Here is a 115,343-nt window from a genome sequence, read left to right as displayed (position 1 = left end):
CCAGCCGCGCTGGGCTGCCTCGCCGCGCCCGCCCCCTCGACCCCAGCCTGCCTCAGTGGCGCAGGCGGCCTCCAGGGGCACCGGGCAAGCGACCGTCCCCCGGGGTCGGTCACCGTTTGATTTCCGGAGTTTTTGATGTCCCTCCCCCTCCCTTGGGTGGTCGCCGCGCTGCCCGCGCGAACCGCCCCCCCGCGCCTGGCCCGACCCTGGCCCAGCGCTCAGCGCCTGGGGCTGGCCTTGCTGCTGGGTGGCAGCCTGGTCGGCTGCGCCACCGGCCCCACGCCAGCCACCGGCAGCGTGGCCGAACTGGTGCAACAGCATGGCGGCCCCGGCACGGCCCAGTGGCCAGCGCCGGCCCCAACGCCCCAGGCGCAAGCCGAGGCCGTGGCCTCGCTGCTGGCCCAGCCACTGGACCCCGACACCGCCGTGCGGCTGGCCTTGTTGAACAACCCGAGCCTGCAGGTCGCGCTGGCGGGGCTCGATGTGTCGGCGGCCCAACGCCAGCAAATGGCCCTGCTGCCCAACCCCGGCCTGGGCCTGGGGCGGGTGCGGGAGGGCGGTCAGATCGAGATCGAGCGCCTGCTGCGCATCGACCTCTGGGGCCTGCTGAGCCTGCCCTGGCGCCTGCAATGGCAGGACCGCCAACTGGCGCTGGCCCGGCTGCAGACCGCGCAAGAGGTGTTGCGCCTGAGCGCCGAAGTGCGCCGCGCCTGGGTGCGTGCGGTGGCCGCCCAGCACCAGCTGCGCTACAGCCAGCAGGTACTGGACGCCGCCGAGGCGGGCGCCGAACTGGGGCGCCAGATGGTCAAGGCGGGCAACTGGAGTCGGCTGCAGCAGGCGCGTGAACAGCGCGCCCTGCAAGACAGCCAGGTGCAGGTGGCACGGGCCCGGCTGCAAGCCCAGGCCAGCCGCGAACAACTGATCCGCCTGCTGGGCCTCGACGACGGGCGCGCGCTGCAACTGCCCGAGCAACTGCCCGAGCCCCCGGCGCAGCTGCTGCCCGAGGCCGACTTCGAGGCCCAGGCCCTGCGCGAACGCCTGGACGTGCGCCTGGCCCAGGACGACTACCAAGCCCTGGCCTCCCAGCTGGGCTACACCCGCGTCACCGGCTATGTGAGCGCGTTTGAACTCGGTCTCGGCTACAACACCATCACCGAGGCGGGCCAGCGCGACAGCAAGCGCAGCGTCGAGATCGAGGTGCCGCTGCCCCTGTTTGACCAGGGCCAGGCGCGTGTTGCTCGCGCCGAGGCCCAGATGCGCCAGGCCCAGGCCCGCGTGCGCGAAGTCGCCGTGCTGGCCCGCAGCGAAGCGCGCAGCCGCTGGCAAGACTGGCAGACCGCCTGGACCCTGTCGCGGCAACTCGAAACCGAGGTGCTGCCGCTGCGCCGACAGATCACCGATGAGACCCTGCTGCGCTACAACGGCATGCTGAGCAGCGTCTGGGAACTGCTGGCCGAGGCTCGCCAGAACGCCCACAGCGTGAGCACCGCCATCGAGGCGCGGCGCGACTTCTGGCTCGCCGACACCGACCTGCGCCTGGCCCTGAGCGGCACCGCCAACACCGGCCCCAGCGGCCTGGCCAATCCCCTGAACCGCGCCCCGAGCCCGGCCGCCAGCGCCGCCCCCAACCCAGCCCATTGAAGACCATGCAACGACGCCAATTTTTCTCCGGGGCCATGGCCGGCACCCTGGCCAGCGCCGCGGTCGCCCGCAGCGCCCTGGCCGCCCTGCCCGACGCCCACCAGCCCCCCAGCGCCGGCAGCGCCCCCTGGCGCCCCGACGGCGCCCGCTACACCCCGGTGGTGACCCTCAACGGCTGGACCCTGCCCTGGCGCCTGAACCAGGGCGTGAAGGAGTTCCACCTCGTGGCCGAACCCGTGGTGCGCGAGATCGCCCCTGGCATGCAGATGCGCCTGTGGGGCTACAACGGCCAAAGCCCCGGTCCCACCATCGAGGTGGTCGAGGGCGACCGGGTGCGCCTGTTCGTGACCAACCGCCTGCCCGAAGCCACCACCGTGCACTGGCATGGCCAGCGCCTGCCCAACGGCATGGACGGTGTGGCCGGCCTGACCCAGCCGGCCATCGAGCCCGGCAAGACCTGGGTCTATGAGTTTGTCGCCCGCCGGCCCGGCACCTTCATGTACCACCCCCATGCCGACGAAATGGTGCAGATGGCCATGGGCCTGATGGGCCTGTGGATCACCCACCCGCGCCAGACCAGCCCGCTGATCTCCAAGGTGGACCGCGACTTCGCGTTCCTGATGGCGTCCTACAACGTCGAACCGGGCAGCGCCACGCCGCAGGTCAACACCATGCTGGACTTCAACCTCTGGACCTGGAACAGCCGCACCTTCCCCGGCATCGACAGCCTCCCGGTGCGGCTGGGCGACAAGGTGCGCATCCGCGTCGGCAACCTGACCATGACCAACCACCCGATCCACCTGCACGGGCACGAGTTCACCGTCACCGGCACCGATGGCGGCCCGGTGCCCCTCAGCGCGCGCTGGCCCGAGGTGACCACCGACGTCGCGGTCGGGCAGATGCGGCAGCTCGAGTTCGTGGCCGACGAGGAAGGCGACTGGGCCCTGCATTGCCACAAGAGCCACCACACCATGGGCCCGATGGGCCACAACGTGCCGACCATGATCGGGGTCGACCAGAGCGCGGTGCTGGACAAGATCCAGAACCTGGTGCCTGGCTACATGGCCATGGGCGAACGTGGCATGGCCGAAATGGGCCAGATGCGCATGCCCCTGCCCGAGAACACCCTGCCCATGATGGGCGGCCAGGGGCCCCATGGCTCGCTCGACATGGGGGGCATGTTCACCCTGCTCAAGGTGCGGCGCCATCAAAAACCCGGCGACTACAGCGACCCGGGCTGGTACCAGCCCCCCGCCGGCAGTATGGCCCGCGAGTGGACCGGCCCCCTGCCCGACGCCCCCCAGGCACCGGCGCAGGCAGTCCAGCCCGCGCCACCCGCCCATGAGCACGGCGCGGGGATGCACCCGGCGCCACCGACACAAGCGCCCCACCACCACCTGCACCACACCCCACAAGGCGGTGCAGCCCCCCCGGCCACCCCGCCCACGGTCGACCCCACCTTGCCCACGGTGCGCAAGCCCGGCGCCGGGGCCCACGCGCACTGAGCGAGGCGCCCGCACCGGGCCCGCACCGGGCTGGTATGGCCTGGTGCGCGCAGGGTGCCGGTGGGCTGGGTCACCCCAGGGGCCGGTGCCCCACATGGCGAGCTTCCATGAACCCGGGCCGGCGGTCGGCCGCAGCGTCCTCCCCCCGGCGCGGCGGCAAGCGAGGCGAGGCGGCGTCCGTGCCACATCGGTGCCACATCGGTGCCAGCGCCAGGCCCGTGCTGCACCCATAATCGGCGCACGGCTCGTGCGGCAGCGCCCCCGGTGTCTGTCCCGCTGCGCCGCAGAAACGCCCCGCCCCGCTCACACTGCCGACCATGCCCAAAGCCCCCCGCACCGCCGCCCCCGCATCCCCCATGCCCCCCCGGGCCACCGCCAGAGCCGCCACCACGTCCAAGGCGCCCAAGCCCGCGCGCGCGCGCAGCGCCCAGGCCCCCACGCCGTCCGCCCACGTTGAGCCCCCGGTGGCCAGTACGCCAGCGGCCCGCTCGCCAAGGCGGCGCGGCCCGGGCAGCATCACCGACGTGGCGGGCATCGAGGTTGGGCATTTCACCGACCCGCGGCGCCCCACGGGCTGCACCGTGGTGATGGCGCGCGAAGGCGCCGTGGCGGGTGTGGATGTGCGGGGCGCGGCCCCCGGCACACGCGAGACCGACCTGCTGGACCCGGCCAACCTGGTGCAGCAGGTGCACGCCATCCTGCTGGCGGGCGGCAGCGCCTGGGGCCTGGACGCCGCCAGCGGCGCGGTGCGCTGGCTGGAGGAACAGGGCGTGGGCTTCAACGTGGGCGTGGGCCGCCTGCCCATCGTGCCCTCGGCGGTGTTATTTGACCTGCTGGTTGGCGACATGCGCATCCGCCCCGACGCGGCCGCCGGCTACGCGGCCTGCGCCGCGGCCAGCCCGCGCCGCCCCGCCGAGGGCAACGTCGGCGCGGGCACCGGCGCCGCGGTGGGCAAGATCTTTGGCATCCAGCGCGCCATGAAGGGCGGCATCGGCACCGCCTCGGTGACCGTGGACGGCGTCACCGTCGGCGCGCTGGTGGCCTGCAACGCCTTGGGCGATGTGCTGGACCCCGACACCGGCCGGGTGGTGGCCGGGGCGCGCAGCGCCAACGGGCGCCGCCTGCTGGACACGCGCCGCGCCCTGCTGCGCGGCGAGGCGCCCAAACCCTTGCTGCCCGGCACCAACACCACCCTGGGCGTGATCGCCACCGACGCGCCGCTCAGCAAGGCCCAGGCCCAACGCCTGGCCGTGGCCGGGCAGGACGGGCTGGCCCGCAGCATCAACCCGGTGCACACCCAGTCCGACGGCGACACCGTGTTCGCCCTGGCCACCGGCCGCGCCGCGCAGTCGCCCGGCATGATGGTGCTGGCCACCATGGCCGCCGAAGCCATGGCGCGCGCCACGGTGCGCGCCGTGCTGGCCGCGCAGGGCCTGCGCACGGCCGAGGGCCTGCACCTGCCCGCCGCGCTGGACCTGAGCCCAGCGCCCGTCACCGACCTGGCGCCCGACCTGATGCGCCGCACCCGCCGGGCTTGAGCCATGTCCAAGCTCTCCCGCACCCTGCGCTACTACCTGCTGAACCTGCGCGACCTGCTGCTGTCGGCCGGCCCCATCGCGCTGCTGCCCGTGCTGCTGCTGGGCCTGGCCTATTGGTGGCTGAACCCCGCACCACCGCGTCAGGTGACCCTGGCCACCGGGCCCGCGCAAAGTGCCTACGAGCGCTTTGGCAAGGTCTACGCCGACGCGCTGGCGCGCGAGGGCATCGAAGTCAAGCTACTGCCGTCCGACGGCTCGGCCGCCAACTTGCAGTTGCTGGCCGAAGGTCAAGCCGATTTCGGCTTTGTGCAAGGCGGCACCGCCACCGCCCACCCCGACGAAGCCGATGAGGAACTGCTGTCGCTGGGCAGCCTGTTCATGGAGCCGCTGTGGGTGTTCTACCGCCCGGCCTCCTACACCGTTGACGGCCCGCACCGGCCGCTGACCGCACTGACCCAGTTGCGCGGCCTGCGCGTCAACGTGGGCGCCCAGGGCAGTGGTGCACCAGCGCTGATGGGCCAGTTGCTCAAGGCCAATGGGCTGGAGCCCAGTGCCCTGAAGTTGTCCCACCTGGCCCAGACACCGGCCACCGTGGCGTTTCTCGGCGGCCAACTCGACGTGGTGGCCTTCGTGTCGGCACCGGAGTCGCCCATCGTGCAGATGCTGTTGCAAACCCCGGGCGTGCAGCTGATGGCGTTTGCGCAAAGCGAGGCCTATGGGCGGCGCTTTCCCTACCTGACGCCAGTGACCCTGCCGCGTGGCGTGGTGGACCTGTCGCGCGACCTGCCGGCACGCGATGTGCGGCTGGTGGCGTCCACCACCTCGCTGCTGGCCCGCGCCGACACCCACCCGGCCTTGCAGCAGCTGTTCGCCCAGACCGCCCGCAGCCTGCACAGCAACGCCGGCTGGTTCAACCGCGCGGCCGAGTTTCCAAACCTCAACCACAACGAACTGCCGCTGAGCCGCGAGGCTGAACGCGCCTACACCGAGGGGCCGTCCTGGCTGCAGCGCCACCTGCCGTTCTGGCTCGCCAACCTGGTGCAGCGCATGGGTCTGGCGCTGGGCGTGATCCTGGCCATCGTGCTGCCGCTGAGCCGGGTGATCCCGCCGCTCTACACCTTCCGGGTGCGCTCGCGCGTGTTCCGCTGGTACGGCCGCCTGCGTGACATCGAGGCCCGCCTCGACAAGGGCGACGCCACCCCCAGCGCACTGCTGCTGGAGCTCGACGAGGTCGAGCAGCAGGTCACGCTGATCCACCTGCCGCTGTCCTACACCAACGAGTTGTACGCGCTGCGCAGCCACCTGCAATGGGTGCGGCGGCGCCTGCAAGGCGGCCCGGCGGGGGGCGGTCCAAGCGCGGCGGCCACCGGGTTCGCTGCATCCGCACCAGTCGACACCGCAAGCGCCCTGCATTCTCCTTCGCACGCCCCTTCGCACGACCCTGTGCAGACGCCTGTGCACGCGCCTGTCGCCAGCGCCGTCGATGCGCCCGGCACGGCGGCGCCAGCACCGCAGCCGCCGCCCAAGGCCTGAGCCTGGGCCGGCGCGCCCCGCAGGCACCAGACTGGCTCAGACCACGGGGCCCGGGTCCGGCGGCGCGGGGCGGTCTTCGGCCACGGTGTTGCGCAAGGCCGTGCGGGCCACTTCGTCGAGCGCACCGGCCACCACCGGCTGGTCGGCCAGCACCCGCAGGTGGCCCTCGCTCATCAGCCGGTCGCGCATGCGCCGGGTCATGGACTGGGTGCTGCCATCGGGCCGGGTGAACAGGAACAAGGTGCCATGCGGGCTGGCCCAGCTGAGCTGGGTACGGCGCCACACGCCCTCGTTGAACAGCTCGACCCAGGCCCCCAGCTCCAGGGTCACCGGCCCGGGGTCCAAGGGGGCCGGGACCGAAGGCTCGGCCTCGGGCGGCAAGCTCAGGAAGCCCGAGATCCGCGCCTCATTCGGCGCCAGCCAGTCGGCGTCTTGCTCGTCGAACATCGGGTCGCTGGAGGGCGACGGCGCTGTGGCCGCCGGCGGCGAGGCCGCGCCAGGGGCTGGGGGCGGTGACGCAACCGGGGCGACCGCCCCGCCCGGCCCGGCCACCGCGCTGCCAGACACCGCCGCCGCCGGTGCCGACGGGGGAGCCACCATGGATGCCACCGCGGGTGCCGAAGAAGGTGCAGAAGAAGGGAGCGCAGAAGTTGGTGCAGAAGTTGGTGCAGAAGGTGGTGCAGAGGCCGGCGCGCTGGGCCGTTGGCCCGGCGCGGGCGCAGCCGCCGGGGCGGCGGGTCGACGGTACGCGGCCTGGTGCAAGACGATCAGCTTTTCGAGGAAGGCGCTGGTCATCAGCGGCGGGTAGTCGATGGTCTTGAGACCCTCGCGCAGGCGGCCCAGCAAGGCCGGGATCAAGTGCGTCAAATGGGCCGGGTTTTGCCGCGCCAGCTCGGGGTTGGCGCTCCACAGCAGTTCGCTGACCAGGGCCTGGTACTGGCCGGGGTCCGCCTCCGAGGCCCGCTCGCCCAAGCGCGACTCGGCCATCACCTGGCACCAGGGGCCCAGCAAGAAGTCACGCACCTCGGGCGAGGCGGTGCCCAGCTCGGGCATGGCGCGCAGGTCCTGGCGCAGCCGCCCGGCCAGCAGGTTGCGCTGTTCCGCGTGCATCAGGGCCTTGACGGCGCGTTCGCGCTGGCGCTGCTCGGCCTCGCGGTGCTCGTTCCAGGCGCGCTCCAGCTCCTTGAGTGCCACGTCAAAGGGCGCAGCACCTTCGATGGGGGCCTCGCTGAGCACACGCACCACGCGCCGCACCGGCTGCATGAAGACCTCAAAACCCGGCGCCGTCTCGGCCTCAAACGCCAGGCTGCGCTGAGTCAGCGCGTCCAGCAGGCGGCGCGCGGGGTGGGCCTTGTCGCTGAAAAAGCGCACATCATTGACCACCAGCTGCGCCAGCGCAGGCTCCAGGTCGCGCACCGCCTGGCGCAAGGGACCCAGCAGGCGCTGGTCGCGCACGATGTTCTCGATCATCAGGGTGACCACCTCCAGCGCCACCACCTGGCCCACGTCCTGCCCCTGCTGCCGCAGTTGCTGGCGCAAGGCCTGCACGGTGATCGGTGCGCTGCTCGGGGGGCCGCCCGGCTGGCGCTGGGCCAGGCGCTGCAGCACCTGCTCCACGTCCTGCGGGCTGTCGAGCGCGTCAAAGGCCGCGGGCAGCGTGGTCTGGAAATCGCTCTGCTGGGCGTCCTCCTGGGTCTGGCGCAGCTCGAACTGGCGCTCAAACTGCTGGGCAAACGCCTCCAGCCGCGACGATGGCAACAACACCGGTGCCGCCGCGGCAGGCTCGGCCTGGGTCCGGCGGCGCGACGCCCCCCCTTCGTTGCCCAGCAACTGGCGCAAGCGGTCCACGGTGAGCACCGTGCCTTCGGGCAGCGCGGGCACCGCGAGGCTGTCGTCCAGGTACAGCGGTGGCAAGGGGGCCCCCGCCATAGGGGCCGCCAAATCCGCCGGCGCGACCGGCTTGGGCCCGCCCTGGCGCCTGCCCAGCCCCTCCGCGCCCGCGGGGGCCGGGGTCGGTGGGCTGGTCACGGCCTGGGCCCAGGGCGGTGGCGGCACCGACAGCGGTCGGCCCGCCGAAGTGCTTGCTGCACGCGACGCCATCGGCGTGGCCGGTGCTGGCTCGGCACGGGGCAGGCTGGCGGGTTCGATCACCTCGGGCACATACAGCGGACGGCTGGTTTGTTCGCCCGCCTGCAGCACCGTGTAGTCGGCCGGGCGCACGCCGCGCTCGCGCAGCTTGTGGTTCAGGAAGCCGTAAAAGCCGTTGAGTTCCTTGCCCAGCAAGGTGCACATCTGCTGGATCCAGGCCATGCGCACCGCGGGCGTGACCTCGGCGGCTTCCATCGCGTCTTGCAGGGCGCGCAGGTACACCTCGGGCCGGAACGGGTTGCGGTCGGGCATCACATTGGGCAGGCCCTGCAAGGCGCAGGTCAGGGCATTGAGCTCGGGCAGCGTGGCTTCGACCGCGTGCAGGGTCATCTGCTGCGCGCGCGCCAGCTCGACCCGGCTTTGCACCTGGTGCTCGTCCATCAGTTCAAGCTGGTCAAAGCGCAGCGACATCAGCGACTGCCGCTTGCCCGCCTCGGGCGACGGCGCATGGGCCCCGGCAAAGCTGCGGCCGAGCTGGCTGACAAAACCGTCGATCAGGCGGGCCTGGCTGCGGTTGAGCTGGTCGATGGCCGCGCTCACGCTGTTGCGCTCGCTGACCTGGCGCAGCGTGCCTTCACGTTCGCGCAGCTGGTGGCGCGTGTAGTCCACCAGCTTCTCGATCAGCAGGCGGGCTTCGCGGCGGGCGTCCTCGATGCATTCCTGGTGCAGGGCAGACGGCGGCGGACTGGACGCGTGTGGGCTCATGGCAAAAGCTTGGACAAGAGGACGTTGACCGGACACCCCAACAACGACAACGGGGCCCTCGGGCCCCGTGAAAAGCGGGTCCGAGGACCCACCATTGTTCCAGCTTTTTGCCGCTTACTTGAGCGCCTTGAAGCGCACGCGCTTGGGCTTGGCCCCTTCTTCACCGAGGCGCTTCTTCTTGTCGGCTTCGTACTCTTGGTAGTTGCCGTCGAAGAAGGTCCACTGGCTGTCGCCTTCGGCGGCCAGGATGTGGGTGGCGATGCGGTCCAGGAACCAGCGATCGTGGCTGATCACGAGGATGGTGCCGGCGAACTCGAGCAGTGCGTCTTCGAGCGCGCGCAGGGTTTCGACGTCCAGGTCGTTCGAGGGTTCGTCCAGCAGCAGCACGTTGCCGCCCGCGATCAGGGTCTTGGCCAGGTGCAGACGGCCACGCTCACCGCCCGACAGCATGCCGACCTTCTTCTGCTGGTCGCCGCCGTTGAAGTTGAAGCGGCCGCAGTAAGCGCGGCTGGCCATCTGGAACTTGCCCACGGTCAGGATGTCGAGGCCCCCGGACACGTCTTCCCAGACGGTCTTGTCGTTGGCCAGCTCGTCACGGTTCTGGTCCACATAGGCCATCTTGACGGTCTGGCCGATCACGACTTCGCCCGAATCGGGCTGCTCGCGGCCGGCGATCATCTTGAACAGCGTCGACTTGCCGGCGCCGTTGGGGCCGATGATGCCGACGATGGCGCCGGCCGGGATGTTGAAGCTCAGGTTGTCGATCAGCACGCGGTCACCGAAGGACTTGCTGACGCCCTTGAACTCGATGACCTGGCTGCCCAGGCGCTCGGCCACAGGAATGAAGATTTCCTGCGTCTCGTTGCGCTTCTGGTATTCGTAATCGCTCAGTTCCTCGAAGCGGGCGATACGGGCCTTGCTCTTGGCCTGGCGGCCCTTGGCGTTCTGGCGCACCCATTCCAGTTCCTTTTTCAGGGCCTTGGCGCGGGCTTCTTCACCCTTTTGCTCGGACTCCAGGCGGGCCTGCTTCTGGTCCAGCCAGGTGCTGTAGTTGCCCTTGTACGGGATGCCATGGCCACGGTCGAGTTCGAGAATCCACTCGGCCGCGTTGTCCAGGAAGTAGCGATCGTGGGTGATGGCCACCACGGTGCCCGAGAAACGGGCCAGGAACTGTTCGAGCCAGTCGACCGATTCGGCGTCCAAGTGGTTGGTCGGTTCGTCGAGCAGCAGCATGTCGGGCTTGGACAGCAGCAGGCGGCACAGGGCCACGCGGCGCTTTTCACCGCCCGACAGCTTGCCGATCACCGCGTCCCAGGCCGGCAGGCGCAACGCGTCGGCGGCGATTTCGAGCTGGTGGTCCGAGGCGTCGCCAGCGGTGGCGATGATGGCCTCGAGCTTGGCCTGCTCGGCGGCCAGGGCGTCAAAGTCGGCGTCTTCTTCGGCGTAGGCGGCGTACACCTCTTCGAGGCGGGCTTGGGCGGCCTTGATTTCGCCCATGCCGCTTTCGACCGATTCACGCACGGTTTGCTCGGGGTCCAGCTGGGGCTCCTGCGGCAGGTAACCGATCTTCAGGCCGGCCATGGGGATGGCTTCGCCTTCGATTTCCTTGTCGATGCCAGCCATGATCTTGAGCAGGGTGGACTTGCCCGAGCCGTTCAAACCCAGCACGCCGATCTTGGCGCCCGGGAAGAAGCTCAGCGAGATGTCCTTCAGGATCTGTCGCTTCGGCGGCACGATCTTGCCGACGCGGTTCATGGAAAAAACGTATTGGGCCATGTTCTACTTTGAATGAAAAAAAAGGCGATGCAGACCGTGATTATCGACTCATGCGACAATGATTGCCGTTGCGGTCTCCAGTAACTCGCAACATCAGCAATCTGCTGCGGGCCGGAGGGGCGTTTTTCAAGCCTTTGTCCGACCTACCCTGAAGCTCATCTGCCTTGACTGGCCTGGTGCTCCAAGCACCCGGGACAGGCCGATACCCCAGTGCCCGGCAAGGGCACCACACCATGACTTTTGACGATCTGAACCTCGCCCCGGCGATTCTCAAAGCCGTTCGCGAACAAGGCTACGAAAACCCGACCCCGATCCAAGCCCAGGCGATCCCCGCCGTGCTCGAAGGCCACGACCTGTTGGCCGGCGCCCAAACCGGCACCGGCAAGACGGCCGCCTTCACCCTGCCCGTGCTGCACAAGCTCAGCATGAGCCGCAGCGCCACCAACCGCACCGGCGGCGTGGGCGTGCGCGCCCTGGTGCTGACCCCGACCCGCGAACTGGCGGCCCAGGTCGAAGAATCGGTGCGTGACTACGGCAAGTACCTGCAACTGAGCTCGGCCGTGATCTTCGGCGGCGTGGGCATGAACCCGCAAATCAGCACCCTGAAGCGCGGCGTGGACATCCTCGTGGCCACCCCGGGCCGCCTGCTGGACCTGCAGCAACAAGGTCACCTGGACCTGTCCAGCGTGCAGATCCTGATCCTCGACGAAGCCGACCGCATGCTCGACATGGGCTTCATCCACGACGTCAAGAAGGTGCTGGCCCTGGTGCCGCGCGAGAAGCAGAGCCTGCTGTTCTCGGCCACGTTCAGCGACGAGATTCGCGACCTGGCCAACACCCTGCTGAAGAACCCGCAAAGCATCCAGGTCACGCCGCGCAACACCACGGTGCAGCGCATCAGCCAGGTGATCCACCCGGTGGGCCGCGGCAAGAAAAAGGCCTTGTTGGCCCACATCATCCAGGAACACAACTGGAGCCAGGTGCTGGTCTTCACGCGCACCAAGTTCGGTGCCAACAACGTCGCCGAGTTCCTGACCAAGAACGGCATCAAGGCCATGGCGCTGCACGGCAACAAGAGCCAAAGCGCCCGCACGCAGGCCCTGCAGGGTTTCAAGACCGGTGACATCCGCGCCCTGGTGGCCACCGACATCGCGGCCCGCGGCATCGACATCGACGAGCTGCCGCACGTCGTCAACTACGAAATCCCCAACGTCAGCGAAGACTACGTGCACCGCATCGGCCGCACCGGCCGCGCTGGCGCCAGCGGCGAAGCCGTGAGCCTGGTGTGCCTGGACGAAGAAGGCTTCATGCAGGACATCGAGCGCTTCACCAAGCAAACCATCGAGGTCAAGGTGATCGACGGTTTCGGTCCCGAACCCGGCGAACGCGCCGAACCCATCGCCATGGGCCGCCAGACCATCTGGGGCGGCGCTGGCAAGCCGCCGAGCCGTGAAGTCATGGCCGCTGCGGCCAAGGCCGCCCGCGCCGAGATGATGCAACGCATCCGCGACAACAAGGCCAGCCAGGGCGGTTCGTCGGGCCAAGGCGGCGGCCGGGGCGCCTCGCAAGGCAACGGCGGTGGCGGCGGCAATGGCGGTGGCCAAGGCGGCCGCGGCGGCCCAGCCCCGCGCAGCAAGCCGGCCCGCGAAGGCCAAGGTTTTGAAGGGGCCCACCGCGGCCAGGGCCCGCGTCCCGCACGCGGTCCGGGGGGCGGCAATGGGGGCAACGGTGGCGGTAATGGCGGTGGCAACCGCGGTCCGCGTTCGGGTGGTTTCGACCGCCAGGACAGCCAGGCCGGTGTGCGCCATGACGCCTCGGCCGCTCTGGCCACGCTGACCGGCCGCGCGGCGCCCCCGCGCAGCACCCCGGTGGGCCAGCCCGACCCGATGCGCACCAGCGTCGACATGATGGCCGAGCGCGGCCGCGGTGGCCGAGGCCGCAGCGGTGGTGGCGGCTACGGCGGTGGCGGCGGCGGTCGCTCCGGCGGCGGCGGTGGTGGCTTTGGTGGCGGTGGCCGCTCGGGTGGCGGTCGCTCCTTCGGGCGCTGATCAGCCCGTCGGCCTCGCCCCTCTGAGCCTTAACCTGGCATTCAACCTGTCGACACGGCCCCCGACCCGATCGGCCCCCTGAGCGATGCGCCCGCCCGCAGGCCCCAGCAGCCGCTACGCCACCCTCACGGTGGCGACCTGCAACCTGTTGAACCTGGCCAACCCCGGGCGGGTGTATTACGCCCAGCAAGACGCCTACACCCAGCATGAGTTCGAGCGCAAGATCGACTGGCTGGGGGAGCGTTTTGCCACCCTCAACGCCGACCTGTTGGCGGTGCAGGAGGTGTGGGACGAGGCAGCCTTCAAGGCCGCCATCCGACGCAGCGGCCTGCGCTACCCCGAAGTGCACGCCCCCGGGGCTGAGAACAACGCCCAGCAGCAGGGGGCCAGCGGCACGCCCCGGCTGGGCCTGGCCACCCGGCTGGTCCTCGAGGACTTGCGCTCCCTGACCGACTTTGCCCTGCCCCAGGCGCTGGACATCCCCGGTTGCGGCGTGCACGGCCAGTTCGAGCGCCCGCCCCTGCTGGCCACCTTGCGCATGAAGCATGGGCAGCGGCTGCGCCTGCTCAATGTGCACCTCAAATCCAAGCGCCCGCGCTTCTTGATGGACGCCGAGGGGCGACCGCTCGAAGACCGGGACGATCCCAAGGTCAAGGCCCTCGCGGGCTTGCGCTCCTTGATGATGCGCGGCGCCGAAGCCGCTGCGCTGCGCGGCCTGGTGGTGGACCTGCTCAACGAGAGCGACGACACCCCCCTGATCGTGGTGGGGGACTTCAACGACGGCCCGCACAGCGTGACCACCCAGTTGGTGGCCGCCACCGGCGAAGTGGCCTACGACCGCGCGGCACGGCGCCTGGCCTTGTTCAACGCCTACGATGTGCAAAGCGAAATGGCCATCCGGCGCGATGTGGCCTATTCACACATCCACCAAGGTCGCCCTGAGGTGCTGGACCAGGTGCTGGTCAGCGAAGGCTTTCTGGCCGAGGGGCGTTTCAGCCTTGGCGATGTGCGGCGCATCCAGTACTTCACCGACCACCTCAACGAAGGGCACAGCCGCACGCGGTCCGACCACGGCTTTGTGCGCGCCCTGCTGCGGCTGCGCCTGCCGGACATCGGCCACCCCCAGGCCCACGTCAACAGCGACGCGAACAACGGCCCCGTCGCCCCGTCGGCCTGAGCAGGCCAGCGGCGCGCAAGCCCCCAGCCAGGGCCTCGCCTGGCGCGGGGGGCGGCCGGTCAGTCGCGCAGGAACAAGGTCACCAGCGGTTCGTCACCGACCTGGCGGCTCCAGTGGCCGTGCACCGTCGGGTCAAAGGTGGCGCCTGCCGGCAAGGTGTCGGCCGAGTAGAAATGCTCACCCGGGCCAAACACCCGCGAGACACCACCCTGCACGCCGATCTCCATCTGTCCTTGCAGGATGAACACCCACTGCGGCTCACCGGTGCAGTGGAAATCGCTGCGAAAGCCCACCGGGCTGTGGCGCAGCTGGTAGCCCTGGGCCGCTGCAAACGGGCTCAGGCGCGCCGCCGGTTTGCCTTCGGTCAGCGGCAGTGCTTCCTCGCGGAAGCCGGCGCGGCCATCGGCGCCCGTGTACAGCACCACGCGGGTGAAATGGGGAAATTCTGAAGACATGCCATCAACCGGTCAGAGAAAGGGAGGCGACGCGGAGCCGCCTGGGACGGCTGATTGTAGGGGCCGACCGGTGCGACCGAACCGGCCCCAAGGGCCTGGCCCTGCCCTTCGGCTTACCCTTCTCCCACCGTTCTCTCACCCTTCCTCCCCCCTTTCCCCCGGCCCCGAGGCCCCCCTCGTCGGTCCTGCTGCGGTCCCGTTCGGCCCGCGCCGTCACGGCCCCCTCGGAAGCCCGTGACGCTTCATTCGCCCCTGAGTTGGGACGCCGGCTGGTCCAGCTGCGGCAGGCGCTGGCGCGAGCCCAGCACATGCTCGATGTCCTGCGTGGCGCCGTGGATCAAGACCAGGATGGCGCGCTCGGCCGCGTCCGGGTCGTGTGCCACCACGGCATCCAGCACCGCGCGGTGCTGCGGCAAAGAGCGCCTGGCACCGTCCTGGCGCGACGATGAAATCTCAAAACTGGTGCGCAGCAAGGCGTTCAGGGCCTTGCTCATTTGCGCCAGCATGCGGTTGTGGGCAGCCCGCAACAGCCCCTGGTGAAACAGCAGGTCGTGGCTGATGTAGTCGCCGCCCTGGTCGACCGCGCGCTTCATGCCGGCGTAAGCGGTCTCGAGTTCGGCCAGGTCCTCGGGGGTGGAGCGTTCGGCGGCCAGGCGCACCGCGGCGGGTTCGACCACGCGCCGCAGGTCCTGCAGGTCGCGCAGGAACTCGGGCGTCAGCCCCGCGCGGGACTGCCAGCCAATGACATCGGGGTCGAACCAGTTCCATTCGGCCTCGGGCAAGACGCGGGTGCCCACCTTGGGCCCGGTGCTGATCAGGCCCTTGGCCACCAGGGACTTGATGGCCTCTCGCACCACCGTGCGGCTGACGCCCAGTGATTCGCACAGCACCGGCTCGGCCGGCAAGGCCGCGCCGACCGCGTAGTGGCCCGACAGGATGGCTTCACCCAGGTGGTCCAAGGTGTTGCCATGGACGTTTTTGAACCGGTGGCTGGGGGTGCTCATGGGGAGGATGGTGCCGTGCAAACAAAACCCTAGCCTAGCGCAAAGCGGCGCTGCCGGTCGCGCCCCAAGTCAGTCGATCGACGACTTGGGGCACTTCCTGATGTGTGACTCAATCATCATACGATAAGATGTTTTTAAAGAAAAGCAGTCAGCCGCTGCCCCATCCACCCCAAGCCCTCGGAGACCCTCCATGACCCCACCGCGCAAAAAGCCCGAAGAACTTCGCAGCCAGCAATGGTTTGGACGCCAGGACCGGGACGGCTTTGCCTACCGCAGCTGGGTCAAGGGCAAGGGCGTGCCACACGACCAGTTCGACGGCCGCCCGGTGATTGGCATCTGCAACACCTTCAGCGAGCTGACGCCCTGCAACAGCCATTTCCGCACCCTGGCCGAGCAGGTCAAGATCGGTGTGTACGAGGCGGGCGGCTTTCCGCTCGAGTTCCCGGTGATGTCGCTGGGCGAGACCCTGCTGCGCCCCACCGCCATGCTGTACCGCAACCTGGCCTCGATGGACGTCGAGGAAAGCATCCGCGGCAACCCCCTCGATGGGGTGGTGCTGCTGATGGGCTGCGACAAGACCACGCCCTCGCTGCTGATGGGTGCGGCCAGCGTGGACCTGCCCACCATCGGCGTCAGCGGCGGGCCCATGCTCAACGGCAAATGGCGCGGCCAGGAACTGGGCTCGGGCACCGGCGTGTGGAGCATGAGCGAACAGGTGCGCGCCGGCACCTTGAAGCTGGCTGACTTCTTTGAGGCCGAGAGCTGCATGCACCGCAGCCACGGCCACTGCATGACCATGGGCACCGCGAGCACCATGGCCTGCATGGTCGAGGCCCTGGGCATTGGCCTGCCCGGCAACGCCGCCTACCCGGCCGTGGACGGTCGGCGCAATGTGCTGGCCCGCCACGCAGGGCGGCGCATTGTCGAGATGGTGCACAGCGACCAGACCATCTCCCAAGTGCTGACCATGGAGGCGTTTGAGAACGCCATCCGCACCCTGGCTGCGATTGGCGGCTCGACCAACGCGGTGATCCACCTGATCGCCATCGCGGGCCGGCTGGGCCTGAAGCTCACCGTGGACGACTTTGAGCGCCTGGGCAGCGAACTGCCCTGCATCCTGAACTTGCAGCCCTCGGGCGAGCACCTGATGGAGGACTTCTGCTACGCGGGCGGCCTGCCGGTGGTGATGAAGGAGATCCAGCACCTGCTGCACCGCGACCTCATCACGGTCAGCGGACGCAGCGTGGCCGACAACCTCGCCGACGCCCAAAACCACGACCCGCGGGTGATCAAGGCCGTAGCCGAGCCCTTCAAGGAGAAAGCCGGCATCGCCATCCTGCGCGGCAACCTGGCGCCGCGCGGGGCCGTCATCAAACCCAGCGCGGCCACGCCCGCGTTGATGGTGCACACCGGCCGCGCGGTGGTGTTCGAGAACAGCGACGACTTCCACGCCCGCATTGACGACGAGAACCTCGACGTCGACGAACACTGCATCCTGGTGCTGAAGAACTGCGGCCCCAAGGGCTACCCCGGCATGGCCGAGGTGGGCAACATGCCACTGCCCCCGAAGGTGCTGCGCAAAGGCATCACCGACATGGTGCGCATCAGCGACGCGCGCATGAGCGGCACCGCCTACGGCACCGTGGTGCTGCACACCACGCCCGAGGCTGCGGCGGGCGGCCCGCTGGCCATCGTGCAAAACGGCGACCTGATCGAGCTCAACGTGCCCGAGCGCCGCCTGCAGTTGCTGATCAGTGACGAGGAGTTGCAGCGCCGCCTCAGCGGCTGGACCGCCCCGCCCCCGCCGCTGAACTCGGGCTACTGGAAGCTCTATGTCGACCATGTGCTGCAGGCCGACGAAGGGGTGGACCTGGATTTTCTGGTCGGCAAGCGCGGGGCCTTTGTGCCCAAGGACAACCACTGACCCCGGGCGCCCGCGCGGCCCTCGTCAGGACGCTGCAGCCCCCCTCGGCTGCGGCACGGCCCGCGACACCCCCGCGGGGCGCGCCCGGACGCACAGCAGCATCAAGGCCCCGGCGCCCAGGTACAGCGCCATCACCAGGTAAATGCTGTAGTCGGGCCCGTGGCGGCTGGTGATGTAACCCGCCAGGCTCGGGCTCACGGCGGGGCCCAGGTTGCCCAGGCTGCTGACCAGCGCGATGCCCGCGGCCGAGGCCGCGGGGGACAGGCGTTCGGTCAGCACCGTGAAGAACAGCGGCGTGGCCGCGGCAATGCCGATCAGCGCCACCGACAAGGCCGCCACCGAGGCCACCAGTTGCCCCTTGAGCAGGGTGGTCACGCCCAGGCACAGGGCGGCCAGCAGCACCGCGCCCGCGAAGTGCCAACGGCGTTCGCGCAGCCGGTCCGAACTGCGACCGATCAACACCATGCCGACAATCCCGAACAGGTTCGGAATGGCGGTGCACACACCGATCAGCAGCAGGTCCTTGACGCCCCAGCTCTGCACCAGGGTCGGCACCCAGAACGTCATCGTATAAGTGGCCCCGAGCAGCAGGAAGTACAACAGCGACAGGGCATAGATGCGCGGGTCACTGAGCAACTGGCGCGCCACGCCCGGCGCGTGGGGATCGGCCGGGTGTTCCTGCGCCAGTTGCTCGCGCAGCATTTGCTTGTCCGACGCGGCCAGCCAGTGCGCCTCGTCGGGCCGGTCCTGCAAGTAAAGGTAGACCACCACCCCCAGCACCGACGCCGGCAAACCCTGCACGACAAACAGCCACTGCCAGCCGTGCAAGCCGCCCAGGCCGTCCATGTACTTGAGGATGGCGCCACACAGCGGCCCGGCAATCACCCCCGCCACCGTGGTGGCCGACATGAAGATGGCGATCATCTGCGCCCGCCGTGGCGCCGGGTACCAAAAGGTCAGGTACAGGATGATGCCGGGAAAAAACCCGGCCTCGAAGACCCCCAGCAGAAAGCGCGCCGCGTAAAACTGGGTTGGGGTGCTGACCCACATCATGGCGGCCGCCACCACGCCCCAGCACAGCATGATGCGCAGCAAGGTCTTGCGCGCGCCAAAGCGCACCAACAAGAGGTTGCTGGGCACCTCGAACAGGAAGTAGCCCACGAAGAAGATGCCGGCGCCCAGCCCGTACACCGTGTCACTGAAGGGCAAGGTTTCCTTCATCTGCAACTGGGCATAACCGATGTTGATGCGGTCCAGGTACGACACCATGTAGCAGATGAGCAGCAGGGGCATCAGCCGCCAGCTGATCTTTCGGTACAGGGCGTCCGCCCCCGCGGGGCTGGAGCCGGTCTGGGGCGGTGCGTGGACCGCCGTTGCAATGGAAGCCATGTCGTGTCTCCGGGGGCGGGTGCTCGGGCAAAAGTCCGCTCCTGCCAGCACCCCTTGAATCCAGGAGCGAACGGCCGCAGCATCCACTGCCGCCGCGGCCCTGGCTGTAAGCGAGTGTGGTTTTGACCACTGACCCCCGGCACACCGCCGCCAAACACAAGCCCCTCAGGGCTTACCCGCAAGCCGACACCGCCGCGGGCGGGGGGCGAAGGCACCAGCCCATACGGGCGGGCTGATAGCATCCCGGCATGAGCACTACTCCCTCCCCCATTTCCTTTGGCCTGCAAGGCCGCGTGGCCATCGTCACCGGTGGCTCCCAAGGCATCGGCGAAGCCTGCGTGCGCCGTTTCGTGCGCGAAAACGCCCAGGTGGTGATCGCCGACGTGGCCGACGAACGTGGCCAGGCACTGGCCGCCGCCACCGGTGCCGTCTACGTGCATTGCGACGTCGGTGACAAGGCCCAGGTGGACGCCCTGGTGGCGCGCACCGTGCAGGCTTTTGGGCGCATCGACATCCTGGTCAACAACGCCGGCATCTTCAAAGCCGCCGATTTTCTGGAGGTCAGCGAGGCCGACTTTGACGCCGTGCTGCGCGTCAACCTCAAAGGCGCCTTCCTGGTGGGCCAGGCGGTGGCCCGCGAGATGGTGCGCGCCGCTGCCAGCCTGCCGGCCGACGACCCGCGCAGCCGGGGCGCCATCATCAACATGAGTTCGGTCAACGGCGTGCTGACCATCCCGACCATCGCCAGCTACAACGTCAGCAAGGGCGGCATCAACCAGCTGACCCGCGTCATGGCCCTGGCGCTGGCCGACCAGGGCATCCGTGTCAACGCCGTGGCACCGGGCACCATCGCCACCGAACTGGCGGCGCAGGCCGTGCTGACCAGTGACGAAGCGCGCCAGCGCATCATGAGCCGCACGCCCATGAAGCGCCTGGGCACGCCCGAGGAAATGGCCGATGTGGTGGCCTGGCTGGCCAGCGATGCGTCGAGCTACGTGACCGGCGAAATCGTGGTGGCCGACGGCGGCCGCATGACGCTCAACTACACCGTGGCGGCCTGAGGCCCGTCCGCCCGGGGGGCCTCAAAAACGGGGGTCGGCGTCCGGGTCGGGCGTGGCATCCTGGCCTTCGGCGGCCGCCTCGAGCTTGAGCAGGCTGTCGTCGAGCAGGGCGTGCAAGGCCACCACCACGGGCTCGCCCAGCAAGGCGTTCAGGCTCAGTTGGGCCTCGCGCCAGCGGGCCCGCGCCTCTTGCCGCTTGAGCCGCCCGGCCTCGGTGATGTGCACCAAGCGGCTGCGCCCGTTCTGCCCGGGGCCCAGCAGCAACCAACCGGCGTCCAGCAGCGGCCGCAGGTTGCGTGTCAGCGTGGAGGCGTCCATCGACATGGTGTGCGCCAGTTCGGAAGGCTGGATGGGCCCGAGCCGGTCGACGCAGCTGAGCAGCGAAAACTGCGTGCCTTTGAGGCCCGCCTTGCTCAGTTCGGCGTCGTAGCGCTGCGTGACCTGGCGCGTCAGGGAGCGCAGCTTGAAGTTGGTGCAGCCCCGGGGCTGGGCTGTCGCGACGGGGACATCGGCGGTGATTTCGGGGCTGGGCATGGTTCGATTGTAACTGCAATAATCGCCCACACATTCATCACTTCACCGCCCATGTCCGCCACCCCTGCCACCACCGCCTCCCCCTCCACCGACACGCCGCGCACCGCCGCCCGGCCCTCCGAACTGCCACGCTGGCTGGCCGAAGAAGCCACGGTGCGCCAGCGACTGGAACAAGGCGTGGGCCCCGGTGTGGCCAGCCGGGCCCAGATTGGCCAGAAGAACGGCCTCGAAATGATGCAGGCCATGCTGCGCGGTGAACTGCCCTTTGCCCCGATCGCCCAGACGCTGGACTTTTTGCTGCTCGAGATCGGTGAGGGCGTGGCCGTGTTCCAGGGCCGCCCGGGCCCGCAGCACTTCAACCCCATGGGCACGGTGCATGGCGGCTGGTTCGCCACGCTGCTGGATTCGGCCCTGGGCTGCGCGGTGCACACCCGCATGCCGCCAGGCCGCGGCTACACCACAGCCGAGCTGGGCATCAACCTGGTCAAGGCACTGACCCCCAAGGTCGAGCGGGTGCGTGCCGAAGGCCGCGTGATTCACTGCGGCCGCCAGCTGGCCACGGCCGAAGCCCGCCTGGTGGGGCCGGACGGCACCTTGTATGCCCATGCCACCACAACCTGCCTGGTGTTCGACCTGCCGCCAGGCTGAAACCGCGCCCTGGCCGCAAAATAGCGTTTTCGATTTTTGACACCCCACGGACACGACATGCGGCTTTTGCACACCATGCTTCGCGTTGGCAACCTCCAGCGCTCGATTGACTTCTACACCCAGGTGCTGGGCATGCAGCTGCTGCGCACCTCGGAGAACCCCGAGTACAAGTACTCGCTGGCCTTTCTGGGCTACGGCAAGAACCCCGAGCACGCCGAACTGGAGCTGACCTACAACTGGGGCGTGGAAAGTTACGAACTGGGCACCGCCTATGGCCACATTGCCCTGGGCGTGCCCGACGCGGCGGCCGCCTGCGCCAAGATCAAGGCCGCCGGCGGCAACGTCACGCGGGAAGCCGGCCCCGTCAAGGGCGGCACCACCGTGATCGCCTTCGTCACCGACCCCGACGGCTACAAGATCGAACTGATCCAGCGCGCCGAATTCGAAGACGGCAAGGGCCTGCGCTGAGCGGCATTCGCCGCACGGGCGCGCCAGCGGTGTGCGCCGCCCCGCGCAGGGCACCGGCGGCACTGGTAGAACCGCTGCGCGGGTGGCCCGGCCGCCCTGCCCGGCCCCGGCTCGGCAGTCCCACCGCAGGCTCGGATCGCCCAGACCCAACCCGCTCTGGCCAGGCCTGGAGCGGGTTTTGTTTTTTGGCGGGGCTGGCCGCGGCCAGTCCGGCCTCAGCCGCGATTTCAGCCGCGCTTCAGCTGGCTGGCTTCGCGCGCCAGGGCCTCGATGCGGCCCCAGTCGCCGGCGGCCACGGCATCAGCCGGGGTCAACCACGAGCCGCCCACACAGGCCACATTGGGCAGCGCCAAGAAGTCAGCCGCATTGGCCGGGCTCACGCCCCCGGTGGGACAGAAGCGGATGTCGCCAAACGGGCCGTACCACGCCTTGAGCATGGCCGTCCCACCGGCCTGCAGGGCCGGGAAGAACTTCAGCTCGGTGAGCCCGTCCGCCATCGCGGCCATGATTTCACTGCCCGTGGCCACCCCAGGCAGCAGGGGCAGTTGCAGGTCGCGGCAGGCCTGGCCGAGCGCGCTGGTGTAACCGGGGCTGACCCCGAAGCGGGCGCCCGCGTTGAACGCCGCCTGGGCGTCGGCGGCACTGCGCAGGGTACCGGCGCCGGCCACGGCCTCGGGCACCTCGCGGGCAATCGCCTCGATACAGGCCAGGGCCTGGGGGGTGCGCAGGGTCACCTCCAGCATGCGGATGCCGCCGGCCACCAGCGCGCGGGCCAGGGGCACGGCGTGGGCCACGTCATTCAGCACGATGACCGGGATCACCGGCGCGTCCAGCATCACGTCGATGGCACGCAAGGGGGTGGGCAAGGGTTTCACAGCCATGTGCAGGCTCCTTCTTCAGCGGTCAGGGCATGGCGACGCATGCCGGTAAACAGTTCACGGCCGCAGCCAGCCGCGTTGGCAGCCTGCAGTTCGGGGGGGATCTGGGCCAGCGGGCGGGCCGCCCAGGTGGCGGCATCGACCAGCACGTCCAGGGTGCCGCTCACCGCGTCCAGGCGCACGATGTCGCCATCCTGCACCTTGGCCAGCGGGCCGCCGGCCAGCGCCTCGGGCGACACGTGGATGGCGGCCGGCACCTTGCCCGACGCGCCGCTCATGCGGCCATCGGTGACCAGCGCCACCTTGTAGCCCTTGCCTTGCAGCACGGCCAGCGGCGGGGTCAGCTTGTGCAGTTCGGGCATGCCGTTGGCGCGCGGGCCCTGCCAGCGCACCACGCAGACCACGTCGCGGTCCAGTTCGCCTGCCTTGAAGGCGTTTTGCAGCGCCTCTTGGGAGTCGAACACGCGGGCCGGGGCTTCGAGCACATGGCGGTCCTCGGGCACCGCCGACACCTTGATCACGCTGCGCCCCAGCGGGCCTTGCAGCAGCTTGAGGCCACCCGTGGCGCTGAAGGGCTCCTGCGCCGGGCGCACCACGCTGAGGTCGCCACTGGCGCCGATGTCCTGCCATTGCAGGGTGACGCCGTCATCGGCCGCCGTGGGTGTGCGGGTGTATTCGCGCAAGCCGCCCGGGCGCACGGTCAGCACGTCTTCGTGCATCAGGCCGGCGTCCAGCAGCTCGCGGATGACAAAGCCCGGGCCGCCAGCGGCCTGGAACTGGTTCACATCGGCGCTGCCATTGGGGTAGACACGGGTCAGCAGGGGCACCACATCGGACAGGGCCGAAAAATCGTCCCAATCGATCACGATGCCGGCGGCCCGCGCCACCGCCACCCAATGGATCAGGTGGTTGGTCGAGCCCCCGGTGGCCAGCAGGGCCACCATGGCGTTGACGATGCAGCGCTCGTCCACCAGCTGGCCAATCGGCGCGAAGCGGCGTGCGCGGGTGATGCCCAGCACGGTGCGCGTGGCTTCGCGCGTGAGTTCGGCGCGCAGCGCCTGCCCCGGGTTGACAAAGGCGGTGCCCGGCACGTGCAGACCCATGGCTTCGAGCAGCATCTGGTTGCTGTTGGCGGTGCCGTAGAAGGTGCAGGTGCCTTCGCCGTGGTAGGCCTTGATCTCGGCGTCCAGCAAGGCCTCGCGGCCGACCAGGCCCTGGGCCGCCTGCTCGCGCACCTTGGCCTTGTCGCCGTTGGACAGGCCCGAGGTCATCGGCCCCGCGGGCACAAACACCGTCGGCAGGTGACCAAATTGCAGCGCGCCGATCAGCAGGCCCGGGACGATCTTGTCGCACACACCCAGCATCAGCGTGGCGTCGAACATGTCGTGGCTCAACGCCACCGCGGTGGCCAAGGCGATCACGTCGCGGCTGAACAGGCTCAGCTCCATGCCCTCAGTGCCTTGGGTCACACCGTCGCACATGGCGGGCACGCCACCGGCCACCTGGGCGGTGGCGCCCAGGCGCCGCGCCTCGGCCTTGATCAGGTCGGGGTAATGCTGAAACGGCGAGTGCGCCGACAACATGTCGTTGTAGGCCGTGACGATGCCGATGTTGGGCGCCTTCTCGGCCACGATGCGAAAGCGGTCATCGCTGGGCACACCGGCAAAGGCGTGCGCCACGTTGGCGCAGCCCATGCGGTCTGGCCCCCGGGTGCGGCGGGCCGCCTGGTCGATCTGCTGGAGGTAAGCGCTGCGGGTGGGGCCGCTGCGTTCGCGAATGCGGCGGGTCACCGCGTCAACCGTGGGGTGGAGTGTCATGGGATCCGTAACAAAATTACATCCGTATGGTAACCGCGAACCAGCGCCAGCGGCGCCCCGTGAGGTTACAGAACGGGTACGAACTTGTTGCGGAGCCGGTCATGCCAGGCTTGGGGCCGCCGGGCACTGGCCCAGCGCCACCCCCAACGACAAAGCCCCGCATCAGCGGGGCTTGTGGCGGTCCTGCGCAGGGCCCCAGGCCCTGCAGCGACTCACTTACTTCTTGGCAGCGGTCTTGGCGGCCTTGACGGCGGCGTCGGTGGCGGTGGCCACATTGGCTTCGGCTTGGGCCAGGGCTTGCTTGGCCGAGGCTTGGGCCGATTCCAGCACTTGCTGGCCGGTGGTCACAGCGCTCTTGAAAGCGGACACAAAGGCTTCGCTGCCGGCCGGGGCGTTCTTCAGCAGGCCGTCGAAGGCGCTGGTGACGGTCTTCTGGGCTTCGGCCAGCTTGGCTTCGGTGGACTTGCTCAGTTCAGCGCCGGTTTCGCTGCTGATCTGGTAGACGGTGCGGCTGTAGGCAGCCACTTTTTCAGCCAGGGGCTGCACCAATGCGGCCTGCACGGCGAGCACGTCTTGCGGGGTCTTGGCGCTGGTGACGGCTTGCAGCGAGTCCAGCGACTCGGTCAAGGCGTTCTTGGCGGTGGCCAGGTTGAACTCGGCCAGCTTCTCGAAACCGGCGAAGGCGGTGACGGCCAAAGCGCTGAAGTCGGCGACGGCAGCCTTGTTGGCGGCGATGAATTGGTCGGCGTTGAATTGGGTCATGAAAAGCTCCTGAGTTGATAAAGGGGCCGTTGCGTCAACCCTCTTGCCGAGAGATGTTGCAGTGCAGCATGGGTCCTATCTTAGGACCATCGCCACGCTTTGCAAGTGTTTTTTGTTGCGCTGCAGCAAATATTTTTGAGGCAGGTCATTCGGCGGTCACAAAGCGCCGTTCACCCCCTTCCCCCCGTTCACCGACCACCTCAGGCCGCCATCGCGCCCACAGGCAGGCGTTTCAGCCGGAATTTGCCGGAGATTTGCTGAAGATTTGCCCGGCACTTACCCGCCGTTGAAGCCAGGAAACACATGCGATTAATTCTCATTTAAGATGCACCTCTGGCCTTTCACTGGGCCCGCCCGACCGACCAGCCCCAACCGCACGCGGCGGTCGAGCCTCCTTTTTGATGCCTCAGCGCCCTGCTCCTTTCCGATGACCACAGCCTCCCGCACGGCCACCACCGCCGACCTGTCGCCGCCCAGCGGCCGCCCCGCCCCATCTGACGTCCCCAGCCGCCCGGCGGCCCCACAGCGCACGGCACGCTCACGCTACGCGAGTTTTGTGCAATGGACCCGCAAGACCCACGGCTGGATCGGCCTATGGGGGGCCGTGCTGGGCCTGGTGTTCGGGCTCAGCGGCATCTGGCTGAACCACCGCTCGGTGCTCAAGCTGCCCCCGGTGGCCCAGGTGCGGGAGCAGTCGCAGCTCACCCTGCCCGACCCCGTGCCGGCCACCCAGGAGGCGATGGCCGAGTGGTTGCAGTCGGCGCTCGACCTCGACCGCGGGCCCAACCACATCCGGGTCGACCCCAGCCGCCCAGTGCCCTGGACCGACAAGAGTGCCCCGGGCCCGGTGCTGCGCCAGCCCGAACGCTGGCAGTTCAACTTTGGCGGCCCCAACGCACTGGTGCAGGTGGAGTACTGGCAAGGCAACCGCTCGGTGGGCGTGACGACCACCCACAACGGCGTGCTGGCCACGCTCAACAACCTGCACAAGGGCACGGGCATGAGCGTACCCTGGATCCTGCTGGTCGATGCGCTGGCGGGCAGCATGATCTTCTTGTCGCTGTCGGGCCTGGTGCTGTGGGTGCAAATGAACCGACGGCGCGCCGTCGGCGTGGGCATCTTCAGCGCTTCGCTGCTGATCACACTGGGCTGCGTCCTGCCCCGGCTTTGACACCCGAGCGGGCCCACCGCCCGCCCTCGCGCCCTCGCCCCCCGCAACCCGGCCCAGGCTCGCCTGCGCTCAGGCCGGTGCCCAGCTGCGCAGCTTGCCGGGGTTGAGCAGGCCCTGCGGGTCAAAGCGCTGCTTCATGGCCAGCACCCCGGGCGCCAGCTGACCGGCCTGCTTGCCGTCCTCCACCACATAGACGTGGGGGTTGTTGATGAACACGCCGTGGTCGCGGTAGATCTGCATGATCTCGTTGAGCCGGGCCTCGGTGGTGTAGCGGATGATCTGCAAGCCGCTGCAGGTGAAAGCGCCCTCTTTGGTGCGCAAGAACTCCAGGTGCATCAGCACCTCGCCGGCCAGCGCGGCCTCGAGGGCCAGCACCTGTGCCTGAAAACGCTGCGGGTCAAAGCCGGTCTGGATGTAGGTCAGGCCCTTGTCGACCTTGAGCGCGTGCAGCGTGGTGTGGTTCCAGGTGTACTCCAGCAGCGTGCGGTGGCTGGCCGCCACCTCGTCGGCGCTTTTGCGGTAGCACAGCCGCCCCCCCAGGCGACTCGCCATGGCCTGCAAGGCGGCCTCGGCCTCGGGCGCCAGGACCAGCAGCACAACGTGGGCACCGGGCGTCAGGTGCTCGGCCAGCGCGGTGAAGTAGTCCGCGATCGGCGCGCCCAGGAAGCAGACCTCTTTCTTCAGCAGGCCTGGTGCGGCCCCGAACTCGGTGGCCAGTTGCAGGGCCGCCCCGTAGTCGTCGAACTCGACCAGGCACTCGGTCCACGGGGTGGCCGGGGCCAGCGCCACTTCCAGCTCGAGCACGATGCCATTGGTGCCATAGGTGTGGTGCAGCAACATGGCGTCGGGGCCCCGCAACTCCAGCACCTGGGGCTCGGGCTCGACCGTCATCACCCGCACGCCCAGCACATTGCCCGGCGCGGCCAGGGGGCCATAGTTGATGGACCCCGCACCGCCAAAACCGCCGCCAAACAGGCCCCCCAGGGTGGCACTGCGGAAGGTGGACGGCAGCCAGCGCAACTCGTGGCCCAGCGGGCGGCAACGCTCGTCAAACTCGGCCAGCCGGATGCCGGCCTGAGCCCGGCCCACCGCGCCGCGGCACCACAGAAAGCCGTTGTAGGCGCTCAGGTCCAGCACCACGCCACCGGCGAGCGGCGTGCACTGCCCGTAGTTGCCGGTGCCGCTGCCGCGCACGGTGATCGGCACCGATTCGCGCGCACACAGGGCCACGACCTGGCGGATCTCGTCCTCGGTGCGGGGGCGCACCACCACCTCGCCCACCTTGCCACTGAGCTCGCGCTTGAGCACCGGGCTGAACCAGGCAAAGTCCTGCGACAGGCGCGCCACCCGCGAGGGGTCGGTGATCCAGTCGAGCGCGGGCAGGTGTTGAGGCAAGTCGGTCGCGGCAGCGGTGCAGGTGCTCATGGGCGGGTACTCCAGCAGTCCAGGGTCGGTGGGTCGGTCAAGGCGGTGATGGGGCCCCTGACGAAGGCGGCGCCAGGGCCAGGGCAGACAGGGACGGGGCTCAGCCGCCCTCGCGCGAGGTTTCACTGGCGTGCCAGCCGCCTAGCGCCCGGCGGCTCAGCCAGGACATCAAGGCGAACAGGGTCACGCCGGTCAGCGAGATCAGCAGCAGGGCCGCGAACATGCGCGGGATGTTGAGCTGAAAGCCTGCCTGCAGGATCTGGTAGGCCAGCCCGGCCCCGGTGCCGCCGGTGCCCGCCACAAACTCGGCCACCACGGCCCCGATCAGGGCCAGCCCGCTCGAAATGCGCAGGCCGCCAAAGAAGTAAGGCAGGGCACTCGGGATGCGCAGGCGCACCAGGGACTGCCAGCGCGTGGCGTGGTTGAGGCGAAAGTAGGCTTGCAGATCAGGCTCCACGCTGCGCAGGCCCAGCGTGGTGTTACTGATGATCGGGAACAGCGCCACCAGCGCCGCACAGATCACCATCGACAAGGTGGCGTCGCGCACCCAGATGATGATCAGCGGCGCCACGGCCACGATCGGGGTCACCTGCAGCAGCACGGCGTAGGGGAACAGCGCGGTCTCGATGCGCTGGCTCTGCACAAACACAAACGAGATCAACACCCCGACCACGGTGGCCAGCAAGAAGGCCAGCAAGGTGACCTTGACGGTCACCCACAGCGCCAGGCCCAGCGTGGGGGCGTCCTTGATCAGGGTCTCGAACATCAGCAGCGGGCCGGGCACCAGGTAGGGCGGCAGCGCCAGCCCGGTCACCAGGCCCTGCCACACCGCGAGCAGGCACAAGCCGACCAGGGCCGGGTAAACGACACGCTGCACCTGAGGGCGGTGCAGCCAGGCGGGGGCGACGGGGCGGTTCATCACGCTTCCTCCTCGGTGCTGGCGCGCAGCAGGCTGTCCTGCAACTGGCGCGCATGGACGGCAAATTGCGGGCTGACCAGAAAGTCTGCCGTGCGCGGGTGCGGCTCGTCGATGTGGAACTGCTCCACCACGCGGCCCGGGCGGGCCGCCATCATGACCACCCGGCTGGACAGGAACACCGCCTCGTGGATCGAGTGGGTGACAAAGATCACGGTGAGCTTCTTCTTGCGCCACAGCTCCAGCAGTTCGGCGTCGAGCTTGTGGCGGGTGATCTCGTCGAGCGCGCCAAAGGGTTCGTCCATCAGCAGCAGGTCGGGCTCGGTGACCAGCCCGCGCGCAATCGACACCCGCATCTGCATGCCCCCCGACAGGGCCCGTGGCAGCGCCTGGTCGAACTTGGCCAGCCCCACCAGGGCCAGCACCTCGCTGACGCGGGCCTCGGCCTCGGCGCGCGGCACCCCCGCCAGGTCCAGCGGCAGGCGCACATTGCGGCGCACCGAGGCCCAGGGCATCAGCGTGGGCGACTGGAACACAAAGGCCATCTTGCGCCCGGTCTGGGCCAGCTCGGCCACCGGCTTGCGCCACAGCAGCAGGCGGCCGTCACTGGGCTCCAGCAGCCCCGCGATCATCTTCAGCAAGGTGCTCTTGCCGCAGCCCGAGGGACCGAGCAAGGTGACGAACTCGCCTTCACGCAGGCTCAGGTCCACCGGCAGCAGGGCGCGCGTGCCGTTGGGGTAGGTTTTTTCGGCCGACAGGATGTCGACCGCGGGCACCTCGTCCACCGCAGTGGACGCAGCCCCCGTCACGGGAGGCTGCTGGGCATCCGGGCTCATGTCAGGGTTCATGCCGGGGCTTTCAGGTCAATCAGACACATCCAAATCCCACCGCCCAGCCGACCGGTGCCCCAAGGGGCACCGCTCAGGGCCAGGCGGTGGCCAGGCCTCAGGGCAGGACCTTGAGGTCTTTCACGAACTCGGTGCTGTAGGCCTCGCTGGGCTTGACCTTGGCGGGGTCGATCAGCTTGGTGCTGACGAGGAAGTCGTAGCTGGCCTTGATGCGCGCGTCGGTCATCACGCCGATGCCCAGGGCGGCCGCGTCGCCGCCGCCGACCATGCCGGTCTCCTTGAGCTTGGCCACGCTGTAGGCCAGTTGCTCGTCGGTCATCTGCGGGTTGTCCTTCTTGATCAGGGCATTGCCCGGGGCCGGGTCGGCGAGGTAGCTCTTCCAGCCTTCCACCGAAGCCTTGACGAAGGCCGCCACCGCCTTCTTGCGGTCCTTGACGGTCTTGTCCATGCACGACACGGTGGTGGCATAGGCCGGGAAGCCATGGTCGCTGAACATCAGGGTGTTGGCCTTGACGCCCGCCTTCTGGATGGCAAAGGGTTCGGACGTCAGGTAGCCCTGCTGGGCCGTGTTCTTGTCGGCCACAAAGGGCTGGATGTTGAAGGTGTAGGGCCGGGTCTGGGCATCGGTGAAACCATACTTGGCCTTGAGCCAGGGCCAGAAGCCCTTTTGGGCCGAGCCGGCGATCAGGATGGTCTTGCCCTTGAGGTCTTCGAACTTTTTCACGTCCTCGTGGCCGATCAGCACCTGCGGGTCCTTCTGGAACATCGCGGCCACGGTGGTCACCGGCACGCCGCCCTCGCGGATCTGCACCATCTGCAGGTCGCTCGAGCCCATCACGCAGTCGGCCTGACCGGCGGCCATGATCTGCACCACATTGACCTGCGGGCCGCCCATCTTGAGGCTGACATCCAGCCCCGCCTTCTTGTACAGACCGGTGGCCAGGGCCTGGTAGAAGCCCCCGTGCTCGGCCTGGGCGTACCAGTTGGTCATGTAGACGAAAGGCTCATCCGCGTGCGCGGCGCCGCTGCCCCAGGTCGCCAGGGTGCAGGCAGCCAGGGCGACGGGACGCCAGGGGGCCGCCAGGCGGGACAGGGCACGGGTGAGGACAGCAGACTCGGTCATGGCAGAACTCCGGGAGTGGGTGGATGGAAGGGAAGTGAGACAAAAGGGGGTTGCCGCGCGGGTTCAGCAGGATTCAGGCCAGCGCCAGCCCTGCCCTGGCGGCGCTCACGCAGGCCACTGGGCCTCGACATGGCCGCAGTGCTGCGCGCGGCCCCAGGTCGGCTCCGCGCGCGGGGCCCACTGCAACTGGTGCAGCTCGGTGATGGCCTGGGCCCAGCTCTGGGCCAGTGATTCAAGGATCGCCTGGCCCTGCTCGGCGGTGGCCGGCAGGGGGTCGCCAATGATGCCGCTGGGGCCAAAGTCGCGTGCGCTCCAGGCGCAGGCCGGGCGGCCATCGGGCGACAGCAGGCGCGAGGGGAACTCAGGCGGGTAATTGGTGACCGCGTGCGCCATCTGCACGGTGTCGGGGGCCAGCGCCAGCATCAGCGCGGTTTCGGCGTGGCCCGCGTGCATGGCCAGCTTTTTTTCGCGCTCCGACAGGTACTGGCCCGCGACATGGGGCACACGCCAGGTGAAGCTGGGCACCACGATGAAGTCGCCATGGCGCAGGCGCAGCTCGCGCGCCGCCATCTCCATCACCTGGGGCTGGCCGCCATGGCCGTTGACGATCAGCAGCTTGCGAAAGCCCGCCCGGTAGACCGACTCCCCCAGCTCGTTCATGGTCGCCAGCAGGGTCTCGCCGCTCAGCGTCATGGTGCCCGGAAAGTGCAGGTGCTCCTCGCTCTTGCCGTAGGTGATCGGGGCCATCGCGTAGGCCGGCACCGACGCGGGCAGCGCCGCCAGTGCATGGCCCACCACACCGGCCGAGATCACCGTGTCCACCGCACAAGGCAGGTGCGGGCCATGTTGCTCGGTGGCGCCGGTGGGCAGCACGATGACGGTGTTCTCGCGGTCCGGCAGTGCAACGATTTCGCGCCAGCTCAGGTAGGGCAAGTAACGCTGGGGTGGGGTGTAGCCATGCAGCATGGGGTACCTTCTGGGAGCGGGTGGGTGGGACTGGTCGGTGGTCGTGGTGAGCCGGGCGTCAGCGCAGCGGCAGGTAGGCGGTGGCCTCGACTTCGATCAGGATGTCTTCGCTGGGCAACATGGCACTGACCTGCACCACCGTCGAGGCCGGTGGCTCACCGGGGAAGAACAGCTTGCGCACCCGGCTGTAGTGCGGAAAGTGGTCCAGGTTCTTGAAGTACTGCACCAGCTTGAACACGTCGCTCATCTGGCCGCCTGCGGCCTCGATGGTCAGGCGCACGCGGTCCAGCACATACCAGCTTTGGGCCAGGATCGGGCCGTCCTTGTAGTCGCTCGAGAACTCACCGGTGCGCCCCACCAGGTCGGCCGCCGCGTCCGGGATGTCGGCGTAACCGCGCACGATGCGCTGGGCCGCCGGATCGACCGCGATCACGCCGGACAGGAACACAAAGTCCCCAACCCGGCGCCAGGCCGCGTAACGCGCCAGCGGCTGGGCCAGGGCGGCGGCACCGCCCGGCTGGGCGGGCGCCACCAAGGTACTGCCCGGTTGGGCGGGCGCCACCGCGGTGGCGCCTGGAACGGATGTCACACTCATGCGGACGCCTCTGTCCAAGGGGTTGAAGGGGGCCAAGCCAAGGGCTGCCCCTGGCGCAGCACCACGCGGGGCTGGGTGCGCGAGGGGAAGCCCCAGGCATTGGCCTGCGGGAAGATCAACACGTCGGCCTCGCTGCCGACGCGCAACGGCGCCGGCGGGGCGCTGCCGGGGCGGGCCAGCGCCGAGCGACGGCACAGGCTGTCGCTCCACACGTCAAAGGGCTGGCCCAGCTGGCCCATCGCCACGCCGACACCAAAGGCCTCCAGGGGGTCAAAGCTGCCGCTGGGGCAAAACGGGTCTTGCACGTTGTCGCTGGCCAGCAGCACCGGGATGCCACGCACCCGTGCTTCTTTCACCAGCGTCAGGCCGCGGGCCCGCGGTGTGCGGCCGGTGACCGCGTCTTGCAGCAGCAAGTTGGTGATGGGCAGGCTGACCAGGGTCAGGCCGGCCTCGGCCACCGCGTCCAGCGTGGCCAGGGCCTCGGCTTCGGGCTGGGCCGCCAGCGCGCAGGTGTGGCCACAGACCACGCGGGTGCGCAGGTCCAGCGCCTTGACCAGGCGCGCCACATGCCACAGGCCCTGGGCCCGCGGGTTGAGTTCTTCGTCCACATGCAGGTCGACATCGAGGTCGTGGTAGCGCGCAGCCTCGAGCAGGTGGCGCAGCGCCAGCGGGTCCCAGTTGCTGCTGTGCACAAAGCCCCCCAGGCAGGCCCCAGGGCCACTGGCCGCGACCTGGGCCGCCAGCGCAAAAGCCGTGTCGCGTTCGGCATACAGGTGCAGCGGGATCAGGCTGACGCGGTCAAGCTGCAAGCGGCCCTGCCAGGCCTGCGCCAGCTCACGCAGCACCGGCCAGGCCACGGGCGTGGTCTGCGGTTCCCACCAGTCGCAGTGGGTGCGCAGGTGCACCACACCGGCCTCCCAGGCCCAGCGCAAGCCCTGGCTGGCACGCGCATGCACGTCGTCGGCCGTCCAGTGGCGGCGGTCCTGCATCATGGCCTCGATGGCGCCCAGCAGACCGGGCTGCACCTCGCCCAGGCGTGGCAAGGTGAAGGCTTTGTCGAGGTGGGTGTGGGCGTCGACCAGACCGGGCAGGACCGGGGCACCGCCCAGTGACCAGACCTCGCCCTGCAAGGGGGCCTGGCCGTGCGGGCTCAGGCGAGTCACGCGGCCGGCGTGCCATTGCAGGTCGGCCAGCGCGGGCACGCCCCCTTCACGGGGCCAGTCATTGGGCAGGGCCCAGGCCGGCAGGCGGGCCTGCGCCAAGGCGTCAGGCGCGGTGCCACGCCGACCGTCGGGCTGCGACCAGGCGGTGGGGCTCATGCGAAACGCTCCATGGCGCGGGCCACCCGGGCCTGGAAGGCTTTCAGGCTGTGCGGAGTGGCCACATTCATGTGGTAGTGGGCGTGGTAGCTGACGCGGGCGCTGCCCCCGGTCAGCAGGCGCAGGTAACGTGTGATGACCTTGCGGGGCGGGTCGCCCATGAACCAGGCCGTCCAACGGGGGCGGCCATAGGTGACCACGGCCGAGATGCGCCGCAAGTGGGTCAGCGCGGGTTTGACGTGTTGGGGGTCGCTGATGTCAAAGGCCACGCCGGGCATCAGCACGCGGTCAAAGAATCCCTTCAGCATCGCGGGCAAGCCAAAGCACCAGGTCGGGAAACAAAACACCAGGCCTTCGGCCCACAGCAGTCGGTCGACATAGCCCTGCACCGGCACGCGGTTGCTGGGCACCTCGTGGTAGCCCAGGCGCTCCTCGCGCGACAGCACCGGGTTGAAGCCCTCGGCGTACAGATCGCAGTCGTCCACCTCGTGGCCGGCCTGGCGCAGGCTGCTCAGCACCTGCTGGTGCAGCGCGGCGTTGTAGCTGCTCTCTACCGGGTGGCAATAAATCACCAAAATCCGCATCGTTCAGGCCCTTTCACGGGGTCGGACAGGTCGGCTTCGGCCGACGGCCGAATCCTTGACCACTTGATTTGATCGATCGGTCAAATGTTCAGAACACGTTGCAAACGCTGTGCCAGCCGCGCAGGCCGGCGCCTGCCCCGCGGCGGGGCTCAAACCGGCGCGCTGAGCGGCGGGCTGTCTTGAAGTGGTGCCAGGCCGCAGCCCATCAGCACAAAGTTGGTGATTTGCAGCGCAATCGGTGCGCGCTCGATCGGGGCGTCGGGGGGCAGCCCCAACATGACGCGCACCTGCACGCCATAGTCGGCGTAATGCTGGGTCATGCCCCAGATCTGCATCAGCAGCACGCGGGCATCGAGCGGGCGCACCAGGCCTGCGGCCATCCAGCGCTCGATCACCTCGACCTTGTGCTGGGTCGAGCGCAGCGCCTCGGGCCAGTAGCGGCCCAGCTTGCGGCCGCCGCTGAGCACCTCGCTGGTGAAAATGCGCGACAGGCCCGGTTGGTCCAGCGCGTAGTCGAGCTTGCGCCGCACGTACTCGGCCAGCACCTGGCGCGGGTCGGCTGCGGGGCCGTCGGCCGGGGCATCGAACACAAAGGCACTGCTCCAGCCCTGCAGGACCGAGCCCAGCAGCTCTTCGTACAGCTCGTCCTTGCCCTGGATGTAGTAATGCAGTTGCGGTTTGGTCAGGCCAGCGCGCTCGGCAATGGCCTGGGTCGAGGCGCCCTTGAAGCCGTGTTGGCTGAACTCCACGATGGCCGCCGCCCGGATCGCCGCCAGCGTGCGTTCGCGGCCGGCGCGCGCCCGCTGGCCGGGCGCCTGGGGTTCGGCGTCGGCCTCGGCCAGCAAGGCCTGATCAGGGGGCAGGCGGGCGGTGGCGTTCACAGCTTCCAGGCACCGCGGTGGGACTGGCTGGCCTCTTCGATCAGCGCCGGGCCCACGCATTCGATGGCGTAGGGCGAGGCGTTGAACACATCACGGCAGGACAGCTCGGCATCGCGTTGGTCCAGCCGTTCGCCGCGGAACACCCGCAGGCGCTGCGCGTCAATGCCATAGACCACGCGCCGCACATTGGACCAGAAGATGGCCCCGGCACACATCACGCAGGGCTCGCCCGAGCTGTACAGCGTGGCGGCGGCCAGTTGTTCGCGCGAGTAGCGCGGGCTCACCGCGCGCACCAGGCCGGTCTCGGCGTGGCCCGTGCAGTCGCCGGTTTCGGTGGTGTTGCACCAGGCCTCGCCCATCACCTCATCGTCGGGCGACACCAGCACCGCGCCGAAGGGCCGGTTGCCACGCGAACGCCCCCGGTCGGCCAGCGCGATCGCCGCGCGCAGGTAACGCCCATCGCGTTCGTTCAACGGCACCTCGGCCGGCAAGGCCGCCTCGGTGGTCCAGGGTTCGGCAGCGGCGACGACAGCAGACGACATGGCAGGTTTCCTCGGCGCCCCGGTTCAGCCCGGACCGCCCTCCAGACAGTGACAAGAACAGGCCGGACACCGCCCTTGGCCGTGCCGCCGCAGCCCCCACCCGGGGCACTGCACCTGGCGGGGGCGAAGCATTTCCTGTGCCACGGCACACCGTGGCGGGGCGTGGCTGAGAGGCCGACCCGATACTCAGGCGGCGGTCACACCCGACTCGACCGGCAGGGACTGCAAGGCCGCACGGGCTTCCCGCAGCGCCCAGGTGCCCTGCCCTTCCTGGAACTCGGCCAGCAAGGCCGCCAGGGGCGGTCGAGGGGTGCCGTGGGCATGCGCCAGGCGCCACAGGCTGGTCGCAATGCGCAGGGCCCAGGGCTTGTAGCCCAGTTGTTGCGCCATGAGCAGGGCCTCTTGGAGACGCGCATGGGCCAGCGCCGGCTGGTCCGGGTAGCGCCGCCGGGCGATTTCGCCGCGCACGCGCAGGATGTCGCTGCGGCAAAAAAAGTCGGCGTGGGCCACGCTGGTCGCCAGGGCCGACTCGATCTCCAGCTCGGCTTGGGCCAACTGGCCATCCAGCATCAGGGCTTCGGCCAGTTTGCAACGCCATTGGGGCAGGATCACCCCGGCCCCAATCGAGGCCTGAAACGCCAGCGCCGAACGCAGCCCCTCAATGCCCTCCGTACGGCGTCCGGTCATGGACCAGGCCCAGGCCCGTGTGGCCAGGGTGGTGGCCAACCAGAACACATGCCCCACCTCGCGGCAGTGCGCAATGGCATGCTCCACCTCGGCCAGGACTTTCTCGGGCTCGTGCCGCATCACATCAAAACCGCTGCGAAACACCACCCCCCAGGTGCGGCTGAAGGGGTGATCCAGGCGCAAGGCCCAATCGGCGGCCCGCTCGATCGCGGCCTCCGCCTGATCGGCCAGCCCCATGGCAAACAGGGCGTAGGCGCGGTAGCACTCGGCGGCCACGCGCGGGTCCGAGCCATACACCTGGGCGGTGTGGGCGTCGCGCTGGGGGTCATAGACCTGCACCGCCCGCTGCAGGCTGTCGTTGGCGTGCGCGAATTGCCCCGACCAGAGCTGCGACACCCCGACCGAAAACACCGCCTGCGCCAGCATGGTGGGCGTGCCGGCACGCTCCACAAAGGCCAGGTTCTGCTGCGCCAGCGCGATCAGGCCCTGCTGCTGCCCCTTGACCTGGCGGTAGCCCCACAAACCATTGAGGGCCACGAACATCTCGGGTCGGTCGGGCAGCACCTGGCACAGGGCCTCAACCCGCGCGTACAGGGTCTCCAACTCCGGCGCGGTGAAGCCCCGCGTCACCTTGAGCGCAGGTGCCATCAGCCCCAGCAGGCTGAGCTCGAGGCGGGCGCCCTCGTCGGGGGACAGGTGGCGAATCAAGGCCAGACCGGCCCGCAGGTGCGACAAAGCCTCCAGATTGGCCGAGCGCGAAAGTGCCTGCTGCCCGGCCCGCAGCCACAGCTGAACCGCGGGCAGCCATTGCTGGGCCTCGGTGTGGTGGTGGGCCAGCCATTCGGGCTGCCGCTGCACCAGCTCGGGCTGTTGCCGGGCGAGTTCGGTGGCCAGCAAGCCGTGCAAAAGATGGTGGTCGCGGCGCAGCAGGGTGTCGTAGGCGGCGGCCTGGACCAGGGCGTGTTTGAACTCGTAGCGCTGGCCTGATTCGTCCAGGGGTCGCACCAGGCCCGCTGCCAGCAACTCGCTCAGGCCCTGCTCCACCAGCGCCGGGTCGTTGCCACACAGCGCCTGCAGCAAGGCCCGTTCAAAACGCCGCCCGATCACCGACGCCCGCCGCGCCACCGCGCGCCCGGCTTCCAGCCGGTCCAGGCGGGTCGAGAGCGAATCACGCAGGTTGTCCGGGATCAGCGCCAGCGGCAAGGGGCCACGCAGCTCGTAGCCCTGGGCTGTTTCGCGCAACAGGTCGGACTCCAGCACGGTGCGGGTGAACTCTTCAATGAACAAGGGGACGCCATCGGTGTTCTCCAGGATGCGGCGCTGCACCTCGGTCGGCAGCGGCTTGCCTTCGGTGCATTGCCACAGCAAGGCCTCGGCCTCTTCGGGCTTGAGTCGGTCCAGCACCAACGATTGGGTGCAGCCCGCCCCGGCCCCCCAGTCCTCGCTGGGCGGGCGCTGGGTCATCACCAACAAACAGGCGGCGCCAGGGGCCGCTTGCAGGGCCCGCGCCAGCGCCCGGGTCGACGGGTCGGCCCAATGCAGGTCTTCGATCGCCAGCAACAGGGGCTGCTGCTCGGCCCAGGCCCGCAAGCACCGCAGCAATGCCGCTTCGCTGCGCTGTTTGAGCACCGCGGGGGGCCATGGCCAGTGGCCAGGCTGCGCGGGGTCCTCGGCCCGCAGCAGGCGGGCCAGCAAGCGGGCGTCGTCCGAACCGGACGCCACACCGGCGGGCAGCTGGGCACACAACAGGGCGTGGCGTGCCTCGGCCTCGCCGGCCTGACCCAGGCCCAGATCGGCCTCCAGGCCCTCGAGCACGGCATGCCATTCGCTGGCCTGGTGATGGGGGGAGCAACGCCAGACCCAGACCCGCGCCCCCTGCGCCTGCACGCGCCGGCAAAGGCCTTGCAGCAAGTGCGATTTGCCCAGGCCCGGCTCGCCCGTGATCAACACCGAGCGCCCGCTCGCTGGCAGCGCAGGCGCGGCGCTGCCCGCAGGGCCATCCTGCACTTGGCGCCAGGCCTGGTCCAGCAGGGCCATTTCAGCGGGGCGCCCCATCAAGGTGGCGCGCCCCGCCGCCGGGGTGCGCTGGGCCACCCAGGGCCCGGGTGGCAGCCGGTATGCCACCACAGGGTGGTTCACGCCACGCAGGTTCAAAGGCCCCAATGCTTGCCAGTTCTGGTCTTCGCGAATGGCCCGCCGGGTGGCTTCGGACACCACCACGTCGTTGGCCTGGGCCCAGGCCTGCAAGCGGGCGGCAATGTGGGGCACTTCACCAATGGCCAGGCGCTCGCGCCGCTCGCCTCGGCCAACCTCCCCCACCACCACCATGCCGGTGTGGATGCCGATGCGCACCTGCAAGGCCAGGGTGGTGAGGTGCCGCAGGCGGGCGCTGAGGCGTGGCAGCATCGCCACGATGCCCCGGGCGGTGAGCAGGGCGCGGGCCGCCGCCGCCTCCTGGGCCCGGGGGTAGCCAAAATAAACCAGCAAGCCGTCGCCCAGGACCTGGGCCACATGGCCGTCATGCTGGGCCACGATGTCCAGACAACTGGCCTGGTAGGCCTGGAAAATCTCCCGCAGGTCCTCGGCATCGACCGCGCCGGCCAGGGCCGTGGAGTCCACCAAGTCACAAAACAACACCGTGAGGTGGCGCTTTTCAACCGCGCCATCCAACTCGGCCGCCTGCAGTCGGGCCCCACAGGCCGAACAGAATCGGTGCGTGGGGGCCACGCCCTCGGCACACACCGGGCAGCGCCCGCAGGGCTCAGCGTCAGGGAAGTGGCCGTTCATCTCTATTCTCAAATTGCCTTATTTGCTGAAATTATCATAATTGATAGATCAAACGCCAAGCAGGCTCAAAGATTGCTTGGTTTTTTGGGTCCACGCGCTTTTCACGCCCTCGCAGGGGTAAATTCAAGACCATGAGTGAGTTGACGACCACCGCCTTACGTCCCTACCGTGACCCAGCCCCGTTGCTGGAGCGCACCCGCCGCGAATGGGGTGGTCGCAGCGACCTCTGGGTGTTCGCCTACGGCTCCCTGATCTGGCGCCCCGAGTTTGGTTTTGCCGAGCAACGCCCCGCGCGGGTGCACGGTTGGCACCGCGCCCTGAAAATGTGGAGCCGCATCAACCGCGGCACCCCTGAATGCCCGGGACTGGTGTTCGGCATGTTGTCGGGCGGCAGCTGCCAGGGGGTGGCCTTTCGCATCCCGCAGCGCGAGGCCGATGTGGCGCTGGAACGCCTGTGGCGGCGCGAGATGATGACCGCCGTCTACGAGCCCAGATGGCTGCCCTGCCGCACCCACCATGGCACGGTCTCGGCCCTGGCCTTCACCCTGTCGCGCCGCAGCCCCAGCCACACCGGGCAGCTCAGCGAAGAAGACTACCGCCGCATCTTCGCCCAGGCCTGCGGCCAGTTCGGCACCACGCTGGACTATGTGCAGCAAACCCACGAACAACTGCTGAAGCTGGGCATCCACGACCGCAGCCTGTCGCGCCTGCTGCGACTGGCCCCGCGCAACGACCTCGACTGAAGGCGGGCCCGCTGGCCCTGTCGGGGCACAGTGCCGCGCACATGGCAGCCCGTCCCATCCGCGGACCCTGACCATGCCGGTTCTTGGGATCGGCCCGCACCGATAGGGACCGGGGCTTGGCGGGGACCGCGCCGGGCGCGGTCAGCGGTGGGGCGGATCGCGATCCGGGTCAGCCCCCGGGGGCAGGCCCCCAGTCGCCGCGCTGCTGCCCCAGCGCCTCGGCCCGTGCCAGGTCGGCCAAGGTGTCGATGTCGGTCACCACGCCGGCATCGGACACCGCCAGCGACAGGCGCTGGTCAGGCGCCTGCTGGCGCAGCACCGGCGCCGCCCCGCCCTCCCCGCTCAGGGCCTGCAAGGCCGGTCCGCAGGCCGCCGCAAAGCCCACCGGGTGGCCGCGCTCGCCTTCAAAAAACGGCATCACCACCGTGGCGGGCCCTTGCATCAGCACCTGGGCGACCTGCCGCAGGGTCTCGGGCCGGATCAGGGGCAGATCGGCGGGCAGCACCAACCAACCGGGCGCCTGGGCCGTGGCACGCACCGCGGCCGCGATCGAGTCGCCCATGCCCGGGTGCCCCACGTCCTCGAGGTGCCAGGGCAAGCCACTGGCCTGCACCGCCGCCAGCGTGCGCTGCAACACCGGTCGCCCGCCCAGCAGCGCCTGCAACTTGTGCACCTGGCCGCCCGAGGCCTTGAAGCGCTCGCCGCGGCCCGAGGCCAGCACCAGGACCACGGGCGATCGCGGTGTGGAGGGCAAAGAAGGGGTCATGGCAAGGCGCTCCTGAAAACACGTTGAGGCTGCAGGCGAACCGAGGTCGTCCTGATGCGATCCTGATCGGCTCCGTAGTATCGTCGCCCCATGAGCTCTTTTGCACTTCCGTCCCCGGGGCGCCCGGCCTGGCGCCGCAGGCTGTCGGCCATGGCGGTTTGGGCGGGCGCCTGGCTGCTGATGACGGCCTTGGACGGGCAAGCCGAGCTGGCCAACCTGGCCTTGCTGCTGGTGTTGGCCGCGGCCCTGTGCGGCCTGTGGCTCAGCACACTGGAGTCGCTGGCCTGCTGCGCCCTGGCCGTGCTGGCCTTCAACTGGCAGTTTGTACCGCCGCGCGGCACCCTGTCGGTGGACCTGCGCCAACACCTGTGGCTGCTGTTCACCATGCTGGCTGTGGGCTGCATGGTGGGCTGGCTCACCGGGCGCCAGCGGCGCGACGCCGACGCCGCCCGCGCCGCGGCTCAGAGCGCCCACCTGCTGCACCAGGTCAACGAACAACTGCGCTTGGCCCCACCCGCCGAAGGCGCCGCCCACCTGGCTGAAGCCCTGCGACGCCTGAGCCAGGGGTCGCTGGCCTGGTGGCTGGCCGCCCCCCACGAAGCCCTGGGCGACGCCCAGCCGAGCGCACCGCTGTGGCACTGCGACTGGCAGCAGCCCAGCGACGAGGAGCTGGCCCTGTTGCAGGAATGCCAGCGCAGCGCCCAGGCCACCGAGCAAGGGCCGGCGCAAGGCCAGTGGCACCACCAGCACCTGCTGCCGCTGCGCGGGGCCCAGCACTGCCTTGGTGCGGTGCTGCTGCGCCTGCCCCCGGGGGCTGACTGGGGCCCCCTGCAGCGCGACACCGCCCAAGCCCTTTGCGACCAGGCTGGCCTGCAACTCGAACGACGCCAGACCGAGCAGCGAGCGCAACGCCACAGCGAAGCGGCCCAGAACCAGCAACTGCGCAACACCTTGCTGGCCGCCATCTCGCACGACTACCGCACGCCGCTGGCGACCATCCTGGGCGCGGCCAGCACGCTGCGCCACCAATGGGGCAAGCTGAGCCAGGACCAGGCCAGCGCGCTCGCCGGCACCATCGTTGACGAGGTCGAACAACTGAGCACCCTGACCGACAACACCTTGCAACTGGCCCGGCTGGACGCGCCCCAGCACGCCCTGCAACGTGACTGGGAATCGCTCGAGGAACTGGTCGGCTCGGCCGTCGCGCGAGCCCGCAGCCGCTACCCCGGCGTGCGCATGAACTTGCGACTGGAAGCCGGACTGCCCCTGCTGCGCTGCAACGCCCCGCTGTTGGTGCAACTGCTGAACAACCTGGTCGACAACGCGGTGCGCTATGCGGGCGAGGGCCCGGCCATCGAGATCATCGCGCGCCGCCTCGACCCGGGGCTGCTGCTGGCGGTGGCCGATCGCGGCCCCGGCATCCCGGCGGGCCAACGTGAGCGCCTGTTCCAGCCCTTTGAACGCGGCAACGCCCCGGCCCCCGGGGCCCAGCGCCCGGCCCAACGCGGCGCCGGTCTGGGCCTGGCGCTGTGCCGAGCCATCGTGCTGGCCCATGGCGGCCAGATCAGCGTGCGCCAACGCCAGCGCGGCGGCGCCAGCATCGAATGCCGCTTTCCGATCGAGCCCCAGCCGCTGGCCCAAACCGACGCCCCGGAGGCCCTGCCATGAGCCTGGGCGTGCTGCTGGTCGAAGACGACAAGGAACTGCGCAACACGCTGCGCCAGGCCCTGCAGCTCGAGGGCTACCGCGTGCTGGCCGCGCTGAGCCTCGCCGATGCGCGCGCACTGTGGCAGCACCGCTCGGCCGACGAAGACCTGGACCTGGTGTTGCTGGACCTGGGCCTGCCCGACGGCGACGGCTCGGCCTTCCTGGCTGAATTGCGGGCGCGCAGCCAGGTGCCCGTGCTGCTGATCTCGGCGCGCCAGATCGAGGGCGAGAAAGTGCGGCTGCTCGATCAGGGCGCCGACGACTACCTGGTCAAGCCCTTCAGCATCGAGGAACTGCTGGCCCGCATGCGGGTGGCCTGGCGCCACCGGGGCCGCAGCGTCAGCGCAGCGATCACGCGGTACCAGCAGGCCGACCTCGACGTGGACCTGAGCCGTCACCGCGTGCTGCGCCAAGGCGCCGAAGTGCACCTGACCCCCACCGAGTTCAAGCTGCTGGCTCGCCTGGTGCGCAGCGCCGGCCAGGTGGTCACGCACCGGCAGTTGCTGACCGATGTCTGGGGCCCTGAGTACAGCGATCACACCCATTACCTGCGGCTCTACATGGGTCAATTGCGGGCCAAGCTCGAAGCCGACCCGGCCCAGCCCCAGTGCCTGCTGACCGAGCCTGGCGTGGGCTACCGGCTCAGCGAAGCGCGACCGGGCTGAGCCGCCGCCCTGACGCATCCTTATGCGTTCCTGATGCCCGGCGCGAGACCATCGGCCCCGTGTTCCACAACGCGGGTTCCCCATGGCTCACGCCCCCCAACGCTCTTCGCTCGCCGCCCTGACCCTGGGCGCCATCGGTGTCGTCTATGGCGACATCGGCACCTCGCCGCTCTACGCCTTCAAGGAGGTCTTTGCCAGCGGCCACGTCGAGCTCAGCACCGACAACGTGCTGGGCATCCTGTCGCTGTTCTTCTGGACCCTGAGCGTCGTGGTGTCGCTCAAGTACGTGGCGCTGATCATGCGGGCCGACAACCATGGCGAGGGCGGACTGATGGCCCTGCTGGCCCTGGCCTCGCAATCAGTGCAGGACCAGCCGCGGCTGCGCGCCCTGCTGATGACGCTGGGGGTGTTTGGCGTGGCGCTGTTTTTTGGCGATGGGGTGATCACCCCGGCCATCTCGGTGCTGTCGGCGGTCGAGGGGCTGGAGGTGGTCACGCCCGCCGCCACCCCCTATGTGCTGCCCATTTCACTGGGCGTGCTGCTGAGCCTGTTCCTGGCCCAGCGCTACGGCACGGCGCGCCTGGGCCGCTTTTTTGGCGTGGCCATGCTGGGCTGGTTTGCCTGCCTGGGCCTGGCGGGCCTGCCGCACATCGCAGCCCACCCCGAGGTGCTGGGCGCCCTGTCACCGCTGCACGCGCTGCACTTTGCCTGGGCCCACCAGCAAATCGCCTTCATCACACTCGGTGCGGTGTTCCTGTGCGTGACCGGGGCTGAAGCGCTGTACGCCGACATGGGCCACTTCGGCGCCCGACCGATCCGGCTGGCCTGGTTCACCCTGGTGTTGCCCAGCCTGACACTGAACTATTTTGGCCAGGGCGCCCTGGTGCTCAGTGACGCCAGCGCTGCTGCCAACCCGTTTTTCCGCATGATGCCGGACTGGGCCATCGTGCCCATGGTGGTGCTGGCCACCTTGGCCACGGTCATCGCCTCGCAGGCCTTGATCTCGGGGGCCTTCTCGGCCGCCAAGCAAACCATCCAGCTTGGCTACCTGCCGCGCCTGGCGATCCGCCACACCTCGGAGCGCGAGTCGGGCCAGATCTACGTCCCCGCGGTCAACTGGGCCTTGCTGGCCGGGGTGGTGTTGGCGGTGGTGGCGTTCCGCAGTTCGAGCGCACTGGCCGCGGCCTATGGCATCTCGGTCAGCCTGGTGATGGTCATCACCACGCTGTTGACCTTCTTCGTGGTGCGCTACCGCTGGCGCCTGCCGCTGCCCCTGTGCCTGGGCGCCACGGCGGTGTTTCTGGTGGTGGACCTGGCTTTCTTCAGCTCGAACCTGCTCAAGGTGGCCGATGGCGGCTGGTTTCCCTTGCTGATGGCGCTGGCTTTCTACCTGGTGCTGTCCACCTGGAAGCAAGGGCGCCACCTGCTGCTGGAGCGCCTGCAACGCGATGCGCTCGACCTCAATACCTTCCTGGACACCCTGCGGGCCCAACCGCCGACCCAGGTCGAAGGCACCGCGGTGTTCCTGTGCGCCGCCCCAGGCACCGTGCCCAGCGCGCTGTTGCACAACCTCAAGCACAACAAGACCTGGCACCGGCAGCAGTTGTTTCTGCACGTGCAGAACCTCGATCAACCCCGGGTCCCCCTGGCCGAGCAGGCCACGGTGGCCCCGCTGGGGCCCGGCTGCTGGAGCGTGACAGTGCGCTTTGGTTTCATGGACGAAGCCGACGTGCCGCGCGCCCTGGCCCAGGTCGACACCCTGCGCGACCTGCTGGAACCCATGAGCACCAGCTATTTCCTGTCACGCGACACCGTGGTGCCCACGTTCGGACGGGCCATGGCCCTGTGGCGTCAGAAGCTGTTCTCGCAAATGCACCACAGCGCCAGCAATGCCGCCGACTTCCTCAAGCTGCCGAACAACCTGGTGGTGGAAATGGGCTCCAAGGTCGAACTGTGATCGGTGGCTGGGTCGGCCCCTGGGCCCAGAGCGGGGCTGGCCGGGGCCAAAAAAAATGGCGGGACCGGCCCGCCATCTGAAAGAACCGCGCCCTCCGAGGGTCGCGGCTTGCTGTGTCAATCAGTTCAGTCCCAAGGCGATCTGCCTCAGATCAGGGTGACGCCAGTCTTGGACTGCAGGAACTCGCGCGTCACGCCCGGAGCCAGCTCGACCACCTTGAGGCCTTCGGGCGTCACGTCCATGACGGCCAGGTCGGTGATGATGCGGTCCACCACGCCCACGCCCGTCAGGGGCAGCGTGCACTGGGGCAGGATCTTCAGGTCTTCGGTGCCATCTTTCTTCTTGGCCACGTGTTCCATCAGCACGATCACGCGCTTCACGCCCGCCACCAGGTCCATGGCACCGCCCATGCCCTTGACCATCTTGCCCGGGATCATCCAGTTGGCCAGGTCACCCTTTTCGCTGACCTGCATGGCACCCAGGATGGACAGGTTGATCTTGCCGCCACGGATCATGGCGAAGCTGTCGTGGCTGCCAAAGATCGACGAGCCCTTGATGGTGGTGACCGTCTGCTTGCCCGCGTTGATCAGGTCGGCGTCGACCTCGTCCTCGGTCGGGAAGGGGCCGATGCCCATCATGCCGTTCTCGGATTGCAGCCACACCTCGATGCTCGAGGGCACGTGGTTGGCCACCAGGGTCGGGATGCCAATGCCCAGGTTGACGTAGAAGCCGTCTTGCAGTTCGTGCGCGGCGCGGGCCGCCATTTGGTCTTGACTCCAGGACATGATCAGACTCCTGCCTTTTCGGTGATGGTGCGTTTTTCGATGCGTTTTTCGGGGGTGGCGTTGAGCACCAGGCGGTGCACGTAAATGCCGGGCAGGTGCACGTCGTCAGGGGCGATCTCGCCCACTTCAACGATCTTTTCGACTTCGACGATGCACAGCTTGCCCGCCATGGCCACCGCCGGGTTGAAGTTGCGTGCGGTGTAGCGGAAGCGCAGGTTGCCGGCCTTGTCGGCCACATCGGCCTTCACCAGCGCCACATCGGGCACCAGCGAGCGCTCCATGACGTAGGTTTCGCCGTCGAAGTCACGCAGTTCCTTGCCCTCGGCCACCACGGTGCCGACGCCGGTCTTGGTGAAGAACGCCGGGATGCCGGCACCGCCAGCGCGCAGCTTCTCGGCCAGCGTGCCCTGCGGGGTGAACTCAAGCTCGAGTTCGCCGGCCAGGTACTGGCGCTCGAACTCCTTGTTTTCCCCCACATAGCTCGAGATCATCTTTTTGATCTGGCGGGTTTCGAGCAGCTTGCCCAGGCCAAAACCGTCCACGCCGGCGTTGTTGGAGATCACCGTCAGGTCCTTGACGCCGCTGTCGCGCAGCGCATCGATCAGGGCCTCAGGGATGCCACACAGGCCAAAACCACCAACAGCCATCAACTGGCCGTCGCTGACCACGCCCTGCAGCGCGGCGGCGGCAGAAGGAAAAAGTTTGTTCACAAAGGTCTCCTCAGGAAGCGAGCGGTGCCCACACAGAATTCGTTACGATACTACCTATTGATGTACGTAGAAGCTCGTAAGTACAAGCATGACCTTGCCCCCGATTGAACTCGACTACCAACTGGCTTTCGAGTTGGCCCCGATTGGCCTGGTGCTGTCGCGTCACCGCACCATCATGGACTGCAACCAGCGGGTCTGCGAGATGTTCGGCACCACACGCGAACGCCTGGTGGGCCAGTCCTTCAAAGTGCTGTACCCCAGCGCCGACGAATACGAACGCACCGGCGAGCGCATCGCCCCGATCCTCAACAAAAGCGGCCACTACGCCGACGACCGCATCATGAAGCGGGTCGACGGCCGCCTCCAGGGCGAGACCTTCTGGTGCCACGTCACCGGTCGCGCCCTGAACCGCGACAACCCCCACGAAGCCGGCATCTGGACCTTTGAGGACCTGAGCTCGCGGCGTCCGGTCAAAGCCGAGCTGACCGCGCGGGAGCGCGAAGTCGCGGCCCACCTGATGGATGGCCTGACCTCAAAGGAAATTGGCCGGGTCCTCGACATCAGCCACCGCACGGTCGAAATCTACCGCGCCCGCCTGATGCGCAAGTACAAGGCCAACACCACGGCCGACCTGGTGCACAAGCTGATGGCGGGTTGAAGCGCGTGAAGGCGGTGGGCGGTCCATGCGCGGCCGCCCCCCCGGTTGGACGGCGTGGGGCCCCGGGGCCGCCGCACCGGGCACCCGGGTCAGCCCCAGGTCACGACCGCCCAGCAAAGAAACGCGCTTTGAGCGATCATCGCCGCTCCCGTTTCCTTCAGAACCCCTGCCTCCAGAAAAGAGACCCCCATGAGCCTTTCGATGTACCAGGCCAGCGTGCCCACCTTTGTGCGCCAGTTGCAAGCCCTGTCCGTGATCCTGGACAAAGCCCTGGCCCACGCCCAGTCCACCGGGCTGGACCCGGCCCAGCTGACCACCGCCCGCCTGGCGCCGGACATGCTGCCCTTCACCAACCAAATCTTCATCGCCACCGACACTGCCAAGGGCTGCGCCGCCCGCCTGGCCGGTGTCGAGGCGCCGGTGTTCGCCGACAGCGAGACCACCTTGCCCGAGTTGCAGGCCCGCATTGGCAAGACCCTGGACTTCCTGAAGACCTTCCGCCCCGAGCAATTCGACGGCTCGGAAGAGCGCACGGTCACGCTCAAGCTGCGCAGTGGCGAGGTCAGCTTCACGGGCCTGAACTACCTGCAGACCTTTGCCATGCCGAACTTCTTCTTCCACGTGACCACCGCCTACGGCCTGCTGCGCCAGCAAGGCGTGCCGCTGGGCAAGCTGGACTTCCTGGGCCCGCGCTGAGGCGTTGAAGGGCCGGGCCCGAGCCGCCGCGCAGGCACGACCGACCCGGCCTGCAGCCCTCTCCTGGCGCCACAGCACACCCTCGGCGCTGTCTGCGCTATCTGCGGTATCGGCGCCCTCGGCCCCCTCGGCCCTCGTTCAGCCCGCGGTGCCCTGCGCCACCGCCTCGGCCCAGCGCAGCCAGGCCGGCTGAAACACCTCGCGCCACCAGGGGGCCGTCCGGCCCAGCGCCGCTTCACGGCGGGCCGGGCTCATGCCAGCCCCCCGCTGGGCACAAGGCCCTGCCAGCACAACACCAGCCCCACCGCATTGAGGCCCAGGCCCACCGCCAGGCGCACGGTCCGCCCGACGCGGCGCTTGCGACGCCGGGGCGGGTGGCTGAAGGTGGCCAGCGGTGGACCCGGTCTCAGCAGCAGGGTGGGCAAAGAGGGCACCAGGGACAGGCTCAAAGCGCTCATGGGGGACTCCTTCAAGGGCCAGTGACGGGGAACATGGGCTGAATGTTAGAAAAACCCTTCCCATTGATCCATTTGATTGAAATTAAGTCACCATTAGTTTTTATCAATAAATAACCCCCAGTCATGGCGCTCCGCGCAGCGTCCTGGCCCGAGGCCCACTGACACACGCTTGGAGCCGCCCTTGCTTCGCACCGCTGGGACTGCCTGCGGCTTGGCGCCGTGTCGCCAGCGTCCGCCTTCGAAGCGCCCGCCTTCGGTTTGCGGGGTCGTGGCAGCGGTTCTAAGATGGCAGCCCACTTTGGATGGAGACACGCCCCTTGAACCCGACCCGTTATGCCAGCCCCGCGCTGGAAGATGTGCCCGACGACATCCGCGAAAAAATCCTGGCCGTGCAGGAGAAAGCCGGCTTTGTGCCCCAGGTCTTCCTGAGCCTGGCGCGGCGCCCTGCCGAGTGGCGCGCCTTCTTTGCCTACCACGACGCCCTGATGCTCAAGGAAGACGGCTCGCTGAGCAAAGGCGACCGCGAAATGATCGTCACCGCCACCAGCGCCGCCAACCAGTGCCTTTACTGCGTGGTGGCCCATGGCGCGCTGCTGCGCATCTACGAAAAGAAGCCGCTGGTGGCCGACCAGGTGGCCATCAACTACCGCAAGGCCGACATCACACCACGCCAGCGCGCGATGCTCGACTTCGCCATGAAAGTCTGCCAACGCTCGCACGAAATCGACGAAAGCGACTACCCGCCGCTGCATGCCCACGGTTTCTCGGACGAGGACATCTGGGACATCGCGGCCATCACCGCGTTTTTTGGCCTGTCCAACCGCCTGGCCAGCTTCTCGGGCATGCAGCCCAACCCTGAGTTCTACCTCATGGGCCGGGTGCCCAAAAGCAAAGCCTGATCGCTGTCAAAGCCGCCCCGGCGCGGCACCGGGGGCGCTGCCTGCCTTGGCGGGGGCCACCGGGTCAGCCGCCGGTGGCTCGAGGCGCAACAGGCCCCAGACCAGTCGCACCAGCTCGGCCTCGAACGCCGGGGTGCCCAACAAGGGCGAGTCCTCCAGCGAGGCGCTGCGGATCACCCCCATCACGGCGCGCGTGGCGACAAACATCAGGGTCGGGTCAGGGGCCCGCAAGGCCGGGTCCTTGAGCGCGATCAGCGCCACCGCGTGGTGCTCCGAGGCCTCGCGCAGCGCCTGGGTGATGTCTTCGTGGTGGTCCAGGCGCCAGGCCAGGCGAATCATCGCCCGGCGCGAACGGGGTCCACTGCCAAACGACTCGACCAGCAGGTGCACCAGGTCGGCCAACACCGCCTGCACCGGTCGCTGTTCGGCCACGGCGGCCTGCATCAGGGCCTGCAACCGGTCCATCACCCGGCGTCGCTCGCGCTGGATCATGGCCAGCAGGATGGCTTCCTTGGACGGGAAGTACTGGTAGAGGGTGCCGATCGAAAACCCCGCGCGCCGCGCCACCTTGTTGGTGGTCAGGGCGGCCTCGCCGTCGCTCTCCACAATCTGAGCCGTGGCTTCAAAAATGGCTTCGATGGTGCGCTGCGCCCGCTCCTGGGTGGGCTGGCGGCGCCGAGTGTCAGAGGGAACAGGTCGCTGAGAAGCGGGCATGCGGACAACTCCAAAATCTGAGCCGTAAGCGAGTAGCCAGGCCCGGACAGAACCTGAATAATGCTCACAAAACCAGTATTCTGAAGCGTCCTGACGCCCCTTGCCCGATCACCCTGACCGCCTGAGCCGCCCATGTCGACCCCCGCCCCTGCCCTGGCCCACCCGCCTGAACTCACCGTGCGCAAGCTCGAAGTCGACCTGAGCGACGGCTTTGCGCCGCACTGGCATGGCGGCGATGCGTTTCGCAGCATGTTCTTCAATGCGCTGTCGATGAGCTTTCCGGTCGGTGAGCAGTTCTTCATCGACTCGGTGCGCGAAGCCCTTCAAAAGCTGCCCGAAACCCCAGAGCACGAGCCGCTGCGGCGGCAGATCCAGGGCTTCATCGGCCAGGAAGCCACGCACCGGCGCGTGCATGGCCTCTACAACGAGCAACTGGCCCGCCAAGGCCTGGTCAACCGCTGGCAACACTGGGCCCAGAAACGCATTGACCGCACACGCCATTTCAACCCCTTGCACCACCTCGCGGTGACCTGTGCTTACGAGCACTTCACCGCTGTGCTGGCCGACATCACGCTGCGCCACCCCGACGTGCTGGACGCCGCCGACGAGCGCCTGAAAACCGTCTGGCGCTGGCACGCGGCCGAGGAGACCGAGCACAGCGCGGTGGCCTTTGCGCTGTACCAGGCGCTGGGCGGCAACCACGCCTGGCGGGTGCGCTGGTTCACCTATGTGCTGATCACCTTCAGCTGGGAAGCGCTGGCCCAGACCGCCCTCAACCTCTGGCACGACGGCAGCCTGTGGCGCCCCGGCACCTGGCTCAGTGGGCTGCGCTTTGCCTGGGGTCGGCAGGGCCTGGTGTGGCGCTGCACCGGCCCGCTGCTGCGCTACTACCAGCGCGACTTTCACCCCGACACCCACAGCCCGCAGGCGCCCGACCTGTCGGCCCGGGCCTTGGCCGAGCGCTGGCTCCGCGAGCATGCCAGCCAGTACCGGGTGATCGGCGCCGCGCGCCGCTGAGGTCGCGGCCCCGCGTGGGCCGCGGTGCCCTCAGCCCTGCAGGTGGGCGCGCATCCAGTCGGGCAGCGGCGCCGCCTTCTGCTTCGGAAAATCGACCCAGATCACCGTCGCGCCACCGGCGGCGCAGACCACGCCGGGCTGGTCGGTGCGCTCCAGCGTGGCCCAGCTCTCGAAGGTGGTGCGCGCAGGATCACTGACGTACAACTTGGCCAGCACCTGCCCCGGGTATTCAAGCTGGCGGTAGAAGTTGCAAAACGCGTTGACGATCACCGGCCCCTCGCCCTGCGGCGCCGGCGCACAGCCGATCGAGCACATCCACTCGATGCGCAGGGTCTCCAGGTAGCGAAAGTAGTTGGCGTTGTTCACATGGCCCATGGCGTCCATGTCGCCCCAGCGGATGGGGATGTCCATCTCAAACACCAGGCGCTTGTGCTCGGGAATCTCGATGCGCATGCGGGCCCCGGCTCAGAGCGCAAAGCCGTCATCGGCCGCGATGATGGCGCCGTTGACAAAATGACTCTGGTCGCTGGCCAGCATCACCAGCAAGGCGTCCAGGTCCTCGGGCTGGCCCACGCGCTTGCGCGGCAGCAGGTTGACCAGCTTCTGGCCCTGCTCGGTCTGCCAGTGGTGGTGGTTGATCTCGGTGTCGATGTAGCCCGGGCAGATGGCGTTGACATTGATGCCAAAGCGGCCCCATTCCATGGCCATGGCCTTGGTCATCTGCACCACCGCGGCCTTGCTCATGCAATAGGCGCCAATCTGCGGCAGCACCTTGAGCCCCGCCACCGACGCGATGTTGATGATGCGCCCGCCGGTGTACGTGCCGGGCGCGGCACCGCGAGCGCGCGCCAGCATGCGTTTGCCCACCTCCTGGGCGACAAAGAACGAGCCGCGCACATTGGTGTCGAAGATGAAATCGAAGTCGTCCTCGGTGACGTCTTGCAGGCGTTGCGTGGTGCTGACGCCCGAGTTGTTGACCAGGATGTCGATCGAGCCCACCTCGGTCTCGGCATGCGCCACCGCCGCTCGGATGCTGTCGAGGTCGGTCACATCCAGGGGCAGCACATGGGCACTGCCGCCCTCGCCCTCGATGTGCGCGCGCAGCTCTTTGAGCTTCTCCACGCGGCGACTGGCCAACACCACCGCGGCGCCCGCGCGGGCCAGGGTGCGGGCGAACTGGGCCCCCAATCCGCTGGAAGCGCCTGTCACAAATGCCACACGGCCCGATAAGTCGATGCTAAAAGCCATTAGAGTATCTCCAGACTTGGACAAAAAAACGAACGACCGTTCTAATATTGCAGCGCAGCGAATAAAATGCCGCGCAGCCGGTTACCACCGAGTTACCCATCCCAATTCATTATCGAGCGAGACGCCCCATGACCCACGAAGAAATCCTGTCCCAATACGGCCCCCGAGAGGCCATGGAATACGACGTCGTCGTCGTTGGGGGCGGCCCCGGTGGCCTGGCCACCGCCATCCGGCTCAAGCAACTCGCCGCTGAAAAAGGCACCGATGTGTCGGTGGTGGTGCTCGAAAAGGGCTCCGAGCCCGGTGCGCACATCCTGTCGGGCGCCATCATGGACCCCAAGGCCCTGACCGAACTGCTGCCCAACTGGAAGGCCGACGGCGCCCCGCTCAAGCAGCCGGTGACCGACGACGCCTACATCTTCCTGAGCGAGCAATCGGGCTTTCGCGTGCCCAACCTGTTCCTGCCGCCCTTTGCCCACAACCACGGCAACTACATCGTCAGCCTGGGCGCAGTGACCAAGTGGATGGGTGAACAAGCCGAGGCCCTGGGCGTGGAAATCTTCCCCGGCTTCTCGGCCGCCGAGGTGCTGTACAACGAGGACGGCTCGGTCAAGGGCGTGGCCACCGGCAACATGGGCATCAACAAGGAAGGCGAGCCCTCGGACGACTTCCAGCTGGGCATGGAACTGCACGCCAAGTACACCGTGTTCGCCGAAGGCGCACGCGGCCACCTGGGCAAGCAGCTGATCGCCAAGTTCAAGCTCGACGAGGGCCGCGACCCGCAGAGCTTTGGCATCGGCATCAAGGAACTCTGGGAAATCGACCCCAGCCGCCACAAGCCCGGCTTCGTGATGCACACCGCCGGCTGGCCCATGGAGTCCGACACCTACGGTGGCGCCTTCCTGTACCACCTGGACGGCAACAAGGTGGCGCTCGGCTTCGTGACCGGCCTCGGTTACAGCAACCCCTACCTGAGCCCGTTTGAAGAGTTCCAGCGCTGGAAGACCCACCCCAACGTCCGTTACTACTTCGAGAACGACAAGGGTGAAATCACCGCCAAGCGCCTGTCCTACGGCGCCCGCGCCATCAACGCCAGCGGCCTCAACGCCCTGCCCAAGACCGTGTTCCCGGGCGGCGCACTGGTCGGCTGCAATGCCGGTTACCTGAACGTCAGCCGCATCAAGGGCAGCCACGCCGCCATCAAGACCGGCATGCTGGCCGCCGAGGCAGCCTACGACGCCGTGGTGGCCGGTCGCCAACACGACGAACTCAGCGCCTACCCCGAAGCGTTCGAGAAGAGCTGGCTGCACACCGAACTCAACAAGGACCGCAACTTCAAGAACTGGTTCAAGTACGGCCTGACCACCGCCACGCTGATGAACGGTTTCGAGCAGTTCGTGCTGCGCGGCCACATCCCCTGGACGCTGCGCCGCGACAAGCCCGACCACGCCTACCTGAAGCCGGCCGCCGAGTGCAAACCCATCAACTACCCCAAGCCCGATGGCAAGCTGACCTTTGACCGCCTCTCCAGCGTCTTCATCAGCAACACCAACCACGCCGAAAACCAACCCGCCCACCTGACGCTCAAAGACGCGTCGGTGCCGGTCCAGGTGAACCTGGCCCAGTACGCCGGCCCCGAGGCCCGCTACTGCCCGGCCGGCGTGTACGAGTTCGTGAAGAACGCGGACAACAGCGACCGCCTGCAGATCAACGCGCAAAACTGCGTGCACTGCAAGACCTGCGACATCAAGGACCCGACCCAGAACATCGTCTGGGTCACGCCCGAAGGTGGTGGCGGCCCGAACTACTCGGGCATGTGATCGGTCCCGGGTCGATGCCCGGGCTTCAGGGGCCAGCCGCCGGTGCGCCCTGAACCCACGGCCTTCCCTAGGTTGCACCGGCTGCGCCGGCTCCTCCGGGCCCCGCGTGGCTGGCGGCCCGAGCGCCGGGCCCGAACCGCCCGCCCCACCCCCACCTCAACGCGCCCGAATCGGGCGCGTTTTGCTTGCTGGATCCGAGGTCACTGGCCCAAGGTGCCCTCGCCCGGCGTGGACCATCCAGCCGCCATCGCATCTCACGCACAGCCCCTTCGCCGACAGGAAACACGCGTAAACCCGTAGCCCCAAGGGCGACCGGCCCCCGGATAATCAAAAGTTGTATGACAAATTTACCGAACCCGGTCACCGCTGGCCTGGGTTCCTGCTTTTGACGAAGGGACTTCCACCATGAACATCGTGATCACCGGCGGTGCCGGCTTCCTGGGCGTGCGCCTGGCCCGCACCCTGCTGGCCCAAGGCACGCTGGCCCTGATCGGCGCCCCGGCCCAGCCCATCACCCGCCTGACCCTGCTGGACCGCGCCGCCCCGCCGGCCGACCTGCTGGCCGACCCGCGGGTGCACGCCCTGACCGGCGACCTCAACACCCAACTCGAACAAGGCCAGGCGCTGCCCGCAGGCACGCAGCTGGTGTTCCACCTGGCCGCGGCGGTCAGCGGCGAATGCGAGGCCGACTTTGACCTGGGCATGCGCAGCAACCTGGCCGCCACCCACGGCCTGCTCGAAGCCTGCCGCCAAGGTGGCGAGCGCCCGGTGTTTGTGTTTGCCAGCTCGCTGGCGGTGTTCGGCAACTCGCCCGAACAGCCGCTGCCCAGCGTCATCACCGACACCACGCTGCCGACCCCGCAAAGCAGCTACGGCATCCAGAAGTTCATTGGCGAGCAACTGGTGGCCGACTACGGCCGCAAGGGCTTTGTCACCGCGCGCAATGTGCGCCTGATGACGGTCAGCGTGCGCCCGGGGCGCCCCAACGGGGCCGCCTCGAGCTTCTTGAGCGGCATGATCCGCGAGCCGCTGGCGGGCGTCAAAGCCCCTTGCCCGGTGCCCCCGGAGACCCCGGTGGCCCTGTCCTCCCCGGCCCGCACGGTCGAAGGCCTGGTGCGTGCCGCCGACGCCAGCCCGGCCGAATGGGGCGCCCGCACCGCCATCAACCTTCCGGCCCTCAAGACCACCGCAGGCGACATGGCCGCCGCCCTGGGCAAAGTGGCTGGCAGCGCTGCCACCGATTTGCTGGACTGGACGCCCGACCCCGCCATCGTGCGCATTGTCAGCACCTGGCCCGCCGACATCGACGCTGCGCGCGCTCGGGGCCTGGGCCTGCTGCCCGACACCAGCTTTGAAGCGATCGTGCGTGACTATGCTAGAGAAAACCCGGATGCCGTCCGCTTGCCCCTCCAGCCATAATCAAAAAGTTGTATGACAAATTTAGTTTGAATTGGCAACAAAACCACCTCCAGGAGACAAAATGACCTTCTCTCGTACCGCTCTGTCCGTGTTGCTCGCCGCTGGTCTCTCCGGCGCTGCATTCGCTCAAACCACCACCCTGAAGATCGGCTACGCCACCACCAAGGAATCGCACTACGGTGTGGGCTCCACCGCTTTCTGTGACGAAGTGGAAAAGGGCACCCAAGGTCGTTACAAATGCCAGCAGTTCCCCAGCTCGGCCCTGGGTGGCGAACGCGAAATGATCGAAGCCGTGCAACTGGGCACGCAGGACCTGGTCAACACCTCGACCGGCCCCGTGGGCAACTTTGTGCCTGAAGTCAAGATCGTGGACATCCCCTTCCTGTTCCGCGACTACGACCACGCCCGCAAGGTCATGGACGGCCCGATCGGCCAGGACCTGCTGACCAAGTTCCCGGCCAAGGGCCTGGTCGCCCTGGCCTGGACGGAAAACGGTTTCCGCCACATGACCAACAACAAGCGCGACATCGTGAAGCCCGCCGATGCCGCCGGCCTGAAGATGCGCACCATGGAAAACAAGGTGCACATGGACGGCTACAAGACCTTCGGCATCCTGCCCACGCCGATGGCCTTCCCGGAACTGTTCGGTGCGCTGCAACAAGGCACCGTGGACGGCCAGGAAAACCCGATCCCGGTGATCCTGTCGTCGAAGTTCTCGCAAGTGCAAAAGCACCTGTCGCTGACCGGCCACGTTTACTCGCCCGCCCTGCTGATCATCTCGCCGCGCATCTGGAACAAGCTCAATGACGCGGACAAGAAGGTGTTCCTGGAAGCCGCCAAGAAGGGTTCCGCAGCCCAACGCAAGAAGGTCAACGAGGACGAAAACAACGGCATCGCCCAGCTCGAAAAAGACGGCATGACCGTGACCCGCAAGGTCGACAGCAACGCCTTCCGCGAAGCCCTGAAGCCCGCCTATGTGGGCTACGCCAAGGAATTTGGCGCCGACAACATCAAGAAGATCCAGGACATCCGCTGACCTGAGCTGACCCGCGGGGCCCGCGCGCCGGGCCCCGCCCTCTTCCCTGAGCCTTGCTCAGACGCCACGGCCGTGGCGTCCGAGCAGCGCCCCGGCGCCCTGCATTTCCCCGCGCCCCGCTTTCCCGAGACACCATGAACACCTTTGAACGCTACTTTGTGGCCACCAACCGCTGGGCCCTGATCCTGCTGCTGGCCGCCATGTCGGTCATCATTTTTGCCAACGTGGCCCTGCGCTACCTGACCAACGCGTCCATCGAGTGGGCCGAAGAAGTGGCCCGCCACATGATGATCTGGCTGACCTTCATTGGTTCCGGCATGGTCATGCGCTACGGCGGCCACATCGCGGTGGAAAACCTGCAGGACGCGTTCCCGCGCCCCATCAGCCAGGGCATCCGCGTGGTCGTGGCCATTTTGCTGATGGGCTTCTTCATCATGATGACCTGGACCGGCTACCTGTACACGCAGCGCGCCATGTTCCAGCTGACCGCGGCCACCCAGATCCCGTTTGGCTACATCTACGCGGCCATCCCCACCGGCGGGCTGCTGCTGTGCATCCACTTTGCACTGGTGCTGCGAAGCTACATCACCGACCGCAAGTTCTCGACGGACGCGAATTTCGACGCGACCGCCAGCGCCTCCATCTGACCCCGCAGGCTTTTCGACATGAATCCCAGTCTCGTTCTCATCATCGCCGCCTGCGTCTACCTGGCCATCGGCGTCCCGGTGGCCTTCGCCCTCGGCCTGGCCACGGCCACCGCTTTGCTGCTCACCGATGCCTACCCCATGCTGGTGTTGCTCAAGGAAACCTTCACCGGCATTGACAGCTTCCCCTTGATGGCGGTGCCCTTCTTCATCCTGGCCGCCGAGCTCATGAGCGGCGGCTCGCTGACCGAAGTGCTGCTCAAGTTCGCCGGCCAGTTCGTGGGCCACAAGCGCGGCGGGCTGGGCTACACCAACGTGGTGTCGCTGACCTTCTTCTCGGGCATCTCGGGCTCGGCCCTGGCCGACGCGGCCGGCCCCGGCTCGATGCTGATCCGCATGATGGACAAGGCCGGCTACGACCGCTCTTACGCCGCCGCGCTGACCGCCTCGACCGCCATCGTGGGCCCGATCATCCCGCCTTCGATCACCATGATCGTGTATGCCCTGCAAGACGAAAGCGTCTCGGTGGGGGCGCTGTTCGTGGCAGGCATCATCCCGGGCCTGCTGATCGCGGCGGCCATGTGCATCGTCAACTGGCACATCTCCAAGAAGCGCAACTACAAGGGCGAAGGCCAACTGCCCCCGCTCAAGGACATCCTGGTCAACACCTGGAAGGCCCTGCCGGCCCTGATGCTGCCGATCCTGATCCTGGGCGGCATGCGGGCCGGCTGGTTCACCCCGACCGAAGCCTCGGTGGTGGCCGTGTTCTACGCGCTGATCTGCGGCAAGTACGTGTACCGCACCCTCAAGTGGTCGGCCGTGCCCAACATCCTGGCGTATTCCTCGCTGCTGACCGCCTCGGTGCTGATCATCATCGGTCTGTCGGGCTCCTTTGCCTGGCTGCTGACCATCGAGGGCCTGCCCCAGATGATGGCCGACTGGCTGATCGCGATGAACCTGTCGCCCTGGATGTTCCTGATCATGGTCAACGTGTTCCTGTTGATCTTCGGCATCTTCATCGAGCCGCTGCCCGGCGTGATGGTGCTGGTGCCGATCCTGGCGCCGGTGGCCCTGAAGCTGGGCGTGGACCCGATCCAGTTCGCCATGATCGTGATCTACAACCTGACGCTGGGCATGATCACCCCGCCGGTGGGCGGCCTGCTGTTCGTGACCTCGAACGTGTCCAAGGTGCCGCTGTCCGACCTGACCCGCGAGCTGATGCCCTTCCTGTGGGCCCACGCCGTGGTGCTGGTGGTGCTGACCTTTGTGCCCGCCGCCAGCAGCTGGCTGCCGCACGCGCTCGGCTTCAAATAAACCGGTCCGGGCGCTGCGAGCGCCCCGCGCAGCGGTATACTGCGCGCCGTCAGGAGAGAGCGTGCCCTTGCCCCGCGCAAGCCGCACGCCGCCGAAGGCGAAAGCGCTGGGAGGTCCCCAGCGCCCGAACGCTCAGGCAAAAGGACTGACAAGCGTCTGGCAACAGACGTCTCCCAGCTGGAGAGAGGCCGTGCACCACGCCACGGCCCACCGAAGGAGCAAGCCTGCATCGCCAGGTGAATCTCTCAGGTAAAGCGGACAGCCGGGGCCCCTCTTCGGGAGCGCAACACCACGTTGCGCCCCTGGTGTGCCCCCCCTGTGCCAAAGGCCTGACCGTGACCGCTGCTTCCGCCTCCCCCGCTGCCCTGCTCCACACCCCCCTGAACGACCTGCACCTCGAACTCGGCGCCCGCATGGTGCCCTTCGCGGGCTACAGCATGCCCGTGCAGTACCCGGCCGGTCTGATGGCCGAGCACCTGCACACCCGCGCCGCAGCCGGCCTGTTCGATGTCTCGCACATGGGCCAGTTGCGCCTGGTGGGCGCCGACGCCGCGGCGGCCCTCGAGAGCCTGATGCCGGTCGACGTGATCGGCCTGGGCCTGCATAAGCAGCGCTACGGCCTGCTGCTCAATGACGAGGGCGGCATCCTCGACGACCTGATGTTCGTGAACCGCGGTGACGACCTGTTCGTCATCGTCAACGGCGCCTGCAAGGTGGCCGACATCGCCCACCTCCAGGCCCGCATTGGCCAGCGCTGTGAGGTCATCCCGATGCCCGAGCAAGCCTTGCTGGCCTTGCAGGGCCCGCACGCCGTGACGGCGCTGGCCCGCCTGGCCCCCGGCGTGACGGGCTTGGTGTTCATGACCGGTGGCTATTTCGAGCTGGCCGGCACACGCTGCTACGTGACCCGCAGCGGCTACACCGGCGAGGACGGTTTTGAGATCTCGGTGCCCGCGCCCCAGGCCGACACCCTGGCCCGCGCCCTGCTGGCGCAGCCCGAAGTCAAGCCCATCGGCCTGGGGGCACGCAACTCGCTGCGCCTGGAGGCCGGCCTGTGCCTGTACGGCAACGACCTCGACACCGGCACCAGCCCGGTCGAGGCTGGCCTGACCTGGGCCATCCAGAAGGTGCGCCGCACCGGTGGTGAGCGCGCCGGAGGCTTCCCCGGCGCCGACCGGGTGCTGGCCCAACTGGGCGACCTGAGCGGCGCCGCTGGCGTGCTGACGCGCAAGCGCGTCGGCCTGGTGGCCCTGGAACGCGTGCCCGTGCGTGAGCACACCGAGCTGCAAACCGAAGCCGGCGAGCGCATTGGCGAAGTCTGCAGCGGCCTGCTCGGCCCCAGCACCAACCAACCCATCGCGATGGCCTATGTGCGCGCCGACCAGGCCGCCCTGGGCACCCGCCTCAACGCCATCGTGCGCGGCAAGGCGGTGCCGATGCAAGTTGCCGCCATGCCCTTCATTCCCAACCGATACTACCGGGGCTGATTTGCATCCAGCCCTTCAACCCAACAACCCTGATCAGGAGAAATCATGAGCGTCAAATATTCCAAGGAACACGAGTGGGTCAACGCCGCTGACACGGCCGCCGCCGTGGTCGGCATCACCGTGCACGCGCAAGACGCGCTGGGCGATGTGGTCTTTGTCGACCTGCCCGAAGTCGGCAAGACCTTTGCCGCCGGCGACGTGGCCGGTGTGGTCGAGTCCGTCAAGGCCGCCGCCGACGTTTACATGCCCGTGGACGGCGAGATCGTCGAGGTCAACGAAGCCCTGCGCGCCGACCCGTCGCTGGCCAACAGCGCGCCGCTGGCCGACGGCTGGTTCTTCAAGGTCAAGCTGTCCAACCCGGCCCAGCTCGACGCGCTGATGGACGAAACCACCTACTCCGACTTCACCAAGAACGCCTGACCCGGCGTCACCCCCGACGAGTCCCCCCATGCTGATGCAATCCGCCCTTCCCCTCGCAGATCTTGAAAACCCGACCGAATTCCGGGCCCGCCACATCGGCATCGGCCCGGACGACGAAGCCGCCATGCTCAGCGTGGTCGGCGCCGCCTCGCGCCGGGCCCTGATCGACGGCATCGTGCCCCGCAGCATCGCGCGTGCCAGCGCCATGGTGCTGCCCGAGCCGGTGACCGAGGCCGCCGCGCTGGCGGAGCTGAAGGCGATTGCATCGCACAACAAGATCCTGCGCAGCCACCTGGGCCAGGGCTATTACGGCACCCACACGCCCGGCGTGATCCTGCGCAACATCCTGGAAAACCCCGCCTGGTACACCGCCTACACCCCGTACCAGGCCGAAATCTCGCAAGGCCGCATGGAGGCCCTGGTCAACTTCCAGACCCTGGTCTGCGACCTGACCGGCATGCCCATGGCCAACGCGTCCATGCTCGACGAAGCCACCGCCGCCGCCGAAGCCATGACCCTGGCCAAGCGCTCGGTCAAGAGCCGGGCCAACACCCTGCTGGTGGCCGGCGACTGCCACCCGCAAACCATCGAGGTCATCCAGACCCGAGCCGCCCCGCTGGGCCTGACCGTGGTGGTCACCACCAGCGACGCCGAGTGGACCGCCGCGCTGGCCGGGCAGGACTACTTTGCCGCCGTGGCCCAGTACCCGGGCACCCACGGCCAGGTGCGTGACCTGCGGGCCGACGTGCAGCAAGCCCACGCCAAGCAAGCCGCCTTCATCGTGGCCGCCGACCTGCTGGCCCTGACGCTGCTGACGCCGCCCGGCGAATGGGACGCCGACATCGTCATCGGCTCCACCCAGCGCTTTGGCATGCCGATGGGCGCCGGGGGCCCGCACGCCGCCTTCATGGCCTGCCGCGACGAGTTCAAGCGCTCGATGCCCGGCCGCCTGGTCGGCGTCAGCGTGGACAGCCATGGCCAGCCGGCCTACCGCCTGGCCCTGCAAACGCGCGAACAGCACATCCGCCGTGAAAAAGCCACCTCCAACATCTGCACCGCCCAGGTGCTGCCGGCCGTGGTGGCCAGCATGTACGCGGTCTACCACGGCCCGCAAGGCCTGCGCCGCATCGCCCTGCGCGTGGCCAGCTACACCGCGGTGCTGGCCGCCGGCCTGCGCCGCCTGGGTTTCCAGCCGGTCCATGACACCGCCTTCGACACCCTGAGCCTGGACGCCGGCGAGCAAGCCCCGGCCATCGTGGCGCGGGCCCTGGCGGGTGGCGTCAACCTGCGCCTGAGCGCCGGCGGCCGCATTGGGGTGTCGCTCGACGAGACCACCACGCGTGAGCACGTCGAAGCCCTGTGGGGCTTCTTCGCCGCTGCCGGTCAGAGCCTGCCCCAGGTGGCCGAGTTTGAAGCCGGCCTGGCCGCACTGATCCCCAGCGAACTGCGCCGCAGCAGCGCCTACCTGACGCACCCGGTGTTCAACACCCACCACAGCGAAACCAGCATGCTGCGCTACCTGCGGGCCTTGAGCGACAAGGACCTGGCGCTGGACCGCAGCATGATCCCGCTGGGCAGCTGCACCATGAAGCTCAACGCGACCAGCGAGATGATGCCCATCACCTGGCCCGAGTTCGCCCACATCCACCCCTTCGCCCCGGCCGACCAGTTGCAGGGCTACCGCCTGCTCGACGAACAGCTGCGCGCCTGGCTGTGCCAGGCCACGGGCTATGCCGGCATCAGCCTGCAGCCCAACGCGGGCAGCCAGGGTGAATACGCGGGCCTGCTGGTCATCAAGGCCTGGCACGCCTCGCGCGGCGAAGGCCACCGCAACATCTGCCTGATCCCCGCCTCGGCCCACGGCACCAACCCCGCCAGCGCCCAGATGGTGGGCCTGCAGGTGGTGGTGACGGCCTGCGACGCGCAAGGCAATGTGGACCTGGACGACCTGCGCGCCAAGTGCGAGCAACACAGCGCCCACCTGGCCGCGGTGATGATCACCTACCCCAGCACGCACGGCGTGTTCGAGACCAGCGTCAAGGAGCTGTGCGCCCTGGTGCACCAGCACGGTGGCCGCGTCTACGTGGACGGCGCCAACATGAACGCCCTGGTCGGCGTGGCCGCGCCCGGTGAGTTCGGCGGCGACGTCAGCCACCTGAACCTGCACAAGACCTTCTGCATCCCGCACGGCGGTGGCGGCCCGGGCGTCGGCCCGGTCTGCGTGGTCGAAGACCTGGTGCCCTTCCTGCCCGGTCACGCCACAGGCGGCCTGCCGGTCAACGGCGTGGGCGCCATCAGCGCGGCCCCGCTGGGCAATGCCGCGGTGCTGCCGATCAGCTGGATGTACTGCCGCATGATGGGCGCCGAAGGCCTGCAAGCCGCGACCGAGACCGCCATCCTGTCGGCCAACTACATCAGCGCGCGCCTGCAAGACCATTACCCCACGCTGTACGCCAGCGCCAACGGCCATGTGGCGCACGAGTGCATCCTGGACCTGCGCCCGCTCAAGGAGCGCAGCGGTGTCAGCGCCGAAGACGTGGCCAAGCGCCTGATCGACTACGGCTTCCACGCCCCGACGTTGAGCTTCCCGGTGCCCGGCACGCTGATGGTCGAGCCCACCGAAAGCGAAACCCGCGACGAGCTGGACCGCTTCATCGACGCCATGATTGCCATCCGCGAAGAGATCCGTCAGATCGAAGCCGGCACCTGGCCGCAGGACGACAACCCGCTGAAGAACGCGCCCCACACCGCCGCCAGCCTGATGGCGGCCGACTGGGCCCACCCCTACAGCCGCGAAGTCGCCGCCTACCCGGTGCGCAGCCTGCGCCAGACCAAGTACTGGTCGCCCGTGGGCCGGGTCGACAACGTGTGGGGCGACCGCAACCTGTTCTGCAGCTGCGTGCCAGTCAGCGACTACGCGGCCTGAGGGCCTGAGGCCCAGACCTCGGGGGGCCCAACTGGTGCGGCCTAGGACCGCATGGAGCGGCATGGGGCGACGGGGTGGCGATGTGGGGGTGGCGCAGCCGCTTCCCCCGGCTGACCGGCTGACCGCCAGCCCGTCTGCCCAGCCGCCCCACCGCCGAGCGCCTGTGACCCTACACCGGGCTGACGTCCCTCAAAAGACTCAGGCTTCCGGAGCGCCCCAGCGAGGCCCGTGGGGTGCCAGTTTTAGAATTTGAGGATCGCCCAGCGGGCCCGAAATGGCCGATCTGGGCCCGAGGCCTCCCCGCAGCGCTGGGCTGACGAGTCCCCGGTTCATGGGGCCACCGTTGCCCCCTCGACCCACCGCGCCGCCCCAAGCCCACGTGACCTTGCCCCCTGCCCCGCCGCCCGCCCCAGCGCCTGACGCGCACTGGGATGCCCATTTCCGGGCCATCGTGGACTCTTCGGACGACGCGATCATCAGCAAAGACCTGGCGGGCATCATCACCAGCTGGAACCCCGGGGCCACCGCCATTTTTGGCTACCAGGCCCAGGACATGATCGGCCAGCCCATGCTGCGCCTGTTCCCGCCCGACCGGGTGCGCGAAGAAACCGAGATCCTGCGCAAAATCGCGGCTGGCGAGAAGGTCGACCACTTCGAAACCGTGCGCCGTCACCGCGACGGTCACCTGATCAACATCTCGGCCACCATCTCGCCGATCCGCGACGCCCAGGGCCGCATCATCGGGGCCTCCAAAGTAGCGCGCGACATCAGCGACCGGCAGCGCTACGAAGCCATTTTCGCGCTGAGCCCGGACGCCTTCATCACCCTGGACCGGCAAGAGCGCGTCAGCCACGCCAGCCCGGCCATCGAAGGCATGACCGGCCTGCCCGCCAGCGCCTGGCTGGGCCTGGGCCTGGACGCGGTGGTCGAGCGGCTGAACCAGGGCAGTGACGCCGCCAGCCAGATCGAGGGAAGCGCCACCCTGTGGCAACTGGCCCGTGGCGAGCACAGCCTGCCGCTGCAGCGCCGCACGCTGGGCCAACCCGAAGCCCGGGTGCTGAGCCTGCGGGCGCGCAGCAGCGACGAGGGCCTGGTCAGCCTGGTGCTGAGCCTGCGCGACATCTCCCACGAGACCCGGGTGGAGCGGCTGAAGTCCGAGTTCATGGCCACCGCGGCCCATGAACTGCGCACCCCGATGACCAGCATCCGCGGCTTCATCGAGCTGTTGACCCTGCGCGACGAGGCCCTCTCCAGCGCGGAGCGCCGCCACCTGCTGGACATCATCCTCAAGCAGACGCTGTTGATCAACGACACCATCGACGACCTGCTGGACCTCGACAAGCTCGAGTCCCGCACCACGGCCGACCTGCACCTGCAGCCCCTGGACCTGGTGACGCTGGTGCAGCGTGAATTGGCGGGCTGGTCGCAGTCGCCCGGGGCCTGCGCGCCCACGCTGGCGGCCGAGCATGGCCCCTGCTGGGTGCAGGGCGATGAGACCTACCTGCGGCGCGCGCTGATGAACCTGCTGTCCAACGCACGCAAATACTCGGGCGACGCCGCCCCGGTCGCGGTGCGCGTGGCCCCCCACCCCAACGACCCAGGCCTGCTGCTGCTCAGCGTGCGCGACCAGGGCCGCGGCATGAGCCCCGAACAACTGGCCCGCTATGGCGAGCGCTTTTACCGAGCCGACGAATCGGGCTCGGTGCCCGGCACCGGACTGGGGGTCAGCATCGTCAAGCAGATCGTGGCCTTGCACGGCGGCCGCTTGGAGGTGCAGAGCGAACTCGGCCGGGGCACGGTGGTCACGCTTTGCCTACCGCGCCTTCGCACGGCGGCCCCCGAGGGGCCAGGTGCCGCGGGCCGGACGCCAAGCGAGCCGGGCCCGACCGCCCCTTGAACCGCCGCGCGGTTCCACGCGGCACGGGGGTACGGGGATACGGGCGAATCTTGAGCCTGCCGCCCGGCAGCGCCCCAGGCGCTCATGGAGCCCTCCACAGGGTCCCAACGGAGCCGGAGGCACCGTAAAAACCGCCAGTCCCTGAAGCCACCGCCACGCCACGCCGCGGCCCGGTCCGGCCCGGCCCGGCCATTGGTGCTTGGTGCTTGGTGCTTGGTGCTTGGTGCTTGGTGCTTGGTGCTTGGTGCTTGGTGCTTGGTGCTTGGTGCTTGGTGCTTGGTGCTTGGTGCTTGGTGCTTGGTGCTTGGCAGGTGACGCTGGCGGCGCGCCTCAGCCCATGGCCAGCCGCGGCCAACCGGGGGCACCGGACTCGCGAAGGGTGGCCTCCGGGTCCAGCTTGAACACCGACACCGCCTGCACCAGCTCGCCCGCCTGCGCCTGCAGGCTGCTGGCCGCGGTGGCGATTTCCTGCACCAGCGAGGCGTTTTGCTGGGTAGCCTGGTCGATCAAGGCGACGGCCTCGCCGATCTGGCCGACGCTGGCACTTTGCTCGGCGCTGGCCTCGCTGATTTCGGCCACGATGGTGACGACTTTTTCGATGCTGCCCACGATGTCGTCCATGGTGCTGCCGGCCTGCGCCACCATCGTCGAGCCCTGGGCCACTCGCTCCACGCTCTCCGAAATCAGTTGTTTGATTTCCTTGGCGGCGGTGGCGCTGCGTTGCGCCAGCACCCGCACCTCGCCCGCCACCACCGCGAAGCCGCGCCCTTCTTCACCGGCACGGGCGGCTTCGACCGCCGCATTCAGCGCCAGGATGTTGGTCTGGAAGGCAATGCCATCGATCACACCAATGATCTCCTGGATGCGCGAGCTGGAGTCGTTGATGCTGTTCATGGTCTGCACCACGCCCGCCACCACCTGCCCGCCCTGCTGGGCCACCGCCGCGGCCTGCACCGCCAGCTGGTTGGCATGGCGCGCGTTGGCCGAGTTCTTTTGCACGATGCCCGAGAGCATCTCCATCGAGGCCGTGGTCTGCTGCAGCGCGCTGGCCTGTTGTTCGGTGCGCGCCGACAGGTCCTGGTTGCCTTCCGCGATCTCCTGGCTGGCCCCGGACACCTGGCTGGCCCCCCGACGCACATCGGACACGATGCCCATCAAGCTCTGCCGCATGTGCTCGATGGCGTGCATGACGTGGGTGATCTCGTTGCGCCCCCGAGCCGGCAGGCTGCGGCTCAGGTTGCCTTCCGCGAACGACGTCACCGCCTGGTCTGCCTGGTCGAGGGGGCGGGTGATGGACTTTGTCGTCAGCACACTGAGAAAGATGGCGAGCAACAGCACCCCCGTGCTGATGGACACCAACACCCGGCGCAAGTGCACGAATTCGGCGTGGGAGGCCTCGCTGGCCACCGCGCCAATGCGCGCGCTTTCGGCCAGCGACACATTGATCTGCTCAATCAACTGGGCCAACAAGGGCCGGCACTCGACATTGATCTTGCGGATGGCCTGCTCGGCCTGCCCGGCCCCTGCCAGGCGAACAATGTCCAGTGCCACCGGGCCGTATTGGGCCTCGATCTTGAGCACCTGCTCGTGGCTTTGACGCAGCGCCTCGGTGGTGTCCGGCATGGCCTGCACAAAAGGCCCCAGCTTGGCCAGCACCGACTGCACCTTGTCGTGGGCCTGCTGCACCAGACGGGTTTCCGACGCCCTGTCCTCGGGCGACGAGGCCAGCACCAGATTGCGGGCCGACACGGCCCGCGCATTGGCCGCCGTCAGCAGTTCATTCTCCAGCCGGGTCAGGACATTGAGGTCATTGATCTGGTGATCCAGATTGGCCTGGGTCCTGGCCTCGCCCTGCAACCCCAGCACCGCCACCAGCACCAGGGCCAGCGTGAGGGCAGCGTAGCCCACGCCGAGGCGCAAGCGGATGGAAAAATTCTGAATGAAGTTCATTTTGTGTCACCGGCCTGGAGGCGTGGACCCACCGCAGTCCCTGTTCGCCCCGTCAGCCGCCCGTGGTTGGTGGTCGGTCACTGGTGTGGATGGAGATCACCTTGATCTGACCCCGCTGCGCTGCCGCAGGGGGACAGAACGCCTTCTTCACACCCGCCGTGACCGGAGGACATGAATCAATTGCTGATACTTATTATGCTTTTTTTACAATATTTTTCAACACAAATTTATCGTTAACACCATTTACAAATGATATTTCATTGGCTAAGAGCTACTTACTTTTGATAACTTTTGATTTTTATCAAATTCGAAATTGACCCAAGTCGTCGGCAACGAACACCCGCCGGCGGCCGAGCCCAGGCTGCCTTCCTCTGGTCAGGCCCGATGCAACCCAGGCGCGCACGCACCGCACTGGGAGCACTACGCACCAGGAAGCCGTTTGGATGCAGGGGACTGAAAAAAAAGAGAGGGGGCGCACGGCCCCCAGGGGTGGCCCCGCCTCACCCGACGGCGCGCACCGACTCCGCCGGGCCGGCCCGGCGAGGCCCCACGGGGCGGGGGCGGAACCGCCGCTGCACAGAACCACCGCCGTGCAGGACCGCCGTGGCGCAGGGCGGCCCAGGGGGCAGGTCATCGAGCAGGTCACCGGCCAGGCCGCCGTGGCCGCGGCCTGGCGCCCGTCGCCACGGGTGGGCGGCGGCGGGGCTGAACACGCTCAGCGCTCAGCGCGGCAACAGAAAGCGCGTCGCTTGCTGCCGCTGCAGCGCGGGCGCCTGTTCGGCCACCACGGCCAATTGCAAAGGCAGCACGGGGGTGCTGGCCCCCTGGGCCTCGGCGGCCGCAGCCGCTGGCAAACGCACGGTGACGGCCACACTGCGCTCGCCACTGGCGGGCACGTCGATGGGCGCGGTGGGCAGCAGTTGCAAGGGCCCGGCCTCCCGCAATTGCACCGTGAAGGCGTGGGCCCGGACGTCATAGTTCTGCAGGTGCAGGCGGTAGACGTTGTCCACCGAACCGTCGCGGTTGGGGCGCGACAGCACGGCCCGGTCCCGCAGCACTTCCAGTTGCAAGGGCACCCGCTGGGCCACCGTCCAGCCGACCCCCAGCAAGGCCAGCAGCAGCGCCAGCGCATGACCCCGGACGCGCGCTTGGGCCAGCGTGTCACGCCAACCCGTGCCCAGGCTGTTGGCAAAGCGGATCAGGCCCGTGGGCTGGCGGGCGCTGAGCATCACCCGGTCGCAGGCGTCAATGCACAGGCCGCAACTGATGCACTCGTACTGCGCGCCCTGGCGGATGTCGATGCCGGCCGGGCAGACCTGCACACACAGGCCACAGTCCACACAAGCCCCCGCCGCCGGCAGGGCCTGGGCCGCCGGGGCCGCCGGGGCCGCCGGGGCCGCCTGGCCAGCGGGGCCCGCTAGCCGCGACAGAGGCGCGCGCAGCACGTTGGCACGCGGCTCGCCACGGCGCTGGTCGTAGCTGACCACCTGGGTGTGTTCATTGCCCATCACACCCTGGAAGCGTGCGTACGGGCACATGTGCTGGCAAACCTTCTCACGCAGCAGACCCGCCTGCAAAAAGGCAAACAGCGCATAGCCCAGGCACGCGCCCAGCTCCACCGGGCCCATGGCGCCGGCCAGGGTGCGGCGGGCCAGGTCGGGCCCGCTCGAAAAATAGGCGGTGAAGGTCCAGCCCAGGGCCAACGACATCCCGCCCCACAGGCCCCAGGTCAATGCCTGGCGTGCCGCCGACTGCAGGTGCTGGCCTGAGCGCGCACGCTGGCGGCGTTGGCCTGGCGTGCCCATCACCCACTGCTCCACACCCAAAAACACGCCGGTGTACACCGACTGCGGGCAGACAAAGCCACAGAACACCCGCCCGCTCAAGGCCGAAGCCAGGAACAGCGCCAGGGCGCCCGCCATCAGCAAGCCGGCCAGCAGCAGCAAGTCTTGCGGTCCGTAAATGGCGCCCAACAGGTGCACGCGCTGGTGGGCAAAGTCAAAGCTCAGCAAGGGTCGCCCGTTCCAGGACAGCCAGCACAGGCCAAAGAACAAGGCCTGGGTCAGGCCCACGCTGGCCCAGCGCGCGCGGTTGAAGCGGCCCCCGATGGCGCGCACGCCCCAGCGCAGGGACGAAACCGGAGGGTGGAATTGGATCGGCTGCGCAGGCAGGCCGGACAAAGAGGTCATGACACAGGCTCCAGCGCTGGGCGCCGGCGGTCGATCGACCGTTGGCCGGACGCGCCAGCAAACGCCTGTCAGTGGGCCTGAGGGGGCCGGCAAAAAACAGATTCAGAAGCGACGACCAAGGACCGGATCAGTTCATCAGAAATGATTATTTGACCGGAACTGATATGGTCAATAGTCCGCGAATTGACTGCGGCAGCCGGTCTGCGGCGCCCGGCCTCCCCGGGCCTGAGACCGCGGCCGGAACGCAAGGCCACAGCCGCTGAACCGACACCGGGCCCACCCAATTCACCAAACAATGATCAAATTTATCGGCCAATAAGAACAAATGGCGACCGATCAAATCACCTGACGCCTCACCCGCCACCCGCCACCCGCCACCCGCCACCCTGCCCCCGCGACCCCGCTCACCGGCTCAGCGGCGCCAGCCCGGTCCGGTCGCAAATCAGCCGCCCCAGGCGCGCCAGGGCGTCGCGCAGGCCGTCGGGCCCCACCGCGCCGTAGTTCAGACGCAGGCAATGGGCAAAGCGCTGGTCGGCCGAGAACAGGGCCCCAGGCATCAGGCTGACACCGGCCTCCAGGGCCTGCGGCAGCAGCGCCCGGGTGTCGATGTCGCCCGGCAGCGCCACCCACAGCAGGTAGCCGCCTTCGGGCCGGGTGGCCTGGGTGCCGGCCGGAAAATGCTCGGCAATCGCGGCCAGCGCCACATCGCGCTGCTGTTGCAGGGTCTGGCGCAACCGCCGCAGGTGCAGGTCGTGCCCGCCCTGGGCCAGGTAGTCCGAAATGGCGACCTGCGAGGGCACCGCGGCCGACAGGCTGCTCATCACCTTGGCGCGCTCTACGGCCCGACTCCAGCGCCCGGCAGCGGCCCAGCCGACGCGGTAGCCCGGCGCCAGGCTCTTGGAGAACGAGCCGCAATGCAGCACCCAGCCGGCGCGGTCGAAGGCCTTGATCGGGCGCGGCTTGTGGGGGCCAAAGTACAGCTCACCGTACACGTCGTCCTCGATCAGGGGCACCTGATGGCGCGCCAGCAAGTCGGCAATCGCCTGCTTTTTGGCCTCGGGCATCAGCGCCCCCAGCGGGTTCTGGAACGAGGACATCAACCAGCAGGCCTTGACCGGTTGGGTGGCCAGCGCCTGCGCCAGGGCCGCCAGGTCAATGCCGTGTTCGGGGTGGGTGGGCAGCGCCAGCGCCTGCAGCTGCAAGCGCTCCAGCGCCTGCAGCGAGGCGTAAAAGGTGGGCGACTCCAGCACCACCAGGTCGCCCGGTTGGGTGACCGCCTGCAGGCACAGGTTGAGGGCTTCCATGGCGCCATTGGTCACCACCAGTTCGTCGGCCGACACCGCCAGCCCATCGGCAGCCAGGCGCTGCGCCACCTGCTGGCGCAGGCGGGCATGGCCGGTGGCCAGGTCCTCGACCAGCTTGTGCGGGGGCAGGCGCCGCATTGCGCTGCCCAGGCTGCGCCCCAGCTTGGCCAGCGGGAACAGCGCCGGATCGGGGAAAGCCGACCCCAAGGGCAGTACCTCGGCACGGCGCGACAGCTTGAGCACCTCGACCACCAGGTCGTTGACGGCCACCGACTGCGAGGGCGGCGGTTCGGACGACACCTCGGGCGCCGCCAGCGCCTCAGGCCGCCGCGCCGCGACAAAGTAGCCCGACCTGGGCCGCGCCTGCACCAGGCCGCGCGACTCCAGCAGGTAGTAGGCCTGGAACACGGTCGCCGGGCTGATGTGGCGCCGCGCGCAGGTCACGCGAACCGACGGCAAGCGATCGCCCACGCGCAAAGTGCCGTTGTGGATCAGGGTCTGGAACTCGTCAGCCAGGCGTTCGTATTGGGTCATGGACAGGCAAAAAACAAGGCGGCAACACGGGCCTGAACGGCCCCAGGCCTCACTGTGCCAGACCGCGGGCCGGGTCGGCGCCGGCGCGCCCACAATCTCCCCCTCGCCAGGACAGGCTCGGGCCAGCCCGTGCACAATGCAGCCCGTTTTCAACTCCGGGACCCGTCGGCCATGCCGCAACTGAACTTTGTGAAACAGGGCCAAGGCCCTTTGGTGGTGCTCAGCCATGCGCTGGGTTGTGACCTCAGCATGTGGGACGAGGTGGCACTTGCCCTGCAAGACCGCTACACCGTGCTGCGCTACGACCACCGCGGCCACGGCCAGTCGGCCGCCGGCGCCAGCCCCTTCACCCTGGACGACCTGGCCGACGACGCGGCCGAGCTGATTCGCGCCCACAGCTCGGGCCCGGTGCACTTTGCCGGCCTGTCCATGGGCGGCATGACGGCCCAGGCGCTGGGTGCCCGCCACCCCGCCCTGGTGCGCAGCCTGGTGATCGCCAACTCGGCCAGCCAGTACGACAGCGCGGCCCGCGCGATGTGGCAGGCCCGCATCGACACGGTGCGCCGTGACGGCGTGGCGCCCATCGTGGAGGGGGCCCTGCAGCGCTGGTTCACCCCCGAGTTCCGCGCGGATGCGTCGCACGGGGCCCCGCGCGTGGCCGCCCTGCGCGCCGTGCTGGCCGCCGTTGCCCCCGAGCCCTATGCCGCCGCCTGCGAGGCCGTGGCCGGCATCGCGCTGGACGCCGGCAACACCCGCATCGGCTGCCCCACCCTGGTCATCGCTGGCGGCCGCGACGAGGCCACCCCACCGGCTTTGTCCGAACGCATCGCGCAGGCGATTCCCGGCGCGCAGTTGCAAAGCCTGGACGCCGCCCACCTGAGCGCGGTCGAGCAACCGCAGGCCTTCGCGCGCCTGCTGGCCGATTTCTGGTCGCCCCTGGCTGAGCACTGACCCACGGTCCTGCGGATCGGCGCCGGGCCGGTGCGCCGCCACCACCACCGCCCGGCCCCAACGCCCGGCCCCGTCAGGCCAGGCGCATGCTGTGCAGGCGGGCCGCGAACGCCAGCGCGGCGGCGCTGCGCGAGGCACCGCGGCGCCACAGGATGCCGGCATGCCGCACCATGGTCGGCGCGGTCAGCACGATGGCACACAGGTCGGGTGCCTGGCGCGCCGCACGCTCGGGCACGATGCTGGCCAGGTCACTGTGGCGGCACACGCCCAGCAAAGCCTCCACCGACTCCACCTCCACGGGCACCCGGGGCTGCAGCACGCCGGCCTGGCGCAGGCTGTCGTCGATCAGGCGCCGCGTCGCAAAGCTGCGTGGCAACAGCGCCAGCGGCTGCTCGGCCAGCCGCTTCATGGGCAGGCTGTTGCGCTCGGCCAGCGGGTGGCCGGGGCGCACCACCAGCAGCATGCGTTCGTCGAACAAGGGCTCGGTCTCGATGTCCTCGTGCCCGGCCGGGTGAAACGCGATGCCCAGGTCCAACTCACCGCGCAGCAGTTGCTCCTCGATCGGCCCCGCGCGCAGGTCGCGCACCTCGATCTGCACCTTGGGGTGGGCCTGGCTGAAGGCCGCCAGCGTGGCCGGCACCAGGGTGTTCAAGAAGGTCGGAAACGCCCCCACCGTCAGCCGCCCCGACTGCAGGCCACTGAGGTCGGCCAGCGCCATGCGCCCGGCCTCGATCTCGCGCAGCGCGCGCATCGCATAGACCCGGAAGGCGGCCCCCGCCTGCGACAGCTTCAGGCCGCGGCCCAGGCGGTCGAACAGCACCGTGTCCAGCTCCTGCTCCAACTGCCGCAGCCCGTGCGACAGCGTGGACTGGGTGACGAACAGCTTGTGCGCCGACTGGGTCAGGTGCTCGGTCTCGGCGATGTCCAGAAAGTAGCGAAGTTGGCGGATGTCCATGCCACCGATGGTAGCCAGATCGTTTCAAGTCATCGAACGATCCATCAAAAATAAATCATTTGATCGTGCAGAGTCTTGCCCTTAGCCTTGGGCTCTGTTTTCAACCCCTAGGCAAAGGCCCCTGGCATGACGGGACGTTTTCCCATCGAACGCATCGAAGCACGCATCCTGGACATCCCGACGATCCGGCCGCACAAGCTGTCCTTTGGCGCCATCAGCCGGCAGAGCCCGGTGATCGTGCAGCTGTGGCTGCGCCACGGCGCCACGGGCTTTGGCGAAGCCGCCACCATCGGCGGCCCGTCCTGGAACGAGGAATCGCCCGAGAGCATCCAGCACGCCATCCAGGCCTACCTGGCGCCCGTGCTGCTGGGTCAGGACGGCGGCCAATTCGGTGCCGCGCTGGCCCGCATGGACCTGGCTTGCAAGGGCAATGCGTTTGCCAAAAGCGCGGTCGAGATGGCGCTGATCGACGCCGTGGCCCGCAGCCTCGGTCTGCCGGCGCACCAACTGCTGGGCGGCAAGCGCCACCACAGCCTGCCCCTGGCCTGGACCCTGGCCAGCGGCGATGTGGCGCGCGACCTCGAAGAGGCCCAGTTGCGCCTGGCACAAAAGCGCCACCGCATCTTCAAGATGAAGATCGGCGCACGCCGACCCGAAGACGACGTGGCCCACGTCAGCCAGATCGCCCGCGGCCTGCAAGGTCAGGCCACACTGACGGTGGACGTCAACCAGGCCTGGGACGGCGCCACCGCGCGCCGCTACCTGCCGCCGCTGATCGACGCCGGCGTGACCCTCATCGAGCAGCCCGTGGCCAAGTGGAACCTGGCCGCGCTGCAAACCCTCAGCCAGACCCTGGGCGACCGCGCCCACCTGATGGCCGACGAAAGCGTCTGCACCCTGCAAGACGCGATGCAACTCGCGCGCAGTCAGGCCAGCCAGGTGTTTTCGCTCAAAGTGGCCAAACACGGTGGCTTGCTGCGCACCGCCCAGGTCGCCGCGGTGGCCGAGGCCGCCGACATCGGCTGGTATGGCGGCACCATGCTCGAGACCTCGATCGGCAGCGCCGCCTCGGCCCATGTGTTCAGCACCCTGGGACCCCAGCACCATGGCTGCGAGCTGTTTGGCCCGCAACTGCTGGTCGACGACGTGGTCAGCGAGCGCATGGTGATCCGCGACTTTGAGCTGCAACTGCCCGACGGCCCGGGCTTCGGCCTGACCGTCGAGCCCAGTCAACTGGACCGCTTTGACCGGGCGCGCACCGGCCTGCGTCCGGTGCACATTGACCTGGGCGCGGCCCACACGGCCGCCGCGACCGCGCCCACCACCCCGACCCCGACCGCTTGAACAAGGAAAGCCCTCCCATGTTGTTTCTGGTTCGCATGGATGTGAACATCCCCCACGACCTGCCCGAAGCCCAGGCCGCCGACATCAAGGCGCGCGAAAAGGCCTATGCCCAGGCCTTGCAACACGACGGCCGCTGGCGCCACCTGTGGCGCGTGGTCGGCGAGTACGCCAACTACAGCGTGTTTGACGTCGCCTCCAACGACGAACTGCACACCCTGCTGTCGGGCCTGCCGCTGTTCCCGTACATGAAGATCCACGTCACGCCGCTGGCCCAGCACCCCTCGGCCATCGCCTGAGACCCATCCCAACAAAAACCGCTCACACGCCCCAGCCCATCGACGATTGGCGGTTGCGACGAGGCGCGAAACCGCAGACAGCCCCAGCGGTGCGACCCGGCGAAGCCACGGCGCCTCCAGGCTGGTGTCAGCGGTGCCAAGAACAAAACGGAGACACACGATGAACCCACTGCAAGCCCCATTCGGTGCGCCCCGTTGGCGCCCGGGCCTGGCCCAGGTATTCAGCCTGGGTCTGGGCCTCGGCCTGATGGCCAGCGCGCTCAGCGCCCACGCCCAAAGTGCGGCCAACGCCGCAGCCGACTGGCCCAACAAGCCGATCCGATGGGTGGTGCCGTTCCCTCCCGGTGGCGCCATGGACGCCATCGCGCGCACCCTGGGCGAGCGCGCCGGCAAGGCGCTGGGCCAGCCCTTTGTGATCGAAAACCGCCCCGGCGCCGGCGGCAACATTGGCGCCGAGCTGGTGGCCAAGTCACCGGCCGACGGCTACACGCTGATGATCACCTCCATCGGCATGGCGACCAACAAGCCGCTGTACGGCAAGCTCAGCTACGACCCGGTCAAGGACTTCGCCCCGGTCAGCCTGCTGGCCGTGGTGCCCAATGTGCTGGTGGTCAACGCCAGCCAGAGCAAGCTGCGCTCGGTCGACGAGCTGATCGCCGCGGCGCGCCAGTCGCCGGGCAAGATCACCTACGGGTCGGCGGGCAACGGCACCTCGATCCACCTGGCGGGCGAGGTGTTCAGCTCAATGACCCAACTCGACCTGGTGCATGTGCCTTACAAGGGCAGCAGCCCCGCGCTGACCGACCTGCTCGGGGGCCAGATCGACCTGATGTTCGACAGCGTCACCTCGGCCCGACCGCACCTGCAGTCGGGCAAGCTGCGCGCCCTGGCGGTGACCACCGCCAAACGCTCGGCCGCCCTGCCCCAGGTGCCCACCCTGGCCGAAGCCGGGGTGCCCGACTACGAGGTGTCGCCCTGGTTCGCCGCGTTTGTGCCCGCGGGCACGCCCAGGCCGGTGCTCCACAAACTGCAGGCGGCGCTGGTCAGCGCCCTGAAGCAGCCCGAGGTGCAGGCCCGCTTTGACGCCATCGGCGCCGAAGCCGTGGGCTCCAGCCCCGACGAGCTGGCCGCCCACCTGGCGCGCGAATCCACGCGCTGGACCCAGCTGATTACCCAGCGCGGCATCCGCCCCGACTGAACCACGGCACCCCGCGCAGCGCGCCACCGGCCGCCCCCTGGGCGGCCTGGGGACGCGCGCGCCCAAGCCGCCCCCTGTTTTGCCGACCCTTCCCTTCCTTTCACTGGAGACACCATGTCTGAAATGAACCTGCAAGCCCTGCTGCAACGCGTCAACAGCACCCAGATCGCCCCGGGCAACCCCCGCGTGCGTGCGCTGACCGAGCGCATCGTGACCGACCTGTTCAAGACCATCGACGAACTGGACGTCAGTGCCGACGAGTTCTGGACCGCCGTCGACTGGCTGGGCCGCCTGGGCGCCGCCGGCCAGTTGGGCCTGATCACGGCAGGCCTGGGTTTTGACCGCCTGCTGGACATCCGTGCCGACGAGGCCGACCAGCGCGCCGGCCGCCAGGGGGGCACCCCGCGCGCCATCGAAGGCCCGCTGTACGTGGCCGGCGCCCCCACCGCCACCTACGAGGTGCGGGTGGACGAAGGCGCCCCCAAGGGCGAGGTGTTTGTGATGGAAGGCCAGGTGCGCGACCTGCAAGGCCAGCCCGTGCCGGGTGCGCTGATCGACGTCTGGCACGCCAACGAACAAGGCGGCTATTCGCACTTCTTCCCGGGCATGCAGCCCTACGAACTGCGCCGCCGCATCCAGGCCGATGCCCAGGGCCGCTACCGCCTGCGCAGCTACCTGCCGCCGGGTTACTCGATCCCGCCCAACAGCCCGACCTCGGAGCTGTTTGAGGCGCTCGGTCGCCACGGTCACCGCCCGGCCCACATCCACTTCTTGGTGGTGGCCCCCGGCCTGCGCACGCTGACCACCCAGGTCAACATCCCCGGTGACACCTACATCGACGACGACTTTGCCTTCGCCACCCGCGACGGTCTGGTCATCGAACTGGAGCGCGGTGTGGCCCCGGCAGGCTACGAATCGCTGGGCATTGAGGCGCCGTTTGTGCGCAGCCGCTTTGACTTTGTACTGACCCCGGCCCTCAACGACAGCGAAGCCTCGCCGCTGGCCCGCATCGCGCGCATCACCGCCTGAGGCAAGGCCGCCCGCCACCGCGGTCGTGGCGGCGGGCGGGTCCCATGCTGCTCCCCTTCATTGATTCAGCGCCCCGTGGGGCGCTCACAACCATGACTTCACTCAAACCCCTGACCTGGGTCGCCTCGGCCCTCGCCCTGCTGCTGGCGGCGCCGCTGCAAGCCCAGACCTTCCCGAGCAAGCCCGTCACCGTGGTCGTGCCCTACGCGCCGGGAGGCCCGGTGGACAACCTGATGCGCGCCCTGGCCACCCGCCTCGACAAGGAATGGGGGCAGCCCGTGCTGGTGCTCAACAAGGCCGGGGCCAACGAGATCATTGGCGCCGAGTTCGTCGCCAAAAGCGCCCCCGACGGCTACACCCTGCTGGCCGCCACGGAAGCCGCGCTGACCATGAACCCGCACCTCTACAAAAAGCTGCCTTACAACGCTGAAAAGGACTTCACGCCCGTGAGCCGCCTGATCAGCGTACCCATGGTGTTTTTTGTGCCGGCCAACGCCAAAGCCAACACGCTCAAGGAGTTCATCCAACAGGCCAAAAGCGCCAAGGACAAACCCATGAGCTATGGCTCCTCGGGCGCGGGCGGCATCGTGCACTTGCCACTGGCCATGTTCGCCAAGCAAGAAGGGCTGGACATGGTGCACATCCCCTACAAGGGCGCAGCGCCGCTGATCCCCGAGGTGATTTCGGGCCAGGTCGACTCGGCGGTGCTGGGCGTGTCGGTGATCGAGCAGCACGTCAAGGCCGGCAAGCTCAAGGCGCTGGCCATTTCGTCCGAAGCCCGCAGCGTGGCGCTGCCCGAAGTGCCCACCTTCAAGGAGGCTGGCGTCAAAGACATCGACGCGGTCTTCAACATTGGCCTGGTGGCCCCGGCGGGCACCCCCGCCGCGGTGGTTGAGAAAATCGCCGCCGACCTGCGCCGCGTGCTGCTGGCCCCCGACTTCCGCAAGGCCCAGGTCGACGCCTACTCCTACGTGGCGGTGGGCTCCAGCCCAGCCGAGTACAAGGCCTTCCTCGCGCGCGACCTCAAGGTGCAAGGCGAGCGCGTCAAGACCTCGGGGGCGACGCTGGACTGAAGGGCTGCGCCGGGGATGGCCGCGCCTTGGCGTGGCGGCTCAGGTGACCGGCGTCCTGGCCCGGCGCCGCAGCCCTCAGTAACTCAGTAAGTCAGGGTCTCCACCCCGCGCGGTGTGCCCAGCAGGCACACGGCAGCCTTCTGGTGCGCGAACACGCCCACCGTGACCACGCCCGGCCACTGGTTGACTTGGGACTCAAAGGCCAGCGGGTCGGTGATCTGCAGGCCCAGCACGTCGACGATGTACTGGCCGTTGTCGGTCACCAGGGGCTGGCCGTCTTTTTGGCGGATGCTGCCTTGGCCACCCAGGGCGGCAAACTGGCGGATGATTTGCTGCGCGGCCATCGGGATGACCTCGACCGGCAGCGGGAACTTGCCCAGCACGGCCACCTTCTTGGACTCATCGGCGATGCAGACAAAACGCTTGGACAAGGCGGCCACGATCTTTTCGCGCGTCAGCGCGGCACCGCCCCCCTTGACCATGTGGCCCTGGCCATCAATCTCGTCGGCGCCGTCGATGTAGACCGACAGGCTGCTGACCTCGTTCGCATCCAACACCGGGATGCCCAACGCCTTCAGGCGCACGGTGGATGCCTCCGAGCTGGACACCGCGCCCGGGATCTGGTCCCGCATCGTGGCCAGTGCATCGATGAACTTGTTGACCGTCGAGCCCGTGCCCACGCCCACAATTTCGCCGGGCACCACGTACTGAAGTGCGGCCTGGCCAACGAGGGCCTTGAGTTCGTCCTGGGTGTAAGAGGTGCTGCTCATGGGGAGGGGGTGGGTAGTTGGGGGAAAATCGGGGGGAAATCACGAAACGCCCCGAATTATCCAATGTCGCTTCTGCCCTACGCCCTCGCCCGCCCTTTTTTGTTCGGCATGGATGCTGAAAAAGCCCATGAACTCACCCTGCACGCCCTGGCCCGCACCCAAGGCACCCTGCTGCAGCACGCCTGGGCCTGCCGCCGCGTCAGCGACCCGGTGCAGGTCGCGGGCCTGAGCTTCCCCAACCGCATTGGCCTGGCCGCCGGCCTGGACAAGAACGCGCGCTGCATCGACGCGCTGGGCGCCCTGGGCTTTGGCTTTGTCGAAGTGGGCACCGTCACGCCCAAGGGCCAGCCGGGCAACCCCAAGCCGCGCATGTTCCGCCTGCCGCAGTCCAACGCGCTGATCAACCGCCTGGGCTTCAACAACGACGGGCTCGATGCATTCATCGCCAACGTCAAGCGCGCGCGCTTTCGCCAGGCCGGTGGCCAGCCCCTGCTGCTGGGCCTGAACATCGGCAAGAACGCCGCCACCCCCATCGAGCAAGCGACCAGCGACTACCTGACCTGCCTGGACGGCGTCTACCCGCACGCCGACTACGTGACGGTCAACATCTCCAGCCCCAACACCAAGAACCTGCGCGCACTGCAAAGCGACGAAGCGCTGGACCAGCTGCTCTCCGCCCTGGCCGCGCGCCGTGCCGAATTGCAAGCCCAGCAAAACCGCCGCGTGCCCTTGTTCGTGAAGATCGCCCCTGATCTGGACGAAGCCCAGATCGAGGTCATTGCCGCCACCCTGCTGCGCCACGGCATGGACGGTGTGATCGCCACCAACACCACGCTGAGCCGCGACGCCGTCAAGGGCCAGCCCCACGCCGAGGAAGCCGGTGGCCTGAGCGGCGCACCGGTGCTCGAGGCCAGCAACCGCGTGATCCGCCGCCTGCGCGCCACGCTGGGCCGGGACTACCCCATCATCGGTGTGGGCGGCGTCATGAGCGGCGCCGACGCGGTGAGCAAGCTTGAAGCCGGCGCCAGCCTGGTGCAGATCTATACCGGCCTGATCTACCGGGGCCCTGAACTGGTGGGCGAAGCCGCCCAGGCGCTGAAGGCGCACGCGGCCAAGCGCTGAGGGGGCACCAGACGGCAGAGGTGCCAAACGCGCGCGCTGCCAACGGTCACGGGCGGGCGCGCCTCTGACAGACCCCAATCGCCGATGACGACGCACATCAGATGGGACCTGGAGCGGCCCGGCGCTGAAAAAGCCTTGGCCCCGGCACCTTGGCCCCGGCGACAACGGCCTCGTTGAGCCGAGTGAACGGGGAGCACTTGATCGGGAAGCGCTCCGTGGAACTCACGGCTTGACCTGATTCAGCACCGTCAACTCAACCCCGGCGACGTCCTGGCTTCGCCAGGTCGCACCGGCGGTACTGCCTGCGGTTTTGCGCCGCGCCTCAACCGACCGTCTTCGATTGGCGGGGTCGTGTCAGCGCTTCTTGGGCAAACCCGACAGGTAGAACCAAGACTCCGCCAAGCCAGACAAAAATGCCGCGTAGAACATGACGTGAATCACCGGCAGGTCGAGCAACAAGCAGGCGATCAGCACGCTTTGCACATAAAAATTGACCTTGGCCGAGGGATGAGACACCGGGTAGACCCACTCTCCCGTCCGCACCCGGGCCAAGACGTAGCGGGCGGCATGCAATAAGGCAAACACCACCGGGAACACCGCGCGCCAGCCCTCGATCAGGGTGGGGAAGAACAGGCAGATGCCTGTGATGCCCAGCACGTAGTTGCACGAATCCCCCAGGATGTCGAGCTTGGCCCCCAGTCGGCTTTGGGCATTCAACCGACGGGCCAGATAGCCATCCAGAAAATCAGTGAACTGCGACAAGGCCAACAGCAGAAAAAACAGAGGGCGTTCCCCCTGAAATGCGACCATCAGGATGAAGGGCATGGCCACCATGCGGGCCGCCGACAACAGGTTGGGCAAGTGCTTGATCATCACATCCTCGGTCACGCAGTGGCCCAAGCCGACCACAGCGATGCCACACAGCCGGCCATCATGAAGCTGTCGAACCGGTCCAGCACCCCGCCGTGGAACGGAATCAAACGGCTGAAATCCTTGACCCCGACCTGCCGCTTGTAAACAGAGGCCAACAGATCGCCGGCCTGGGCCGCCAGCAGCAAGAGCAGAAAGGCCAGGAATCCCAAGCGATCCATCTCGAACCCCTGCAGCCCCCAATACAGCAGCAGACTCAGTGACAAGCCCCCCAAAAAGCCCTCCCAGGTCTTGCTGGGGCTGATCTTGGGCACCCAAGGCGTCTTGCCGAACAACTGCCCCGAGATCTGACTGAAGCCATCCATGGCCACCGCGGCAGCGTAGGTGAGCATGATCTCCTCCGGCCGAATGCGCCAGGCAAAGGCCATGAAGCCGGCCGCCACCGTGGTGTACAGCAGCAGCGACAGGCCCAGGTGCCGAACCGATCGCTTCCGATTGACGACCACCTCATACAGCCCCAAGGCGACGATCAAGAACGCCAGGGCGAGAAAGGGGTAGTAGAAGTAGATCGACACCAGCATCAGGGCGCCGACCAGGACGTAGATGTAGAACTTACCCAGGATGCTGCGCGCCGATGACGCGGACTTGCCTCGCACGTACCACAGTGTGGCCAGGCCCCCCAGCAGGTAGCCCACGGCAAACACACCAATCAGTCGCTCGAACATCGTCACCGGGTACTTTCTTTGGGATGGGTGGGCGACCCACCAAGGCCGCCGAGCTAAAAATGGCTTGGTGCGCCAACAAGCAAATTGCCTACCAAAGGCGCTGGTCTGTAGGCCAAGTGCAGGTGAAAGGCGATGACTCGCGCATCGTCGAGGTCTTCCCGAGGTCAACCCCTGCTGCCAGCAAGCCAAGCGCGCCCACCGTCGGTCCGCACAGCCTAGGCCAAGCCAGGCTCCATGGCCCCATCAGAGCGGTCTGGGACGGTCGCTGTTGCCCGGCCAGAGACCGAATCGCAACAAAGCACTCCTCAATGACAACAGCCGCTTTGCAGCGGCTGTTGTGAGGCAGTCTCAGGTCACCCCGCGGTCAACAGATGTCGCGCCGCAAGGCTAATCAGGCCCCACGACGGCGCACCTGCGCCAGGCCGAACAGCCCCAACAACGAGGCCATGACCAACAAACCAATCGGAGAAGTCAGCGGGACAGCCGCCACCGCGGCAGCGGCCACCACGGCCACCACCGCATTGGAGAAGGTGTTGGCGTTGGGCGCGATGTCGACCTTGCCAAAATTGATCGAGCAATCCGAACCCTTGACCGTGAAACTGAAGTAGCCAACGTCCGTCGCGGCGCTGTTGGAACCGCCCTGAAAGCCGAAAACCATCGGCACATCAGGCTGCCCGATGTTGGCCGATCCGATGGAACCAGTCGCGCCTTGGAACGGGCCCACGGCCTGACCATTCCAAAACGCCAGGGTGGCGTTGGTCCCGTTCATGATCGAGCCACCCGTGCTCATCATCTTGGTGGTGTTCAAAGTGAGCGCGTCGTAATTGAAGTTGGCGCCGCAACTGGCCGACCCGGAACCGAAGCACACGTCCGCCACACCATCCTGGTCCAAGTCCAGCGCCATTTCAGCGACGCCACCCGCGTTGGCATTCAACCCCCCCCCAACGCAAACCGCAGGCCGCGTGCCGTCGTTCACTTGGCTCAAGACGTTGACAGGTCCCACGATCGCAGCCTGGCTGGCCAAGGAGAACAATGACAGGAGCGCCGAAGCGGCAAGCGACCAAACTTTGATTTTCATGAGGCGACGGCATCGCGCTCCCGGCCCATGGCCGGACGCGAAGTGGAGAACGTTAAGGGCTGTTGAGTTGCAAAACTTTGAGAGGTTAACACATTAAGTTACACAAGCAACACTTTTGATCCGGCACTCCTGGCGGCCCACAACTCGCACGCAGTCAGCTGGGTTCGCCACCTTGAGCCCCCACCTCAACCCGCCATGCTCAGGGGTGCAGGCGAAGTCTGCACAGGGAGCGGGCGGCGGCTCTTGAGCTTGATGTTCAGGCGCAGTTCGTTTTCGCTGTCGGCATGGCGCAGGGCTTCCTCGTAGCCAATCGCACCCTGCTCGTACAGGTCAAAAATCGCGTCGTCAAAGGTCTGCATGCCCAGCGCGCGCGACTTGGTCATGACCGCCTTGATGTCATGGAACTCGGCACGGTAGATCTTCTCGGCCACCGTCGGGGTGTTCAACAGGATCTCCACCGCAGGCTGGCGGCTGTCGCCCTGCACACCGCGCAGCAGGCGCTGCGACACGATGGCGTTGAGGTTCATCGACAGGTCCATCAGCACCTGCTGGCGTCGCTCTTCGGGGAAGAAGTTCAGCACCCGGTCAAAGGTGCGGTTGGCACTGGTGGCGTGCAGCGTGGCCAGGCACAGGTGGCCGGTCTCGGCAAAGGACAGCGCCTGCTCCATGGTCTCGGTGTCGCGGATCTCGCCAATCAGAATCACATCGGGCGCCTGGCGCAGCGCGTTCTTCAGGGCGTGGTGCCAGGAATGGGTGTCCACCCCAATCTCGCGGTGGGTGACCAGCGAGGCCTGCGAGGGGTGCACAAACTCCACCGGGTCTTCGACCGTCACGATGTGGCCCTTGGCGTGGCGGTTGCGGTGGTTGATCATGGCCGCCAGCGAAGTCGACTTGCCCGAGCCCGCAGCCCCCACCACCAACACCAGGCCCCGCTTGGCCATCACGATGTTCTTGAAGGCCGCCGGCAAACCAAAGCTGTCCAGGTCGGGAATCACATTCGGGATGGTGCGCACCACCAGGCCCACCTGGCCTTGCTGGCGGAACACATTGACGCGGAAGCGCGACACCTCCGGCACGCTGAAGGCAAAGTTGCACTCCATCTCCTGCTCGAACTCCTGCTTGTGGCGCGGGTCCATCAGCGCCTCGGCCAGTTGGCGCGTGTGCTCACCGTGCAGGCGCTGGTTGTTGAGGGGGTGCATCTCGCCATGCAACTTGATGGCGGGCGGAAAGTTGGCCGACAAAAACAGGTCCGTGCCACCGGCCTTGACCATGGTGCGCAGCAGCGTGTGGATGTATTGCAAGGACGCGTCTTGGGCGGCGCTTTGTGTCATGGATTCCCCCTGGTTCGAAACGGTCGCCCGCGATCGGTCACCCGTCTTTGGCGACGGGCCCGGCAGAGCGGCCCGTATTTCAACAGCTTTCGGCCCTGTCCCCGTTTGAAGCCGAGGTAAAGACCGCACCGGAACGTTGAATATTGCAGCTTTTGAGCACCGATCTGGGGCTTTGGCGGCGGTTCAAATCGCGCCCGTCACGAGCCATACAAGGGCCGTGCCAGGCCGAACAGCGCGGCGGCGCAGCGGGTTCAGCTGTGCGCCAGCAGCACGCCCAGCGTCTGGTCGTTCATCTCGAAGGGGGCAAAAGCACCGGCCAGGCGCCGGGGCAGCGCCGACTGCTCAAAACGCCAGGTGTGGCTGGCGAAGGCCTGGTTGTCGAGGATCAGCTCGTTGAACTTGCGGTCCAGCCGCGTCTGGCTAGCGGCAATCCGCACCGGAAAGCTCAGCAACGCCGAGATCTTCTGGGCCAGTTCGGCATTCGAGAAGCACAACTGCCCCACCAGGTGGTAGATCTCGGGGTCGGCCCCCAGGGGGGCGGGCTGGGACAGGTCGGCGCGCAGCAGGGCCAGGCCGGTGTCGACCACGCGGTTGATGGGGATGTAGTTGGAACACGCCCCCGGGTCGATGTCCAGGCTCAAGGGCGTTGACGCCAGTCGGGCAAAGCGCCGAATCCCGCGCAGAAACCCGTGCAGTCCAAAGTTGCTCTGCCCGTGCCAGCCGGTGGTCTCATGCCCCACCACGATGCTGGGGCGCACCAGGGTCAGCGCACGGCCCGTGGCTTTGGCCAGGGTGCTGAGGCTCATCTCGGCCGACCATTTGGAGAACTGATAAGCATTGATCAACCGGGGTCGGCAGTGCAGCACCTCGGCCGGCGTGAGGTTGTCAAAACCGGCGGTGTAGGCGGTGGAGACATGGTAGAAGCGCTCAAAACCAGGCCGTGGCGCCAGCGCCTCGAACAGCCGGGTGCTGAAGCCCACATTGGTCTCAAAGCAGGCGCTCAGGTGCGCCATGTCGTAGCGCATGTCAGCCGCACAGTGCCAGACCACAAAACGGTCAAAGCCAGCCAGGTGGGCGAGCAAGGCCGGCACCGAGTCCAGTACCTGAACGCGCGCCCACGCGGCGTCGGGCAGGGCCGCACCAAAGCCCTGGGCAGCGGCCTGCAGGCTGGCGCGACTGCGGTCGCCGTTGGGGTCATTGCGCGACAGACACAACAGCGCATCGGGGCCAGTCTGCAACCACTGCGCCCCCAGGCTTCCCCCCAGAAACCCCGTGGCCCCCGTCAACACCAGTGCGGTGCGGCTCATGCCACGGGCTCGGACATGCGGGCCACCGCGGCGCGACAGCGTGGATCCATGACGCGGTGCCACAAGGGCGGCACCAGCGCGACCAGGGCCATGGTCGGGTAACCGAAGGGCAGCTGCGGACTGCCCTCACGCGCCTGCAAGCTGGCGTACACCAGGCTGGGCTGGGCATGGTGGTGCGCGTGGTGCTGCAGGTTGATGGTGGCCCAGTTGGACCACGCAAAGTCGGCGTCCCAGGTGTGCTCGTCGCGCACCTTTTCATAGCGCCCATCGGGCAGAGGCCGGCGCCCCAGCCCGTAGTGCTCGATGTAACTGACGACCTCCAGCAGGGTGTACGCCACCAAACTCTGCAGGCAAAAATACGGCAGCACCACCCAACCCAACACGGCCACCAGGGTCGCCATCAGCATCAGTGGCAACAGGCCGTACCACACGGTCGGGTTGTCCCAGCGCCAAAAGCGCAGCCCACGCTGGGCCAGGGTCTTCTGCTCGGTCTGCACAATGAAGCGCGCAATCCCCAGCGTCGAGCGCCACAGAAAGCGGTAGAAGTTCTCCCCCAGCGGCGCCGAAGTGGGATCGGCCGGGGTCCCCACGTGTTTGTGATGGCCCTTCAGGTGTTCGGTGTAGAAGAACATGTACGAGACACCCAGCATCATGGCCAGGCCCACGGCGCGGGGCCAACGCCCCTTCTTGTGCAGCAACTCATGGGCCGTGGTGATGCCCATGGCCCCCGTGCCCAGTCCCACCGACAGACTCAAGCCCAGGTAAGACCACAGGTCCATGGGCGCCCTGCTCACCTGCCACAGGCCCCAGCCAATGAGGACGAAGTGCGCCAGTGCCAAACCGTACGCGACGGCCATGGGCCAGGCCACCGCCGTCCGCTCCGCCAGAACCCGGGGCGACGGCCCCGGACGCCGGCCGATGATCAGGTCCAGCAAGGGGAACAGACCAAACAGAATCAGCGGTGTGACGAAGTACGCCCCGGCGCCCCAATCGGCGGCCCACTGCGCCCCCACCACGGTCGAGATGGGGTAACTCAAGCTGATCAAAAACAGAAATGCACTCATGGTCCAAGGTCCGAAGCCGACGCGATGGTATGAGAAGGCGTCTGACAGCCGTGCGACAGTGCGACCTGAGTGCCCCTCCCCCATTCACTGGCACATTTTGTAAATCAAGTAGCCCGTGGTCAACACTGGCACGCCGTTTTGCATCAGCAGACTGAGGCTGGAGGCCCCCAGCTCAAACCACAGGCGCCAGCGCGGCAGCGGCTGGGACGCTGCCGGGTCGGCTGCCGCCCCCGGCGGCGCAGCGGCCGGGGCCTGCAGGCGGGCCCAGGCGCTGCGCAGGCTGTGCAGGTCTTTGCGCATGGGCTCGCTCACACCCATGGTCCAGGCGCTGCGTACCCCTTTGTAGAGTTGGGGGGCGGCGCGACCGTAGTTCCAGACAATGACGGTGATCAGCGGGACCGAGGTGCAGGCCTGCACCGACGACACCCACCAGCCCGTCCAGGCATGGAACCACGCATTCACGGTGACCCAGCCGAACAGGCACGCCAACACAGTCAGGCTCAGCAGCACCGGCTTGCCCACCTGGTCAAAAAACACCAGGCCGGGCTGACCCGCCGGGGCGCCCTGGGTCCAGGCGTTGAGGCGCTGCATCAAGGTGAACAACAGCATCGACATCAGCGACAAAAACGTCCAGTGCACCAACAACTCGCTCAGGCGTGACCCCAGCCGTTCGCCACGCCAGGCCCCGGCCACTGCCGCGGCGTGCAACTGCACCCCAAAGCGCTCCCCCAGGGGGGTGTCGAAGCGGTCTTCCAATCCCCAGAAGCCGCCCAGCACGATGGCCCGGGGCCGACGCCCGTCCAAGGCCTGGGCCAGCGCGTGCAAATCCCCCTGGAACAACAGCACCGCCGGCCGCTGCAAGGCCGCCGCCAGCAGCGGCATCGGCCGCTGAGTGGGGGCCCCCGCGTCGGGGTCGACACAGGGGCCCCCGGGGCGCACCAGGGCATCGCCGAGCGAGTGCTCGTACTGGTGCGTCAGCCGTGGGGCACCGAACTCGGTGGGCACATAGGGCAGACCGAACTGCACGCCCTGCTGGCACAAGCCCTCACGCCACTGGCGCCAGGCCTGCGCCTGTGCGGGCGACCCCCCTTGCACCGCGGGCAGCACCCATTTGCCGGGCTGGTCCAGCCAGAAGGCGTCGAGGGCCCGTTGCGCCACGCCGTCCACCGGGCCGGGCGACAGGTCAATGTCGATCGCCACCCGGGTGCTGGCGGGGGTGTGGGCCTGGATCACGCGCAACAGGGCCCGCATCTGGGCCCGGGACACTGGCGAATGGCCCCCAAAGTAGTCGCGGTAACCCTGGTCGTCGATGGCGATCACCAAGGGCTGTTCGGGCTCGTCGCCGGTGTCGCTCCAGTGCGCAGCCCAGCGGAAGTCGTAGGCGGCGATGGTGCTGGCAAAGTACTTCCAGCCCCCTGAGTTGGAGAACAAAAACACCACCGCGGCCAGGAGCACGTTGTTGCGCAGCAAGGTGGCCACGCCGGCCCCGAGAAAGGTCGAAAACCAGTCGGCCACCACTTTGAACAAGGCATTCATCGGCAAGCCTCCTTCACCAGCGACCGGACACACCGGCCCCCAGCAGCACCGCCACCGCCGCCAGCGGCAGTCCGCCCTGCCCCAACAAGGCCAAAGCCGCCCAGGCCTGTTCCCGCTGACGCCAAGGGCCCGCCGGCGCCGCCCGCAGGCTGCGCCAGGCCGTCACCACCGGCTGCCAGACGCCGTGGCGCCAGGCGGCGCCCGGGCTGGGGTACCGGGGCACGGGGGCACGCCCCAGGTTCCAGCTGAGCAGGGTGCTCAACAGCACCAGGCTGCAAGCCCGGTCGGCACTGACCCAGTAGCCGGTGGCTGCATGCCAGGCCGAGCCCAGGGCCACCCAAGCCCACACGCAGGTCGCCACGCACAGCACGATCAACAAGGGCTTGGCGCGCACCGACAGAAACAGGTGGCCGCTCATGTCGGGTGATGGCGGCCGCAGGCAGCGGTCCAGCCAGGGCACCAGCACGGACATGCCCAGCCACAGCACGGACAGCAGGCCCCAGGCGGCCAGCCAGGCCAAGCCTGGCGGCGCCATGCGTTCACCACTCCAGGCGCCCGCCAGCGCAGCGGCTTGCACCTGCACCTCATAGCGCTCCCCCATCGGCGTGCCCACCAGGCCCTGCGGCCCCCACATGCGGCCGATCAGCACCGCCTCGGGCGCCAGGGTGTCCAGCATCTGGCCCAGCAGGTCCAGGTCGCCCTGGAACGGGATCACGGTGTTGGCCTCCAGCGAGGCGGGCAGCAAGGGCTGCACTTGCCAACGCGCCGGCACCGCCGGGTCGGCGCAGTGCGGTGCGTCGTGCGCCAGCAGGGCGGCCTGGCTGTCGGCGAACTGGTGACTCAGGCTGGGGTAGCCAAAGTCAATCGGCACGCCGGGGCGACCAAAACGCACACCCTGGGCGCACAGGCCTTCGCGCCAGGCCTGGGTCAGGCCGGGCTGCACCGACGGCTCGGCGGGCCAGGCGGGCAGCACCCAGCGCTGGGGCTGCTGCAACCAGAACGCGTCCAGCGCCGCCTGCTCGGGGTCAGGCAGCGCCCCGGGCGCCACCGGCAGGTTGACGGCGATGCGGGTCTGCGGCGGCGTGTGCGCCTGCACCGCCTGCATCAGGGCCAGCACGCGGTCGCGTGGCAGTGGCGAGCGGCTTTGGAAGAAGTCGCGGTAACCGTCCTCGTCGACGGCAATCACCAACGGCATGCGCGCCACCCGCTCGGGCGTGCTGCCTTGCGCGGCCTGGCGAAACTCGTGCGCGTGCAAGGTGCTGACAAAGTACTGCCAGGCGCTGGTCTGGCCCAGGCCCAGCAGCAGCACGGCGGCCCAGACACTGCCGCGCACCCCGCTGATGACCACCGCCCCGCCCCAGGCGCCCAGGGCACGGCGTGCCCAGGCCAGACCCCGCGCGCCCCACGACACCGCCAACCTCACGGGCGCACCGGGCCCGCGGGGTGCACGGCTTCCCGCGCGGCCGGTGCGGCCAGGGTCAGGCGCAGGTTCAACGGCAGCTTCAGTTGTTCGTACACCATGGCCTGCAGCAGCAACTGCTGGCTGGCCTCGGGCATGGCCTGCGCCACCTGCTGAAAGCGCTCGTCCAGCGCGCGCTGCTCCGGCTCGGACACCGGGCGCACGCGCCAGCGCTCGGCACCGGCGTCGGGGGTGGCCGCGCTGTCGGCGGGGGCCTCCCAGTCCAGTTGGTACACCGCACCGGGCTGGAACCAGGCCCGCTCCAGCAGCACCGTGCCGCTGTCGGGCACCGGGCGCTCTTGCCACACAGGTTCACTGCCCTCTTGCAGGCGCGCCAACTTGACCGTGGACCCAGCCCGCGCGCGCAGGCTCAGGCCCGCCTCGGGCAGGTACAGGCGCGTGGCCTTGTCGTCGCCCAGAGCCCGCATGTAAGCCGAGCGCTGCGCGTCGCGCTTGGAGGTCAGCTCAGCCCAGACGCTGCTGGCCGGGCGCTCTTCGGCGCCCGGGGCGGGCAGTCGCTCGACCCCATTGACCCCCACCGGCACCATCTGCGGCTTGCCATCGCGGCCCACCCAGCTGACCAGCGCCTTGCCCGACACCAGGCGCAGGCTTTCGCAGGCCTGGGACAGGAACACCGGCGACTTGTCCCCCTCGGGGGTGCGCACCACCGCGCTGCGCTCGCCCATCACCATGCAGGTGGTCGCCTGCGCGGCCCCGGCCCCAGCGGCCAACGCCAGCGTCAGCGCCAGCACCGGCCAGCCCAAGCGCCCCGCCGTGGGGGTTTTGAAGGTCGATTCAAATGCCATCTTCATTGCTCCATCGAGTTCAAATTCAGCCGCCAGATCGCTGCCAGGCGCTCAGCGCTTGGCGGGCCCTTTGCTGCGGCGCTCAAACAAAAAGTCGCCCCCCAGCTCATGCCCGGCCACCAGCGAGGCGGCGTACTGCGGGGTCTGCGGCAGCTCGCGCTCCACGTTCACCTGCACCTGGGCAAACACCGACTGGCCCGCCGACCAGCGCTCCAGTTGTTGCAGCTGTTGCAGCAGGCTCCACGCGAAGACCGAGTGGCCGTTGTTGCCGGTGTCGGCCACCGGCTCGTCCGAGCCTGAGGACATCACCGTCACCGTGCGCTTGCGCAGCAGTTCATCGCTGGGCAAGGCGGTCGAGGCGCTGCCGCCCGACTGGAAGGACTCACCGCTGGCAAAGGTGCCCGAATAGCAGCTGTCCGAGATCAACACCACCTGGCGCGACCGCACCCCGCCCAGCCAGCGCGACACATCGGCGTTGGAGATCCAGCCCGTGGGGTCGGTGGCACTGGCATCGGACGGGATCCAGTAGCCCAAGCCGGTTTTCTCGACCAGCTCGCCATGGCCGGCGAAGTAGATGACCAGGCTGTCTTCTTCGCCCATGGCGGCGGCCAGCTGGTTCAGCTGGGCCACCAGCTCGGCCTTGCCGGGGTTCTCCAGCAGGCTCACCTCGTAGCCCAGTTGGCTGCTCAGCGTGTCGCGCATGGCACGGGCATCAGGTACCGCGCTGAACAGTTGCGGAATGCGCTTGTCCCGGTACTGGTTCAAGCCTACCACCACGGCCCGCTTCTGCCGGATCGCCGGGATGACCGCCTGGTCGCTCGCGCCCGCCACGGCCGAGGTCAGGGCCTTGGGCGGGGTGGTCTGCACCTGCAGGCACTTGCCGTCGTCCGAAGGCTGAAGGTCCACGCAAGGCTTGACGTCGGGCAGGTCGGGTTGCTGCTCCAGGCGGGCCCGGGCCTCGGCAAACACCTGGCGCTTGTAGGCCTTGCGCGCGTCCAGCAGGGCCGACACAGTGGGCATGTCGAGCTGGGCCAGCGGCAGGTTGCGGAAGTAAGTGCTCTCGCCATCGGTCAGCAGGTAGCGCGCCGGCGGCACCAGCTGACTGACCTGCGCACTGAGCCCCGCCGGTGCGCCTTCCGGCAAGGCCCCGGACGCCGTCGCCAGGGACATGCCCGTGGCAAACAGCGCCTCGGCCACCCGGGGCGAGGACCCATCGGTCACCGGGTCCGAGGTGCCCGTCAGCGCAAACAAGCGCTCGCCCACCAGGGCCGAAGCGCCCTGGTTCATGGCCAGAAAGTCGGCGTTGACGCGCTGCGAGTCGTCGACTTGGGCGGCGGGTGCTGGTGCTGGTGCTGGTGCTGGTGCTGGTGCTGGTGCTGGTGCTGGTGCTGGTGCTGGTGCAGGCGCAGGTGCAGGTGCAGGTGCCGGTGCCGGTGCAGGTGCCGGAGCAGGTGCAGGTGCAGGCGCAGGTGCAGGTGCAGGTGCAGGTGCAGGTGCAGGTGCAGGTGCAGGTGCAGGTGCAGGTGCAGGAGCAGGAGCAGGAGCAGGAGCAGGAGCAGGAGCAGGAGCAGGAGCAGGAGCAGGAGCAGGTGCCGGCGCAGGCGCAGGTGCAGGCGCCGGTGCAGGTGCAGGTGCAGGTGCAGGTGCAGGTGCAGGAGCTGGTGCTGGTGCTGGTGCTGGTGCTGGTGCTGGTGCTGGTGCTGGTGCGGGTGCGGGTGCGGGTGCCGGTGCCGGTGCAGCGCCTGCGCTCAGGGTGTAGGCGGTGGCCCCGTAGGCCGAGCTCGCGTGGCTGAGACCGGCGGTCTGCACGCTGGCAAAGCTGCCGGTGCGCGAGCCGTAGCTCAGCACGGTGTAGGTTTCAGCGCCTGCGGGTTGGTAGGCCGAGCTGTCCACCGTGAGCGTGCCGTCGAGGCTGACCTCGCCGCTCACCTGCAGGGAACCTGCCTGGTTGGCGCCGCCCAGGGTGCTGCGCAGCTCACCGCCCGCGCCCTGACTGAAGCGGCCTTGCACGCTGAAGTTCTGGCTGTCCCCCAGCTCAAACACCCCGTTGTTTTGCAAGGTGTTGCTGCCCACGTCGATGGTGCCGCCGCCCGTCAGGGTCAGCCCGGCAGGAATGGTCAGGCCGTCCTGTGCGGTCAGTGTGGTGCCTGAAAGAATCAGCTGACCGCCCCCGCTGCTGCTCAGCGCCAGGCTGCTGAAGGTGGTGTCACTGAGCAGGTCCAGTTGGCCGCCTGCATCGATGGCCAGTTGACCCGACACGGTGTTGCTGCCACCGGACAGCGACAGCTGCGAACCATTCACCTGCAGCCTGCCCGTGCTCAAGAACGGCGTGCGGATCTGCGAATTGCCCGCGCCACTGCCGTCGCCCACGATCAAGGTGCCTGCGTTGGTGAAGGTGCCCGCTGCGCCATCGCTGTCGGTGACCTGCAGGGACTGCCCTTCCAGGGTGGCCCCCGCCTGGTTGACCACCGTGCTGCCGCTGGCCACGTTGAATGTCAGCGTGCCGCCGGGCTCTGCCTGCAAGCGGGCGCCGGTGGCGTTGACCAGCGAGGCGCCACTCTCAAGGTTCAAAGCACCGTTGGCGCGCTGGGTGGCCGTGCCCTGGTTGACCAGGGTGGCGTCGTTGACCGTCACCGAGTCGCCCAAGGTCAGCTGCCGCCCCACGGTGAGGGTGGCACCGCTGCCCTGCACTCGGCCATTGAGCAGTTCCAGGTTGGGGAGCGTGGTGCTTTGCCCTGTGAGGTCCAACACCCCGCCCAGGTCCACCCGCACCAGCCCCGTACCGGCCCCGGTGGCGGTGAGGTGGGGCGCCTGCCAGAGGTGGTTGCCTGCGCCCAGCTGCAAGACCGCATTGGGCCCCAGCTCGATGTCCCCCGCCAGTTGGCTGCTCTGCCCCAGCGACAGGCTGCTGTTGGCATCAACGACCAGGCGGCCCGATGAGTTGAACTGCGCCAGCGACATCGCCCCACCCGAGGCCACGCCATCGCCCGTCACCCGCATCAAACCCGCGTTGTTGAGCGTGCTCTGGCCCCAAATCTGCTGCCCGGTGCTGTTGGTCCACTGCAGCGTGGCGCCGGCTTCGTTGTTCAGCACCGCCCCGTTGTCAAATCGCAGGCTGGCTTCGTTGAGGTGCAAGGTGGCGCCCGACTGGTTCACCCACTGGGCGCCATCGCTGATCGCATTGGACGACGAGCCCCCCGCCCCCAGCGTCACGCTGCCCGCGTTGTTGACCACGCCCATGACGAGCAAACTGCCCGTGCTGTTGAGCGTCGCCCCCGACGCCACATCAATCTGTCCGCTCAGGCCCATCGAGCCCGGGTTGCTGAGGCTCAGGCCTGTGCCCAGTTGCAGGTTGTTCAGCACGGCGTCCTGCACCTGCACGGCCCCGCTGCCGGTGCTGGCGGTCAGGCGGCCGCCCGAGATCTGCAAGCGGTTCGTCAATTGCACCTGGCCCTGGATGTCCAGCGTGTCGCCAGCGCCCATCGTGACGGACAGGCGCGACGGCGTGTTGCGACCACTGAGGGTCACGTCCTTGAGCACGCCCTGGCGCACCACCAAGCGCCGCGACGACGCATCATCGCTGTCGAACCGGGGGGCAGATTCCACCGTGCCGCCCTGCAACACCGCGCCGTCCTGCAACACCAGGTCGCCGCGCACCCCCAGCGTGGCATTGCTGCCCAGGGCCACACGCAGGCCCGTGCCCAGGGTCACGCCCTCCAACGCGGCCAGGCCGTCGGGGACCTGAAAACCCACCGTGGGGCTGCTGCTGGTGAAGGTACCGCCCTTGACCCGCGCGCCGTCCAACAACTTGACGCTGCCCAGCGCGTTGGCACCAGCCAGATCGTAAGGGCTGCCGCCGTGGTTCCAGACGCCGCCATCGCCAATCTGAAACTGCCCCCCCGAGTGACTGACCAGCCCCAGGCTGGCGGTGTTGAAAGCCGAGGTGAAGGTGAAGGTACCGCCATTGGCGGCCAGCGTGCCCAGGGGGTTGGTCCAGTTGCCGCCCAGGGTCAAGTCCCCACCGCCATTGACTTGCAGGCTGCCGTTGTTGGTCAGCCCACCGCTCAGGGCCAAGTCGCCCGAATCCACCGCCAAAGTGCCTTCGTTGACCCACGCCGCGCCACTCAACTGCCCGCCCGAAGCTTGCCACCGGATGGTGCCCTGGTTGCGCCCCAACTCCAGGATGCGGGCATTTTGTCCCGTCACATTGACCGTGATGTTGGCCCCCAAGGCCACGGTCGCGCCGGTGTCGGCCTCCAGCGTGGCGCCGCGGGCCGACAGGTTGATCTGCCCATCGCCGGTCAGCCACTGCTCGCCGCTGCCCTGCACCCGCAAGCGCGACGCCTGGAACACGGTGACACTGGCGCCGGCGCTCAGGCTCAGACCGCCAGTCACCTGCAGGGTGGCCGGGCTGTTGACCTCGCCCCCCACCTCGGCGGTCAGGCCTGGGCCGAGTTCAAGGCCGTCCCACAGGGCCGACTGCCCTGGCTCCACCGCCAGGGTGCCCTGGCTCACGGTGCCGCCACGCAGGGTGCCGCCCTTGAACACCACCCGCCCCATGCCGTTGGACAGGTCGTAGCTCTGGCCGCTGTTGTCCCACACGCCACCGGGGCCGATCTCGTAGTTGCCGCTGTACACCTGCCCCAGGTTGGCGGTGGTGAAGGGGGAGGTGAACCGGATGGTGCCGCCCGACGTGCCCATGCGGCCCAGGCTGCCGTTGCGCCAGGCGCCCCCCAGGGTCAGCGTGCCCGCGCTGGCGAACAGGTAGCCCGATTCCGAGTTGAGCAGGCTGCCGTTCAAGGCCAGGTCGTTCTGGCTCTCGATCTGGTTGTAGTTGCGCCAGGCCTGGTTGCTGCCCGACCCCGTGATGGTGTTGCCCTGGCCACTGGAGACGATGCGGGCGTTGTTGTCGGTCAGGCCGCTGATGTTGGCGTTGTCGCCACTCATCTCAATGCGGAGGCCCGAAGTGGTTCGAAAGCCGAAGTTGGCCCCCACGCTTGCCCCCGCGCCCGCCAGGCGAAGCGTGCCGTGGCCGCTGAGGGTTTGCTCGGTGGGGCTGGCAAACTCCAAGCTCGAACCTGGCTCGAGCGTGATGCTGCTGCCCGTGCCGGTGGCCAGATCACCCAGCACATTGAGTTGCGCTGGCGAACCCGGCCCCCCCACCACCACGGGCAGGTCATTGGCCAGGTCCACCGCGCTCAGCGTGGCCGTGCCGCTGGGCAGCACCAACTGGGCGGTGCCGGTGCGAGCGATGGTGGCGCGCGCCACGGTGGCGCCCGAGCCCAGTTGGAGGTCGCCGCCCTCGATCGACAGCGTGCCGCCGTTGAGATTGAGGCTGCTGTTCAGGGTGCTGCGGCCCGTGCCGCCGGCCTGGTTGGACTGCAAGGTCAGCCCCAGGGTGCCCGCGGACGAGCCGATGCTGTTGTTGATGTCGATGCGGTTGGCCGCCTGCAGCGTCAGGGTGGCGTTGCCACCGGCCGTCTTGTTGATGGCGTCCACCACCGTGATGTTGCCCGCATCGGTGCCGGTGGCGCCGGTGCTGACGGTGATGTCGGTGCCCTGGTTCAGCGCGGTCTCGATGGTGGCCGTGGTCACCACGCCAGCGCCTGCCGTGCTGGCAATGGTCACGTTCTCGGGGTCCAGCAGCCACTGGCCCGCCTTGCCACGCGCGGCACTGGCGTCCGGGGCCTGCGTGACGGTCAGTTGCCCATGGGTCGACGTCTCCACAAAGCCACCCTGCCCGCCTTGGGCACCGCCACGCACGCTGATCTGGCCGTGCACAGCCGTGTCTTTGGCCGACCACACCCAGACCTGGCCGCCGTCGCCTTGGTCCAGCGCGTCGGCCCGCACCTGGGCCCCGGCCTGCACGGCCACCTGGGTGGGCAACGCGCCCCGGCCGTCCGTGCTGCCCAGCACCACTTGGCCGCCCCCGGTGTGGCCCGAGGCATCAACGCGCGCCCCCGCGGCCAGCTCGATGGTCTGGCCCTGCAACTGCACCGCGCCGCCGCGACCGCTGTCGCTGCGCGCCGCCACCGTGCCCGAGACCCTCAAGGCGCCCGTGGCGCTGAGCACGATGCGGCCTTGGGCGTCGCGCTCCAGCGTGTCGGCCTGCACCAGGCCTTGCTGGTTGACCACACCGCCGTAGACGTCTATCTGGCGCCCGCGCACCTCGCCGCTGTTGCTCACCAGGCCATCGGGTGCCGGCACCTGAAACCCCAGGTACGGCAGCCCCGTGTCACGCAGGTCCACCGCGCTGCCCGCCAGCAGGGCCACTTGCCCACCCGGGGCGTTGAGCTGGCCCTGGTTGCTGACCTGCTGACCCGCCAAGATGATCTGGCCGCCGTAGGGCGTGTTGATCACGCCCTGGTTCACCACCCCGGCGCCCCCCGCGCCCTGCGCGCGCAAGCGGCTGTGGCCGCTCAGGAAATCAGCGGTGCTGACGCCCAGGGTCGACGCCACCAGGCCGCCCACATCGATGCGGGCGTTTTGCCCAAACAGGACGCCATTGGGGTTGATCAACCAGACCCGGCCGTTGCTGCCCAGGTGGCCCAGGATCAGGCTGGGGTCCTGACCCGTGACGCGGTTCAGCACCTGGCTGTTGGCACCGTTCTGCTGAAAGTACACGCTGTAACCGGAGCCGATCGAAAACTGCTGCCAGTCCAGCACCGCGTTGGGGCTGCTGGTCACCGTCATCTGTTGCCCGTTCTGCTGGCTGCTGGCCGAACCCGACACCACGCGCGGTCCGCTGGGCAGGGCCGGCATGCCCGGCGGCAAGCCCCCGGCCAGCGCCGACGCGCCCGGGCGCAAGGACGCCAAAAACACCACCACGGCCGCAGCCACATGCTTGAGCCGATGCCGGCTGTGCAGACGATCAAAGGACATAGCTGAACGAGAAGTGAAGTCGGTTGTGACCGCGTTGGGTCGAAGCGGCGTTGCGCAGGGCATGGCCCAGGTCCAGCCGGCCTTGCCAGCGGCCCTGCTGCACCAGGCTGAAGCCCAGCCCCACGCCGACCAGCTGGCAGGTGCTGCGGTCGGCCTGGCAGCGCGTGCCCAGGCGGTTGCTCAGCACCCCGGCATCGGCAAAGGCCGCCGCGTTGAGCGTGGGGGCGGTGGGCCAGGCCTGGGTCCACCAGGGGCTTTGGTTGACGGCCTTGAGCGGCGTGGCCCATTCGACCGAGGTGCTGAAGCCCTGGTCACCGACCAGCTCGCGCTCAAGGTAAGCGCGCACCGAGCCCGCCCCGCCCAAGCCAAACTGCTCGCCCGGCACCAGCCCGTGGGGCGTGACTTGCAGCGCGTTGCGCCAGTACAGCGTGCCCTCTTCGCCCAGGGCCGACACCGTGCTCAGCCCGGCGCGCAGCACCTGGTAGCGCGCCTTGGCGCCCGGCCGCACGGCATTGAAGTCGGCTTGGGCCCCATGGCGACCACCGGGCAAGCCATTGGCCGACCACTGCACATGCGCGCTGTAGCGGCCCAGGCTTTGCAGGTTGTACAGCAGCGACAGCGGGCGCACGCCCACGCTGGCCGCGGCCGAGCCACAGCCCGCCGCGCCAAACACGCCCAGCGAGCAGTCGTTCAGAAACTGCCGCCAGTCCCAGCCGACGCTGATCTGCTGCTTGCCCTCGCCAACGCGGCTCAGGTACTGCTGGTACTTGACGCTGACCGCCTGACCGCGACCGGCAAACGACAGGTCGCCCGCCGGGGTGCGGCTGGTGGCGCTTTTGACGTCCGAGTAGTTGGCGCTGAACTCCAGCGCCGACAACTGCCCGTACAAGGGCACGCGCAGGCTGGTGCCCACGGTGAGGTTGTCGCGGATGCGCGTGGGCGATGTCTCCAGCCGCAGGCCCAGCACCTCGTCACCACCCAGCGTGTTGGCGTTCTGGTAGGCCAAGGCGGTGCGGTAGGCGCCCGTGGCGGCACGGCCGGTGTTGTCCAGGCTCAGCGTCCAGCGCAGCGGGGGCTGGTCCTCCACCCGCACCAATGCGTCCACCTGGCCTTGTTTCTGGCCAGGTTGAAACACCACCCGCAGCGACTTGGCCGGGCTGTCGTTGACCATCACGGTGTTGGCGTCCACCGCGATCAGGTTGGGGGTCTCGCCCTTGCGCAGGCTGGGCAGGCTGGCGACGATGTTGTCGGTGGCGTGGTAGCGGTTGCCGTGGACAAACACCTCGGTCAGGCGCCCCTCGACCACCTGCAGGCGCACCGGGCCGCTGGGCTGCAGCACCTGTTCGGGCAGCTGCACCAGCACCGACCCGTAACCCGCTTCGCGGTAGCGTGACTCCAGCGCCTGGGCTGCGGCGCGCAGGCCGTCCAGCGTCTGCGGGCCCTGAAACGGGCGCAAATGCTCGGCCACGGCGGCCTCGGGCAACAGGGTCTGCCCCTTGACCTCAAAACCCGTGACGTCCACCGTCAGGGCCTCGGCCCCCGCGCCGCCCGCGACGCCCACGCACAAGGCCACCCCGGCCCCGGCCAGACGGCCGCTCCATCGTTGTTGTCTCGTTCTCAAACCGACTCCCTGCCCCACATACTGCGCCGGCCTCTTGCTGGGCCGCCAGCTGGACGCCTGTTGGCGTCTGATGCTCAAACCAATGATTTTTTGTAATCAAATGTGTTCAAGCGGGGCATTTTCCCGGTTATTTGTAACAAGTCTTGTACCTATGAGACAAAAAACAAAGGGTTTACCCTAGGTTTCTGACCCATCCCACCGCGCCCCCGGCCTCGCCCAGAGGGGACGGGGCGCACCGCCCATGTGCCTGGGGCGCCCTGTGCATCAAAGCGCATCAAAGCGCGTCAAGGTGCGGCCCCTGCGTGCGGTGCCCTGGGCACGGTGGCGGCAACGGCCAGGCCAGCGCATTCAGGTGACGCCAGCCTCCGGTCAGGCAGGCCTCAGGCGCGGCGCAGTTCTTTCCAGGTCAGCATGCGCTGTTGGTCCTCGTCCCACAGCGCCAGCGCGTAGCACCCCATCAGGGCCCGGGGTGTGGGCACCAGGCGGGGCGTCTGCTGAAACTCCCGGAAGTCCCGCCACACCGCGGGCAGGCGGTAAAACGGGATCGCTTCGTGGTGGTGGTGGATGGCGTGGTAGCCGATGTTGCCCAGCAGCACATGCAGCCAGGTGGGGCAGTCCAGTTGCGAGGAGCACGTCACTGGCGCCGGGGTGCCGCGGCCTTCGCGCTGCTTTTGGTAGGTGACGGTGGGGAAGTTGTGCTGCACAAAAAACAGCACCGACCCAATGAAGGCCGCGATCGCCAGCGGCAGCAGCAGGCCTCGGCACCACGGGCCCAGCGCGTCCAGCGACAGCGCCCAGCCCAGCAGACCCGCGTGCAAACCCAGCGACACCGCCGCGTCCCAGTGGGTGCGCGGCTGGCGCAGCAGCGGTGCCAGCACCATGCCAATGCCAAACACCGTGAACAAGCCCAGCAAGGCGTTCAACGGGTGGCGAATCCAGCGGTAAGCCGCTTTTTGCAGCACCGTGCTGCGACGCCAGCGCGGCACCGTCCAGACCGGGAAGGACCCAATCTGCGCGCTGCGGTGCAGGCCCGTGCGGCGGTGGTGGTAGGTGTGGCTTTGGCGCCAGACGCTGACCGGCGTCAGCATCACCACCCCCAAGCCCCAAAACAGGCGCCGGGCCCAGCGGGCCTTGCGCAAGAAGGCGCCATGCACATGGTCATGGAACAGCACAAACACCCGCGTGGTGCCCAGCCCGGCCAGCAGCGTCATGAGGTACGCCAGGGGGCCTTGCCACACCGCGGCGAGCACGGCGGTGCCCAGGGTCCAGGTCAAAGTCACGGTCAGTTCGGTCAGCGAGCGACGCACATCCTCCTGCGCATAGGGCTTGAGGTCTTTTCTGGAGGGCAGTTGCATCAGGGGGAAAAACGTTGAGAGGGGGCTGTCGCTCGACAGGCGGGCCGGAAACCGGGCCCGCGAGGATACCCGATGCGCGTACTGCCGCAGGGTTTGAGCAGCTGTCCAGGGGCCTGAGCCCCCCAAACACCGCACAGACCGCCCGCCCATGCGCCCTGCAGGCCCACTGGCCAACCGCCTGGTTGAGGAGGCCCCGCTCACCCGCCCTCACTCAAGGTCACGACCCAGCCCACCGCCACCAAGCATGACCCACCGCCATGCGCAGATCGCGGTGACCGGGGGCCCAGTGGATTTGCTGCATGCGCCGGGGTCACCTGTGCCCCCGGCCCCCACCACCTCAGTTGCGGCCCACCGTGAGGTAGGCGTAGGTGGAGGTGAATTCGTCGCGGTAGCCGGGCACCGCCACGTCGCCCTGCAACGTGTTGTTGTCGTAGCGACGCAGCTTGACGGGGCCCCATCGCTCGGCGTTGCCAAACGTCAGTTGCACCTGCGCACTGCGGTTGGTGTTGTCATCGTTGGATTGAGGGCTTTGCATCTTGCACCCCGAATCGTACTCAGGACAACGCAGGTAGATCGAGAAGAAACGGTTGCCGTTCAGAAACAGAACGGTGTCGTAGCGCACGCCCATGCCCATCGCAAAGTGGCGATACACCAGCAGCGGGAACCAGGGGTGGTTGCGTTTCTTGATCAGCGCCGCCTCTTGGTCGCTCAAGACCCGGTCAGAGAACGCCGCCTGGGTGACCGCGCTCTGCGGTATTTCGATCACCTTGTGGTAGCGCATCTCGTGGATCAACAGGTCGCCAATATTCGCGGCGGTGTAGGCCCGGGCATCGATGTCGAACAACATCGCGCGGCCCTCCTCCGTGATGTCGCGTCGACCGCCCACGGAACGTCCAAACGCATTGCCGCGGCGATCAGCCACGCTGATGCTGGTGTCGCCAGGCGTCAACATGGCACGATCACCCGCGATGGAGCTGAAGCCAATCACCCCAGTCCGCACGCCAAACTGATTGCCAAACTGACGCCGCAACAGGCCTGAGGTGTCGCTTGCCGTGAGGCGCAGCTTGTACTTGCCCCAGTAGGCCTGGCTTTCGTGCTGGTCCTGGCAGCGCAGCACACCGTCTTGGACCGAAATGCGGGCTGGTTTGCTGCCCTCGACCCCGCAACGGGCCAGATTGATGTGCCCCACGGCCCAGTTGGAGCGGCGCTCGGCATCCGGCACATTGAGGTTTTGCAGGGCGCACGCAATCGCCACCGCGCCAGCATCGTCCTTGCCCTCCAGGGCCTTGGGCCACACCGTTTCGGCATAGTCCTTCACCTGCCGCAGCGCCGCGCAGTTGATCATCTCGGCGTTCACCATGCGGTATTTGAGCCCGCCGTCCTGGTCGTAGCGAGCCACCGATCGCCGCGCCGTGGGCAAGTTGGCCACCTTGTCATCGGCCGAACACAGGGTCCACAGATTGACACCGTCAAAGTCCAACACCACTGGGCCGTCGGGCACATTCAGGCCTTTGACCCGGCAGTCGTCACGCCAGGCGCCGTCCGGCAGGGTGCGCAACAGGTCACGGTCGTTGTTGAAATTCAACAAGCCAATCGAGGCCGTCTGCTGCGCCCGGTAGCCCATGACCATCTCGAAGCGGCAGCGCATCTGCAACTCCAGGTCCAGCCGGCTCAGGTCAAAAAACTGTCCGCTGGCGTCGTGGCAGGCGTTGGTGCCGGGCTGGGCGTTGGCGGCTTGGTTGAAGCGCGCAGGCAGGGACGAGGTCAGGTTCTCCCCCGAGTACAAGCGCGTGCGCAAGACCGGAAACTGCTCACGCGCGTAAAACAGCCCGTCGTAAATGTGGGCATAGATGGCCGAGGCGCGCCCCAGATCCCCCATGTGCTTGGCCAGCAAGGCGTTGTACATGGCGTACGAATCGCTGAGCAAGCGCACCTTGGCGTCGGACCGCCCGCGCAGTGCGTTGTTGGGGTACTGCACAGTGGCGGCCTTCAAGGCGACGGCGATCTGCGCGGTCAGCGACGCGACCCCGGTGTCCTCCGTCAGCGCCTCGTGCAGCAGCCGCAACTGGCTCATGCGCTGGTCGTTGTAGATCTGCGCCAGGTTGTCGCTGAGGCAGGTGAAGTTGTAGCTGCGCTTCAGGCCACTGGGGTCGTTCTGCGGCTGCTGAACAAACAGGTCCAGGTAGGCCCGCAGGCTGAGCCCGACCAGGTTGGCGCTGGCCCCATTGGACAGGGTGATGCAGCCGCGGTGGTTTTCGCTCAGCTGGTCCAGCAGATCGGACGAGGCCTCGATGGCCTTGATGGCCGCGTAGAAGTTGTTTTGCGAGCCCACCAGTTGGTTGGCGTTGTAGCGCTCCTGAAACCGGGCCAGCTCGTCGACCAAACCCACAATGACCGCCGTCTGGTTGGCCAGGCGGGTTTCAATCTTGTTGAGTGCATTGCGGGTTTCGCCGCCCGAGGCAAACAGCCGCTTCACATCAGTGGACATGCCCAGAGCCACTTTGAGCAGGTGCAGCGACGCCTGCACCGGGTCGTCCCTGAAAGCGTCCGACTGCACAAAGCCCCGGAACAAGAACGAAGCCCCAAAACCCAGCGGGCCGGTGACCAGCTTCAGCGAGCTGCCACCGGTCGATACGTTGGCCGGGGTGGCCGGGACGTCTGCTGCCTCGAGCACGCCGTCCTCGTAAGGGGCCACGCCCTGGGCCACATCGGCCCGCAGCTTGGCCACCAGCGGGGCGTGCTGGGCCGGGTCCTGCCCGCCCTGCTGCAGGAAGTACCGCCCCAAGGCGTGCATTTCGGTCACCGGATCGGAGTTGGCCCCGGTCAGCACGTTCAGTTGCGTCAAAAACTCAGAGGCCTCAAACGCCGACTGCCCCTGGGTCAACAGGCTGGCCACGTAGTAGCCCGTGCTTTCCAGGTCCAGGATGGTGGCCACATTGAGCACGCCATCGTCGTCACCGTGGCCGATCTCGAACACCCCCGAGCCCAAAAACTGCCCCTGCTCGGACAGCGCATTCAGGCGGTAATACCCGGGCGCCAGGTTGGTTTGCGAGATCGTCGTGCGGCATTGCGAAGCCATGCAACTGAGCGCCTGCTGCGCCACCGGAGCGTCCGCCGTCCCGCTGAGGGGCAGCAGGCGCAACTGCACCCGCTGGTCTGTGGCAACCAGCCCGGCCAAGTCCACGCGCAGGTTGACCGAGCAGTACGTGCCCGAGGCGCACACCGGTGTTGAGGCTTCGCTCGTGGCGCCGCCGCCGCAGGCGCTCAGCCACAAGCTGGTGGTGACGATGGCGGCAGCCGCTGCCAGGCGCCGCTTGAAAATTGGAATGAAGTGCATATCGGCCCTTGGATGGACTCCCTGCGGCCACCCACCCGCCCGTTGTGCCACGGGCAGCGGGGCCTGCATTTTTGAGCCAGCAGCTTAGTCCGCGACGGCTTGCCAAGTTTGCACAACATTACAAACGGGAAACATCTCGCCGCTTGACAGCTTGACAGCTTGGTCGGCAGTCGCTTGCCGGCCCGTTCCCGGGGCCGTGCCCGGGCCAGGGCCGGACCTTGCAAGCCCCTCAACAGCGCACCAGCCGCCGCAACTCGCTGGGCGAAAACCCGCCCGTGGCCTGGCGCACCTGGCGCGTCAGGTGGGCACCGTCGCTGTAGCCATGGCGCGCTGCGATGGTGGTCAGGCTGAGGTCGGTTTCCAGCAGGTCGCGGGTGGCGCCCACCAGGGCGCAGGCGCGCTTCAGGGCCAGCGGGGTCAGGCCGACCTCGTCGAGGCGGCGGGCCAGGGTGCGCGGGTGCAGCGCCAGGTGGCGGGCCAGGTCGGGCACCTGGGCCTCGGGCCGGACCTCAAAAAAGGTGCACGCGTCTTCGACCAGGCTGCCCGCATTCATCAGGCGGGCCAGCTCGCTGAGGCTGGCCGCGCTGCCATCGGGGCGGCTGAGGGGCGCGCGCTCGGCCCGGCGCTGGATCAGGCCTTGCAAGATCTCGATCCACACATGGGTCATCAGCTCCAGCGTGCGGTCGGCCTGCTGCTGCTCGAACCGAAACACGCAGTGCAAGCCGTCGCCCTGCCCTTGCAGCATGGACGGCGCCTGCACATTGCCGTGCGTGTTGTAGGCGTTCCACATGTCCACCAGCGCCTGCCGCGACGCCAGGCGCCTGAACACCTGCGCCGTGGGGCCCACGTCCAGGGCCAACAGACCGCGCAGGTCCTGCGTCACCGCCGCCTGGCCAGGCACCCGCCCCAGCCGCGTGACGGCCTGCGCCACCCGCTGCGCGGGCAGGTCGCACTGCAGCACGGCCGCCACCGCGTCGGCAAACGACGGCGGTGGGGCCGCGCCGGCCTGCTGCTCCAGCACGCGGGGAATGGCCTGGTAGGACATGGTGGGCTCAGGTCACTGGGGGACTGGTTGGATCACGTCGGGTCGCGCTCGGTCACCGTGGGGCACGCGGGCTTGCATCCGGCGCGCGCCTCAGCGCGGCGACGGCAAGTCGCCCGTCAGGTAGTCACGGCTGAAGCGGTGCACCTGCTCGCTGCGCGCGGCCTCGGCCAGCGGCCACCAGCGCCAGTCCTGGTGCTGGGCGTCGCGGCTTGGGGGCTCAAAACCCGCAGGCACATGCAGCACATGCGCCAACACCACGTAATGGGTCGACACACCGGGCTGCCCGCTGAAGCTGTCGTCATAAAAGTGCTCGTAACTGCCCAGCCACTGGGGCTGCACCTGGCCGCGGCCCAGTGCGTCGCCCAGGCCCAGCTCGGTCTGGGCAATGCGCTGCAGCGCGGCCTGCATGCGTTCGTTCTTGTAGATGCGCCCCCCGGGCACAAACCAGTAGCCCTGCGCAGGCCGGTTGCTGCGCAAACCCAGCAGCACCTCGCGCTGGTCACGCACCAGCACCAGGTCCATGGACACCAGGGGGCTGGCCGCCACCACGGTGGTGAAGGTGGGCAAATCAAGGTGGCCCACCACAGGGGCCGTCGCAAGAAGCTCAGTCATGGTTTGAAGCTGTGAATACGTTACGAAATATGTGAGAGTTCAGCAAGACTGGCCCGAACTGTGAGTCCATACACAAACATTTTGCAACAAACCACATTAATTTCATATTCAAACACACAATTTCACAGCATTAAAAAACTCATCAACCACAAATCCCAGAAAAATGAAAACAACATTAATAAAGTGACTTACTCAACCGAGGGAAAAATGAAAAAACAAAGTACAACATCACAGAAAAAACCGAAGAAACCAAAAAAACCTCGAATCGCGAAAAATAAGAAAAACCATTTAGGAAAAGAATACCCAATGGGTGAGAAAAGTAAATAAAATTCGGGAGCCTAGCATGGAAAAAAGAATGGCGAAAATCAATAGAGAGAGTACAACAAAAAATAACAGGACATAGCAAAAACAATGTCAAATACATGTCCACAGCGTCACTAACCCCAAGAATGTGCCTCACACAATAGACCTCAATAACATAAAGACAAGAAAATAAGGTCAGAAACAAAAAACGATTATTTTTTAAGAAACTCGCAAAATCTACGTGCTGCCTATACAAGAATCCCAATCCAAACATAGGAATTCCAAAAAAAATGAAATTTCTATAAAACCAATAAGGAAAGTTTTTTCCACTTAAAACAGAATAGTACTGAAAAAATACACCAACAACATACAAAAAAAATAAACAAAAAAGCTTCCACCGCAGTCCAATCTGAGAGCAAAAATAACAAAACACTCCAGAAAAAATCAAGGCAGAGACATACCACAAATGCCAATAGCCAACAACTAACTCTTTAATCAATCGAACAAACCCCTTATCAAGCTGATCAATAAAATAAAATGGAGAATAGACAACCATCCAAAAAAGATACAACTTAACTAGCCGCAAAGCCCAACTTTTCAACTTTAGAAGCGAATTAACAGCATCTACAAAAAAGAACCCACCAATAACAAAAAAAATAGGAACCGCAATCCTAAAGAGACCATTGACCAAATAAAAAGAAAGATCTCTATTAACATCAAAAAACACACTCGAATGAAGAGCAACCACCATTAGAGCCAAAAGCAATTTTAAAAAATCAAGAGACCCATACCTCATAAAAATTCCAGTCAGCAAAAATAAAATATAGAGTAATTCACGCCAAATGGTGATTCTCAGCGATGTGATCGCTGCTGCCAGCGCCAGGCCCCCGTGCACATCTCCGCCAAGCCCAACTCGGCCTGCCAGCCCAGGGCGTGCTGCGCGCGGCGGGTGTCGGCAAACCAACAGGCGGCGTCGCCCAAGCGTCGCGGCGCCACCTGGTAGGGCACGCGCTGACCGGTGTGTTGCTCAAAAGCCTGCAGCAACTGCAACACCGACACGCCCTGCCCCCGCCCCAGGTTCAGCACCTGGTACCGCTGGGGCCAAGCGGCTGCGGCTGAAGCTGCGGCAGGCCCATCGGCACGGGGGACAGCACCTTGTCCGCTACTGCCATCCACCTCGGGCGACAGCATTTGACGCAGCGCCGCCAGGTGGCCCTGGCCCAGATCCATGACGTGGATGTAGTCGCGCACTCCGGTGCCGTCGGGCGTGGGGTAGTCGTTGCCAAACAGGCTCAAGGGCGGGCGCTGCCTGGCAGCGGCCTGGGCCATCACTGTCAGCAGGTTGAGCGTCTGGCCACGGGGCGCCTCGCCCAGCAGGCCGCTGGGGTGGGCCCCCACGGGGTTGAAGCAGCGCAAGCTGGTGATGCGCCAGTCCGGGTGGCTGGCGGCCACATCGGTCAGGATCTGTTCCACCATGACCTTGGTGCGGGCCTCAGGGCTCAGCGGAGCCAACGGGGCGTTTTCGTCCAGGCAGGTCTGGCTGGGGTTGCCATACACCGTGGACGAGGATGAGAACACCAGGCGGCGCAAACCGGCGCGCTGCATGGCCTGCAACAGGCTGAGGGTGCCGGACACGTTGCTGTCGTAATACAGGCTGGGCTGCGCCCCCCCCTCGCCCACCGCCTTGAGGCTGGCGGCATGCACCACCGCTTGAATGGGGTAGCGGGCCAGCAGGTCGTCCAGCAAAGTCCCGTCGCGCACATCGCCCTGCACCCACACGGGGGCCGAGCCGGTGATGCGCGTCAGCGCCTGCACAGTGGAGGCCGGGCTGTTGGCCAGGTTGTCCAGCAACACACAGCGCCAACCGGCCTGGGCCAAGGCGACGGCGGTGTGGCTGGCGATGTAACCGGTGCCCCCGGTCAGCAGGATCATGGGTGCCACTCAGGTGGCAGGGTCCGCGTAACCGTTGGGGTTGCGGTGCTGCCAACGCCAACTGTCCTCGCACATTTCTTTGAGTCCGCGCTTGGCCTTCCAGCCCAAGACACGGTTGGCCAAACTGGGGTCGGCGTAATAGCTGGCCAGGTCCCCTGCTCGACGCGGAGCAACTTTGTAGGGGACCTTTTGCCCCGTGTGCTGTTCGAAAGCCTGCACCATTTGCAACACCGAGATGCCCTGCCCCGTGCCCAGGTTGACCATCAAGCAGTTGCTGCCCGACGGTTCGCCTTGCAGGTAGCGCAGCGCAGCCAAGTGCCCATCGGCCAGATCCATGACGTGGATGTAGTCACGCACGCCCGTCCCGTCAGGGGTGGGGTAATCGTTGCCAAACACGTTCAACTCGGGCCGCCGTCCCACGGCCACCTGGCCAATGAAGGGCATCAGGTTGCCAGGCACACCACGGGGGTCTTCACCCATCAAGCCGCTGGTGTGCGCCCCCACCGGGTTGAAGTAACGCAGGCAGGCCACACGCCAGTCTGCATGGGCGGCCGCCACATCACGCAAGATGTATTCGACCATCAACTTGCTTTGACCGTAGGGGTTGATGGGCGACAGTGGTGCCGACTCATTGAGCGGCGATGCGTCGCTGTTGCCGTACACCGTGGCCGATGAAGAAAACACAAACTGTTTGACGCCTGCGCGCTCCATGGCGCGAATCAAGGTAATCGTCCCCGACACATTGTTGTCGTAATACAGCGCAGGGTCGGCCACTGAATCACCCACCGCCTTGAGCCCAGCAAAGTGAATCACACCGGTGATGGGATAGCGCGAAAACAAATCGTCCAGGGTGGCCGCATCACGCACGTCACCTTGCACAAAAATGGGGCTGATGCCCCCCAACACCCCCATGCGGGCCAACACGCCCGGCTGGCTGTTGCAAAAGTTGTCGAGCACCACATACGGGATGCCGGCCTGCGCCAACGCCACCCCGGTGTGGCTGGCAATGTAGCCCGCGCCGCCAGTCAACAAAATCATGAACCACTCCCTCTGATAACGCTTATTTTTACGGATTCACCATCACCCCGGTTTTGAATGGTCCGGGGCCAGGTGCACGCAAGCCCTGCGACAGGCTTGGTACCACCCACCACCAAGCAAAGCGCGGGCCACCAGACCCTGCGCTTGCTTCATGCCTTACAGCGGCTCGGGCTTGCCAAAGAAATAGCCCTGCCCTGCGTCGTAGGTGCCCACCAGGCGGCGGGCCTTTTCTTCGGTGTCCACGCCTTGGGCAATGACCTGCACATCCATCGACCGGGCCAGCGACGCAATCGAGTTGACCCAATCGGCGGCGGTCTGCTCGCCGTCGACCTCGTGCGACAACACGCTGTCGAGCTTGACGTAGTCAGGCGGCAACTGGCGCAGCACGCGGGTGGACACGCGGTCCAGGCCCAGGCGGTCAATGCCAAAGCGCGCGCCCTGGCTGCGCACCATGCTGGCAAAGGCGCGCGAGGCGTCCACGTCTTGCGACACGCCAAAGCAGCTCATCTCAAACGACAGCAGCTTGGCCTTGGTGCCCTGTTCGCGCAGCACGCCGCGCAGCCATTCGACAAACGAGCGCTGGCAAACGCTTTGCAGCGACACGTTGATGGCCATCGGGGTGGCGTCGCTGGCTTGCAGGCGGGCGCAGGCCAGTAGCACCACGGCGCGGTCCACCTCGGGCATCAGCTTGTGGCGGGTGGCCATGGGCACAAAGCTGGCGGCGGGCACCATGGCGTTGTCCTCGTCCAGCAGACGCGCCATCAGCTCGATGTGCACGAGGGTCTGGTCGCTCAGGTGCACCACGGGCTGGGCCAGCAGGCGCCAACGGTTGTCGTTGAGGGCGTGCTGAATCAGCGCACGCCAGCGCTCGGACCCCAGGGCGTCTTGTTCGGACACCAGGTGGTTGCTGGCAAACATGGTGTTGCGGCCCGACTGGCGTGCGGCCTCGATGGCCAGGTCCAGGCGGGCCATCAAGTGGCCCTTGGACTCGCCCACCTTGAAGGGCACCGCCCCCACGCTGCACGACACCCCCTCGTCCTGCACCCCGGCAAACACCTCCTCGAGGTTGCTGAGCAGCTCTTGGCACCAGGACTTGCCCTCGTCAAAGTTGACGTCCATCAGCACGAAGCCAAACGACGACCCTCCCAAGCGCGCGCGAATGCTGGCCGAATTGGTCAGCACCACACCGCTGATGCGCGCCACCGCCTGCAGCAGGGCATTGCCGCGCTGGTAGCTGACGCCGGTGTTCAGCTCTTTGAGGCCATTGATCTCCAGGCCAATCACCATGCCGTGGGCAACAGGGTCGGGGCCGGTCAACAACTCGCCCAAGTGCAGGTCAAAACTGCGACGGTTGTCCAGGCCGGTCAGCTCGTCGTGCAGCACCTGCTTGCGAAAAGCCTCGGCCTTGGCGGTCTCGGTGTCCAGAATCTCGGCAATGCGGCGCGACATGTCGTTCATGGCGCGCACCACGCGGGCCAATTCACGGGCGGCGGGCTTGGTCAGAATCTGCTCAAAGCGGCGCTCTTGCACCGCGCGGGCCGAGCGCTCGATGGCGTACAGCGGGTTCAAAATCACCTGCAACAGCAAATGCGACAGCAGTAGTGCCACGCCATAGGCCAGCGTGACCCAAATCGCCACCTCGCGGGCCGAGTTCCACAGGTATTGGTAAGCGTGCTCGGGCTGGCTTTGCACCACCACCCGGCCCAGTTGCCGCCAGCCCGCGCTGACAAAAGCCTCGCCACCGGGCGGGGCCAGGGGGAAGGCGTTGGTGAACCATTCAGGCACATTGGCCACCTTGGCTGGCAACTCGCGCTCGACCAGCACCTTGCCTTTGGTGTCGGTGACAACGATGCGCTTGAAAAACCCCCGGTCAAAGAAACTGGACACATTCAACTCGGCCAGCACGGCATCGTCGCGCGACAGCGACTGGGCCAAAGGCACCGACAAGGCCGTGGCCGCGTCTTGCGCGTGCGAGGCCAGTTGCTGCTCAAGGTAGTCGCGTGTGCCCCGCACGCTGAACACCAGCAATCCAATCAAAATGCAAATGAAGACCGCCGAAATGGCCAACATGATCTGACGACGCAAGGTCATGTCAATGCTCCCCCGTGTGTCGGCCCGAAGGCAAGGTATACGCCACCCAGCCCATGGCCAGGATGACCATCAGCGTCAGCACATTGGCTGGCAGCTGCAAATTGAAGTCGACCCAACTGTGAATGGCAATGGACACAATCGCCATCATCACGCCAAAGGCAATGCCCCGCGGCAATGAGGTACGGCGCTTGGCCAGCGTGCGCGCTGCCGCATAAAAAGTGACCAGCACAAAAGCCCCCAGTAGCCCCAAACCCACCAAACCATAATCTGCCGCCAGCTCAACATAATCATTGTGAGCGTGGTCAAAATAAACTTTGTCGGTGGCGCGGTAACGCATGAAGCTGCCATAAAAGCTGCCCCCGCCGGTGCCAAACAAAGGAAAGTCGCGCACCAAGTCCAATGCGGCCATGGCGGCCTGCTGGCGCTGTTCGATGGATTCTTCAGCCCCACCACCATCGATGGTGGCTGCGGTCTCTTGCACCCGGTTCACCACCTTCTCCAGCCCCACCCAAGAGCCCACCACCACCACGTCCACCACGATCAAGCTGATGATCAAGGTCACCATGGCCGGTGCGGACCGGCGCGTCAGCGCCAAGGCAATCAAACCCACCACCACCAGGGCGGCAAAAAAGCCCGCATTGCCCATGCGCGACCGGGTCAGCACCAGGGCGATCACCATCACCACCAGCAACATGCGCAGGCGCATCTTGGGGCTGAGCACAAACTGCAGCATGCGGCCGACCACGTGCTTCCAGCCCGAGCCTTGAGAGTGGTCATTGCCCAGGCGGGCCAGCATCAAGCCCACACCCACCGACAAGCACAGCTCCATGTAGCCCGCAAAGTGGTTGTGGTAGCCGAACGAGCCCTTGGTGCGGTCGTGCAGCACATCAAAGAAATAGATCTGGTAGTGCGCGGTGGCCGAGAACAACATCACCGCCAACACCGCCTGCAACACCCCAGCCACCACCAGGCCCATGGCCAACTGGTCCAGCCGGGCCCGGTCGCGCACGGTCAGCAGCACCAGCAAAAAGGCGCAGAAATACCCGGTCGACAAAGCCGCGTAAATGCGGGTCTGAAACACATCCAGCGACAGGCGGAATGGCGCCACGCCATCCAACACCCGCCACGCCTCGGGCGACAGCGCCTTGACCCAGGCCTCAGGCAGCTGCAGGGTCTGAAACCAGACCAGCAGCACAAAGGCCCCCAGCATCATCAAGGGCCACTTGAACAGCGCCACCCGCTGCCAGGCGGCATCGGCCTGACCCCGCCAAGCCCACAGGGCCCCCGCCAGCAACACAAACACCCAAAACACCAAAATGCCAATCGCAAAGGTGCGGTTGCTGCCCAAAGGCAAGGGCGCCCAAACCAGCAAGGCCAACAGGCCCCAAAACACCCACGCGTCTCGCACAGGCTGTGCGTCATCGGGGTCGTAAGGTGGGGTGCTGCCCCCGCCCCGGCTTCTGCTCTTTGTTGTCAATGCCATCCCTGACCTGTTAATTATTTGTTCGACTTTGCTCTGTTCTACTTCGATGGGTACCCGCTTGAACGCGCCGTTGACTGGGTGACTGACAACATCACGCCAACACCGAGTGGTGAACCCCGGGCCAGCTGGATAAAGCCGATACCGATTAGTCTAGCGTTGCCCACCCATTCACCAGAATCCGAGCAAAAAAAAAGGCAGCGCGAAGCTACCTTTTATGAAGCGAGCCCTGAGGCCGGCTTAGCTGCGGCTGCCGCCGCCGCCGCCGCCACCAGCCGAAGTGGAGGCAGGAGCCGACGAGAAGCTGCTGGCACCCGACGAGGTGCCACCGCCGTCACCAGCACCAGCGCCGGTGGCGCCGCCGCTGGCAGTGGCTGCCGTCACGGTGGTGGTGCTGGCACCGGCACCGATGGCTGCAGTGGTGATCACGCTGGTGGGCACGCCAGCGGCCTTGGCAGCAGCGGCAACAGCCGTCACCACCGAATCAGCGCCTTGACCGGCAGCCACCACAGCAGCCACGACGGCAGCTGCGTTCTGGCCAGCGGCCAGCAGGGCCGTGGTGATGGCGCCGGGTGACACGCCTGCAGCCAGGGCGGCAGCGGCGATGGCTTCAGCCGAAGCGCCTTGCGCGATCATGGTCTTGACTTCAGCCTCTGCAGCCGTGGCAGACATGCCCGGTGCGAAAGCAGCGAAAGCGGAGACGCCAAGAGCGGCAATGCTCACAGCGATCAGGGACTTCTTGATGAGATTGCTCATGATGACCTCTCTGTTGGAATTACGAGTAGCACAAGTTTAACAAAGCCGTTCGCTCGCAACAACTTTTTTGTGCAGCGCATCAAGCCACCCAAAGTGGTGATCTGATCAAAATGCCGATAGAAAGCACACCATTTTGGTGATTATCAAAATAATTGTCGCCAAATTGAATTCAAGCCGACAGAGATCTGTCACATGCATCACTTGGTCACGCAAGCAAGCGTTAGAGGGTTGCGGCCCCAGACGGGCTACCGGCGCCCCAACGTCGAACGAAAAGCTTCCTGGGCGTTGCATCGCCCCCTGCAACTGAACCTGACGGGCTGGTCTGCAGGTGCGACTTGCCCGCAACACCACCGTTAGACAGGCCCCAATTCCTAGGGTTTGTATGTAAAACCGCACACCCCTTGGCGATAATGTGTGTTTGTAAAGCAACCAAGTCAGGGACCCGAGGGATGAGTTCTACAGAACAAGCAAACAAACGTGTCTATGTGGCTGGCCACCGCGGCTTGGTCGGGTCGGCACTGGTCAGGCAACTGGCGGCACAGGGCCAAAACGTCATCGCCCGCACCCACGCCGAACTGGACTTGACCCAAGCGGACCAGGTGGAGGCCTTCTTTGCTAAAGAGAAGCCCACCCATGTCTACTTGGCGGCAGCCAAAGTGGGCGGCATTGTGGCCAACAACACCTACCCCGCAGAGTTCATCCGCGACAACCTGGCCATCCAGACCAACGTCATCCATTCGGCGTGGCGCCATGGCGTGGAGCGCTTGTTGTTCTTGGGGTCCAGCTGCATTTACCCGCGTGAATGCCCCCAACCCATGCGTGAAGAGCACCTGTTGACCGGCCCGCTGGAGCCCACCAACCGCCCGTACGCGCTGGCCAAGATTGCTGGCATTGAGATGTGCTCCGCCTACAACCGCCAGTACGGCACCCGATTCCTGGCCGCCATGCCCACCAACCTGTACGGACCTGGCGACAACTACAACCTGCAAAACAGCCATGTGCTGCCGGCGTTGATTCGCAAGTTTCATGAGGCCAAGCTGCGCGGCGATGCCCAAGTGCCTGCCTGGGGCACGGGCACCCCGTTGCGCGAGTTTTTATACAGCGACGACATGGCCGACGCCTGCGTTTACTTGATGGGCTTGCCTGACGACCGATTTGACAGTTTGTTGTCGGTATACCCGCCCCTGGTCAACGTGGGCTGTGGCAATGACTTGAGCATCAAAGACCTGACCCAACTGGTTAGCGAGGTGGTGGGCTACACCGGCGAGGTGGTTTGGGACACCACCAAACCTGACGGCACCCCCCGCAAGCTGATGGACGTGGGCCGGCTGACCAGCATGGGCTGGTCGCCCAAGGTGGACCTGCGCGCTGGTATCGGCCTTGCTTACGCTGACTTCTTGAAGCGCCAAGCCGAAGGCGCGTTTCGCGACTGATCAAAGGCTGTAGCGGCCCAGCACAGCAGCACTATCTAACGAATACCTTCAAATTCAATCAGAGAGAAAACCAAAATGAGCAATCAGGGTCAACCTACCACCACCGCCAACGCCCGCAAAGTGGCGCTGATCACCGGCGTGACCGGTCAAGACGGGTCTTATCTGGCCGAACTGCTGCTGGAAAAAGGCTACGAGGTGCACGGCATCAAGCGCCGCAGCAGCTTGTTCAACACCGACCGCATCGACCACTTGTACCAAGACCCGCATGAAACGGGCCGCAAGTTCATCCTGCACCATGGTGACCTGACTGATTCGACCAGCCTGATCCGCATCATCCAGCAAGTGCAGCCGGACGAGATTTACAACTTGGCCGCCCAAAGCCACGTGGCCGTCAGCTTTGAAGAACCCGAATACACCGCCAATGCAGACGGCATTGGCGCACTGCGCATCTTGGAAGCCATCCGAATCCTGAAGCTGGAGAAGAAAACCCGCTTCTACCAAGCCAGCACCAGCGAGTTGTATGGCTTGGTGCAAGAGATCCCGCAAAAGGAAACCACCCCCTTCTACCCGCGCAGCCCCTACGCTGTGGCCAAGCTGTATGCCTACTGGATCACGGTGAACTACCGTGAGGCCTACGGCATTTATGCCTGCAACGGTATCTTGTTCAACCACGAAAGCCCCGTGCGTGGCGAAACCTTCGTCACCCGCAAGATCACCCGCGCCATTGCCCGCATTGCCCTGGGCCTGCAAGACTGCCTGTACCTGGGCAACATGAGCGCTTTGCGTGACTGGGGCCACGCGAAAGACTACGTCGAAATGCAGTGGCTGATGCTGCAGCAACAACAAGCCGAAGACTTTGTCATTGCCACGGGCGTGCAGTACAGCGTTCGTCAGTTTGTAGAGTTTGCCGCCGCAGAACTGGGTGTGAAACTGCGTTTTGAAGGCGAAGGTGAAGCAGAGATCGGTATTGTGGAATCAGTCACTGGCGACAAGGCCAAGTGCAAGGTCGGTGATGTGGTCGTGCGTGTTGATCCTCGCTACTACCGTCCCACTGAAGTAGAAACCCTGCTGGGTGACCCATCGAATGCACATGCAAAACTCGGATGGAAGCCGAAGATTACCCTGGCAGAACTGGTCAAGGAAATGGTTCTCTCCGACTACGAATCGGCACGCAAGGATGCCTTGGTGAAGATGGCAGGATTTAAGGCGTACAACCATCACGAATAAAAAACACCTTGGAAACAATGCCAGCCTCAGATGAGATTTGCATCTCTGATGTATTGACCCAGTGATTTCCTGCTCAGGTGTTATCGTTGAAAGGAAACACAGATGAGCACCCTGATGGAAGACGACATCAAGCGTTGGACGGCCAAGAGAAAGACGGCTTTGGTCCTAGACATCATTCAAGGCAAGACCACGGTCTCTGAGGCCAGTCGGGCCTACGACCTCAACCCTTCTGAGGTTGAACAGTGGGTCGATGAAGGCAAGCGCGGCATGGAGAACGCGCTGCGCAGCAAGCCTCTGGAAATCAAAGAGCAGTACGAACGCCAGCTCAGTGATCTGCAGCAAGCCTACGGCGAAGCAATGTTGGAGCTGCGCGCTCGAAAAAAGCTGGCCTCCCTGCTGGGCAACGAGGACGAGAAATGATCCTCAGCCTTCAGCAGGGATTGGCTGAAGACGGGATTGTGGTCAGCCTCGTGAAGCTTTGCCAGTGGTTCCAGATCCC

General features: G+C 67.4%; 91 protein-coding genes and 2 riboswitches. Of the genes, 38 read left to right on the top strand and 53 right to left on the bottom strand.

The annotated features are described in order from the left end of the window. Positions 1–135: 135 nt before the first annotated feature. The 4 genes from PSQ40_RS20380 to PSQ40_RS20365 all read left to right on the top strand — a co-directional run bounded on the left by PSQ40_RS20380 (position 136) and on the right by PSQ40_RS20365 (position 6,217). Positions 136–1,641 carry a TolC family protein gene (locus tag PSQ40_RS20380; protein WP_273953725.1) on the top strand — a complete coding sequence of 502 codons (1,506 nt, stop codon included), beginning with the start codon at positions 136–138 and terminating at the stop codon, positions 1,639–1,641. 5 nt (positions 1,642–1,646) lie between these two features. Beyond that, positions 1,647–3,146 carry a multicopper oxidase domain-containing protein gene (locus tag PSQ40_RS20375; protein ID WP_273953724.1) on the top strand — a complete coding sequence of 500 codons (1,500 nt, stop codon included), beginning with the start codon at positions 1,647–1,649 and terminating at the stop codon, positions 3,144–3,146. A 317-nt stretch (positions 3,147–3,463) separates the two neighbouring features. Further along, a complete protein-coding gene (locus PSQ40_RS20370; RefSeq protein ID WP_273953723.1) occupies positions 3,464–4,684 on the top strand; it encodes a P1 family peptidase in 1,221 nt (406 codons plus the stop codon). Between the two features lie 3 nt (positions 4,685–4,687). Beyond that, positions 4,688–6,217 (top strand): TAXI family TRAP transporter solute-binding subunit, encoded by a 1,530-nt coding sequence (locus tag PSQ40_RS20365; protein WP_273953722.1) that lies wholly within the window; start codon positions 4,688–4,690, stop codon positions 6,215–6,217. Positions 6,218–6,253: 36 nt separating this feature from the next. On the opposite strand, the gene PSQ40_RS20360 is transcribed toward PSQ40_RS20365, so the two are convergent. Both PSQ40_RS20360 and ettA read right to left on the bottom strand, forming a co-directional pair. Continuing rightward, positions 6,254–9,070, bottom strand: coding sequence for a DUF1631 family protein (locus PSQ40_RS20360; RefSeq protein WP_273953721.1), 2,817 nt, complete (start codon positions 9,068–9,070; stop codon positions 6,254–6,256). A 114-nt stretch (positions 9,071–9,184) separates the two neighbouring features. Then, entirely contained in the window at positions 9,185–10,846 is a 1,662-nt protein-coding gene (gene ettA, locus PSQ40_RS20355) for an energy-dependent translational throttle protein EttA (protein WP_273953720.1), read from the bottom strand. A 233-nt stretch (positions 10,847–11,079) separates the two neighbouring features. Here ettA and PSQ40_RS20350 point away from each other — a divergent pair, with 233 nt between their 5' ends. Next, on the top strand, positions 11,080–12,894 hold the full coding sequence (locus tag PSQ40_RS20350; RefSeq protein WP_273953719.1) for a DEAD/DEAH box helicase: 1,815 nt from the start codon (positions 11,080–11,082) through the stop codon (positions 12,892–12,894). A gap of 85 nt (positions 12,895–12,979) precedes the next feature. Beyond that, a complete protein-coding gene (locus PSQ40_RS20345) occupies positions 12,980–14,071 on the top strand; it encodes an endonuclease/exonuclease/phosphatase family protein (protein WP_273953718.1) in 1,092 nt (363 codons plus the stop codon). A gap of 59 nt (positions 14,072–14,130) precedes the next feature. Here the strand turns inward: PSQ40_RS20345 and PSQ40_RS20340 are convergent, their stop codons facing one another. Beyond that, positions 14,131–14,526, bottom strand: a complete 396-nt coding sequence (locus PSQ40_RS20340) for a cupin domain-containing protein (RefSeq protein WP_273953717.1) — start codon at positions 14,524–14,526, stop codon at positions 14,131–14,133. Positions 14,527–14,768: 242 nt separating this feature from the next. Then, the gene (locus PSQ40_RS20335) at positions 14,769–15,530 is read right to left on the bottom strand and encodes a FadR/GntR family transcriptional regulator (protein ID WP_273953716.1); all 762 of its coding nucleotides are present in this window, start codon (positions 15,528–15,530) and stop codon (positions 14,769–14,771) included. Positions 15,531–15,720: 190 nt separating this feature from the next. Here PSQ40_RS20335 and PSQ40_RS20330 point away from each other — a divergent pair, with 190 nt between their 5' ends. Continuing rightward, positions 15,721–17,454 (top strand): IlvD/Edd family dehydratase, encoded by a 1,734-nt coding sequence (locus PSQ40_RS20330; protein WP_273953715.1) that lies wholly within the window; start codon positions 15,721–15,723, stop codon positions 17,452–17,454. Positions 17,455–17,478: 24 nt separating this feature from the next. Here PSQ40_RS20330 and PSQ40_RS20325 read toward each other — a convergent pair whose 3' ends face one another. Then, positions 17,479–18,843, bottom strand: coding sequence for an MFS transporter (locus PSQ40_RS20325; protein ID WP_273953714.1), 1,365 nt, complete (start codon positions 18,841–18,843; stop codon positions 17,479–17,481). Between the two features lie 248 nt (positions 18,844–19,091). On the opposite strand from PSQ40_RS20325, the gene PSQ40_RS20320 reads away from it, so the two are divergent. Further along, the gene (locus tag PSQ40_RS20320) at positions 19,092–19,904 is read left to right on the top strand and encodes an SDR family NAD(P)-dependent oxidoreductase (protein ID WP_273953713.1); all 813 of its coding nucleotides are present in this window, start codon (positions 19,092–19,094) and stop codon (positions 19,902–19,904) included. 21 nt (positions 19,905–19,925) lie between these two features. Here PSQ40_RS20320 and PSQ40_RS20315 read toward each other — a convergent pair whose 3' ends face one another. Then, complete coding sequence (locus PSQ40_RS20315; protein WP_273953712.1) at positions 19,926–20,438, bottom strand: MarR family winged helix-turn-helix transcriptional regulator; 513 nt, start codon at positions 20,436–20,438, stop codon at positions 19,926–19,928. Positions 20,439–20,489: 51 nt separating this feature from the next. Here PSQ40_RS20315 and PSQ40_RS20310 point away from each other — a divergent pair, with 51 nt between their 5' ends. Next, positions 20,490–21,086: a PaaI family thioesterase gene (locus PSQ40_RS20310; protein WP_273953711.1), complete on the top strand. Its 597-nt coding sequence runs from the start codon at positions 20,490–20,492 to the stop codon at positions 21,084–21,086. A 57-nt stretch (positions 21,087–21,143) separates the two neighbouring features. Further along, entirely contained in the window at positions 21,144–21,554 is a 411-nt protein-coding gene (gloA, locus tag PSQ40_RS20305; protein ID WP_273953710.1) for a lactoylglutathione lyase, read from the top strand. 227 nt (positions 21,555–21,781) lie between these two features. On the opposite strand, the gene eda is transcribed toward gloA, so the two are convergent. From eda to PSQ40_RS20290, 3 genes are all read right to left on the bottom strand, one after another. Continuing rightward, positions 21,782–22,435, bottom strand: a complete 654-nt coding sequence (gene eda / locus PSQ40_RS20300; RefSeq protein WP_273953709.1) for a bifunctional 4-hydroxy-2-oxoglutarate aldolase/2-dehydro-3-deoxy-phosphogluconate aldolase — start codon at positions 22,433–22,435, stop codon at positions 21,782–21,784. After that, positions 22,426–24,249: a phosphogluconate dehydratase gene (gene edd / locus PSQ40_RS20295; RefSeq protein ID WP_273953708.1), complete on the bottom strand. Its 1,824-nt coding sequence runs from the start codon at positions 24,247–24,249 to the stop codon at positions 22,426–22,428. Before edd ends, eda begins: the two co-directional genes overlap by 10 nt. Positions 24,250–24,465: 216 nt before the next feature. After that, positions 24,466–25,011 carry a phasin family protein gene (locus PSQ40_RS20290; RefSeq protein ID WP_273953707.1) on the bottom strand — a complete coding sequence of 182 codons (546 nt, stop codon included), beginning with the start codon at positions 25,009–25,011 and terminating at the stop codon, positions 24,466–24,468. 427 nt (positions 25,012–25,438) lie between these two features. Here PSQ40_RS20290 and PSQ40_RS20285 point away from each other — a divergent pair, with 427 nt between their 5' ends. Continuing rightward, positions 25,439–26,182, top strand: a complete 744-nt coding sequence (locus tag PSQ40_RS20285) for a PepSY-associated TM helix domain-containing protein (protein ID WP_273953706.1) — start codon at positions 25,439–25,441, stop codon at positions 26,180–26,182. Between the two features lie 69 nt (positions 26,183–26,251). Here PSQ40_RS20285 and PSQ40_RS20280 read toward each other — a convergent pair whose 3' ends face one another. The 11 genes from PSQ40_RS20280 to PSQ40_RS20230 form a co-directional block, all read right to left on the bottom strand. Beyond that, positions 26,252–27,607 carry an FAD-binding oxidoreductase gene (locus tag PSQ40_RS20280; RefSeq protein WP_273953705.1) on the bottom strand — a complete coding sequence of 452 codons (1,356 nt, stop codon included), beginning with the start codon at positions 27,605–27,607 and terminating at the stop codon, positions 26,252–26,254. A 100-nt stretch (positions 27,608–27,707) separates the two neighbouring features. Beyond that, positions 27,708–28,526, bottom strand: coding sequence for an ABC transporter permease (locus PSQ40_RS20275; RefSeq protein WP_273953704.1), 819 nt, complete (start codon positions 28,524–28,526; stop codon positions 27,708–27,710). Beyond that, the gene (locus tag PSQ40_RS20270) at positions 28,526–29,359 is read right to left on the bottom strand and encodes an ABC transporter ATP-binding protein (RefSeq protein WP_273953745.1); all 834 of its coding nucleotides are present in this window, start codon (positions 29,357–29,359) and stop codon (positions 28,526–28,528) included. The genes PSQ40_RS20275 and PSQ40_RS20270 overlap by 1 nt, the downstream gene beginning before the upstream one ends. A 109-nt stretch (positions 29,360–29,468) precedes the next feature. Then, positions 29,469–30,494, bottom strand: coding sequence for an ABC transporter substrate-binding protein (locus PSQ40_RS20265; protein ID WP_273953703.1), 1,026 nt, complete (start codon positions 30,492–30,494; stop codon positions 29,469–29,471). Between the two features lie 105 nt (positions 30,495–30,599). Then, positions 30,600–31,460 (bottom strand): creatininase family protein, encoded by an 861-nt coding sequence (locus PSQ40_RS20260; RefSeq protein ID WP_273953702.1) that lies wholly within the window; start codon positions 31,458–31,460, stop codon positions 30,600–30,602. A gap of 58 nt (positions 31,461–31,518) precedes the next feature. Beyond that, positions 31,519–32,055, bottom strand: coding sequence for a RidA family protein (locus tag PSQ40_RS20255; protein ID WP_273953701.1), 537 nt, complete (start codon positions 32,053–32,055; stop codon positions 31,519–31,521). Further along, complete coding sequence (locus tag PSQ40_RS20250) at positions 32,052–33,374, bottom strand: amidohydrolase family protein (RefSeq protein WP_273953700.1); 1,323 nt, start codon at positions 33,372–33,374, stop codon at positions 32,052–32,054. The genes PSQ40_RS20255 and PSQ40_RS20250 overlap by 4 nt, the downstream gene beginning before the upstream one ends. Further along, positions 33,371–33,958, bottom strand: coding sequence for an NAD(P)H-dependent oxidoreductase (locus PSQ40_RS20245; RefSeq protein ID WP_273953699.1), 588 nt, complete (start codon positions 33,956–33,958; stop codon positions 33,371–33,373). The genes PSQ40_RS20250 and PSQ40_RS20245 overlap by 4 nt, the downstream gene beginning before the upstream one ends. Positions 33,959–34,107: 149 nt before the next feature. Further along, positions 34,108–34,839 (bottom strand): TetR/AcrR family transcriptional regulator, encoded by a 732-nt coding sequence (locus PSQ40_RS20240; RefSeq protein WP_409338635.1) that lies wholly within the window; start codon positions 34,837–34,839, stop codon positions 34,108–34,110. Then, positions 34,836–35,381 (bottom strand): nucleoside deaminase, encoded by a 546-nt coding sequence (locus tag PSQ40_RS20235; RefSeq protein WP_273953698.1) that lies wholly within the window; start codon positions 35,379–35,381, stop codon positions 34,836–34,838. Before PSQ40_RS20235 ends, PSQ40_RS20240 begins: the two co-directional genes overlap by 4 nt. Before the next feature lie 186 nt (positions 35,382–35,567). Continuing rightward, a complete protein-coding gene (locus PSQ40_RS20230; protein ID WP_273953697.1) occupies positions 35,568–38,855 on the bottom strand; it encodes an ATP-binding protein in 3,288 nt (1,095 codons plus the stop codon). Between the two features lie 131 nt (positions 38,856–38,986). On the opposite strand from PSQ40_RS20230, the gene PSQ40_RS20225 reads away from it, so the two are divergent. Continuing rightward, entirely contained in the window at positions 38,987–39,598 is a 612-nt protein-coding gene (locus PSQ40_RS20225) for a gamma-glutamylcyclotransferase (protein WP_273953696.1), read from the top strand. A 169-nt stretch (positions 39,599–39,767) separates the two neighbouring features. On the opposite strand, the gene PSQ40_RS20220 is transcribed toward PSQ40_RS20225, so the two are convergent. Beyond that, positions 39,768–40,364, bottom strand: a complete 597-nt coding sequence (locus PSQ40_RS20220) for a nucleotidyltransferase family protein (protein WP_273953695.1) — start codon at positions 40,362–40,364, stop codon at positions 39,768–39,770. A gap of 150 nt (positions 40,365–40,514) precedes the next feature. Between PSQ40_RS20220 and PSQ40_RS20215 the strand changes: the two genes are divergently transcribed. From PSQ40_RS20215 to PSQ40_RS20205, 3 genes are all read left to right on the top strand, one after another. After that, positions 40,515–42,032 (top strand): sensor histidine kinase, encoded by a 1,518-nt coding sequence (locus PSQ40_RS20215; RefSeq protein WP_273953694.1) that lies wholly within the window; start codon positions 40,515–40,517, stop codon positions 42,030–42,032. Beyond that, positions 42,029–42,736: a response regulator gene (locus PSQ40_RS20210; protein ID WP_273953693.1), complete on the top strand. Its 708-nt coding sequence runs from the start codon at positions 42,029–42,031 to the stop codon at positions 42,734–42,736. The genes PSQ40_RS20215 and PSQ40_RS20210 overlap by 4 nt, the downstream gene beginning before the upstream one ends. An 82-nt stretch (positions 42,737–42,818) precedes the next feature. Continuing rightward, positions 42,819–44,693: a potassium transporter Kup gene (locus PSQ40_RS20205; RefSeq protein WP_273953692.1), complete on the top strand. Its 1,875-nt coding sequence runs from the start codon at positions 42,819–42,821 to the stop codon at positions 44,691–44,693. Positions 44,694–44,839: 146 nt separating this feature from the next. On the opposite strand, the gene PSQ40_RS20200 is transcribed toward PSQ40_RS20205, so the two are convergent. Further along, positions 44,840–45,478 carry a CoA transferase subunit B gene (locus PSQ40_RS20200; RefSeq protein ID WP_273953691.1) on the bottom strand — a complete coding sequence of 213 codons (639 nt, stop codon included), beginning with the start codon at positions 45,476–45,478 and terminating at the stop codon, positions 44,840–44,842. Positions 45,479–45,480: 2 nt separating this feature from the next. Next, entirely contained in the window at positions 45,481–46,188 is a 708-nt protein-coding gene (locus PSQ40_RS20195) for a CoA transferase subunit A (protein WP_273953690.1), read from the bottom strand. 88 nt (positions 46,189–46,276) lie between these two features. Between PSQ40_RS20195 and PSQ40_RS20190 the strand changes: the two genes are divergently transcribed. Together PSQ40_RS20190 and PSQ40_RS20185 are read left to right on the top strand one after the other, a co-directional pair. Next, the gene (locus tag PSQ40_RS20190) at positions 46,277–46,846 is read left to right on the top strand and encodes a LuxR C-terminal-related transcriptional regulator (protein ID WP_409338634.1); all 570 of its coding nucleotides are present in this window, start codon (positions 46,277–46,279) and stop codon (positions 46,844–46,846) included. A 189-nt stretch (positions 46,847–47,035) separates the two neighbouring features. Next, a complete protein-coding gene (locus PSQ40_RS20185; RefSeq protein WP_273953689.1) occupies positions 47,036–47,542 on the top strand; it encodes a DUF1993 domain-containing protein in 507 nt (168 codons plus the stop codon). Positions 47,543–47,793: 251 nt separating this feature from the next. On the opposite strand, the gene PSQ40_RS20180 is transcribed toward PSQ40_RS20185, so the two are convergent. Beyond that, positions 47,794–48,000 (bottom strand): hypothetical protein, encoded by a 207-nt coding sequence (locus PSQ40_RS20180; RefSeq protein ID WP_273953688.1) that lies wholly within the window; start codon positions 47,998–48,000, stop codon positions 47,794–47,796. Between the two features lie 302 nt (positions 48,001–48,302). Here PSQ40_RS20180 and PSQ40_RS20175 point away from each other — a divergent pair, with 302 nt between their 5' ends. Continuing rightward, positions 48,303–48,899: a peroxidase-related enzyme gene (locus PSQ40_RS20175; protein WP_273953687.1), complete on the top strand. Its 597-nt coding sequence runs from the start codon at positions 48,303–48,305 to the stop codon at positions 48,897–48,899. Between the two features lie 6 nt (positions 48,900–48,905). On the opposite strand, the gene PSQ40_RS20170 is transcribed toward PSQ40_RS20175, so the two are convergent. Next, on the bottom strand, positions 48,906–49,613 hold the full coding sequence (locus PSQ40_RS20170; protein ID WP_273953686.1) for a TetR/AcrR family transcriptional regulator: 708 nt from the start codon (positions 49,611–49,613) through the stop codon (positions 48,906–48,908). A gap of 132 nt (positions 49,614–49,745) precedes the next feature. Between PSQ40_RS20170 and PSQ40_RS20165 the strand changes: the two genes are divergently transcribed. Next, the gene (locus tag PSQ40_RS20165) at positions 49,746–50,630 is read left to right on the top strand and encodes a metal-dependent hydrolase (protein ID WP_273953685.1); all 885 of its coding nucleotides are present in this window, start codon (positions 49,746–49,748) and stop codon (positions 50,628–50,630) included. A gap of 30 nt (positions 50,631–50,660) precedes the next feature. Here PSQ40_RS20165 and PSQ40_RS20160 read toward each other — a convergent pair whose 3' ends face one another. Further along, a complete protein-coding gene (locus PSQ40_RS20160) occupies positions 50,661–51,083 on the bottom strand; it encodes an acyl-CoA thioesterase (protein WP_273953684.1) in 423 nt (140 codons plus the stop codon). A 12-nt stretch (positions 51,084–51,095) separates the two neighbouring features. Further along, positions 51,096–51,878: an SDR family oxidoreductase gene (locus tag PSQ40_RS20155; RefSeq protein ID WP_273953683.1), complete on the bottom strand. Its 783-nt coding sequence runs from the start codon at positions 51,876–51,878 to the stop codon at positions 51,096–51,098. 128 nt (positions 51,879–52,006) lie between these two features. On the opposite strand from PSQ40_RS20155, the gene PSQ40_RS20150 reads away from it, so the two are divergent. From PSQ40_RS20150 to PSQ40_RS20110, 9 genes are all read left to right on the top strand, one after another. Continuing rightward, on the top strand, positions 52,007–53,698 hold the full coding sequence (locus PSQ40_RS20150; protein ID WP_273953682.1) for an electron transfer flavoprotein-ubiquinone oxidoreductase: 1,692 nt from the start codon (positions 52,007–52,009) through the stop codon (positions 53,696–53,698). Positions 53,699–54,103: 405 nt separating this feature from the next. Beyond that, positions 54,104–55,117, top strand: a complete 1,014-nt coding sequence (gene denD / locus PSQ40_RS20145) for a D-erythronate dehydrogenase (protein WP_273953681.1) — start codon at positions 54,104–54,106, stop codon at positions 55,115–55,117. Between the two features lie 61 nt (positions 55,118–55,178). Continuing rightward, positions 55,179–56,153 (top strand): TRAP transporter substrate-binding protein, encoded by a 975-nt coding sequence (locus PSQ40_RS20140; RefSeq protein WP_273953680.1) that lies wholly within the window; start codon positions 55,179–55,181, stop codon positions 56,151–56,153. 134 nt (positions 56,154–56,287) lie between these two features. Continuing rightward, positions 56,288–56,800: a TRAP transporter small permease gene (locus PSQ40_RS20135; RefSeq protein ID WP_273953679.1), complete on the top strand. Its 513-nt coding sequence runs from the start codon at positions 56,288–56,290 to the stop codon at positions 56,798–56,800. An 18-nt stretch (positions 56,801–56,818) separates the two neighbouring features. After that, positions 56,819–58,111, top strand: coding sequence for a TRAP transporter large permease (locus tag PSQ40_RS20130; RefSeq protein WP_273953678.1), 1,293 nt, complete (start codon positions 56,819–56,821; stop codon positions 58,109–58,111). A 40-nt stretch (positions 58,112–58,151) separates the two neighbouring features. Beyond that, positions 58,152–58,269: riboswitch (glycine riboswitch) on the top strand. A 9-nt stretch (positions 58,270–58,278) separates the two neighbouring features. Next, a riboswitch (glycine riboswitch) is annotated at positions 58,279–58,383 on the top strand. A gap of 63 nt (positions 58,384–58,446) precedes the next feature. After that, entirely contained in the window at positions 58,447–59,598 is a 1,152-nt protein-coding gene (gene gcvT, locus PSQ40_RS20125; RefSeq protein WP_337961841.1) for a glycine cleavage system aminomethyltransferase GcvT, read from the top strand. A 45-nt stretch (positions 59,599–59,643) separates the two neighbouring features. Then, positions 59,644–60,018, top strand: coding sequence for a glycine cleavage system protein GcvH (gene gcvH, locus PSQ40_RS20120; protein WP_273953677.1), 375 nt, complete (start codon positions 59,644–59,646; stop codon positions 60,016–60,018). A 28-nt stretch (positions 60,019–60,046) separates the two neighbouring features. Further along, a complete protein-coding gene (gcvP, locus tag PSQ40_RS20115) occupies positions 60,047–62,944 on the top strand; it encodes an aminomethyl-transferring glycine dehydrogenase (protein ID WP_273953676.1) in 2,898 nt (965 codons plus the stop codon). 379 nt (positions 62,945–63,323) lie between these two features. Further along, the gene (locus PSQ40_RS20110; protein WP_273953675.1) at positions 63,324–64,841 is read left to right on the top strand and encodes a PAS domain S-box protein; all 1,518 of its coding nucleotides are present in this window, start codon (positions 63,324–63,326) and stop codon (positions 64,839–64,841) included. Positions 64,842–65,171: 330 nt separating this feature from the next. Here PSQ40_RS20110 and PSQ40_RS20105 read toward each other — a convergent pair whose 3' ends face one another. The 3 genes from PSQ40_RS20105 to PSQ40_RS20095 all read right to left on the bottom strand — a co-directional run bounded on the left by PSQ40_RS20105 (position 65,172) and on the right by PSQ40_RS20095 (position 70,818). Further along, complete coding sequence (locus PSQ40_RS20105; protein ID WP_273953674.1) at positions 65,172–66,791, bottom strand: methyl-accepting chemotaxis protein; 1,620 nt, start codon at positions 66,789–66,791, stop codon at positions 65,172–65,174. Between the two features lie 722 nt (positions 66,792–67,513). Beyond that, positions 67,514–68,980, bottom strand: coding sequence for a cytochrome c oxidase accessory protein CcoG (ccoG, locus tag PSQ40_RS20100; RefSeq protein WP_273953673.1), 1,467 nt, complete (start codon positions 68,978–68,980; stop codon positions 67,514–67,516). Between the two features lie 404 nt (positions 68,981–69,384). After that, complete coding sequence (locus PSQ40_RS20095) at positions 69,385–70,818, bottom strand: aminotransferase-like domain-containing protein (RefSeq protein WP_273953672.1); 1,434 nt, start codon at positions 70,816–70,818, stop codon at positions 69,385–69,387. Positions 70,819–70,989: 171 nt separating this feature from the next. Between PSQ40_RS20095 and PSQ40_RS20090 the strand changes: the two genes are divergently transcribed. Further along, positions 70,990–71,769: an alpha/beta fold hydrolase gene (locus PSQ40_RS20090; protein WP_273953670.1), complete on the top strand. Its 780-nt coding sequence runs from the start codon at positions 70,990–70,992 to the stop codon at positions 71,767–71,769. Positions 71,770–71,842: 73 nt separating this feature from the next. On the opposite strand, the gene cynR is transcribed toward PSQ40_RS20090, so the two are convergent. Then, a complete protein-coding gene (gene cynR, locus PSQ40_RS20085) occupies positions 71,843–72,724 on the bottom strand; it encodes a transcriptional regulator CynR (RefSeq protein WP_273953669.1) in 882 nt (293 codons plus the stop codon). A 126-nt stretch (positions 72,725–72,850) separates the two neighbouring features. Here cynR and PSQ40_RS20080 point away from each other — a divergent pair, with 126 nt between their 5' ends. The 5 genes from PSQ40_RS20080 to PSQ40_RS20060 all read left to right on the top strand — a co-directional run bounded on the left by PSQ40_RS20080 (position 72,851) and on the right by PSQ40_RS20060 (position 77,664). Then, positions 72,851–74,068 carry a muconate/chloromuconate family cycloisomerase gene (locus PSQ40_RS20080; RefSeq protein WP_273953668.1) on the top strand — a complete coding sequence of 406 codons (1,218 nt, stop codon included), beginning with the start codon at positions 72,851–72,853 and terminating at the stop codon, positions 74,066–74,068. Between the two features lie 17 nt (positions 74,069–74,085). Continuing rightward, a complete protein-coding gene (gene catC, locus PSQ40_RS20075; protein WP_273953667.1) occupies positions 74,086–74,364 on the top strand; it encodes a muconolactone Delta-isomerase in 279 nt (92 codons plus the stop codon). A gap of 247 nt (positions 74,365–74,611) precedes the next feature. Next, complete coding sequence (locus PSQ40_RS20070; protein ID WP_273953741.1) at positions 74,612–75,562, top strand: tripartite tricarboxylate transporter substrate binding protein; 951 nt, start codon at positions 74,612–74,614, stop codon at positions 75,560–75,562. Between the two features lie 114 nt (positions 75,563–75,676). Then, positions 75,677–76,591, top strand: a complete 915-nt coding sequence (locus PSQ40_RS20065) for a dioxygenase family protein (RefSeq protein WP_273953666.1) — start codon at positions 75,677–75,679, stop codon at positions 76,589–76,591. 92 nt (positions 76,592–76,683) lie between these two features. Then, on the top strand, positions 76,684–77,664 hold the full coding sequence (locus tag PSQ40_RS20060) for a Bug family tripartite tricarboxylate transporter substrate binding protein (RefSeq protein WP_273953665.1): 981 nt from the start codon (positions 76,684–76,686) through the stop codon (positions 77,662–77,664). 83 nt (positions 77,665–77,747) lie between these two features. On the opposite strand, the gene rpiA is transcribed toward PSQ40_RS20060, so the two are convergent. Further along, positions 77,748–78,434 (bottom strand): ribose-5-phosphate isomerase RpiA, encoded by a 687-nt coding sequence (gene rpiA, locus PSQ40_RS20055; RefSeq protein ID WP_273926254.1) that lies wholly within the window; start codon positions 78,432–78,434, stop codon positions 77,748–77,750. A gap of 63 nt (positions 78,435–78,497) precedes the next feature. On the opposite strand from rpiA, the gene PSQ40_RS20050 reads away from it, so the two are divergent. Then, positions 78,498–79,556 carry a quinone-dependent dihydroorotate dehydrogenase gene (locus PSQ40_RS20050; protein ID WP_273953664.1) on the top strand — a complete coding sequence of 353 codons (1,059 nt, stop codon included), beginning with the start codon at positions 78,498–78,500 and terminating at the stop codon, positions 79,554–79,556. Positions 79,557–79,910: 354 nt separating this feature from the next. Here the strand turns inward: PSQ40_RS20050 and PSQ40_RS20045 are convergent, their stop codons facing one another. From PSQ40_RS20045 to PSQ40_RS19945, 21 genes are all read right to left on the bottom strand, one after another. Beyond that, positions 79,911–80,429, bottom strand: a complete 519-nt coding sequence (locus PSQ40_RS20045; RefSeq protein WP_273953663.1) for a CDP-alcohol phosphatidyltransferase family protein — start codon at positions 80,427–80,429, stop codon at positions 79,911–79,913. Positions 80,430–80,440: 11 nt separating this feature from the next. Then, on the bottom strand, positions 80,441–81,151 hold the full coding sequence (locus PSQ40_RS20040; RefSeq protein WP_273953740.1) for a phosphatidate cytidylyltransferase: 711 nt from the start codon (positions 81,149–81,151) through the stop codon (positions 80,441–80,443). 391 nt (positions 81,152–81,542) lie between these two features. Beyond that, entirely contained in the window at positions 81,543–82,229 is a 687-nt protein-coding gene (locus PSQ40_RS20035) for an IPTL-CTERM sorting domain-containing protein (RefSeq protein WP_273953661.1), read from the bottom strand. A gap of 185 nt (positions 82,230–82,414) precedes the next feature. Beyond that, the gene (locus PSQ40_RS20030) at positions 82,415–83,560 is read right to left on the bottom strand and encodes a PilT/PilU family type 4a pilus ATPase (RefSeq protein ID WP_273953660.1); all 1,146 of its coding nucleotides are present in this window, start codon (positions 83,558–83,560) and stop codon (positions 82,415–82,417) included. A 251-nt stretch (positions 83,561–83,811) separates the two neighbouring features. Beyond that, positions 83,812–84,867, bottom strand: a complete 1,056-nt coding sequence (locus tag PSQ40_RS20025) for an SDR family oxidoreductase (protein ID WP_273953659.1) — start codon at positions 84,865–84,867, stop codon at positions 83,812–83,814. Beyond that, on the bottom strand, positions 84,864–85,931 hold the full coding sequence (locus tag PSQ40_RS20020; RefSeq protein WP_273953658.1) for an alkane 1-monooxygenase: 1,068 nt from the start codon (positions 85,929–85,931) through the stop codon (positions 84,864–84,866). Before PSQ40_RS20020 ends, PSQ40_RS20025 begins: the two co-directional genes overlap by 4 nt. A gap of 84 nt (positions 85,932–86,015) precedes the next feature. After that, positions 86,016–87,467: a CHASE2 domain-containing protein gene (locus PSQ40_RS20015; RefSeq protein WP_273953657.1), complete on the bottom strand. Its 1,452-nt coding sequence runs from the start codon at positions 87,465–87,467 to the stop codon at positions 86,016–86,018. Positions 87,468–87,480: 13 nt separating this feature from the next. After that, a complete protein-coding gene (locus PSQ40_RS20010; protein WP_273953655.1) occupies positions 87,481–88,890 on the bottom strand; it encodes a hypothetical protein in 1,410 nt (469 codons plus the stop codon). Beyond that, positions 88,887–89,732 (bottom strand): hypothetical protein, encoded by an 846-nt coding sequence (locus PSQ40_RS20005; protein ID WP_273953654.1) that lies wholly within the window; start codon positions 89,730–89,732, stop codon positions 88,887–88,889. Before PSQ40_RS20005 ends, PSQ40_RS20010 begins: the two co-directional genes overlap by 4 nt. A 51-nt stretch (positions 89,733–89,783) precedes the next feature. Beyond that, positions 89,784–96,614, bottom strand: coding sequence for a two-partner secretion domain-containing protein (locus tag PSQ40_RS20000; RefSeq protein WP_273953653.1), 6,831 nt, complete (start codon positions 96,612–96,614; stop codon positions 89,784–89,786). After that, positions 96,604–98,235 (bottom strand): ShlB/FhaC/HecB family hemolysin secretion/activation protein, encoded by a 1,632-nt coding sequence (locus PSQ40_RS19995; RefSeq protein WP_273953652.1) that lies wholly within the window; start codon positions 98,233–98,235, stop codon positions 96,604–96,606. The genes PSQ40_RS20000 and PSQ40_RS19995 overlap by 11 nt, the downstream gene beginning before the upstream one ends. 380 nt (positions 98,236–98,615) lie before the next feature. After that, on the bottom strand, positions 98,616–99,590 hold the full coding sequence (locus tag PSQ40_RS19990) for a fatty acid desaturase family protein (RefSeq protein WP_273953651.1): 975 nt from the start codon (positions 99,588–99,590) through the stop codon (positions 98,616–98,618). A gap of 337 nt (positions 99,591–99,927) precedes the next feature. Next, the gene (locus PSQ40_RS19985) at positions 99,928–102,927 is read right to left on the bottom strand and encodes a hypothetical protein (protein ID WP_273953650.1); all 3,000 of its coding nucleotides are present in this window, start codon (positions 102,925–102,927) and stop codon (positions 99,928–99,930) included. Between the two features lie 229 nt (positions 102,928–103,156). Further along, a complete protein-coding gene (locus tag PSQ40_RS19980; protein ID WP_273953649.1) occupies positions 103,157–103,972 on the bottom strand; it encodes a helix-turn-helix transcriptional regulator in 816 nt (271 codons plus the stop codon). 90 nt (positions 103,973–104,062) lie between these two features. After that, positions 104,063–104,584 carry a GDP-mannose mannosyl hydrolase gene (locus tag PSQ40_RS19975; RefSeq protein WP_273953648.1) on the bottom strand — a complete coding sequence of 174 codons (522 nt, stop codon included), beginning with the start codon at positions 104,582–104,584 and terminating at the stop codon, positions 104,063–104,065. Between the two features lie 175 nt (positions 104,585–104,759). Further along, entirely contained in the window at positions 104,760–105,851 is a 1,092-nt protein-coding gene (locus tag PSQ40_RS19970) for an acyltransferase family protein (RefSeq protein ID WP_273953647.1), read from the bottom strand. Then, positions 105,740–106,819, bottom strand: coding sequence for a UDP-glucose 4-epimerase GalE (gene galE, locus PSQ40_RS19965; protein ID WP_273953646.1), 1,080 nt, complete (start codon positions 106,817–106,819; stop codon positions 105,740–105,742). Before galE (PSQ40_RS19965) ends, PSQ40_RS19970 begins: the two co-directional genes overlap by 112 nt. 9 nt (positions 106,820–106,828) lie before the next feature. Next, positions 106,829–107,857: a UDP-glucose 4-epimerase GalE gene (galE, locus tag PSQ40_RS19960; RefSeq protein ID WP_273953645.1), complete on the bottom strand. Its 1,029-nt coding sequence runs from the start codon at positions 107,855–107,857 to the stop codon at positions 106,829–106,831. A gap of 156 nt (positions 107,858–108,013) precedes the next feature. Continuing rightward, positions 108,014–109,948: a bifunctional diguanylate cyclase/phosphodiesterase gene (locus tag PSQ40_RS19955; protein ID WP_273953644.1), complete on the bottom strand. Its 1,935-nt coding sequence runs from the start codon at positions 109,946–109,948 to the stop codon at positions 108,014–108,016. A 1-nt stretch (position 109,949) separates the two neighbouring features. Then, entirely contained in the window at positions 109,950–111,356 is a 1,407-nt protein-coding gene (locus PSQ40_RS19950; protein WP_273953643.1) for an O-antigen ligase family protein, read from the bottom strand. A gap of 312 nt (positions 111,357–111,668) precedes the next feature. After that, the gene (locus PSQ40_RS19945) at positions 111,669–112,184 is read right to left on the bottom strand and encodes a hypothetical protein (protein ID WP_273953642.1); all 516 of its coding nucleotides are present in this window, start codon (positions 112,182–112,184) and stop codon (positions 111,669–111,671) included. Between the two features lie 449 nt (positions 112,185–112,633). On the opposite strand from PSQ40_RS19945, the gene PSQ40_RS19940 reads away from it, so the two are divergent. The 3 genes from PSQ40_RS19940 (at position 112,634) to PSQ40_RS19930 (ending at position 115,264) form a co-directional block, all read left to right on the top strand. Then, complete coding sequence (locus PSQ40_RS19940) at positions 112,634–113,617, top strand: GDP-L-fucose synthase family protein (protein WP_273953641.1); 984 nt, start codon at positions 112,634–112,636, stop codon at positions 113,615–113,617. Between the two features lie 75 nt (positions 113,618–113,692). Next, positions 113,693–114,844: a GDP-mannose 4,6-dehydratase gene (gmd, locus tag PSQ40_RS19935; protein ID WP_273953640.1), complete on the top strand. Its 1,152-nt coding sequence runs from the start codon at positions 113,693–113,695 to the stop codon at positions 114,842–114,844. A gap of 102 nt (positions 114,845–114,946) precedes the next feature. Continuing rightward, positions 114,947–115,264, top strand: a complete 318-nt coding sequence (locus PSQ40_RS19930) for a DUF1153 domain-containing protein (RefSeq protein WP_027476790.1) — start codon at positions 114,947–114,949, stop codon at positions 115,262–115,264. Positions 115,265–115,343: the final 79 nt, after the last annotated feature.

It is taken from the genome of Curvibacter cyanobacteriorum, assembly GCF_028649475.1.
Lineage (GTDB): Bacteria > Pseudomonadota > Gammaproteobacteria > Burkholderiales > Burkholderiaceae_C > Curvibacter > Curvibacter cyanobacteriorum.
The sequence above is the reverse complement of the archived record's forward strand: the minus strand, read 5'-3'. Positions and strand labels throughout refer to the sequence as shown.

Excerpts from the sequence above, each read along its gene's own strand:
- ettA (WP_273953720.1), bottom strand. The coding sequence starts at position 10,846 with ATGGCCCAATACGTTTTTTCCATGAACCGCGTCGGCAAGATCGTGCCG.
- PSQ40_RS20180 (WP_273953688.1), bottom strand. The coding sequence starts at position 48,000 with ATGAGCGCTTTGAGCCTGTCCCTGGTGCCCTCTTTGCCCACCCTGCTG.
- PSQ40_RS20280 (WP_273953705.1), bottom strand. The coding sequence starts at position 27,607 with ATGAGCACCTGCACCGCTGCCGCGACCGACTTGCCTCAACACCTGCCC.
- PSQ40_RS20310 (WP_273953711.1), top strand. The coding sequence starts at position 20,490 with ATGTCCGCCACCCCTGCCACCACCGCCTCCCCCTCCACCGACACGCCG.
- ccoG (WP_273953673.1), bottom strand. The coding sequence starts at position 68,980 with ATGACCTCTTTGTCCGGCCTGCCTGCGCAGCCGATCCAATTCCACCCT.
- PSQ40_RS19985 (WP_273953650.1), bottom strand. The coding sequence starts at position 102,927 with ATGCACTTCATTCCAATTTTCAAGCGGCGCCTGGCAGCGGCTGCCGCC.
- denD (WP_273953681.1), top strand. The coding sequence starts at position 54,104 with ATGAACATCGTGATCACCGGCGGTGCCGGCTTCCTGGGCGTGCGCCTG.
- PSQ40_RS20340 (WP_273953717.1), bottom strand. The coding sequence starts at position 14,526 with ATGTCTTCAGAATTTCCCCATTTCACCCGCGTGGTGCTGTACACGGGC.
- PSQ40_RS20160 (WP_273953684.1), bottom strand. The coding sequence starts at position 51,083 with ATGCGCATCGAGATTCCCGAGCACAAGCGCCTGGTGTTTGAGATGGAC.
- PSQ40_RS20205 (WP_273953692.1), top strand. The coding sequence starts at position 42,819 with ATGGCTCACGCCCCCCAACGCTCTTCGCTCGCCGCCCTGACCCTGGGC.
- PSQ40_RS20070 (WP_273953741.1), top strand. The coding sequence starts at position 74,612 with ATGGCCAGCGCGCTCAGCGCCCACGCCCAAAGTGCGGCCAACGCCGCA.
- PSQ40_RS20170 (WP_273953686.1), bottom strand. The coding sequence starts at position 49,613 with ATGCCCGCTTCTCAGCGACCTGTTCCCTCTGACACTCGGCGCCGCCAG.
- PSQ40_RS20210 (WP_273953693.1), top strand. The coding sequence starts at position 42,029 with ATGAGCCTGGGCGTGCTGCTGGTCGAAGACGACAAGGAACTGCGCAAC.
- PSQ40_RS19980 (WP_273953649.1), bottom strand. The coding sequence starts at position 103,972 with ATGTCCTACCAGGCCATTCCCCGCGTGCTGGAGCAGCAGGCCGGCGCG.
- PSQ40_RS20130 (WP_273953678.1), top strand. The coding sequence starts at position 56,819 with ATGAATCCCAGTCTCGTTCTCATCATCGCCGCCTGCGTCTACCTGGCC.
- PSQ40_RS20345 (WP_273953718.1), top strand. The coding sequence starts at position 12,980 with ATGCGCCCGCCCGCAGGCCCCAGCAGCCGCTACGCCACCCTCACGGTG.
- PSQ40_RS20200 (WP_273953691.1), bottom strand. The coding sequence starts at position 45,478 with ATGTCCTGGAGTCAAGACCAAATGGCGGCCCGCGCCGCGCACGAACTG.
- PSQ40_RS20090 (WP_273953670.1), top strand. The coding sequence starts at position 70,990 with ATGCCGCAACTGAACTTTGTGAAACAGGGCCAAGGCCCTTTGGTGGTG.
- edd (WP_273953708.1), bottom strand. The coding sequence starts at position 24,249 with ATGACACTCCACCCCACGGTTGACGCGGTGACCCGCCGCATTCGCGAA.
- PSQ40_RS20250 (WP_273953700.1), bottom strand. The coding sequence starts at position 33,374 with ATGAGCCCCACCGCCTGGTCGCAGCCCGACGGTCGGCGTGGCACCGCG.
- PSQ40_RS20325 (WP_273953714.1), bottom strand. The coding sequence starts at position 18,843 with ATGGCTTCCATTGCAACGGCGGTCCACGCACCGCCCCAGACCGGCTCC.
- PSQ40_RS20260 (WP_273953702.1), bottom strand. The coding sequence starts at position 31,460 with ATGCTGCATGGCTACACCCCACCCCAGCGTTACTTGCCCTACCTGAGC.
- PSQ40_RS20020 (WP_273953658.1), bottom strand. The coding sequence starts at position 85,931 with ATGAGTGCATTTCTGTTTTTGATCAGCTTGAGTTACCCCATCTCGACC.
- gmd (WP_273953640.1), top strand. The coding sequence starts at position 113,693 with ATGAGCAATCAGGGTCAACCTACCACCACCGCCAACGCCCGCAAAGTG.
- PSQ40_RS20275 (WP_273953704.1), bottom strand. The coding sequence starts at position 28,526 with ATGAACCGCCCCGTCGCCCCCGCCTGGCTGCACCGCCCTCAGGTGCAG.
- PSQ40_RS20005 (WP_273953654.1), bottom strand. The coding sequence starts at position 89,732 with ATGGCATTTGAATCGACCTTCAAAACCCCCACGGCGGGGCGCTTGGGC.
- PSQ40_RS20185 (WP_273953689.1), top strand. The coding sequence starts at position 47,036 with ATGAGCCTTTCGATGTACCAGGCCAGCGTGCCCACCTTTGTGCGCCAG.
- PSQ40_RS20165 (WP_273953685.1), top strand. The coding sequence starts at position 49,746 with ATGTCGACCCCCGCCCCTGCCCTGGCCCACCCGCCTGAACTCACCGTG.
- PSQ40_RS20350 (WP_273953719.1), top strand. The coding sequence starts at position 11,080 with ATGACTTTTGACGATCTGAACCTCGCCCCGGCGATTCTCAAAGCCGTT.
- PSQ40_RS20365 (WP_273953722.1), top strand. The coding sequence starts at position 4,688 with ATGTCCAAGCTCTCCCGCACCCTGCGCTACTACCTGCTGAACCTGCGC.
- PSQ40_RS19945 (WP_273953642.1), bottom strand. The coding sequence starts at position 112,184 with ATGAGCAATCTCATCAAGAAGTCCCTGATCGCTGTGAGCATTGCCGCT.
- PSQ40_RS20030 (WP_273953660.1), bottom strand. The coding sequence starts at position 83,560 with ATGACACAAAGCGCCGCCCAAGACGCGTCCTTGCAATACATCCACACG.
- gcvH (WP_273953677.1), top strand. The coding sequence starts at position 59,644 with ATGAGCGTCAAATATTCCAAGGAACACGAGTGGGTCAACGCCGCTGAC.
- PSQ40_RS20270 (WP_273953745.1), bottom strand. The coding sequence starts at position 29,359 with ATGAGCCCGGATGCCCAGCAGCCTCCCGTGACGGGGGCTGCGTCCACT.
- PSQ40_RS20230 (WP_273953697.1), bottom strand. The coding sequence starts at position 38,855 with ATGAACGGCCACTTCCCTGACGCTGAGCCCTGCGGGCGCTGCCCGGTG.
- PSQ40_RS20015 (WP_273953657.1), bottom strand. The coding sequence starts at position 87,467 with ATGAATGCCTTGTTCAAAGTGGTGGCCGACTGGTTTTCGACCTTTCTC.
- PSQ40_RS20045 (WP_273953663.1), bottom strand. The coding sequence starts at position 80,429 with ATGATCAAGCACTTGCCCAACCTGTTGTCGGCGGCCCGCATGGTGGCC.
- rpiA (WP_273926254.1), bottom strand. The coding sequence starts at position 78,434 with ATGAGCAGCACCTCTTACACCCAGGACGAACTCAAGGCCCTCGTTGGC.
- PSQ40_RS19940 (WP_273953641.1), top strand. The coding sequence starts at position 112,634 with ATGAGTTCTACAGAACAAGCAAACAAACGTGTCTATGTGGCTGGCCAC.
- PSQ40_RS20155 (WP_273953683.1), bottom strand. The coding sequence starts at position 51,878 with ATGGCTTTTAGCATCGACTTATCGGGCCGTGTGGCATTTGTGACAGGC.
- gcvP (WP_273953676.1), top strand. The coding sequence starts at position 60,047 with ATGCTGATGCAATCCGCCCTTCCCCTCGCAGATCTTGAAAACCCGACC.
- PSQ40_RS20065 (WP_273953666.1), top strand. The coding sequence starts at position 75,677 with ATGTCTGAAATGAACCTGCAAGCCCTGCTGCAACGCGTCAACAGCACC.
- PSQ40_RS20320 (WP_273953713.1), top strand. The coding sequence starts at position 19,092 with ATGAGCACTACTCCCTCCCCCATTTCCTTTGGCCTGCAAGGCCGCGTG.
- PSQ40_RS20290 (WP_273953707.1), bottom strand. The coding sequence starts at position 25,011 with ATGACCCAATTCAACGCCGACCAATTCATCGCCGCCAACAAGGCTGCC.
- cynR (WP_273953669.1), bottom strand. The coding sequence starts at position 72,724 with ATGGACATCCGCCAACTTCGCTACTTTCTGGACATCGCCGAGACCGAG.
- PSQ40_RS20050 (WP_273953664.1), top strand. The coding sequence starts at position 78,498 with ATGTCGCTTCTGCCCTACGCCCTCGCCCGCCCTTTTTTGTTCGGCATG.
- galE (WP_273953645.1), bottom strand. The coding sequence starts at position 107,857 with ATGATTTTGTTGACTGGCGGCGCGGGCTACATTGCCAGCCACACCGGG.
- PSQ40_RS20285 (WP_273953706.1), top strand. The coding sequence starts at position 25,439 with ATGACCACAGCCTCCCGCACGGCCACCACCGCCGACCTGTCGCCGCCC.
- PSQ40_RS19990 (WP_273953651.1), bottom strand. The coding sequence starts at position 99,590 with ATGCAACTGCCCTCCAGAAAAGACCTCAAGCCCTATGCGCAGGAGGAT.
- PSQ40_RS20235 (WP_273953698.1), bottom strand. The coding sequence starts at position 35,381 with ATGTCGTCTGCTGTCGTCGCCGCTGCCGAACCCTGGACCACCGAGGCG.
- PSQ40_RS20150 (WP_273953682.1), top strand. The coding sequence starts at position 52,007 with ATGACCCACGAAGAAATCCTGTCCCAATACGGCCCCCGAGAGGCCATG.
- PSQ40_RS20080 (WP_273953668.1), top strand. The coding sequence starts at position 72,851 with ATGACGGGACGTTTTCCCATCGAACGCATCGAAGCACGCATCCTGGAC.
- galE (WP_273953646.1), bottom strand. The coding sequence starts at position 106,819 with ATGATCCTGCTGACCGGGGGCACCGGTTACATCGCCAGCCACACCGCC.
- gloA (WP_273953710.1), top strand. The coding sequence starts at position 21,144 with ATGCGGCTTTTGCACACCATGCTTCGCGTTGGCAACCTCCAGCGCTCG.
- PSQ40_RS20370 (WP_273953723.1), top strand. The coding sequence starts at position 3,464 with ATGCCCAAAGCCCCCCGCACCGCCGCCCCCGCATCCCCCATGCCCCCC.
- PSQ40_RS20140 (WP_273953680.1), top strand. The coding sequence starts at position 55,179 with ATGACCTTCTCTCGTACCGCTCTGTCCGTGTTGCTCGCCGCTGGTCTC.
- PSQ40_RS20380 (WP_273953725.1), top strand. The coding sequence starts at position 136 with ATGTCCCTCCCCCTCCCTTGGGTGGTCGCCGCGCTGCCCGCGCGAACC.
- PSQ40_RS20255 (WP_273953701.1), bottom strand. The coding sequence starts at position 32,055 with ATGAGTGTGACATCCGTTCCAGGCGCCACCGCGGTGGCGCCCGCCCAA.
- PSQ40_RS20035 (WP_273953661.1), bottom strand. The coding sequence starts at position 82,229 with ATGAAAATCAAAGTTTGGTCGCTTGCCGCTTCGGCGCTCCTGTCATTG.
- PSQ40_RS20105 (WP_273953674.1), bottom strand. The coding sequence starts at position 66,791 with ATGAACTTCATTCAGAATTTTTCCATCCGCTTGCGCCTCGGCGTGGGC.
- PSQ40_RS20000 (WP_273953653.1), bottom strand. The coding sequence starts at position 96,614 with ATGTCCTTTGATCGTCTGCACAGCCGGCATCGGCTCAAGCATGTGGCT.
- PSQ40_RS20360 (WP_273953721.1), bottom strand. The coding sequence starts at position 9,070 with ATGAGCCCACACGCGTCCAGTCCGCCGCCGTCTGCCCTGCACCAGGAA.
- PSQ40_RS20095 (WP_273953672.1), bottom strand. The coding sequence starts at position 70,818 with ATGACCCAATACGAACGCCTGGCTGACGAGTTCCAGACCCTGATCCAC.
- PSQ40_RS19930 (WP_027476790.1), top strand. The coding sequence starts at position 114,947 with ATGAGCACCCTGATGGAAGACGACATCAAGCGTTGGACGGCCAAGAGA.
- PSQ40_RS20190 (WP_409338634.1), top strand. The coding sequence starts at position 46,277 with ATGACCTTGCCCCCGATTGAACTCGACTACCAACTGGCTTTCGAGTTG.
- PSQ40_RS20375 (WP_273953724.1), top strand. The coding sequence starts at position 1,647 with ATGCAACGACGCCAATTTTTCTCCGGGGCCATGGCCGGCACCCTGGCC.
- PSQ40_RS20025 (WP_273953659.1), bottom strand. The coding sequence starts at position 84,867 with ATGAGCCGCACCGCACTGGTGTTGACGGGGGCCACGGGGTTTCTGGGG.
- PSQ40_RS19955 (WP_273953644.1), bottom strand. The coding sequence starts at position 109,948 with ATGACCTTGCGTCGTCAGATCATGTTGGCCATTTCGGCGGTCTTCATT.
- PSQ40_RS19975 (WP_273953648.1), bottom strand. The coding sequence starts at position 104,584 with ATGACTGAGCTTCTTGCGACGGCCCCTGTGGTGGGCCACCTTGATTTG.
- PSQ40_RS20330 (WP_273953715.1), top strand. The coding sequence starts at position 15,721 with ATGACCCCACCGCGCAAAAAGCCCGAAGAACTTCGCAGCCAGCAATGG.
- PSQ40_RS20265 (WP_273953703.1), bottom strand. The coding sequence starts at position 30,494 with ATGACCGAGTCTGCTGTCCTCACCCGTGCCCTGTCCCGCCTGGCGGCC.
- PSQ40_RS20135 (WP_273953679.1), top strand. The coding sequence starts at position 56,288 with ATGAACACCTTTGAACGCTACTTTGTGGCCACCAACCGCTGGGCCCTG.
- eda (WP_273953709.1), bottom strand. The coding sequence starts at position 22,435 with ATGGCTGTGAAACCCTTGCCCACCCCCTTGCGTGCCATCGACGTGATG.
- catC (WP_273953667.1), top strand. The coding sequence starts at position 74,086 with ATGTTGTTTCTGGTTCGCATGGATGTGAACATCCCCCACGACCTGCCC.
- PSQ40_RS20315 (WP_273953712.1), bottom strand. The coding sequence starts at position 20,438 with ATGCCCAGCCCCGAAATCACCGCCGATGTCCCCGTCGCGACAGCCCAG.
- PSQ40_RS20245 (WP_273953699.1), bottom strand. The coding sequence starts at position 33,958 with ATGCGGATTTTGGTGATTTATTGCCACCCGGTAGAGAGCAGCTACAAC.
- PSQ40_RS20335 (WP_273953716.1), bottom strand. The coding sequence starts at position 15,530 with ATGAGCACCCCCAGCCACCGGTTCAAAAACGTCCATGGCAACACCTTG.
- PSQ40_RS20040 (WP_273953740.1), bottom strand. The coding sequence starts at position 81,151 with ATGTTCGAGCGACTGATTGGTGTGTTTGCCGTGGGCTACCTGCTGGGG.
- PSQ40_RS20220 (WP_273953695.1), bottom strand. The coding sequence starts at position 40,364 with ATGACCCCTTCTTTGCCCTCCACACCGCGATCGCCCGTGGTCCTGGTG.
- PSQ40_RS20175 (WP_273953687.1), top strand. The coding sequence starts at position 48,303 with ATGGAGACACGCCCCTTGAACCCGACCCGTTATGCCAGCCCCGCGCTG.
- PSQ40_RS20215 (WP_273953694.1), top strand. The coding sequence starts at position 40,515 with ATGGCGGTTTGGGCGGGCGCCTGGCTGCTGATGACGGCCTTGGACGGG.
- PSQ40_RS20225 (WP_273953696.1), top strand. The coding sequence starts at position 38,987 with ATGAGTGAGTTGACGACCACCGCCTTACGTCCCTACCGTGACCCAGCC.
- PSQ40_RS20060 (WP_273953665.1), top strand. The coding sequence starts at position 76,684 with ATGACTTCACTCAAACCCCTGACCTGGGTCGCCTCGGCCCTCGCCCTG.